Source organism: Bacillus inaquosorum KCTC 13429 (genome assembly GCF_000332645.1).
Classification (GTDB): Bacteria; Bacillota; Bacilli; order Bacillales; family Bacillaceae; genus Bacillus; species Bacillus inaquosorum.
Genome location: NZ_AMXN01000003.1, coordinates 173,015 through 288,357, shown reverse-complemented (window position 1 = coordinate 288,357; position 115,343 = coordinate 173,015). Strand labels below are relative to the sequence as shown.

The following is a 115,343-nucleotide window of genomic DNA, read 5'->3' as shown; positions in this document are numbered from 1 at the left end:
GTCATTAAAAGGAAAAAGAATCGGGTTTGGGCTGACCGGCTCGCATTGCACATATGAAGCGGTTTTTCCGCAAATTGAGGCGCTGGTCAACGAAGGTGCTGAAGTCCGTCCGGTTGTCACATTTAACGTGAAGTCCACAAATACCCGATTTGGAGAGGGAGCAGAATGGGTTAAAAAAATTGAAGACCTGACCGGATATGAGGCCATTGATTCGATTGTAAAGGCAGAGCCCCTTGGGCCGAAGCTGCCCCTTGACTGCATGGTCATTGCTCCTTTAACAGGCAATTCAATGAGCAAGCTGGCAAATGCCATGACGGACAGTCCGGTGCTGATGGCGGCAAAAGCGACAATCCGAAACAATCGGCCGGTCGTTCTTGGCATTTCCACAAATGATGCTCTCGGATTAAACGGAACAAATTTAATGAGGCTCATGTCAACAAAAAATATCTTTTTTATTCCATTCGGGCAAGACGATCCATTTAAAAAACCGAATTCAATGGTAGCCAAAATGGATCTGTTACCGCAAACCATTGAAAAGGCATTGGTGTATCAGCAGCTTCAGCCGGTTCTAGTTGAGAATTATCAGGGAAATGACTAAATTTACAGAAAATCTTTCCCAAACTAAAAAATTCGGTCATCACCCGCATATTCTATGGTAAAATAAAACGTAAAATCATAGTCAAATCAATTCAATGATGCTGATTGGCGGAAGGAGTTTTACAGATGGGAAGAGGTTTACACGTAGCTGTTGTTGGAGCGACAGGAGCTGTAGGACAACAAATGCTTAAAACACTTGAAGACAGAAACTTTGAAATGGACACACTTACATTGCTATCTTCAAAACGCTCTGCGGGGACAAAAGTCACGTTTAAAGGCCAAGAGCTGACTGTTCAGGAAGCTTCTCCTGAGAGCTTTGAAGGGGTAAATATTGCTTTGTTCAGCGCCGGCGGAAGCGTATCACAAGCATTGGCACCAGAAGCTGTAAAACGCGGCGCTATTGTTATAGATAATACGAGTGCATTCCGTATGGACGAAAATACACCGCTAGTTGTGCCTGAAGTGAATGAGGCAGACTTGCATGAACACAACGGCATTATTGCCAATCCTAACTGCTCTACAATCCAAATGGTTGCAGCTCTTGAACCGATCCGCAAAGCATACGGCTTAAATAAAGTCATCGTATCAACTTACCAGGCGGTATCAGGAGCGGGAAATGAAGCTGTAAAAGAGCTTTACAGCCAAACACAGGCGATTTTAAATCAAGAAGAAATTGAGCCTGCGATCATGCCTGTCAAAGGTGACAAAAAACATTATCAAATCGCCTTCAACGCGATTCCGCAAATTGATAAATTCCAAGACAACGGCTATACGTTTGAGGAAATGAAAATGATAAATGAAACGAAAAAAATCATGCACATGCCTGACCTTCAAGTAGCGGCTACATGTGTGAGACTCCCAATTCAAACTGGGCACTCAGAGTCCGTCTACATCGAGGTAGACCGTGATAACGCTACAGTTGAAGATATTAAAAGTCTATTAAAAGAAGCTCCGGGCGTGACACTTCAGGATGACCCAAGCCAGCAGCTTTATCCGATGCCTGCTGATGCCGTCGGCAAAAACGATGTGTTTGTAGGCCGCATCCGCAAAGACTTGGACAGAGCAAACGGTTTTCATTTATGGGTTGTTTCTGATAACCTATTAAAAGGCGCGGCATGGAACTCTGTTCAAATTGCAGAAAGCCTGAAAAAACTAAACCTCGTATAAAAGAGAGAATTTCCTAAAGACGAATAGAAGAGAGTAAGGCGCTATCAGCCTGCTCTCTTCTGTTACGTCCGAATAATTTGGAGTGAAAACAGTGAAGATAATTGTTCAAAAGTTCGGCGGAACATCTGTAAAAGATGATAAAGGCCGTAAACTGGCTTTAGGGCATATTAAAGAAGCAATCAGTGAAGGATATAAGGTTGTCGTTGTCGTTTCAGCGATGGGCCGGAAAGGAGACCCGTACGCAACAGATTCTTTGCTGGGGCTGCTTTACGGCGATCAATCAGCGATTTCTCCAAGAGAGCAGGATTTGCTTTTATCTTGCGGAGAGACCATTTCCTCTGTCGTCTTTACAAGCATGCTGCTTGATAACGGTGTGAAAGCAGCTGCGCTGACAGGGGCCCAGGCTGGCTTTTTAACAAATGATCAGCATACCAATGCGAAAATCGTTGAAATGCGACCGGAGCGTTTATTCAGTGTGCTCGCGAATCATGACGCTGTAGTCGTCGCAGGGTTCCAGGGGGCAACTGAAAAGGGTGATACAACAACGATTGGCAGAGGGGGCAGCGATACGTCAGCAGCCGCACTCGGAGCAGCGGTTGACGCGGAATACATCGATATTTTCACAGATGTTGAAGGTGTGATGACTGCTGACCCGAGAGTGGTGGAAAATGCGAAACCGCTCCCTGTCGTGACGTATACGGAAATTTGCAACCTGGCGTATCAAGGGGCGAAGGTCATTCATCCTCGGGCTGTGGAAATTGCGATGCAGGCCAAGGTTCCGATCCGCGTCCGTTCGACTTATTCGAAAGATAAAGGCACATTGGTGACATCACATCACTCTTCTAAAGTCGGAAGCGATGTTTTTGAAAGGCTGATTACGGGAATTGCCCATGTCAAAGATGTCACGCAGTTTAAAGTTCCTTCGAAAATTGGCCAGTATAACGTTCAGACTGAAGTGTTCAAGGCGATGGCGAATGCGGGAATCAGCGTCGATTTCTTTAACATTACACCTAGTGAAATCGTATATACAGTAGCCGGGAATAAAACAGAAACAGCTCAGCGTATTTTAATGGATATGGGCTATGATCCGATGGTAACGAGAAATTGCGCGAAGGTATCGGCGGTCGGAGCGGGCATTATGGGTGTTCCTGGTGTCACGTCCAAAATTGTTTCGGCTCTTTCAGAAAAAGAAATACCGATCCTTCAGTCGGCTGACAGCCATACGACGATATGGGTGCTTGTCCATGAAGCAGATATGGTACCTGCTGTAAACGCTTTGCATGAAGTGTTTGAACTTTCTAAGTAAATGTGATTGAATCATGATGAGGTGAAAAAAATGAATTTCGGAAATGTGTCTACAGCGATGATTACACCCTTTGACAATAAAGGGAACGTAGACTTTCAAAAACTGTCTACACTGATTGATTACTTGTTGAAAAACGGAACGGATTCTTTAGTAGTAGCGGGAACAACTGGAGAATCTCCAACCCTTTCGACTGAAGAAAAAATTGCGCTTTTTGAATATACGGTAAAAGAAGTGAACGGAAGGGTGCCGGTTATTGCGGGTACTGGAAGCAACAACACAAAAGATTCCATTAAGCTGACAAAAAAAGCTGAGGAAGCGGGCGTAGACGCGGTTATGCTCGTTACGCCGTATTACAATAAACCTTCTCAAGAAGGAATGTACCAGCATTTTAAAGCAATTGCGGCAGAAACGTCTCTTCCTGTTATGCTGTATAATGTGCCGGGCCGCACGGTAGCTTCTCTCGCTCCTGAAACGACGATCCGTTTGGCGGCAGACATCCCGAATGTGGTTGCGATTAAAGAAGCGAGCGGAGACCTAGAAGCGATTACAAAAATTGTTGCAGAAACGCCGGAAGACTTCTCTGTCTATTCAGGGGATGACGCCCTGACGCTTCCTATTCTCTCAGTCGGAGGAAGAGGAGTTGTGTCAGTTGCGAGCCATATTGTAGGCTCTGATATGCAGCAAATGATCAAAAATTATACGAATGGGCAAACAGCTAATGCGGCACTAATTCATCAGAAACTGCTGCCGATTATGAAGGAACTGTTTAAAGCGCCTAACCCGGCTCCTGTCAAAACAGCTCTTCAGCTGAAAGGCCTTGATGTCGGATCAGTGCGACTTCCTCTTATCCCGCTAAGCGAAGATGAACGGCTGAGCTTAAGCAGCACGATCAGCGAACTGTAAGAAAAATTTCATACAGTGAAACAAACGCGGTCATTCTCACATTCAGCTGAGTTTGACCGTTTCTTATACATATTGGTTTTCCCTAAACTTCTGCTTTATCTTGTTTTCTAAATTTACTTTCAGTTATAATAGGAACAAGTGATGATGGACGGGTATGAGACTAGGAGGATATAGATTTTGAAAAAGAAAAATACAGAAAACGTTAGAATTATCGCCCTTGGCGGTGTCGGAGAAATTGGGAAGAACCTTTATGTCATTGAAATTGACTCAGACATATTTGTTGTTGATGCCGGACTTATGCATCCAGAAAACGAAATGCTCGGTATTGATGTTGTGATTCCTGACATATCATATTTGATTGAACGGGCTGACCGCGTCAAGGCAATCTTTTTAACGCACGGGCACGATGAAAATATCGGCGGCGTTTTTTACTTGTTAAACAAGCTGTCCGTTCCAGTGTACGGAACAAAGCTGACGCTTGCACTGTTAAGAGAAAAATTAAAACAATACGGACATAACCGAAAAACTGATTTAAGAGAAATTCACTCCAAATCTGTCATTACATTTGAATCGACAAAAGTATCGTTCTTTAGAACGATTCACAGCATCCCTGATTCTGTAGGTGTAAGTTTTAAAACATCACTTGGATCTATTGTATGCACGGGAGACTTCAAATTTGACCAAACACCTGCACTTAATCAAACGTGCGACATTGGCGAGATCGCCAAGATCGGCAATAGCGGCGTGCTCGCCCTGCTTTCTGACAGTGCAAATGCGGAACGTCCGGGTTATACCCCTTCGGAAGCAGCTGTCAGCGGCGAAATTTCGGACGCGCTGTATAATTCAGATAACCGGGTGATTATTGCTGTTTTTGCATCCAATATTAACCGGATTCAGCAAGTCATTCATGCTGCGGCTCAAAATGGCAGAAAGATTGCCGTTGCCGGAAAAAATCTTCAATCTGTCCTGCAGCTGGCAAGAAAGCTCGGATATATTGAAGCAGATGATGAACTGTTTATTTCTGTGCAGGATGTCAAGAAATATCCGAAGCGCGAAGTGGCCATTATTACAGCCGGCAGCCAAGGTGAACCGTTAGCTGCCCTGACAAGAATGGCAAACAAAGCTCACAAACAGCTGAACATTGAAGAAGGGGATACGGTTGTGATTGCGTCCACACCAATCCCTGGGCAGGAACTCATTTATTCTAAAACAGTAGATCTTCTCGCGAGAGCCGGTGCACAAGTCATCTTTGCTCAAAAGCGTGTCCATGTATCTGGCCACGGCTCACAAGAAGAGTTAAAGCTGATGATCAATCTGCTTAAACCAAAATATTTAATTCCTGTAAACGGCGAATACAGAATGCAAAAAGCTCATTCAAAAATCGCTGAAGAAATCGGCATGAAGCGCAGTGACATTTTCTTAATTGAAAAAGGAGACGTCGTTGAATTCCGCGGCCAAAACGTAAAAATTGGGGATAAAGTTCCATACGGCAATATTTTAATTGATGGTTTAGGTGTCGGTGATATCGGCAATATCGTATTGCGAGACCGCCGCTTACTTTCACAGGACGGGATTTTAATCGTTGTCATTACACTTGATAAACAAAAGAAACATCTTGTATCAGGACCAGAAATTATCACGCGCGGTTTTGTTTATGTAAGAGAGTCTGAAGGCCTTATCGTACAGGCTACTGAGCTTGTCCGTTCTATCGTGACAGAAGCGACAGAAGCATCAAATGTTGAATGGTCAACGCTGAAGCAGGCAATGCGGGATGCTTTGAACCAATTCCTATATGAAAAAACGAAACGTAAACCGATGATCATCCCAATCATTATGGAAGTATAATGTCTGAATAAAGACCGGAGCTGCTCCGGTCTTTATTTTTTTGCCTTTCAAGCCGGGATTGAATTGAGTATCTTTGTTCATAATACAAAGAGAAACTCGGAAAGGGTGAAAGCGAGATGGATCATCGTATGGAAAACACAGAAGAAGAGCGTTCTGAAAAAAATGATGCGAAAGACAGCATTATGAATAAAATACAGCAGCTTGGTGAAACGACGCTCCCGCAGCTGTCCCAAGATACAAATATTCATTGTCTGACCATTATTGGACAGATAGAAGGCCATGTTCAGCTTCCTCCGCAAAACAAAACAACAAAATATGAGCATGTCATCCCGCAAATTGTCGCAATTGAACAGAATCCTAAAATTGAAGGCCTGCTGATTATATTAAATACTGTTGGAGGAGATGTTGAAGCGGGTCTTGCGATAGCAGAAATGCTCGCATCTTTATCAAAACCGACCGTTTCTATCGTGCTTGGTGGCGGGCATTCTATCGGCGTTCCGATTGCAGTATCCTGTGATTATAGCTATATCGCTGAAACAGCAACAATGACGATTCATCCCGTTCGGCTGACCGGACTGGTCATCGGTGTGCCGCAAACGTTTGAATACCTGGATAAGATGCAAGAAAGAGTTGTGAAATTTGTGACAAGCCATTCCAATATAACCGAAGAGAAGTTTAAAGAGCTGATGTTTTCAAAAGGAAACTTAACACGAGACATCGGAACAAATGTAGTCGGGAAGGATGCAGTTGAATACGGGCTGATCGATCACACAGGCGGTGTTGGACAGGCGATCAATAAGCTGAATGAGCTCATTGAGGAAGCAAGGGCAGAAGAAGGACGGATGATTCAATGATTCTGTATACCGTGATGCCGCAGGAAATTGTATTTGCGGAACAGAACCAGGAGACAAGCGTTCATGAGCAAATTGAGTATAAAGGTGTGCCGCTTCTTGTCGAGATGAAAGGCAATGAAGCGGAAGTCATTCAAATCATGAGCACAAATCCAATGCATTTTCTGCACCCAGACATTTCTCCGGGACAAAGGCTTAAATTAAACGTATAAGATCCACCCCTTTTTTAAGGGCAAAATATGCTATAATAGGGGAATCCTACAGAAAAAACGCAGCCTGTAAACGGCTGCTTTCTTCATTATGTATGAACTTACATTTTTTAACGCAGTAAGGTGATGAGTGTGGCAAAGAAAAAACGAAAATCAAGAAAAAAACAGGCGAAACAGCTCAATATAAAATACGAACTCAACGGATTGCTGTGTATAGCCATTTCAATTATCGCGATTCTGCAGCTGGGGGTAGTCGGCCAAACCTTTATTTACTTGTTCCGCTTTTTTGCTGGAGAGTGGTTTATTTTATGTTTGTTAGGTTTATTGGTGTTAGGCGTCTCGCTGTTTTGGAAGAAAAAAACGCCAAGCCTATTAACGAGACGAAAGGCTGGGTTGTACTGCATCATCGCAAGCATATTGCTGCTTTCCCATGTGCAGCTGTTTAAAAATTTGACGCACAAAGGGTCTATTGAGTCCGCAAGCGTGGTGCGCAACACGTGGGAATTGTTTTTGATGGACATGAATGGCAGCTCCGCTTCACCTGATTTGGGCGGAGGGATGATCGGTGCGCTGCTGTTTGCGGCTTCACACTTTTTGTTTGCGTCGACTGGTTCTCAGATTATGGCGATTGTCATGATTTTGATCGGAATGATTCTAGTTACAGGTCGCTCTCTTCAAGAAACGCTGAAAAAGTGGATGAGCCCGATTGGCCGCTTTATAAAAGAACAATGGCTTGCATTTATTGATGATATGAAATCCGTCAAAACAAATATGAAGTCATCGAAAAAAACGAAGGCGCCTAGCAAAAAACAAAAGCCGGCCCGCAAAAAACAGCAAATGGAACCAGAGCCTTCTAATGAAGAGGAGGACCAGGAAACGGCATCGCCTCTTATTCATTCAGAGCCGATTATCTCAAGCTTTTCAGATCGTAATGAAGATGAAGAATCTCCAGTCTTAGAAAAGCGAGCTGAACCTGTATCAGAGCCGCTTCAGGACATCCAGACTGAGACAGGTGATCAGGAAACTGTTTCTGCTCCTCCTATGACCTTTACGGAGCTTGAAAATAAGGATTACGAGATGCCGTCACTGGATTTACTGGCTGATCCAAAGCATACCGGCCAGCAGGCTGATAAAAAGAATATTTATGAAAATGCAAGAAAGCTCGAACGCACCTTCCAAAGCTTTGGCGTAAAGGCGAAAGTTACACAGGTTCATCTCGGGCCGGCCGTAACCAAATATGAAGTGTATCCCGATGTCGGAGTGAAGGTTAGCAAAATTGTCAATTTAAGCGATGACTTAGCGCTTGCACTTGCTGCGAAGGATATCAGGATTGAGGCGCCTATACCAGGCAAATCAGCAATCGGAATAGAGGTTCCGAACGCAGAAGTGGCAATGGTATCACTGAAGGAAGTGCTCGAGTCTAAATTAAATGACAGACCGGATGCGAAACTGCTAATTGGACTCGGCCGTAATATTTCAGGTGAAGCTGTATTGGCTGAGTTAAACAAGATGCCCCATCTTTTGGTCGCAGGCGCAACCGGAAGCGGGAAAAGCGTTTGTGTCAACGGCATCATTACAAGCATTTTGATGCGTGCGAAACCGCATGAAGTGAAAATGATGATGATCGATCCTAAAATGGTAGAGCTGAATGTCTACAACGGGATTCCGCATTTGCTTGCTCCGGTCGTAACCGATCCGAAAAAAGCGTCACAGGCTTTGAAAAAAGTTGTCAATGAAATGGAGCGGCGGTACGAATTATTTTCTCATACGGGTACAAGAAATATTGAAGGTTACAATGATTATATAAAGCGCGCCAACAATGAAGAAGGAGCGAAACAGCCGGAGCTGCCGTATATCGTTGTGATTGTGGACGAGCTTGCCGATCTCATGATGGTCGCTTCATCTGATGTGGAAGATTCGATTACGAGATTGTCCCAAATGGCGCGGGCTGCCGGCATCCATCTCATTATTGCGACACAGCGGCCGTCGGTTGACGTTATCACAGGGGTCATCAAGGCGAATATTCCGTCACGAATCGCGTTCAGTGTTTCTTCACAGACGGATTCAAGGACGATTCTTGACATGGGTGGCGCTGAGAAGCTGCTCGGACGAGGCGATATGCTGTTTTTGCCTGTCGGGGCTAATAAACCCGTCCGCGTGCAGGGAGCATTTATGTCGGATGACGAAGTGGAGAAGATCGTCGACCATGTGATTACGCAGCAGAAAGCGCAATACCAGGAAGAAATGATTCCTGAGGAGACAACGGAAACGCATTCCGAGGTTACCGATGAGCTTTATGATGAAGCTGTTGAATTAATCGTCGGCATGCAGACGGCATCTGTTTCAATGCTGCAAAGAAGATTCAGAATCGGTTATACGCGAGCGGCGCGCCTGATTGATGCAATGGAGGAAAGAGGCGTTGTTGGGCCGTATGAAGGCAGCAAACCTAGGGAAGTCTTATTATCAAAAGAGAAATATGATGAGCTCTCTTCTTAATGAAGGGAGTTCAGTTTTCTGCAGTTACCAATAATAACATTATGTAAACTAACAACCTTTCTATTTATTTTTTCGACAAAACATGATATAGTTGTCCCAATTGTTCAATAATTTTTATCGAAAGTGGTTTACGGAGGGGAAACATGTCTACAAAAGCTGATAATCGGCACTTGTATTTAAAAGTGATTGAACGAATTAAAGAGGATATCAAAAATGGCATCTACACTGAGAAGGAAAAGCTGCCTTCTGAATTTGAGCTTTCCAAAAAGCTGGGTGTCAGCAGAGCGACGCTAAGAGAAGCCTTGCGGATACTGGAAGAAGAGCATGTGATTATCAGAAGGCATGGTGTAGGCACTTTTGTCCATTCTAAGCCGTTATTTCTTTCGGGCATTGAACAGCTGAACAGTGTAACCAAGATGATAGAACAGGCAAATTTGACACCTGGCACGATTTTTCTATCATCGCAAGTGCTTATGCCGTCTGAAGATGATATCAAGAGATTTCATTTGGCAGAAGGGCAAGAACTTTTTTACCTCGAACGAGTCAGAACAGCTAACGGACAGCCGATTGTGTATTGTATAGACAAAATTCCGATGGATATTTTGCCGAATTCTTTTTCTCATCAGCAAGAATCTATGTTTGATTTGCTTGAGAAAAATTCAGGCTCCGTGATCAGCTATGCAGTGACTGATATTGAACCGATCGGTTATCATGATACAATTTCTCCAGTGCTGGAATGCGATCCGGAAACAGCTCTCCTGCTGTTAAAACAAACCCATTACGATCAGCACGATCAACCGGTGCTTTACTCATTAAATTATTTTAGAGCGGATAAATTCAGATTTCATGTTTTGCGTAAACGATTCTAAAACGGACGCCTGTGATGTGTCTGTTTTTTTATTTGTCTTTTTACATACTTTCACTCGGGTTAACGCAACATATAAGGGATGACAAGAAAGTGAATGGGTGAAAATGTTGAGAGAGAAAAATGGAATGAAAAATATTATTGCATTGTCTTCCGTACCGCTTGTGATGACACTCGGGAACTCCATGCTGATTCCCGTTCTGCCGATGATGGAGAAAAAGCTGTCGGTGACTTCATTTCAAGTGTCTTTAATCATTACTGTATATTCGGTCGTGGCAATTATTTGCATTCCGATTGCGGGGTATCTGTCAGATCGATTCGGGAGAAAAAAAATATTGCTGCCATGCCTCCTCATTGCAGGATTAGGAGGGGTGGTCGCTGCTTTTGCCTCCACCTATATGAAAAATCCTTACGCTATGATTTTGGCGGGCCGGGTTCTTCAAGGCATCGGTTCTGCAGGTGCAGCTCCTATCGTCATGCCGTTTATCGGCGATTTGTTTGAAGGAGACGATGAAAAGGTCAGTGCCGGTCTTGGCGATATTGAAACCGCCAACACATCTGGGAAGGTACTGAGTCCCATACTTGGCGCTTTACTGGCTTCCTGGTACTGGTTTGTACCGTTTTGGTTTATTCCGTTTTTCTGTTTAATCAGCTTTTTGCTCGTGTTGTTTCTGGTGTCTAAGCCTGAAGAAGATGAAGATGCACCAGCGGTTTCTGAGTTTGTCAAGAGTGTGCGGAAAATCTTTAAACAGGACGGGCGCTGGCTTTATACGGTCTTTATTATCGGGTGTGTGATTATGTTTTTGTTATTCGGCGTATTATTTTATTTGTCAGATACGCTGGAGAACAAGTATGCCATTGACGGAGTGGCTAAAGGCGGATTACTGGCAATCCCACTTTTGTTTCTGTCAACCAGTTCTTTTATAGCTGGCAAAAAGATCGGTAAAGATAAAGGGCGCATGAAATTTTGCGTTGTTACGGGAATGGTTATGTTAACCCTGTCGTTTATTGCTTTGTGGTGGAACCACAGTTTTTATTTTTTATTTGCCTTTTTAAGTTTTGGCGGGATTGGGATCGGAATGGCTCTCCCTGCTTTAGATGCACTGATAACCGAAGGCATTAAAAGTGAGCAATGCGGAACCATTTCCTCCTTTTACAATAGCATGCGCTTTATAGGAGTAGCTCTCGGTCCTCCTGTGTTTGCGGCGTTAATGTCTAATGCAAACTGGCTGATTTTCATTCTATCGGCGTTTTGCAGCATTGTTTCTTTATTTCTAGTGCTCTTTACTGTGGATGCTAAAAAAAGTGAAGAGGAAGAAAAAAACTTAGGGACGGTCTAGCCAACCGTCTTTTTTTGCTGTGAAGGCCGGATGCTGTCATTTAGCGGAAAGTCATTCTCTGTGTAAGGCTCAAACAGCAGCTTTTCAGAATGAAAAAGGATTAACCTATACAGCCTCTGTCTTGTCAGGCGGAGGTTATTGTTTCCTTATAAATCCTACAGTTGCTATAATTACATGAAAGAGTGTTTCTGCGTATGCTGAAAATTGGTCATAATACATACTAATAAGAAATGAACGAAGGAGGTTCCATATGTCATATGTAAATGAAGTAAAAACAAAGCACGGCGGTTTAACCGCACACATTGTAGAAACAGAAAAATTCAAAACCGTCTCGCTTATTTTTAAAATGCTTGCGCCGCTGACAAAGGACCAAGTCACAAAAAGAGCACTGCTTCCGCATGTGCTTCTTCGCGGAACAAAAAACCATCCGAAAACAGCAGAATTGCGCTCTTATTTAGATGAACTGTACGGCACGTCCGTTTCGGCAGATCTTTCGAAAAAAGGAGAGCGGCACGTCATTACGCTCAGGCTTGAAATCCCGAATGAAAAATATTTAAAAGATCAAACGCCGCTTCTTGAAAAAGGACTGCAGCTTCTCGCAGAAATCGTCTTTTTACCTGCTCTAGAGGGAGGCGTATTTCAATCACAATATGTGGCTCAAGAAAAACGGACGCTCAAGCAAAGAATCCAAGCGGTCTATGATGATAAAATGCGCTACTCGAATTTAAGGCTGATACAGGAAATGTGCAAAAATGAGCCTTACGCGCTCCATGTCAATGGCGAAATCGACGATGTCGATGCCATTACGGCTGATCAATTGTATGAAACATACCAAAGCGCGATCCAAAAAGACCAGCTTGATCTTTATGTTGTTGGCGATGTGGACAGTAACCAAGTGCAAGCGTCAATTGACAAGTATTTTCAAACAGAAGAGCGCACCCTCGCAGCGATTGAAAACAATCACGCTGAGCAAAAAGCCCAGCCTAAAGAAGTGATTGATGAAGAAGATGTCAAACAAGGAAAGCTGAACATAGGCTACCGCACCGGTATCACTTATACGGATCAGGATTATCCTGCTTTACAAGTGTTTAACGGACTGTTCGGCGGGTTCTCTCATTCCAAGCTTTTCATCAATGTTCGGGAAAAAGCCAGTCTTGCTTACTACGCCGCTTCTCGAATAGAAAGTTTTAAAGGCTTGTTAATGGTGATGTCGGGCATTGAAGTGAAAAATTACGAACAGGCTGTTTCTATTATTGCTGAGCAATTTCAGGCAATGAAAAACGGCGACTTCAGTGAACAGGACATCGCTCAGACAAAGGCTGTCATTCGAAATCAAGTGCTGGAAACCATTGATACTGCGTACGGTTTATCTGAATTTTTATATCAGCAGGCCGCTGCTCAGGTCGATATTCCAATCGAAGACTTTCTTGCCAATATCGAGCAGGTCACAAAAGAGGATATCATGAAAGCCGGCGAAAAGATTCAGCTTGATACGACTTATTTCTTAAAAGGGACGGAGGGTGCATCTTGATCAAACCAATCGAATATGAACAGCTTCAGGAGACGCTGTACCATGAAAAAATGCCAAACGGCCTTGACGTTTACGTTTTGCCGAAAAAAGGCTTCAACAAGACATATGCGGTCTTTACAACAAAGTACGGCTCTATAGATAACCGGTTTGTCCCTTTAGGTAAAAATGAGATGGTCCACGTGCCGGACGGCATCGCCCATTTTCTTGAGCACAAGCTATTTGAAAAAGCGGACGGAGACGTTTTTCAAGATTTTAGCAAACAGGGCGCTTCTGCCAATGCGTTTACGTCATTTACAAGAACGGCTTACCTTTTTTCAAGCACATCAAATGTTGAACGCAATTTAGAGACACTGATCGATTTTGTGCAGGACCCATATTTTACTGAAAAAACGGTTGAAAAAGAAAAAGGGATTATCGGGCAGGAGATTAACATGTATGACGACAACCCTGATTGGAGGCTTTACTTCGGGGTCATTGAAAACATGTACAAAGAACATCCTGTCAGAATTGACATAGCGGGAACAGTGGAAAGCATTTCACATATTACAAAAGACCTTCTTTATGAATGCTATGAAACGTTTTATCACCCGAGCAACATGCTCCTCTTCATTGTTGGCCCAGTAGATCCTGAAACGATCATTTCTCAGGTAAGAGAAAATCAGGAAAGAAAGCCGTATACTGATCAGCCGGAGATCAAACGGGAGGAAGTACAGGAGCAAGAAGCGGTTTTCCGAAAAGAAAAAGAGATCAAAATGAACGTGCAGGGACCGAAATGCCTTGTCGGGCTGAAATCAAAGAACCCTTTTAAATTAGGCAAAGAGCTGTTAAAGCATGAACTTTCAATGAACTTATTGCTTGAATCTCTTTTCGGCAAAAGCTCTGCCCAGTACGAAACACTTTATGAAAAAGGGTATATTGACGAAACGTTCAGCTTTGATTTTACTGCAGAATATGGGTTTGGTTTTGCGGCGATCGGAGGCGATACGCCGGAACCTGATCAATTGGCTGAAGACATTTCAAGCATGCTTCTGCGCGCCGGTGAACTGATTACTGCTGAAAAGATTGAACTTGCCAGAAAGAAAAAGATCGGTTCATTCTTAAAGGCGCTGAATTCACCTGAATACATTGCCAATCAATTTACCCGTTATGCTTTCTTGGATATGAGCCTGTTTGACGTCGTAACGGTACTCGAGCAAATTACCCTCGAGGATGTCCAGCAAGTAATACAAGAGGAAATTGCTGCAGACAGACTGACCGTCTGCAAGGTTGTTCCTAAATCATAAACAAAACATCCCTCCAGTGTGAGGGGTGTTTTTCTGCGGAAAGAAGGAAAGAGGATGAACAAAACAGCACTAATCACCGGAGCAAGCGGCGGCATTGGCAAAAGCATAAGTGAAACCCTTGCGGCAGATGGATATAATTTGCTGCTGCATTACAATACAAATCAAAACGCGGCAGCGGAGCTTGCTGAAAAACTAAGAGAGACGTTTGGCGTGCATGCTGAAATTTTACAAGCCGATCTGTCCGCGCCAGAAGGAGCAGATAAGCTGACAGGTTCAATTGTTCAGCCGATTGATGCGATTATTTTAAATAGCGGAAGAAGCCATTTTGGGCTGATTACGGATGTGGATAATGCAACGGTCCAGGAAATGGTTCAGCTTCATGTGGCGAGTCCTTATATGCTGACGAGAAACCTTCTTCCAGGCATGATCCGGAAGAAATCAGGAGCAATTGTGGCTGTCAGCTCTATTTGGGGAGAGACTGGAGCATCTTGTGAAGTGCTGTACAGCATGGCAAAGGGAGCTCAGCACTCGTTTGTAAAAGGACTGGCTAAGGAGCTGGCGCCAAGCGGAATCAGAGTAAACGCCGTAGCGCCAGGCGCGGTTGATACAAATATGATGAATCAATTCACCCCGTCTGAAAAAGAAGAGATCGCTGATGAGATCCCGATCGGCCGGCTGGCCCGGCCGCAAGAAATTGCGGATGCAACAGCTTTTCTCCTGTCTGAAAAAGCGTCATATATCACTGGCCAAATTTTGTCGGTGAATGGCGGCTGGCACTGCTGATCCGAAAATATTCGGTGTATAGTTTCTTTTGCGAAGGACACAATAATCTTGTAACTTCACATGAAATGGAGGAAACAAGCATGTCAGTATTAGAAAACTGGGATAGCTGGAAAAACTTCCTTGGCGACCGTCTGAACTATGCGCAAGATCAAGGTATGAGCCAGGATACTATTACAGATCTTGCGACAGAAATCGGCAGCTACTTGGCTAATGAAGTGGAATCTAAGAACGAGCAGGAAAAAGTGCTGGCAGATCTTTGGAGCGTAGCATCAAAAGATGAACAGCACGCCATTGCCAATATGATGGTTAAGCTTGTTGAAAATAACAGCACTCACTAGGAAGAGAGGGGATTTTTCCTCTCTTTTTTATGTTTTCCTCATCACAGCAACATTCTTCTTTCTAATTAGAGAAAAATGCTTTATGATAAAGGAAGGTAAAATTTTGCCACAATGAAGGGGGTATATCATTTGGCAAAGCTCGAATGGTATTTTGAATATGAAATTCAAGTGAACCGCCCCGGACTGCTCGGGGATATTTCATCTCTTCTTGGGATGCTTTCTATTAACATCGTAACGATAAACGGCGTCGATCTTTCCAGAAGGGGAATGCTCCTCAGGTGCCGCCATATAGATCAAATTAAACGATTAGAATCAATCTTAAAAACGATGGAAACAATTAAAGTAACGAAGCTGAGAGAACCGAGGCTTCGCGACCGTCTTGCCGTACGCCACGGCCGTTACATTCAAAGGGATGCCGATGACAAGAAAACGTTCCGCTTTGAACGGGACGAGCTAGGCTTATTAGTCGATTTTATGGCAGAACTGTTCAAAAAAGAAGGCCATAAATTAATCGGAATTCGTGGTATGCCGCGTGTCGGGAAAACAGAATCAATTGTGGCCTCCAGCGTGTGTGCAAGCAAAAGGTGGCTTTTTGTGTCATCAACCTTGCTGAAGCAGACGATAAGAAGTCAGCTGATTGCCGATGAATACAGCACTGAGAATGTCTTTATCGTTGACGGAATTGTGTCAACACGAAGAGGGTCAGAACGCCATCTCCAGCTGGTCAGAGAAATTATGAGGCTGCCTGCAACAAAAGTGGTGGAACATCCAGACATATTCGTTCAAAATACAGAGTATACACTAGATGACTTTGATTATATTATTGAACTGAGAAATGACCCTGATGAGGTTATTACATATGAACATGCCGAGGAACCCCAAATGTTTGATCAATCCGGGTTTTCAAGCTTTGATTTTTAAAATTGGAAGGTGTTTGTTGTGACTGAACTAGGAATCCGGCTCAAAGAAGCCAGAGAGGAAAAAGCAATGTCATTGGATGATCTCCAAGCGGCAACAAAGATTCAAAAAAGGTATTTAACCGCCTTGGAGGAAGGAAACTATGACATTATTCCGGGGAAGTTTTATGTTCGGGCATTCATCAAGCAATATGCAGAAGCCGTCGGGCTAGATGCGGATCAGCTGTTTGAGGAGCATAAAAAAGATATCCCGAATACGTATCATGACGATGTGTCTGAAAAGATCTCCGGCATGAATCTTCAAAAGGAAATGCCAAAGCCAGCATCTAAGGCGCTGGAGCTGCTGCCAACAATACTTGTGATTCTCGGCGTGATTGTCGTAATTGCGATTGTGTACGCGATCATTCAATTTGCGAATCATAAAAACAGCGATGATAACAATGCGGCATCTGAAAAATCAATTACGCAAAGTGAAAGCAAGTATGAAATCCCTAAAGATTCAACGCTAAAAGAGAATCAAAATAACAGCTCTGAAAAAGAGGCAGACACTAAAAAAGAAACAAAAGAAAATGAAGATAAAAAAGAAGAAAGTGACAGTGATAAACTGGAGATTAAAGCGGCTGGCACTGAAGGATCGTTAACGACTTATGAAGTGTCCGGCGCTGATAAAATCGAGCTTGAACTGAAGGCATCAGACAGCTCTTGGGTTCGAGTGCGCGATGAAAACAGCAGCTCGTTAAAAGAGGGAACGCTGAAAAAAGACGAAACCTATAAAAAAGACATAACTGATCAGAAACAAGTTGAAATCCGCACAGGATATGCACCTAATCTGAAAATAAAAATCAACGGTAAGGTTCTTTCATATGAACTCGATCCGAATGATGTGATGGCACAAACCATTAAGATTGTAAATAAAAAGGAAGAAAAGTCATCTTAATTACCAGATGACTTTTCTTCACGTCCGAGTATGAAACTGGAGGGGCTTTATGTTTAACTTACCAAATAAAATCACACTAGCTAGAATCGCATTAATCCCAATCTTCATGATTATCATGCTGGCGCCGTTTGACTGGGGCAGGCTCGAATTTGGAGACGAATCGATCCCGGTCGCACACTTGGCGGGCGCTATTTTATTTATTATTGCATCCACAACAGACTGGGTGGACGGGTATTATGCCCGAAAACTGAATCTCGTGACAAACTTCGGGAAATTTCTTGATCCGCTTGCGGATAAACTGCTTGTATCCGCAGCGTTAATTATCCTTGTTCAATTTGATCTTGCTCCAGCTTGGATGGTCATTGTGATTATCAGCCGGGAGTTTGCCGTGACAGGTTTAAGGCTTGTCTTAGCCGGAACAGGAGAAGTAGTAGCTGCTAATATGCTTGGTAAAATTAAAACCTGGGCACAAATCATTGCGGTTTCCGCATTGCTTCTTCATAATCTTCCGTTTGAACTTGTGTCATTCCCGTTTGCTGACTTAGCGTTGTGGGTAGCTGTCTTCTTTACTGTCGTATCAGGCTGGGAATATTTCTCTAAAAACTGGGAAGCGCTAAAAACATCTAACTAAGAAAGAAGGACTTACGTCATGGAATTTCCAAAAAAAGCAGAAATTATTGCAGTCGGTTCAGAGCTGTTGCTTGGCCAGATCGCAAATACAAATGCTCAATTTATCAGTAAACAGCTCGCTGAGATCGGAGTTAACGTATTTTATCATACAGCAGTCGGAGATAATCCGGAGCGGCTGAAGCAAGTCATCCGCATTGCTGAAGAACGCTCTGACTTCATTATTTTTTCAGGAGGTCTCGGACCGACAAAAGATGATCTGACGAAAGAAACGATTGCAAACGCGCTGGGACGTCCGCTCGTATTAAATGATGAAGCGTTCCAATCCATTGAGGACTATTTCAAACGAACAAAACGCACGATGTCACCTAATAATCGCAAACAGGCGCTTGTGATCGAAGGATCTGACGTACTGGCGAATCACTTTGGAATGGCGCCGGGAATGCTCACAGAGCATGAATCGCGCTTTTATATGCTTCTTCCTGGGCCGCCAAGCGAGTTGCGTCCAATGTTTGAAAATGAAGCAAAGCCTCTTCTGCTGAAAAAGATGGGCTCAAATGAAAAAATTGTTTCAACTGTTCTTCGCTTTTTCGGTATCGGCGAATCTCAGCTTGAAGCCGATTTGGAAGACATTATTGATGCACAAACGAACCCGACAATCGCTCCTTTGGCGGCTGACGGTGAGGTGACGCTGCGACTGACAGCCAAACATGCTGACGAAAAGGAAACAGAGCGTCTGTTAAAAGAAACAGAGGCTGTTATCTTAGAACGAGTCGGTGAATTTTTCTATGGCTACGATGATACTTCCCTTGTAAAAGAGCTTTCTAAAGCATGTAAGGAAAAAGGCATTACGATTTCCGCGGCGGAAAGCTTTACCGGCGGGCTGTTTTCTGAATGGCTGACGGATCTTAGCGGTGCTTCAAAATTATTTGCTGGCGGCGTCGTTTGCTATACAAACGACGTGAAGCAGAATGTGCTTGGTGTCAAGAAGGAAACATTAGATCGTTTTGGCGCGGTCAGTAAGGAGTGCGCATCAGAGCTGGCAAAGGGTGTTCAAAAGCTCACTGGCAGCGACATCGGCATCAGCTTTACCGGTGTAGCAGGACCTGATACTCAAGAAGGGCATGAGCCTGGACATGTGTTTATCGGTATTTCAGCAAATGGAAAAGAAGAGGTTCACGAGTTTCACTTTGCCGGCTCCAGAACGGGAATCAGAAAACGAGGCGCTAAATACGGCTGCCATTTAATCTTGAAGCTTTTAGAGCAAAAATAATATTTTCAGCACATTATCCTCCTAAGAAAACATGATTTCTCTGATGCATTATGATATTTTGATAGAAATCACGCCAGGAAAAAATCCGAATATGCGTTCGCTTTTTTCTTGGCAAATCCCTTCAAACAGGGTATAGTATATGTAGTGGTAACATAAAGGAGGAAAAAATAGAATGAGTGATCGTCAGGCAGCCTTAGATATGGCTCTTAAACAAATAGAAAAACAGTTCGGTAAAGGTTCCATTATGAAACTGGGAGAAAAGACAGATACAAGAATTTCTACTGTCCCAAGCGGCTCCCTCGCTCTTGATACGGCACTGGGAATTGGCGGATATCCGCGCGGACGGATTATTGAAGTATACGGTCCTGAAAGCTCAGGTAAAACAACTGTTGCGCTCCATGCGATTGCTGAGGTTCAGCAGCAAGGCGGACAAGCCGCGTTTATCGATGCGGAGCATGCGTTAGATCCGGTATACGCGCAGAAGCTCGGAGTCAACATCGAAGAGCTCTTACTGTCTCAGCCTGACACAGGCGAGCAGGCGCTTGAAATTGCGGAAGCGCTGGTTCGAAGCGGTGCAGTTGACATTGTCGTAGTCGACTCTGTGGCAGCTCTCGTTCCGAAAGCAGAAATTGAAGGCGACATGGGAGATTCACATGTCGGTTTACAAGCACGCTTAATGTCTCAAGCGCTTCGTAAGCTTTCAGGAGCCATTAACAAATCGAAGACAATTGCGATTTTCATTAACCAAATTCGTGAAAAAGTCGGCGTTATGTTCGGAAACCCGGAAACAACTCCTGGCGGCCGTGCGCTGAAATTCTACTCTTCCGTGCGTCTCGAAGTGCGCCGTGCTGAACAGCTGAAACAAGGCAACGACGTAATGGGGAACAAAACGAAAATCAAAGTCGTAAAAAACAAGGTGGCTCCGCCGTTCCGTACAGCCGAGGTTGACATTATGTACGGAGAAGGCATCTCAAAAGAGGGCGAAATCATTGATCTTGGAACTGAACTTGATATCGTGCAAAAAAGCGGTTCATGGTACTCTTATGAAGAAGAGCGTCTTGGCCAAGGCCGTGAAAATGCAAAACAATTCCTGAAAGAAAATAAAGATATCATGCTGATGATCCAGGAGCAAATTCGTGAACATTACGGCTTGGATAATCACGGTGTAGTGCAGCAGCAAGCTGAAGAGGCACAAGAAGAACTCGAATTTGAAGAATAAAAATATAATAAGTTTGAAATGATACAAAAGGCTGAGTGAAAAACTCAGCCTTTTGTATTTTGCAAAAAAATGATAAAAATATTGCTTTTTTTGACAACTTTTTCAGTGCTTTATTCGTCTAACAAAACGTGTGCAAAATGGAATTTATTTTGGGAGGAAAAAATGAATGACAAGCCCAACCCGCAGGAGAACTGCAAAACGCAGACGGAGAAAACTAAATAAAAGAGGCAAACTTTTGCTTGGTCTTTTAGCAGTGATGATTTGCTTTACGATTTGGAATGCGCTTCATCGAAATAGTGAAGAAAACGAGCCATCTCAAGAAACTTCAGCAGTTTCAGATACCAGTCAGAAAAAAGAAGTCAAAAAGAAAACCGCCAAAAAAACAGAGGAACAAATCAAAACAGTCGATCGTAATCAAAAAATAAGCAATTATTTAAATGAGATCGGTTTCAGCGGAACAGCCATGATTGTCAGAAATGGAGAAATCGTAACAAGTAAAGGTTTTGGTTATGCAGACCGTAAACATCACATTCAAAATAATCCATTGACATCATTTTATGTCGGTTCGTCACAAAAAGCGCTGATTGCAACCGCAATTTTGCAGCTTGAGGAAAAGGGGAAACTTCAGACAAGCGATCCGGTAAGCACGTATTTACCTCATTTCCCTAACGGACAAACGATTACTTTGAAGAATCTGCTTACACATACATCGGGAATAAACGGACATATTGAAGGAAACGGCGCAATCACTCCGGAAGATTTAGTAAAAGACATAGAACGTCAGGGAATCAAACGCCAGCCGGGCGTATGGGACTATAAGGATTCCAACTATTCTGTTCTCGCTTATATTGTTGCTGAAGTGAGCGGCGAGTCCTATGAACAATACATAACGAATCATATTTTTAAACCGGCGGGAATGACGCATGCAGGCTTTTATAAAACATATGATAAAGAACCTTATCCTGCTGTCGGGTATAAGCTGAAGGGCGGCAGAGCGTTTACGCCGTATATGCCCGATTTATCCCAGCTGTATGGAGCCGGTGATATATATATGAGTGCTATAGATATGTACAAATTTGACCAAGCGCTGATAGACGGCAAACTGTACTCGCAAAAAAGCTACGAAAAGATGCTGACACCAGGGAGCAGCTCTACATACGGTATGGGATTTTATGTTGCTCCCGGAAGCTATTCAAACCATGGTGTCATGCCGGGCTTCAACATCTTGAACAGCTTTAGCAAATCTGGGCAAACGATTGTAGTTTTGTTCTCAAACATTCAAAATAACGCTAAACTCGGCCAAGTGAACAATAAAATTTACCAGCTTTTGAATCAAGAATAATTCATGATCTTCTTTTGGAAGGATTGCATTCGGCACGCTAAAAGGCATCTGGTCGCAATCGTTAAGATGGCAAGCTTGACAAGTATTTCCGACACATTTACAATGAAGTTGTAACATTTGTTTTTTTAACATGATTGTTAAACCATTTAAACTTGACAAGGGCGATGAAAATACTCATTCCCTGTGAAGGTTCTGTATGTTGAGAAAACTAGACAATGTACATGCCGACACTTATTTAAGCAACAACCAAGTTCATAGCAAGAGGAGGTGAAAGTATGACCCCAATTATGATGGTTCTCATCTCCATTTTGCTGATTCTACTCGGTTTAGTTGTTGGCTACTTTGTTCGTAAAACCATTGCCGAAGCGAAAATTGCGGGCGCACGCGGTGCAGCCGAGCAAATTCTTGAAGATGCAAAGCGTGATGCTGAAGCACTGAAAAAAGAAGCTCTGCTTGAAGCAAAGGATGAAATCCACAAACTTCGAATAGATGCTGAACAGGAAGTTCGTGAAAGACGAAATGAGCTTCAAAAACAAGAAAACCGTTTACTCCAAAAGGAGGAAAACCTTGATCGCAAACATGAGGGAATTGATAAACGGGAAGCGATGTTGGAGAAGAAAGATCATTCTCTGAATGAACGACAACAACATATTGAAGAGATGGAAAGCAAAGTGGATGAGATGATTCGTATGCAGCAGTCAGAGTTGGAACGAATTTCGAGTCTGACTCGTGATGAAGCAAAACAAATCATTCTTGAGCGGGTTGAAAACGAGCTTTCACATGACATCGCCATCATGACAAAAGAAACTGAAAACCGTGCGAAAGAAGAGGCGGATAAGAAAGCGAAAAACATTCTTTCACTCGCCTTACAGCGCTGCGCAGCGGACCACGTTGCCGAAACAACGGTATCAGTTGTCAATCTTCCAAATGATGAGATGAAAGGACGTATCATCGGACGGGAAGGGCGTAACATTCGTACGCTTGAAACGCTGACAGGTATTGACCTGATTATTGATGATACACCTGAAGCTGTCATTCTTTCCGGATTTGATCCGATCAGACGTGAGACAGCAAGGATTGCTCTTGATAAACTCGTTCAGGATGGCCGTATTCATCCGGCACGGATTGAAGAAATGGTTGAAAAATCTCGCCGAGAGGTCGATGACTATATTCGTGAGATGGGTGAGCAAACGACATTTGAGGTTGGCGTTCACGGCCTCCACCCAGATCTCATCAAGATCCTCGGCCGCTTAAAGTTCCGTACAAGCTACGGTCAAAATGTGCTCAAGCATTCCATGGAAGTCGCATTCTTGGCCGGTCTAATGGCATCGGAGCTTGGAGAAGACGCAAAGCTTGCTAAACGTGCGGGCCTTCTTCACGACATCGGAAAAGCAATTGACCATGAAGTAGAAGGAAGCCACGTTGAAATCGGGGTAGAGCTTGCGACCAAATATAAAGAGCACCCAGTCGTGATTAATAGTATTGCATCACACCACGGGGATGAAGAGCCGACTTCCATTATCGCTGTGCTGGTAGCTGCAGCAGATGCACTTTCCGCTGCAAGACCTGGCGCAAGAAGTGAGACGCTCGAGAATTATATTCGAAGACTTGAAAAGCTCGAAGAAATTTCTGAGTCCTACGAAGGTGTAGAAAAATCATTTGCGATTCAGGCTGGACGCGAAGTGCGTATTATGGTGAAGCCGGATTCAATTAATGATCTTGAAGCTCATCGACTGGCGCGAGATATCCGTAAGCGAATTGAGGACGAGCTCGATTATCCAGGTCATATTAAAGTGACGGTAATCAGAGAAACTCGAGCCGTAGAGTATGCAAAATAAAGTGATGCGCTAAGCATCACTTTATTTTTTTGACGGCCAAGGAATTTTCAAGAAGAAAGGATTTACAAAATGAGAATTTTATTTATCGGAGATGTTGTCGGTTCACCGGGCCGTGACATGGTCAAAGAATATGTACCAAAGCTAAAAACAAAATATAAGCCTCACTTTACCATTATTAATGGTGAAAATGCTGCACATGGAAAAGGCCTGACAGAAAAAATTTATCACAGCTTAATCCAAGCCGGTGCAGATGCAATCACAATGGGGAACCACACATGGGATAAAAAAGAAATTTTCGATTTTATAGATGACGTTCCGAACTTGGTTCGCCCTGCAAACTTTCCAGAGGGAACACCGGGAAAAGGGATAACCTATGTGAAAGCAAACGGCAAAGAGCTTGCCGTCATTAATTTACAGGGACGCACGTTTTTACCGCCGCTTGATGATCCGTTTTTAAAAGTGGATGAATTGATTGCCGAAGCTGCGAAAAGAACACCGTACATTTTTATCGACTTCCATGCTGAAGCGACAAGTGAGAAGCTCGCACTTGGCTGGTACACGGATGGACGGGCATCAGCTGTTGTTGGAACTCATACACACGTGCAAACAGCGGATAACCGCATTTTGCCGAAGGGTACAGCATATATTACTGATGTAGGAATGACTGGCCCATATGACGGTATACTGGGGATGGACAGAGAGACAATTATCAAGCGCTTCAAAACAAACCTTCCAGTGCGTTTTACTGTCGCTGAAGGAAAAACAACACTGAGCGGTGTTGTCATCGACATCGACGATCAAACGAAAAAAGCCGTTAAAATCGAACGTATTTTAATCAATGATGATCACATGTTCTTTGAATAATTGAACATATGGTTATTTTATAAAAATATTAAAAAGAAAAGCAGGAATATAGCAACTCCTTAGTGAATATAGTAAAAATGGAAGGTAGCCCGCTATTTTTGAAAAGCATTGTGGGGATGGCTTTTTGGATAGCAACATCTAATAATGATTGTTCTAATGAACACTCACTTATCCATTGTAAAACTAAGGGGGAGCAGAAATGGAAATCTTAAAAGTTTCAGCAAAATCGAGTCCAAATTCAGTGGCAGGTGCGCTTGCAGGTGTGTTAAGAGAGCGAGGGGCCGCCGAGATTCAAGCAATTGGAGCGGGTGCATTAAACCAAGCTGTAAAAGCTGTGGCGATTGCCAGGGGATTTGTGGCGCCTAGCGGCGTAGATTTGATTTGTATTCCGGCTTTTACTGATATTCAAATCGATGGTGAAGAAAGAACGGCGATTAAATTAATCGTGGAGCCTCGCTAAAAACAAATAAAGCATTCTCAACCTGTTTGCCTCATGCAAACAGGTTGTTTTTCATTTATTGTGATATTTTCTTCCGATAGTATTTTCGGCATATAAATGACGGGAATACAAAAGTCAGAAATGAACTAGAACGTTTCAGAAAAAAAATTTCGCCCATTTTTCAAGACGGATACTTTTGTCTTCCTCAGAAAGACAGTGCTATTTACGCTTATTCCATATCATGGTACAATCCGAATGTAACAAGAATTTTTCAAGGAGGATTGTACATGCAGAGTGGAAAGATGAAAGCTCTAATGAAAAAGGACGGGGCGTTTGGTGCTGTGCTGACTGAAGTTCCCATTCCTGAGATCGATAAACATGAAGTCCTCATAAAAGTAAAAGCTGCTTCCATATGCGGCACGGATGTGCATATTTATAATTGGGATCAATGGGCACGTCAGAGAATCAAAACACCTTATGTTTTCGGCCATGAGTTCAGCGGCATTGTTGAAGCTGTAGGAGAGAATGTCGGCAGTGTAAAAGTGGGGGAGTATGTGTCTGCTGAAACGCATATTGTCTGCGGTGAATGTGTCCCTTGCGTAACCGGAAAATCTCATGTTTGTACCAATACTGCTATTATCGGGGTGGACACGGCAGGCTGTTTTGCGGAGTATGTAAAAGTCCCCGCTGATAACGTTTGGAAGAATCCCGCCGATATGGACCCAGCGATTGCTTCCATTCAAGAGCCTTTAGGAAATGCGGTTCATACAGTACTCGAGAGCCAGCCGGCAGGAGGGACGACTGCAGTCATTGGATGCGGACCGATTGGTCTTATGGCTGTTGCGGTTGCAAAAGCAGCAGGTGCTTCTCAGGTGATTGCGATTGATAAAAATGAATACAGGCTGGCGCTTGCCAAACAAATGGGAGCTGCACGTACTGTTTCTATTGAAAAAGAAGATCCGCTCAAAATTGTAAGCGCTTTAACGGATGGGGAAGGAGTGGATCTCGTTTGTGAAATGTCGGGCCATCCCTCAGCGATTGCCCAAGGTCTTGCGATGGCTGCGAATGGCGGAAGATTTCATATTCTCAGCTTGCCGGAACATCCAGTGACAATTGATTTGACGAATAAAGTGGTATTTAAAGGACTTACGATCCAAGGAATCACAGGAAGAAAAATGTTTTCGACATGGCGGCAGGTGTCTCAATTGCTCAGATCAAACGTGCTCGATCTTTCACCTGTTATTACCCATCAGTTTCCGTTAGAGGAGTTTGAGAAAGGATTCGAACTGATGAGAAGCGGCCAGTGCGGAAAAGTGATTTTAATTCCATAATAGGGGGATAAACATGACAAAGGAATTTGAGTTTTTAAAAGCAGAGCTTGATAGAATGAAAGAAAACCATACATGGCAAGAGATAAAACAGCTTGAATCAATGCAGGGACCTTCTGTCACAGTAAATCACAAAAACGTCATTCAGCTTTCTTCTAATAACTACCTCGGATTTACTTCACACCCAAGACTCATCAAAGCCGCGCAGGAGGCTGTTCAGCAATTTGGAGCCGGCACCGGATCAGTGAGAACGATTGCCGGTACACTTACAATGCATCAAGAGCTTGAGCAAAAGCTGGCAGCCTTTAAAAAAACGGAGGCGGCACTTGTATTCCAATCAGGCTTTACAACCAACCAAGGCGTACTTTCAAGTATTCTTTCAAAAGAAGATATTGTCATCTCAGATGAATTAAACCATGCCTCTATCATCGACGGAATCAGGCTGACAAAGGCGGATAAAAAGGTGTATCAGCATGTTGATATGAGTGATTTAGAGAGGGTGCTGAGAAAGTCAATGAATTATCGGATGCGTCTGATTGTGACAGACGGCGTATTTTCCATGGATGGCAACATAGCCCCTTTGCCTGATATTGTAGCGCTCGCTGAGAAATATGACGCATTTGTGATGGTGGATGACGCCCATGCATCCGGAGTGCTTGGCGAAAACGGGAGGGGAACGGTGAACCACTTCGGTCTTGACGGCAGAGTCCATATTCAGGTTGGAACGCTAAGCAAGGCAATCGGAGTGCTCGGCGGCTACGCTGCCGGTTCAAAGGTGCTGATCGATTATTTGCGCCATAAAGGCCGTCCGTTTTTATTCAGCACGTCCCATCCGCCGGCTGTCACCGCAGCTTGTATGGAAGCGATTGAAGTCTTGCTGGAGGAGCCGGAGCATATGGAGCGCTTATGGGAAAATACGGCCTATTTTAAATCAATGCTTATGAAAATGGGTTTGACTCTCACGCAGAGTGAAACGCCGATTCTTCCGATATTAATAGGTGATGAAGGTGTTGCAAAGCAATTTTCTGATCAGCTCCTTTCACGCGGCGTTTTTGCCCAAAGCATTGTGTTTCCGACTGTTGCAAAGGGAAAAGCCAGAATTCGCACGATTATTACCGCTGAGCATACCAAAGAAGAACTGAATGAGGCGCTTGACGTCATCAAAAAGACGGCTGAAGAACTCCAGCTATTGTAAGAGGAAGAGTATACTCTTCCTCTTTTTATTCCTTATTGATTATTATTCTCAATGAGTGTACAATGATAGGTTGCCAGTTGTGCAGAGCTTCAATAACCTTTATACTGGAGGGTGGAAGTTTGGTTTGAAAGGAGAAATCATGACATGAATGAAAAACAAAAATTAGAGAGCGGACAAGTTAATCCATCGGACAAAAAATCCGAGAAGGATTACAGCAAGTACTTTGAAGCTGTTTACATTCCGCCTTCCTTAAAAGATGCGAAAAAACGAGGCAAGGAAGCCGTTACTTATCATAATGACTTTAAAATTTCTGAACAATTTAAAGGGCTGGGAGACGGAAGGAAGTTCTATATCCGTACGTACGGCTGCCAAATGAATGAACACGATACAGAGGTTATGGCAGGGATTTTTATGGCGCTCGGTTACGAAGCGACAAACTCTGTTGACGATGCCAATGTCATTTTGTTAAATACATGCGCAATCCGCGAAAATGCCGAGAACAAGGTGTTTGGTGAGCTGGGGCATTTAAAAGCGCTGAAAAAAAATAATCCCGATCTGATTTTAGGCGTGTGCGGCTGTATGTCCCAAGAGGAATCAGTCGTGAACCGGATTTTGAAAAAACATCCGTTTGTCGATATGATTTTCGGAACGCATAACATCCATCGCCTGCCAGAGCTTTTGTCAGAAGCATACCTTTCAAAAGAAATGGTCATAGAAGTTTGGTCCAAGGAAGGGGACGTTATTGAAAACCTTCCGAAAGTCCGGAACGGAAAAATTAAGGGCTGGGTCAATATCATGTACGGCTGTGACAAATTCTGTACGTATTGCATTGTGCCTTACACACGCGGAAAAGAAAGAAGCCGCCGCCCTGAAGAGATCATTCAGGAAGTGAGAAGGCTCGCAAGCGAAGGCTACAAAGAAATTACACTATTAGGCCAAAACGTAAACGCGTACGGAAAAGACTTTGAAGATATGACGTACGGTCTCGGTGATTTGATGGATGAACTGAGAAAAATCGATATCCCGAGAATCCGTTTTACAACGAGTCATCCGCGTGACTTTGACGACCGCCTTATTGAAGTGCTGGCAAAAGGCGGCAACCTGCTTGATCACATTCATCTTCCGGTTCAATCAGGAAGCTCAGAGGTTCTGAAACTGATGGCCCGCAAATATGACAGAGAGCGTTATATGGAGCTCGTTCGAAAAATTAAGGAAGCAATGCCGAATGCATCTTTGACAACGGACATTATCGTCGGATTCCCGAACGAAACGGACGAACAGTTTGAAGAAACGCTTTCTCTTTACCGTGAAGTGGAGTTTGACAGCGCCTATACGTTCATTTACTCTCCGCGTGAGGGCACTCCGGCTGCCAAAATGAAAGATAATGTTCCGATGCGCGTGAAAAAAGAACGTCTGCAGCGTTTGAACGCACTGGTGAATGAAATTTCTGCTAAAAAAATGAAGGAATACGAAGGCCAGGTTGTCGAAGTATTAGTTGAGGGTGAAAGCAAAAATAACCCTGATATTCTTGCCGGCTACACTGAAAAAAGCAAGCTTGTCAATTTCAAAGGGCCGAAGGAAGCAATCGGCAAAATCGTCCGCGTGAAAATCCAGCAAGCGAAAACATGGTCGCTTGACGGAGAAATGGTAGGAGAAGCAATCGAGGTGAAATAAGATGACGCTCTACTCAAAAAAAGACATTGTGCAGCAGGCACGAAACCTTGCAAAAATGATCTCTGAAACAGAAGAGGTTGATTTTTTCAAACGGGCTGAAGCGCAAATCAATGAGAATGACAAAGTGTCTGCAATCATTAATCAGATTAAAGCCCTGCAAAAGCAAGCTGTCAATCTGAAGCATTACGAAAAGCATGAAGCGCTCAAACAAGTAGAAGCAAAAATTGACGCGCTGCAAGAAGAGCTTGAAGAGATTCCTGTCATCCAGGAATTCAGAGACTCGCAGATGGAGGTAAATGACCTTCTGCAGCTCGTTGCACACACCATTTCCAACCAAGTCACAAATGAAATCATCACGTCAACCGGAGGAAACCTTCTGAAAGGGGAAACCGGTTCAAAGGTGAAGCATTCAAATAACAGCTGTTCTTTCTAAACACGGTGCCTTTACAGGCCCGTGTTTTTTTAGACTTATGCGGCTAAAAATGAACTAAAAAATCTATGTGCCAAATGTTCAAAGTGTTTTTTGGGGTTCTCATCCGCGAAGAAACTTTATCGCACTTATAAGTAAAGTTTCTAGGCGCGCCTGCATACAATGGAACAGAAACTTTGTATTTTTATATTTTAATTATAAAAATGCACACTAGACAAATGCCCAGCATAAGATAACACGAAGAAGAACAAGGAGGCATGCCGGAATGTCTGAATACAGGGAAATTATTACGAAGGCGGTAGTAGCGAAAGGCAGAAAATTCACCCAATGCACCAATACCATCTCCCCTGAGAAAAAACCGAGCAGCATTTTGGGTGGTTGGATCATTAACCACAAGTATGACGCTGAAAAAATCGGGAAAACAGTAGAAATTGAAGGGTATTATGATATAAACGTATGGTACTCTTACGCGGACAACACAAAAACAGAGGTTGTCACAGAACGGGTGAAATACGTAGATGTCATTAAACTCAGATACAGAGACAACAATTACTTAGATGATGAGCATGAAGTGATTGCAAAAGTCCTTCAGCAGCCTAACTGTCTTGAAGTGACCATTTCACCGAATGGAAATAAAATTGTTGTGCAGGCGGAAAGGGAGTTTTTGGCGGAAGTGGTGGGAGAAACAAAAGTTGTTGTTGAGGTTAATCCTGACTGGGAAGAAGAGGACGAAGAAGATTGGGAAGATGAGCTTGATGAAGAGCTGGAAGACATCAATCCTGAATTTTTAGTGGGAGATCCTGAAGAATAAAAAAGGGACTAGGGGAGGCAGTACCCCCAAGTCTCTTTTTTATATTGATATATCATTCTTTTATCACTTTTTGTTTATGTTATAATGAAGGCTGGAAAATAGAAACGTTGATACATAGTGAGGGATTAAACAATGGCCGGTTATACGCCTATGATACAGCAATATTTAAAAATAAAGGCAGAGCACCAGGATGCCTTTTTATTTTTTCGCCTTGGTGATTTTTACGAAATGTTTTTTGAGGACGCCAAAAAAGCGTCACAAGAGCTGGAAATAACATTAACGAGCAGAGACGGCGGTGCGGCTGAAAAAATACCGATGTGCGGTGTGCCGTATCATTCTGCTTCTGCGTATATTGAGCAGCTTATTAAAAAAGGGTACAAAGTGGCGATCTGTGAACAGACGGAAGATCCAAAAGCCGCAAAGGGCGTTGTGAAACGGGAAGTGGTTCAGCTTATTACGCCAGGAACAGTAATGGACGGTAAAGGCATCCATGAATCAGAAAACAACTTTATCGCATCTGTTTCCGTCTGCTCGAACGGATACGGGCTGGCGCTGTCTGATTTAACAACGGGAGAAAATTTGGCTGTCTTGATTGAACGGCTTGAAGACGTCATATCAGAAATTTATTCAGTCGGTGCACGGGAAATCGTGGTTTCAGGAAGCATGGATCCCGATAAGGTCGTACAGCTGAAAGAGCGGTGCGGTGCAACGATCTCAATTGAAGACGGAGAAACAGACGAACACGTAACGATCATTGAGCACTTAAATAATGAAGATGTAACAAAAACATTTTTGCGCTTATATACGTACCTGAAAAGAACCCAAAAACGCAGTCTTGATCATCTTCAGCCCGTGCAGGTGTATGAGCTTGAGGAAGCGATGAAAATTGACTTGTACTCAAAGCGAAATCTGGAGCTCACTGAAACGATCCGTTCGAAAAATAAAAAAGGCTCTCTTTTGTGGCTGCTGGATGAAACAAAAACTGCCATGGGAGGCAGGCTGCTTAAACAGTGGATTGACCGGCCGCTCATCAGAGTCAATCAAATCGAAGAGCGCCAAGAAATGGTGGAAACATTGATATCCCATTTCTTTGAACGGGAAGATCTGCGTGAACGTTTAAAAGAAGTATATGACTTAGAACGCCTTGCAGGCCGTGTTGCATTCGGAAATGTCAATGCACGGGATTTAATTCAGCTGAAGGAATCGTTAAAGCAAGTGCCTGGTATCAAACAGCTGGTTGCTTCACTGGCTCATGACAAAGCTAAGGAACGTGCGGAACGGATTGATCCTTGCGGGGATGTGCTTGAATTGCTGGAAGAAGCGCTGTACGCTAACCCTCCTTTATCGTTAAAAGAAGGGAACCTGATTAAAGACGGATACAATCAAAAGCTCGATGAATACCGTGATGCAAGCAGAAACGGAAAGGACTGGATTGCCCGCCTGGAACAGCAGGAGCGCGAATACACAGGCATTCGCTCTTTAAAGGTCGGCTTCAATAAAGTTTTCGGTTATTATATTGAAGTGACAAAAGCGAATTTGCACTTGCTTGAGGAAGGGCGCTATGAGAGGAAGCAGACGTTAACGAATGCAGAGCGCTACATCACACCTGAATTAAAAGAAAAAGAAGCGCTCATTTTAGAAGCGGAAAATAACATCTGCGAACTGGAATACGAGCTGTTCACCGAACTGCGTGAGAAAGTGAAGAGGTATATTCCGCGTCTGCAGCAGCTTGCCAAACAGATGAGCGAGCTTGATGCACTTCAGTGCTTTGCGACAATCAGTGAAAATCGTCACTATACGAAACCGGAGTTCTCTGAAGATGAAGTCGAAGTGATTGAAGGCAGACACCCAGTTGTTGAAAAAGTCATGGATAGCCAGGAATATGTCCCGAACAATTGTATGATGGGCGATAACAGACAAATGCTTCTCATTACCGGTCCAAACATGTCAGGGAAAAGTACGTATATGAGACAAATCGCGCTCATTTCCATCATGGCGCAAATCGGCTGCTTTGTACCCGCGAAGAAAGCGGTGCTTCCGATTTTTGATCAAATCTTCACTCGAATCGGCGCTGCAGATGATTTGATTTCCGGACAAAGTACATTTATGGTGGAAATGCTTGAAGCCAAAAATGCAATTGTCAATGCGACGAAAAACAGCCTTATTCTGTTTGACGAAATCGGCCGGGGAACGTCCACTTATGACGGCATGGCGCTGGCACAAGCGATTATCGAATACGTTCACGATCATATCGGCGCCAAGACGCTGTTCAGCACACACTATCACGAGCTGACCGTTCTTGAGGACAAGCTGCATCAGCTGAAAAACGTTCATGTGCGTGCAGAGGAATATAATGGAACGGTTGTCTTTCTTCATCAAATAAAAGAAGGGGCAGCCGACAAAAGCTACGGTATCCATGTAGCCCAGCTTGCCGAGCTGCCGGAAGATCTCATTTCGCGCGCTCAAGATATTTTAAAAGAGCTTGAGCATTCAGGGAACAAACCGGAAGTGCCAGTGCAGAAGCAGAAGCCCGAGGTGAAAGAAGAGCCGGCACAGCTGTCCTTTTTTGATGAAACGGAAAAGCCTGCTGAAGCGCCGAAGCTTTCAAAAAAAGAAAAGCAAGTGCTTGATGCCTTCAAATCACTTAATATATTAGATATGACACCGCTTGAAGCGATGAATGAAATGTACAAGCTGCAAAAGAAATTACATTAAAACGGGGTGATGAATGTGGCAAAAGTCATCCAGCTGTCAGATGAGCTTTCAAATAAAATAGCGGCGGGCGGGGGGGGGGGGGCCGATCGCCAAAACCGGGGTGATGAATGTGGAAAAAGTCATCCAGCTGTCAGATGAGCTTTAAAAAAAAATAGCGGGGGGGGGGGTTGTGGAACGGCCCGCCTCAGTCGTCAAAGAATTGGTGGAAAATGCGATCGACGCTGACAGCACAGTCATTGAAATCGATATTGAGGAAGCAGGTCTTGCATCCATTCGAGTGTTGGATAACGGCGAAGGAATGGAAAATGAAGATTGCAAGCGTGCTTTTCGACGCCACGCAACGAGTAAAATTAAAGATGAAAATGATTTATTCAGGGTGAGAACGCTTGGTTTTAGGGGAGAAGCACTGCCGAGTATCGCGTCAGTCTCTCATCTGGAGATTACGACAAGCACCGGTGAGGGAGCAGGGACGAAGCTCGTCCTCCAAGGAGGGAATGTCATTTCTGAATCACGTTCCTCAAGCAGAAAGGGAACTGAAATCGTCGTTTCTAACCTGTTTTTTAACACACCGGCCCGCTTGAAATATATGAAAACCGTTCATACAGAGCTTGGAAATATCACTGATGTAGTCAACCGTATTGCACTGGCGCATCCGGAGGTATCAATCCGCCTGCGCCATCATGGGAAAAACCTGCTTCAAACGAACGGAAACGGAGATGTGCGTCATGTCCTGGCAGCGATTTACGGAACGGCTGTCGCCAAAAAAATGCTTCCGCTGCATGTGAGCTCTTTGGATTTTGAAGTAAAGGGATATATCGCTCTCCCAGAGATTACACGGGCGTCGAGAAATTATATGTCGTCTGTGATCAATGGCCGTTACATTAAAAATTTCCCGCTCGTCAAAGCGGTCCATGAAGGATACCATACCCTTCTGCCCATTGGGCGTCATCCGATTACCTTTATAGAAATTACGATGGACCCGATTTTAGTCGATGTCAACGTGCACCCATCGAAGCTTGAGGTTCGTCTCAGCAAGGAAACAGAGCTACATGACTTAATTCGTGACGGAATTAAAGATGTATTTAAACAGCAGCAGCTGATTCCGAGTGCCCAGCTCCCGAAAAAATCGGCACCTGTCATCAAAAATGAGCAACAGTTCATAACCTTTGATGAAAAGCCTGCGGAAAGAAAAGTTCCGGAAAAAGCGCCTGCGCCATCTTATTCCCCAATGAAGCTCAGCTCAGTCGTGAAAGAGCCGGTTGATGCGGAGGAAGAATTGCCTCCTCTCCAATTTAATGCTCCTCCTATCGTTGATGAGGAACAAAGCATTGAGGTGCCTGATGTTTCAGAAGAACAGCCTGAAGCATTTGAGCAAGAATACCATCAAGAAGAACAGCCTGAGCCAACGTCTGAGCGGGTTCCGATTATGTACCCGATCGGCCAAATGCATGGGACTTATATATTGGCACAAAACGAAAACGGCCTGTATATTATCGACCAGCACGCCGCCCAAGAGCGTATTAAGTACGAATACTTCCGTGAAAAGGTGGGAGAGGTTGAACCTGAGGTGCAGGATATGATCGTGCCGCTGACGTTCCACTACTCCACGAACGAGGCATTGATTATTGAACAGCACAAACAAGAACTCGAAAGCGTCGGTGTTTTTTTAGAGTCATTCGGCTCAAACAGCTACATCGTCCGCTGCCACCCGGCCTGGTTTCCAAAGGGGGAAGAAGCTGAGCTGATTGAAGAAATCATTCAGCAGGTGCTCGACTCCAAACATATTGATATTAAAAAACTGCGCGAGGAAGCGGCGATTATGATGAGCTGTAAGGGCTCCATCAAAGCGAACCGCCACCTCAGAAATGACGAAATCAAAGCGCTTCTGGACGACCTCCGAAGCACATCAGATCCATTTACATGCCCGCACGGCCGGCCGATCATCATACACCATTCGACATATGAGATGGAAAAGATGTTCAAACGCGTGATGTAGCGGGGGTTGGCGGAGGGGAATACCCCCTTTGCCCATATTTTGCCCATACATTTTTCAAGCATTGAGATATTCTTCGAATTGATCAATGCTTTTTTTATTGTGTTTTTTCAGTGAAATGAATTTAAACATCTGCAGTTATCTTGACTGTAGTATGACCAAGTCGTTCACTTACATATTTAAGATCTGCACCACTTTCTAACAGCATGATTGCATGAGTATGCCTTAGACCATGTGGGGTTTTATGATGCAAATCTGTTTTATCTAGAACTGCGTCTATTACTTTATTAATTGCGTATGGCCCAAAATCTTTCCCCTTTGGAGTTGTGATAAAGAAAGGGGAGTCATCATATTTTTCGCCGTGCGTTTCCTTGTTATTTCTTGCCAGTCTTTATATTTTGTTAAATCGTTAACTAAAGTGACTAGGGGATGAAATCGTTAGGGCAACCGTTCTTTGGTGGATACAGTGATGTTGCCAACACTTACGGTCAGGGTTTGTAAGGGGCCAATAGGACCGAATTGGAACCATCAGACATTACCCGTTTCAGTGATTTTCAAACAGGAACCGAATCAGTTGCTGGCTTGCTAGCTAGCTGAACCCGGCGTGTATAGAGTGGTCTCATGGGGTTCCCAATCGGGTGGACAGAATTTAAGGATTAGGCAACTGTTGTGCAAGCAGATTTGTCCGATATTTAGATTCATAAGGGAATTTTATGATTAAAAAATATAATTTACTTTTTTGTGATTTAATACGATTATAAATTATAAAAGGGTGGTTTTCTTGGCTGTTTCATTAGAAAAACTAGTTGATTTAGAATAACTTTGCTTTATAGTACGTCGCTTAAGGAACTGAAGCAGTGAGGTAAATACTGACCAACAATGTTGTTGGGGAGCTTTGAGAATACGTGATCCGGAATGTATCTTCTACATCAAGAGGTTTTTAAAAGAGCAAACATGAGGAATTACATGCTATTCGTGACCAGTATTAACTCAGGGCTCCGCATATCGGATATTCTGCAGCTGAGAGCAAGAGACGCTAAACGATCTCATAGAGAAGAAAACGAAAAAGAAAAAAGAGAATCGATATGACTTCAGCCCTTCAAAGGGAATTTAATGCCTATGTGGGGTTAGATGACATTGGCACGCATATATTGAGGAAAACATTCGGTTATCACTTTTACAAACAAAGGACGTTGCTATGCTACAGGAGATATTTAATCACTCAGACCAACGGACAACCCTGCGATACATCGGAATCAATCAAGGCGCCATGAACAACGCTATGAAGAAATTTAAAATATAACCAGGCTCATCCAAAACAACAAGGATGAGTCTTTTCTTTAAATCTTCATAAAAAGGTATGGAATTCATTTATGAGATATCTTCAAAAAGAGAGGGTAAGTGATCGGCAAATATATAGTATTTGATTAATTGCTAAATCCTTATATAAAAAATGGTCTTAAGGAAAATGTTTGAAATAGCATAACTTGTACTATTTGTCCAAACAAAATTGTGAAAAGAATATACCTTATATGGAATAAAAATTATTGATATGAAGGAGTGAATAATTCGTGGAAAAGAGAAAGAAAAAGCGGCCGGATCAAGAGCAGGAACCTATTTTAATTAGTATTATCAACTTTAATGACTCTGCAATTTCTATTGATGGTAGTAATGCTGCTGAGTGTAATGATGACAGTGCAGTTGCCCAAGGTCATAGTAGTGCTTCAGATAACCCGATGGATAGTGCAGTTGCTCAAGATTACAGTAATGCATCTAGGGACCCTGAAGATAGTTATTTTGATCAATCTGTAAAAACCAGAAAGGATTAATATAAGGGAGGTTATAATATGTTTTTTGATGATAAATATAAAGATATAGATCATAAGGAAAAAGATAAAGAAAAAGATAAGAAAAAGTCAAAAAAATATCAAAAACAGAATCCGGTACTAATCTCGATTGGAGATTTTGCTGATACTGCAATTGCTATTAGAAATAGTAATGCAGCCGAGGATAACGACGGCAGTGCAATTGCCCAAGATTATAGTCAAGCTTCAGATAACCCAAGGAAAAGCGCAGTTGCTCAAGGTCATAGTAATGCATCTCGTGATCCCGAAAATTCAGATTTTGATCAGTCTGTTAAGCATAAAAAACGTAAAAAAGACACTGAATATAAGAAAGATGACGGTAAGCATAAAGGGAGTTCTAAAATCTGGACTCCTAAACATTAGTTGAGTGCTATTTAAAGGGAATAGTGGCACCACCCTATCTACATTCTTAAACAGTAGTAGGGTGGTATCTTTTTATTAGAAAGAGGTGAAAGCACCATGTTTAATAGACCAGAAAGACATGTGGACAGGAATTTTAAAATCAATGATAGAGATTTATTAAATAAAGAAATAAAAAAGAAAATAGAAGAAGTATTAGAAGATACACCACTTCAAATAAACATTAATCTTTATTTAACGCAAGAACAAAACCCTGAACTTACAAGTATTAGTAATGTAAAGAGAGCAGCAATAGCTATGAAGGAAAGTAATGCAGCCGAGGATACGCGAGATAGTGCAATTGCTCAAGAAAAGAGTAACGCAGTTGATAAAACAATTAATTCAGGTGAAAAATACGTGAATAAACCTATTACCAAACAAAAAAGAAATAAAGTGAGTAAAGGATCAACTCCGTTCTATCCTAAATAGAGAAGGTTGGTTATTCTTAAAATGGACAGTAACGGCCTAATGATGAAGCTTCATGAAAACCACTTTATAGTGTTTCCCTAGAAATATTTAAGTAATAAGCAATAAATCAAATCAATAGACGCTTTCCTAAAATCGGGAGAGCGTTTTTTATTGGGATTAATCACTTGCTAAACTGTGTACTTAGCATTTAGATTTTTTAACATTGTTTTTAATGACTCATCCAGAACTCTATGGTGAACGTTTTATTTTAATTTTTTTGAGTTCCATAAAAGATAACAGGTGTGCAATTAATGTTAGGGTTTTAGCTTGAAAACAGATAGGGCAAGGGGTTGGCACAGTTCGACGAGTTGCACAGTATAAAACATATAGGGAATTGAGAAAAATAGGGTATTAAATGAAAAGGGGGTGTGGAACTTTGGAAATAGAGATAAGAAATGCTATCGAAATAGATAATAAACAATATAGTTTAAGTGATAATAAAATGGATCTATTTAAAAAAGTTATAGAGAATCTAGCCAATACAATTTTAAAGACAGATAAGTTAGAGAAAATAGTGTTTAGTGAATGCTATGAAGAAGATTTATTTGCAGTACTCAAGGTAAAAGGCAAGCCTCTCAGATATACGATATACAAATGATAGTATTGGAAAAGGCCGTGCGATGATGGTGAAGTATTTAGGAGCCGAGAATATACAAAAGCTACTATTGTTTATCACTCCTGAAATTTTAACGGAGATGATATCTAATATTAGAGCAAAAGATAAAGATAATCCAGAAAACAATAGAGGTCTGAATGTCTTTTTTCATGAATTAGCTCACGTAAATGATCCAGTAAACTTTAGTGTTAATGATTTTAATGCTAAAGGAACAGATCTAGCAATAGTTCCACTAGCTCTTATGGTTTGGAAAGAATATTTTGCAAATCGAATAGCAAATGAAATGTATCCAACCATAGAATTTAATTCATATAATAACTTGATCAAAATAATAAGCAGACTTTTTAATGGCGAAATGGGCAAGATCAAATAAATGACTTTGCCCATATTTTGCCCATGTTCTACGTAATGGGTTTATGGACATATCCCTTGCCATAATAAAATGTTGCAAATAATTCAAATAAATGTATATTTTAGGTAGGGAGGTGGGAACATGACATTCGATTCAAATAGAATCATCCTTGTGGATGAGCTTGAGCATGAGATGGAAGGAATTATTTATGAATGCAGAATCTAAATCAAATCAACATTGTTTTGCTTCCTGTTTTTTATGAACAGGGAGTTTTTTTTGTGATGAGAAAGCAAAAAAGATGTGAGCTGTTGTTTGAGTGTATTAGTTATGGAAATGAATTTTTGTTCTCTCATATTTCAATCTGGGTAAAAGTAAAAACCACTTGAAATATCACAGGCTGTTTTTAACAGTTCCTTCATTAGGCTGTTCATCAAATGCAAGTTCAATGAAAGCCATCAATGCTGATATCACAAAAAGCAAGACATCTGGAATATATATAGACTGCATAAAGTAATCCGCAAAACAGATCGTTATGAAATTGCTGATAAAGTACAGGATAAAAGCAAAAAGTGCAGTCTTTTTCAATGAAAGTGATTTTGCCAGAATCATAGAGACAATCATTGTGAGTGGGTCTATGATCAAGCCTGCAGCAAAACAGACTAAAATAAATAAAACTAATGTTTGATTGGAATCGTATGTGATGCCCAGTATAGAGAATAACCCTTTCATCCCGAAGAAATACCCGCCGAAGATCACTGCTAGTGCAATGGTAACGATAAGAATGATAGATGCAATTACGATTAATTTCGAGCTCAGCTTTACCTCTTTAAACTGCTCGTTCTGTTCTTTTTGGCTCAAGCACGACACTCCTTTCACATGCTTACTTACTCATTGTAATATGAATCTCCTAAGCTTATTTTAATGAAAACAGCAAGGGTGGAGATCCCAGTAGATCACCGGAAAACAGTATAACATATTTTGACAAAAACTTAAAAAGCCCTTTTCCAGCGGAAAGGACCTTCTTTTTCATCATGTTAACTTTTGAGAGTTGACGAAGCTTTCTCTTTTTTCGGCCAAATAAAATAGCTGGCGGTAAAGAGAAAATCAATGCCTAAAATGACTGTCCATGTTTTAAGAATGCCGCTTAATGCCTCGGTTCGGGCAGAATCATTGATGAAGTAGATCATTCCTGCTAATAATCCCGCACCAATAAGGTAGGACAGCACGTGTCTTATCCAGCTTTTTGCATAGTGCTTGGCATGATCCATTCCATAACGCTTCAGCGGTTTGGCTCCTTGTTTTGTCACATAATATTGAAATCTTTCATCCGCCCATTGAATCATTTGTTTCCCATAAGCGATCGATATACCGATGTAAACAGCCGCAATCCCGTGGGCAGCAGTCGCTGAGGCTCCGCGGTAAAGGTCCACAGCAGTTGCCGCTAATAAGATCAAATCGATCACTGGGGTTAAGGCAAGGAATAGCAGTCCTAATGTATGTTGTTTGAATAGGTAGCGTACAGCAAGCCCTAAAACAATCACAACCCAAAATGCAATTTCACAGAAGACAATCATCCATGCGATACCGTTCAATCCATTCCCCTCTTTTCAATACAGTTGTATTATTTAAACAATATTTTACCATCTTTATTTTTATAACACAACTGTATTATAAAAATTGCTCTCTTATTTTTTTCTTGTTACAATAAAACTATGCCAAAACAAATTGACCATGAGAAAAGAAGAAAACAAATTGCAGAAGCGACGTGGCGCGTGATTTTAGAACGGGGGATGGAGGGAGCCTCAGCCAGAAACATTGCAAAGGAAGCAGGATTGTCATTAGGTGCACTGCGCCATTATTTTTCTACTCAAGATGAACTGCTTGTTTTTGCAATGAAACTTGTTCAGGAAAAGGCGATGGCCCGAATTAAGGACATTGCAATGAAGGATTTGCCCCCTAAGGAAAAAGTGTTGCATATTTTGCTTGAAATTGTCCCAACGAATGAAGAAACGATTAGAGAGATGGAGGTGTGGTTCGCCTTTACGGTTTACGCCAGACATAAAAAGGATATGTTTGATGCGGATCATGACGGGATTTACAGCGGCATGCGGAATCTGGTTGCCTATTTAGATGAATTTGATTTACTGAAGCAGAATGCTGATAAAGACATTGAAGCTGAGAGACTTTACGCGCTAATTGACGGCTTGGCTTTACATGCGATGCTTGACCCTGTGCGAGTGAATAAAGATCGCATCAAACGTGTCATTATGCAGCATGTAGCATCAATTTGCATAGAAGAAACATGTGGGATAGAAGAAAGAAATACCTAAACGAAGAGCTATTCTTGTTGGACATGCTTCCAAAGGAATAGCTTTTTTATATGCAAAAAGAACAAGGGCCTCTGAAAAAAATGGAAAACAATCATGCCGTTTGGTAAAGTGGAATGATAGACGGACTGAGGATTGAACAGTTTGTCTAACTTTCATTTAAGAACTTTACATGATAGGAATGGTGTAAATGAATCTTACTTATAAGGTACATCCAATTAAAACAAGGTATCAGGGCTGGACGAATTATTGCTATATCATTGAAGATATTGTAAGTAAATCTGCAATTGTTGTTGACCCCTCATGGGAACTGAGTAAAATAACAACTAAACTTTCAGAACTCGAAGCTGAATTAACAGCAATTGTATTGACACACTCTCATTATGATCATGTAAACCTGGTAGAGCCGCTGACAAAGATGTTTAACGCTCAAGTTTATATGTCCCAAAAAGAAATTGATTATTATCAATTCCGATGCAGAAATTTAATTGGCCTTCATGATCATCAGACGATCAGCATAGGAAACACAAGTGCGCAATGCCTTCTCACGCCGGGGCATACAGCCGGCGGAATGTGTTATTTGTTTTCTAATAGTATTTTTACCGGAGATACGGTATTTACAGAAGGGTGCGGCATATGTGAGGATGATGGCAGTTCTGCGGAAGAGATGTTCAGAAGCATTCAAAGGATTAAGTCAGAGGTTTCACCCTATGTACGGGTTTATCCTGGTCACTCATTTGGCAAAGTGCCCGGCTATACGATAGAGGATCTTTATCAGTATAATATTTATTTTCAAATTGATAAGATAGAATATTTTGTGAAATTTCGCACCCGTAAAAACCAAAAAGGTATTTTTGATTTTAAATAATTCTTCTGAATCTATTATCCTATTTTTCTTCGAATATCTAAATAATTAGTATTTTTTAAAATGATTACATAGAAGGATTTGATTTGTATCGAAAAGGCTCAGGTGATAAGTTGAAGCGCATTGTCAGCATATGGCGACCTTTAATGTGATGCAGGTCATTTTTCTTATGTTGTGTGATATGCCCTGATCCTTTATGCCTTAATTGAAAAAAGCAGGAAAGCAATCGAGTAAACTGTAGGAAAAATTAACTTGACGGACATATTGACAGAGGTTACCATCAACATGAACATGCTACTATTTATCCGGTCATCACTATTTTTAAAAAAAATCATACAGAAGTGATACAAATCTACTTATCGGAAGGGTGGCTTTGAGATAATGATCACATATGTTTTTCCGGGTCAGGGTTCACAGAAACAGGGAATGGGCAGCGATCTATTTACTGAATTTAAAGAACTGACGGCTCAGGCAGATGAGATCTTAGGGTATTCAATTAAACGTCTTTGCTTAGAAAATCCTTATTCTAATTTAAACAAAACGCAATTTACTCAGCCGGCTTTATATGTGGTAAACGCATTAAGCTACCTGAAAAAAATCCGAGAAGCAGAAGCTAAGCCTGACTTTGTCGCCGGGCACAGCTTGGGTGAGTACAATGCGCTATTTGCAGCTGGGGCCTTTGACTTTGAGACAGGTTTAAAGCTTGTCAGAAAAAGAGGCGAGCTGATGAGTATGGTAAGCAATGGCGGTATGGCCGCTGTTATGGGATTAAATGAAGAGCAGGTTGCAAAGGCTCTGCAAAAATACCATTTACACAATGTTGATATCGCTAATGTGAACGCCCCATATCAAATAGTGATTTCAGGCCGAAAAGATGATATCGAAAAAGCCGCATCTCTTTTTGAAACGATGACTGAAGTTACAATGGTACTCCTCTTAAACGTAAGCGGCGCGTTTCATTCCAGATACATGAATAAAGCAAAAGAAGAATTCGAGCAGTTTCTTCATACCTTCCATTTTTCGCCTCCGTCTATCCCGGTTATTTCTAATGTGTATGCCAAACCGTATACATACGAATTTATGAAGCAGACGCTGGCCGATCAAATCAATCATTCAGTGAAATGGACTGAGAGCATAAGCTACTTAATGAAAAAAGGCCAAATGGAGTTTGAGGAAATAGGGCCAGGAAATGTTTTAACAGGGTTGATTCACCGTATTAAGAAAGATGCGGAACCAATGCCCCGCTGAAAATGATTGTTCCTAAGACCATGCGCCGCATAGGCAAGGCTAAGGACAGATTTCCTTTTATTTAGGGTATAAAGCTTTAGAGACGCAATCGTTCAATAGACACTGTTTCTAAATGAATAACTTTATATACTGTTACATAAAGAGGCTGATCAAACATATCCACACCCTATTAGACATTTGAACTATGTCAGACAGCCGGAATATCATGACTGACCATCGCTCTCACATCAAGATGGCCTACTTTTTAACCGCACCCAAATTTAGAGTCGATGTTCTTTGCTGATCCTGTCATATCTATTTTTGAGACTAACAACATACATCTATGACCACTTCATAAAAGAGTTGCATCCAGAGCACTAATAGCAATCCTCCTAAAGTTGATTCTTCTCATTTTCTTTTTTACATCATGTCTTACCGATTAAATAATCGGATCTCAATCGCTGTTATGTATTGCATACAATGAGTTGAGATATCAAAATAGCCGTCATAAATATAAAAAAAGAAGGTATGCACATGAATGAACCGCTCGTTTTTATGTTTTCCGGACAAGGTTCCCAGTACTATCATATGGGAAAGGAATTATTTAAGGAGAATATCGTGTTTCGCCAATCGATGCTTGAAATGGATGCCATTGCAGCACGGCGCATCGGCGCATCGATTGTTGAAGAAATCTATCATCCGGATAAACGTGTGTCGGATCCGTTTGACAGCATTCTTTTTTCCCACCCTGCAATCTTTATGGTTGAGTATTCCTTATACAAAGTTTTGGAAGATAGGGGAATCTATCCTGATTACGTATTGGGATCAAGTCTGGGAGAATTCTCATCAGCGGCTGTTTCTGGTGTATCAGACGCAGAGAATATACTGAATTGCATACTTGAACAGGCTATTGTCATCCAAAAATCCTGCGATAAAGGGAAAATGCTGGCCATTCTTGATAAACCGCAATTACTGAATGATCATCCACAACTATTTGAAAACAGTGAACTCATTTCTATCAATTATGATTCGCACTTCGTCATTTCTAGTGAAGAAGAAAACATAAAGCAGATCGTGGAGGTTTTAAAAGAGAAACAGATTCTTTGCCAGCTGCTGCCTGTGTCCTATGCCTTTCATTCTTCACTTATTGATCGGGCAGAAAGTGCCTATGCAAAATATTTAAAGTCAATATCTTTTAAAAACCCGTCAATACCAGTTGTATCGAGTTTAACGGGAAGCTGCCTTCACGAAATGGACAAGCATTTCTTTTGGGATGCGGTAAGAAAGCCAATGAGATTTCGTGAAGCGATTCGATATTTGGAAAGTCAGCATGCATGCCGGTTTATCGATTTGGGGCCATCCGGCACCTTAGCTGCTTTTGTGAAACAGCTGCTCCCGGGAGATTCAGCTAACCGCAGCTGCTCGATCATGACACCATTTCATCAGGAGCTGAAAAATCTGAATACGGTTGAGTGTTTCCGTAGACCAGAAAGGAAGTTTACAAGATGATTACATATGTTTTTCCAGGGCAAGGCTCCCAGCAAAAGGGAATGGGACAAGGGCTGTTTGAACAATATCGGCATTTGACAGATCAAGCAGATCAAATATTGGGCTTTTCAATAGAAAAGCTTTGTACCGAAGAATCCTATTTGGATTTAAATCATACGCAATACACGCAGCCGGCTTTGTACGTCGTCAATGCACTCAGTTATTTGAAGAGAGTGGAGGAGACCGGCAGAAATCCTGATTTTGCGGCCGGACATAGCTTAGGAGAATACAATGCGCTGTTTGCAGCGGGTGCATTTGATTTCGGAACCGGATTAAGACTTGTCAAAAAAAGAGGCGAACTGATGGGGCGGATTACAGGAGGCGGAATGGCTGCTGTGATCGGCCTGAATAAGGAACAAGTTACAGCCGTTTTAGAAGAGCACCGTCTTCATGCCATTGATGTAGCAAATGAAAATACGCCCCGGCAAATTGTGATTTCCGGCCAAAAAAAAGAGATTGAAAAAGCGCGAATTGTTTTTGAAAACACCAAGGATGTAAAGCTGTTTCATGTTTTAAATGTAAGCGGGGCTTTTCATTCCAGATATATGAATGAAGCAAAACAGGAATTTAAAAAATTTATTGACTCATTCCATTTTGAGCCTCTGGATATCCCAGTTATTTCCAATGTCTATGCAGAGCCATATCATCAGGACAGGTTAAAGGAGACATTATCTGAACAAATGGACAGCACAGTGAAATGGACGGACAGCATACGTTTTCTGATGGGAAGAGGAGAAATGGAGTTTGAAGAGATCGGGCCTGGAACTGTATTGACCAGTCTCATCCATCGGATTAAAAATGAAGCAGAACCGTTAACGCATGCACCCGAAAAGAAACTTGCTTCAAGTCATCCAGAAGCTGCTGACCATCCACATAATGTTCAAGCTGGGATTACGGCAGAGTCTTTAGGAAATGCTGAGTTTAAACGGGATTATCATCTTACATATGCTTATCTTGCAGGAGGAATGTACCGCGGCATTGCTTCGAAAGAAATGGTAGTAAAGCTGTCAAGAGCAGGAATGATGGGGTTCTTTGGCACAGGCGGCCTGAGCTTGAATGAGGTTGAAGATGCGATCCTCACCATTCAAGGTGAACTAGGGGAAGGCCAAGCCTACGGCATAAATCTCGTCCACAATATGAAACATACTGAATCAGAAGAAAAGATGATCGACCTTTTATTAAAGCATCAAGTAAGAAATGTGGAAGCTTCAGCATTTTTAAGTGTCACTCCCGCATTGGTAAGGTATCGAGCAAAAGGAGTGAGACGAAACCCCAATGGTGACGTCATGTGCTCAAATCGTCTCATAGCGAAAATATCACGGCCGGAAGTTGCAGAATCATTTCTGAGTCCTGCGCCTGAGAATATGCTGCAAAAGCTTTTAGGAGAAAATAAAATCACAGTGAGCGAAGCTGAATTATTGCGGCGCATTCCGATGGCTGACGATATTTGTGTGGAAGCTGATTCAGGAGGTCATACAGATAGCGGTGTGGCATACAGCCTGATGCCGGCCATGACATCATTAAGAGATGAAATGATGAAAAAATATCAATATCCGAAAAAAGTAAGAGTTGGTGCAGCTGGAGGAATTGGAACGCCTGATGCAGCGATGGCAGCTTTTATGCTTGGTGCGGATTTTATTGTTACAGGCTCAATCAATCAATGTACAGTTGAGGCGGCAACAAGTGACAAAGTAAAGGATTTGCTTCAGCAAATGAATGTACAAGATACTGCCTATGCGCCTGCGGGTGATATGTTCGAATCTGGCAGCAAAGTACAAGTGCTAAAGAAAGGCGTGTTCTTTCCGGCGCGGGCAAACAAGTTATATGAACTGTACCAGCGATATGGGTCAATACGTGAGCTGGATGCAAAAACGTTGACTCAGCTTGAGGAGAAATACTTCAAACGCAGTATAGAAGACATCTATGAAGATATGACATTACATTATCCTGCAGCAGAAATTGAGAAGGCTGAACAAAATCCGAAGCATAAAATGGCTTTGATTTTCCGGTGGTACTTCAGATACAGCTCCAACTTGGCAATCAGCGGCAACGAACATTCCAAGGTCGATTACCAAATTCACTGCGGTCCGGCGCTGGGAGCCTTTAATCAATGGGTCAAAGGGTCGGAATCAGAAAACTGGCGCAATCGCCATGTGGATGAGATCGGAAAAAAATTAATGACAGAAACAGCAGCATTGCTTCATGAACGGATGCAATCAATGTATCAACCGTCGCATTAAGCATACAGCATAAGATTAATCGTTCGAATATTATGAAAATATACCTATAAACAGCACTAAAATGATCCCTTGAAGGAGAGAGCGCGTTATGGATAAACAGAAAATTTTTGAAGTGTTAGTCACCAATATTTGCGAGGTGCTACCTGAATTAGACGGACACAGGTTTGAGCCTGAAGATCAGTTAGTTGAGTTAGGAGCTGACTCTGTAGACAGAGCTGAAATTATCACAATGGTGCTTGAGGATCTATCATTAAAGATTCCCCGGATTGAGCTGTCTGGGGTGAAAAACATCGGCGAATTAGCTGAGGTGCTTTATGACAAAGTGCAATCTGTCTGAGGTGGTGGTGACTGGTTTAGGCGTCACGGCTGCCATCGGTCAAGGGAAAGAGGCATTTGCATCTTCGCTGCTGTCCGGCAGGCATGCCTTTGGGGTCATGGAGCGTCCGGGCAGACAAAAAGACAGCCGGTTTATCGGTGCTGAAATTGCGTCATTGTCTTATCCCGACCGCCTTTCTAAAAAATTGCTGCGAAAAGCGTCATTTTCAAGCCGTACTGCATTGGTGACCCTCTCAGAGGCTTGGGAGGAGGCTGAATTAGATGATGTCGATTCTGCACGTATCGGACTGGTAGTCGGCGGGTCAAATTTTCAGCAGAGAGAAACCTTACAGCTTTATGAAAGTTATCAAGACCGCTCTGGTTTTATTTCGCCGGCATATGGCCTGTCTTTCATGGATAGCGATCTTTGCGGGCTATGCACAGATCAGTTTGGCATCACAGGCTTAGCTTATACGGTGGGAGGAGCCTCCGCCAGCGGCCAGTTAGCAGTGATTCATGCGATTCAGCAAGTCTTATCAGGCGAGGTTGATGTTTGCATAGCACTGGGTGCATTAATGGATCTTTCTTACATAGAATGCGGAGCGCTCAGGGCTTTAGGCGCTATGGGAACGGACAAATATGCTGATGAGCCTGAGAAAGCGTGCCGTCCCTTCGATCAGAACAGAGACGGGTTTATTTATGGAGAATCTTGCGGCGCCCTGGTGATAGAACGAAAGGAGACGGCTGTCCGCCGAGGTGTCAAACCTTATGGAGCATTGTCTGGGTGGTCAATCAAACTAGACGGGAACCGGAATCCCGATCCTTCTTTAGAAGGAGAGATTTATGTCATCCAAGAGGCGCTGGAGCGTGCCGGTCTTTCACCAGAAGACATTGATTATATTAATCCTCATGGCACAGGTTCTTTTATTGGGGACGAAATTGAATTAAAGGCGCTGCATGCATGCCGGCTTTCCCATGCTTACATCAACGCAACAAAATCGATAACCGGGCACGGTCTCAGCGCGGCGGGAATCGTAGAGATTGTCTCTGTTTTGCTGCAAATGAGAGAATCTGCCCTGCACCCGAGCCGGAATTTGGATCATCCAATCGATGATTCCTTTCATTGGGTAAATGAGAAATCGATTTCATACCGCATCAAAAATGCGCTGAGCTTAAGCATGGGCTTTGGCGGAATGAACACCGCGGTTTGTATACAAAACATTGAGAAATGTGGAGGCGAATCATAAATGGTTTCAGCCGGAATAGAAGCGATGAATGTCTTTGGCGGAACGGCGTACCTTGATGTCATGGAACTGGCCAAATACAGACATTTAGATACTGCAAGATTTGAAAACTTATTAATGAAAGAAAAAGCGGTAGCACTGCCTTATGAAGATCCTGTGACCTTTGGAGTCAATGCAGCTAAGCCGATTATTGACGCTTTATCCGAAGCCGAGAAGGACCGGATTGAATTGTTAATCACTTGTTCTGAATCCGGGATCGACTTTGGGAAATCGTTAAGTACATATATCCATGAATATTTAGGGCTGAACCGCAACTGCCGTTTGTTTGAGATTAAACAGGCATGTTATTCAGGAACAGCGGGATTTCAGATGGCGGTGAATTTTATATTATCCCAGACCTCTCCGGGTGCCAAAGCACTGGTTATCGCCAGTGATATTTCACGTTTTTTAATCGCTGAGGGCGGAGACGCTTTAAGTGAAGACTGGTCTTATGCCGAACCGAGTGCCGGAGCAGGAGCGGTGGCCGTTTTAGTAGGCGAAAATCCCGAGGTGTTTCAGATAGATCCGGGAGCAAATGGCTATTACGGCTATGAAGTGATGGATACCTGCCGTCCCATTCCTGATAGTGAAGCGGGAGATTCTGACCTGTCTTTAATGTCATATCTGGATTGCTGTGAACAAACCTTTCTGGAATATCAAAAACGTGTACCCGGTGCCAATTATCAGGACACGTTTCAATACCTTGCTTACCATACGCCTTTTGGCGGGATGGTGAAAGGTGCGCACCGGACAATGATGCGTAAGGTGGCGAAGGTGAAAACAGCTGAGATTGAAACGGATTTTTTAAATCGGGTAAAGCCAGGTTTAAACTACTGCCAAAGGGTTGGAAATATTATGGGAGCTGCCTTGTTTCTGGCATTGGCTAGCACGATAGACCAAGGGCGGTTTGATTCGCCTAAACGAATCGGCTGTTTTTCTTACGGATCAGGCTGCTGTTCTGAATTTTACAGCGGAATAACAACACCGCAAGGCCAAGAACGCCAACGCTCTTTTGGCATTGAGAAGCATTTAGATCGCCGATATCAGCTCTCCATGGATGAGTATGAGCTGTTGTTTAAGGGGAGTGGGATGGTGCGGTTCGGGACGCGCAATGTAAAGCTCGATTTTGAGATGATACCGGGCATCATGCAGTTTACTCAAGAGAAGCCTCGATTGTTTTTAGAAGAAATTTCTGAGTTTCATCGGAAGTACAGGTGGATCTCGTGACCTATCAAACGATAAAGGTCCGCATCCATGAGTCGGTTTGCTACATCACATTTCACCGTCCTGAAGCGAATAATACGATAAATGACACACTCATAGAAGAATGTTTACAAGTGTTAAACCAATGTGAAACATCATCAGTTACGGTTGTTGTTTTAGAAGGGCTTCCCGAGGTGTTTTGCTTCGGTGCTGATTTTCAAGAAATCTATCAGGAAATGAAAAGCGGCAAAAAACAGGCAAGCTCCCAAGAGCCTCTCTATGATTTGTGGCTGAAACTGCAGACTGGCCCTTATGTCACGATTTCGCATGTCAGGGGAAAAGTCAATGCCGGCGGTCTTGGATTCGTATCTGCCACAGATATTGCCATTGCGGATGAAACGGCGTCATTCAGTCTCTCTGAGCTGTTATTCGGTCTGTATCCGGCTTGTGTTTTACCGTTTCTGATCCGCCGGATCGGCTGGCAGAAAGCACATTATATGACGCTAATGACAAAGCCGATTTCCATTCAGGAAGCCAGTGAATGGGGGTTAATAGATGCCTTTGATGCTCAAAGTGAGGTGCTGCTAAGAAAGCATTTATTGCGCTTGCGGAGGCTGAATAAAAAAGGAATCGCACGTTATAAACAGTATATCAGCTCACTTGATCATCAAGTCAGCCGTTCGAAATCCATCGCTTTAACTGCAAATCAAGACATGTTTTCTGATCCTCAAAACCAAATGGGAATCATCAGGTATGTTGAGACAGGGCAATTTCCATGGGAGGGACAGTAATCATTTGAAAAGATGACAATCAGGACTCGTTAGGAGGACATCATGACGCATTCTGTTGTAGAGCTCATCGAAATTGAGCCCGCCATTATTCAGGTAAAGATGCATGACCGCACACATAAAAACGCGTTTTCACAAGAACTTACAGACGGTTTAATTCAAGCGTTTAAATTCATTCGGCAGAAACCAGATTATAAAGCGGTCATTTTGACGGGATATGATAATTATTTTGCTTCAGGAGGAACACAAGAAGGACTGCTTCGAATTCAGCAGGGATTGACCAAGTTCACGGATGACAATCTTTATTCTCTGGCGCTGGATTGTGAGATTCCAGTCATTGCGGCCATGCAGGGCCACGGAATTGGAGGCGGCTTTGTCATGGGGCTCTTTGCTGACATTGTCATTCTAAGCAGAGAGAGCGTGTATACGGCTAATTTTATGAAATACGGATTTACGCCTGGAATGGGCGCTACCTTTATCGTCCCTAAAAAACTGGGATTCAGCCTGGCCCAGGAAGTATTAATGAATGCGGGCAGCTACCGCGGAGCTGATCTTGAAAAAAGAGGGGTCCCCTTTAAAGTGCTGCCCCGTGCGGAAGTAGTAGATTATGCGGTGGAGCTGGCGCATGAACTGGCGGAAAAGCCGAGAAACTCATTGATTACATTAAAAGATCATTTGGTGGCCCCGCTTCGTGAGCAGCTGCCGCACGTCATAGAACAGGAATTAATGATGCATGAGAAAACATTTCATCATGACGAAGTCAAAACGAGAATCAAAGGTATGTATGGAAATTAACTGAGAACCTACATAAAAATTTGCAGGTGAAATGGAGGCAGCGCGATGAGAAATAATGATAATACCCGCATATTAGCTAACCCTTCTGTCAGCTATGGTGAGCCTTTACATATATCTGAAGAGCAGCCGGCAACAATACCTGAAGTTTTATACAGAACGGCTGCGGAGCTTGGGGATACAAAGGGAATCATTTATTTGCAGCCGGATGGAACTGAAGTGTACCAATCATATGGACGATTGTGGAATGATGCACTGCGTATCGTGAAGGGGCTCCGCCAATCAGGCCTGAAAGCAAAACAAAACGTGATTTTGCAGCTTGGCGACAATTCACAGCTTCTCCCTGCGTTCTGGGGGTGTGTTTTAGCAGGCATTGTTCCGGCTCCGTTAGCCGTTCCGCCAACGTACGCTGAATCGAGCAGCGGGACTCAAAAGCTGAAAGACGCATGGACGCTTCTTGACAAGCCGACGGTAATTACTGATCAGGACATGCACCAGGAAATGCTCGATTGGGCAAGAGAGCAAGGCCTTCAAGGATTCCGTGCAATTGCTGTAGAGGATCTGCTCAGTGCTGAAGCAGAGACGGATTGGCATCAATCCAGTCCTGAAGACTTAGCGCTTTTATTGCTGACTTCTGGCAGTACGGGAACGCCCAAAGCGGTTATGCTGAATCATCGAAACATTATGAGCATGGTGAAAGGGATTATTCAAATGCAAGGCTTCACCAGAGACGATATCACATTTAACTGGATGCCGTTTGATCATGTCGGGGGCATCGGGATGCTGCATTTGCGGGATGTCTATCTTGGCTGCCAAGAAATTAACGTCTCAAGTGAAACGATCTTAATGGAGCCGCTGAAATGGCTGGATTGGATTGATCATTACCGTGCTTCTGTTACGTGGGCGCCGAATTTTGCGTTCGGTCTTGTCACTGATTTTGCAGAAGAAATGAAAGATCGGAAATGGAATCTGTCCTCAATGCGTTACATGCTCAATGGCGGCGAAGCAATGGTAGCCAAGGTAGGGCGCAGAATGCTTGAGCTTTTAGAACCTCATGGATTGCCTGCTGATGCCATCCGACCTGCATGGGGAATGTCCGAAACTTCATCCGGCGTTATTTTCTCTCATGAGTTTACCCGGGCTGCAACTAGTGATAACGATCATTTTGTTGAAATAGGTTCCCCGATTCCTGGATTCTCTATGAGGATTGTGAATGACCAAAATGAAGTGGTTGAGGAAGGGGAGATTGGCCGTTTTCAAGTCTCAGGACTTTCCGTTACAAGCGGTTATTACCGGCGCCCAGATTTAAATGAGAGTGTGTTTACAGAAGATGGATGGTTTGAAACTGGAGATCTTGGCTTTTTGCGAAACGGGCGCTTAACCATTACGGGGCGCACGAAAGATGCCATTATCATTAACGGGATTAATTACTACAGTCATGCGATTGAGTCTGCTGTTGAAGAATTACCGGAAATCGAAACTTCTTATACAGCTGCCTGCGGAGTCCGCGTGGGTCAGAATTCAACGGATCAGCTGGCAATCTTCTTTGTTACTTCCGCAAAAATGAATGATGAGCAGATGTCTCAGCTTCTTAGAAAGATACAATCCCATGTCTCACAGGCGATCGGAGTTACTCCAGAATATTTGCTGCCGGTACAAAAAGAAGAGATTCCGAAAACGGCTATCGGGAAGATCCAGCGCACCCAGCTGAAAACTTCATTTGAAAATGGGGAGTTCGACTACTTGCTTCATAAATCCAACCGGATGAACGATGCGGTACAGGACGGGGAGATACAGCAAGCAGATCATGCGATAAGAAGAAGGGAAGAGATACAGGAGCATCTGCTCAGCTGCTTGACTGAGGAGCTGCACGTTTCCCGTGATTGGGTAGAGCCAAATGCAACTATCCAGAGTCTTGGAGTGAATTCTATCAAGATGATGAAGCTCATTCGGTCGATCGAGAAAAAATACCGCATCAAACTCACAGCTAGAGAGATACATAAATATCCTACGATTGAACGCTTGGCTCGCTATCTATCTGAACATGAAGACATCAGCAGCTTGTTTGCTGACAGAGAGGACACTGGCACATCCAAAATGGAACAGGAAAGGATTCAGGCATCTTTTCAGCCTCTTTCTGAGGTTCAAAAAGGATTATGGACATTGCAGAAAATGTCACCTGAAAAAAGTGCATATCACGTACCTCTCTGTTTTCGATTCTCGTCAGGGCTTCACCTTAAAACATTACAAGAGGCTTTCGGCCTTGTATTGAAGCAGCATCCGATCTTAAAGCACGTCATCCAAGAGAAAGACGGAGTGCCATTTCTTAAAAATGAGCCAGCGCTTTCACTTGAAATCAAGACAGAAGACATCTCAGGTATGAAAGAGTCTGATATTCCTGCTTTTCTTAGAAAGAAAGTAAAGGAACCGTATGTAAAGGAAAACAGCCCGTTAGTGCGTGTCATGAGTTTTTCCAGATCTGATCAAGAGCATTTTTTGCTTATTGTCATTCACCATATGATTTTTGACGGGGTTTCGTCCGTCACATTTATACGCAGTCTGTTTGACAGCTATAAGCTCCTTTTAGAAGGGCAGCAGCCGGAAATAGCAGTTTCTCCTGCCGTTTATCATGATTTTGCGGCATGGGAGCAGAACATGCTTGCCGGAAAAGACGGTACGAAGCATCGTTCATACTGGCAGAAACAGCTATCGGGAACTTTGCCGAATCTTCAGCTGCCTAAGGTCAGTACAAGTTCAGCCGATTCTGAGTTTGAAGAGGATACATACACCCGACAGCTGTCCAGTGGCTTCATGAATCGAGTCAGGGCGTTTGCGAAAGAGCAATCTGTGAATGTTTCGACGGTATTCTTGAGCTGCTATATGATGCTGCTGGGCCGTTATACCGGCCAAAAGGAACAGATTGTCGGCGTGCCGGCGATGGTGAGACCGGAAGAAAGATTTGATGCTTCCATTGGACATTTTCTCAATATGCTCCCGATTCGGAGTGAGCTGAACCCGGCAGACACTTTTTCTGAATTTATTTCAAAATTGCAATTCACCATGTTGGATGGGCTTGATCATGCAGCTTATCCTTTTCCGAAAATGGTGAGGGATTTGAATGTTCCTCGCAGCCAAACGGGTTCACCAGTATTTCAAACCGCTTTTTTCTATCAGAATTTTCTTCAATCTGGAAGCTATCAAAACTTGTTGAGCCGCTATGCTGATTTCTTTTCTGTCGATTTCGTTGAGCGTATTCATCAAGAGGGTGAATACGAATTAGTATTTGAACTGTGGGAAACAGAAGAAAAAATGGAGCTGAATATCAAATACAATACCGGGCTGTTTGATGCGGCTTCTATATCCGCGATGTTCGATCATTTTGTTTATGTAACAGAACAGGCGATGTTGAATCCTTCTCAGCCGTTAAAAGAGTATTCTTTGTTACCTGAAGCAGAGGAGCAGATGATTCTCAAAACATGGAACGCCACTGACAAAACGTATCCATATACTTGTTTTCATGAATTATTTGAGCAGAAGGCGAAAAAGGCGCCTGATAGAGCGGCTGTCAGCTATGAAGATCAAACATTGACGTATCGGGAGCTCGATGAAAGAAGTACACAGCTGGCCATTTATTTGCAGGCGCATGGAGTGGGACCTGACCGTCTGGCGGGAATCTATGTGGATCGATCGCTGGACATGCTGGTGGGATTATTGGCGATTCTCAAGGCTGGCGGAGCATATGTGCCGTTAGACCCGTCCTATCCGGCTGAGCGACTGGAATACATGCTGGAAGACAGTGAAGTTTCCATAACGCTGACGACATCAGAATTAGTAAATACTTTACGCTGGAACGGTGTCAAGACTGCTCTGTTAGATAAAGACTGGGATGACATCGCTCAAACTGCCTCTGATCGAAAAGGGCTTACACGCACTGTCACGCCGGAAAACTTGGCATATGTCATTTATACATCCGGCAGCACAGGGAAGCCAAAAGGTGTAATGATACCGCATAAAGCTTTGACAAATTTTCTCGTTTCAATGGGAGAAACGCCGGGTCTTTCGCCAGAGGATAAAATGCTCGCTGTCACAACCTACTGTTTTGATATCGCTGCCCTGGAGTTATATCTGCCTTTGATAAAGGGGGCACACTGCCATATTTGTCAAACGGAACATACAAAAGACGTTGAAAAACTGAAACGAGACATCCAAACGATCAAACCGACAGTTATGCAGGCAACCCCCGCTACATGGAAGATGCTCTTTTATGCAGGCTGGGAAAATGAAGAGAGAGTGAAAATTCTATGCGGAGGCGAAGCTTTGCCTGAGGCGTTAAAACGATATTTCTTACATACGGGCAGCGAAGCCTGGAATATGTTCGGGCCAACAGAAACAACAATTTGGTCAGCGGTTCAGCGCATTAACGAAGAATCCTCTCCTGCTACGATAGGAAAGCCTATCGCCAATACACAAATGTACATTACGGATTCTCAGCTTGTTCCAGTTCCGGCTGGTGTCCCGGGTGAGCTTTGCATTGCAGGGGACGGCGTGGCGAAGGGCTATTACAAAAAGCAAGAATTAACGAATTCGAGATTCATTGACAGCCCTTTTGAGTCTGGAACGAAGCTTTATCGAACGGGAGACATGGCGCGCTGGCTTCCGGGAGGACGAATTGAATATATAGGCCGTATCGATAATCAAGTGAAAATACGCGGATTCCGTATTGAGCTTGGCGATATTGAAAGCAGGCTCAGTGAGCATCCCGGCATTCAGGACTGCGTCGTTGTCGCAACTGAGGAGAATGGAATGGATAAGCTTGCTGCCTATTATACAACTAAAGATGCAAATGCATCTCTTGCGGCGAGGGAGCTGCGTCATTATGTGAAAGACGTTTTGCCTGCCTATATGGTGCCTTCTTATTTTATTCAGCTTGACCATATGCCGTTGACACCGAACGGAAAGATAGACAGAAACAGTCTTAAGCATAACGAATTAACTGCGAAGCAGCCAAAGCAAAGGGAGATCTCTCCTTTAAACATTCAGGAAGCTGTTTTCGCCATTTGGCAGGATGTATTGAAAATGAGTGACATTGAATGGGAAGACGGATTTTTTGATGTTGGCGGGGATTCGCTTCTCGCGGTTACTGTGGCTGATCGCATCAAACATGAGCTATCCTGTGAGTTTTCTGTCACAGACCTGTTTGAGTACTCAACGATCAAAAATATCAGCCAATACATCACTGAACAGCGAATGGGAGATACAAGCGCCTCTATGCCAACAGAACCGGCTGCTTATATAGATCAGTCCACCCAGATGAGCAATCTCCCAGATTATTATGAGGATAGTGTAGCGATTATTGGTATATCGTGTGAATTTCCAGGGGCGAAAAATCATGATGAGTTTTGGGAGAACCTCAGAGACGGCAAGGAAAGCATTACTTTTTTCAGTAAGGAAGAGCTTCAGCGCTTTGGTATTTCAGAGGAGATCGCGGAGAATGCCGGATACGTCCCGGCTAAATCTTCAATTGATGGAAAAGACAGATTTGACCCAAGCTTCTTTCAAATCTCTCCTAAAGACGCTGAATTTATGGACCCGCAGCTTCGGATGCTGCTGACTCATTCATGGAAAGCAATAGAAGATGCCGGTTATGCTGTGAAACAGATTCCGCAAACCAGTGTTTTTATGTCGGCAAGCAATAATTCTTACCGCGCGCTGCTGCCGTCCGATACAACAGAAAGTCTGGAAACGCCTGACGGCTATGTCTCGTGGGTGCTTGCGCAGAGCGGGACGATTCCGACAATGATTTCTCATAAGCTCGGGCTGAAAGGGCCAAGCTATTTCGTCCACGCCAACTGCTCATCGTCTCTGATTGGATTGCATTCTGCCTATAAAAGCCTGCAGTCGGGGGAATCTGCTTATGCTTTAGTAGGTGGTGCAACACTGCATACCGAGTCAAATATCGGATATATGCATCAGCCGGGACTGAACTTTTCGAGCGACGGACATATTAAAGCTTTTGACGCTTCAGCTGACGGAATGATAGGCGGTGAGGGTGTTGCCGTTGTATTGCTGAAAAAAGCAGCGGATGCTGTAAAGGACGGGGATCATATCTATGCTCTGCTGAGAGGCATAGGTGTAAATAACGACGGCGCTGACAAAGTCGGTTTTTATGCTCCGAGTGTCAAAGGGCAGGCTGACGTGGTGCAAAAGGTCATGAATCAAACGAAGATTCAGCCTGAATCCATCTGCTATGTGGAAGCGCACGGAACCGGAACGAAGCTGGGAGATCCAATCGAGCTGGCAGCTTTAACAAACGTTTACAGGCAATACACAAATAAAACGCAATTTTGCGGCATTGGGTCGGTGAAAACCAATATCGGACATTTAGATACGGCCGCCGGTCTGGCTGGCTGCATTAAGGTCGTGATGAGTCTTTACCATCAGGAGCTTGCACCGAGCCTCAATTATAAGGTGCCGAATCCAAATACAGACTTATCCAGCTCTCCTTTTTACGTCGTCGATCAAAAGAAAACGTTAAGCGGTGAGATCAAAACGCACAGGGCTGCACTAAGCTCGTTCGGGCTTGGCGGGACAAACACTCATGCGATTTTCGAACAATACAAAAGAGATTCTGACAAAAGAAAGATAGACGGGACCTGCATCATACCGATCTCGGCCAAAAATAAAGAGAGGCTGCAAGAGTATGTGCAGGATATTCTGGCCTATTTGGAAAGAAAAGGACTTGAGGACGGACAGTTGCCTGATTTTGCGTATACCCTACAAGTCGGGCGGGAAGAGATGGAGCATCGCGTTGCCTTTACTGCCGATCATGTGAACGAGTTAAAACAAAAGCTCACAGATTTTATCAATGGAAAAACAGCGATTGAAGGCTGTTTTCAAGGAAGTAAGCACAATGACAGGGAGATTTCATGGCTGACGGAGGACGAGGACAGCGCGGAACTGATCCGTAAGTGGATGGCCAAAGGAAAAGTAAACAAGCTTGCGGAGATTTGGAGCAAGGGAGCGCATATGGATTGGATGCAGCTTTACAAAGGTCAGCGCCCATACAGAATGAGTCTGCCGACATATCCATTTGCAAAAGAACGATACTGGCCATCGCAGGATGACCGCAAGCCGTCGGGTCAGATATCCGGAAATCAGACAGAGATCGGTTCCATCCATCCGCTGCTCCATCAGAATACATCTGATTTTTCTGAACAAAAATTCAGTTCTGTTTTTACTGGTGAAGAATTCTTTCTGAGAGAACATGTGGTAAGAGGAAAACCGGTGCTCCCTGGTGTTGCGTACCTTGAAATGGCGCACGCGGCTATCAAGCAGGCGACGGGAAGCAATAATGGCCAGGGGGTCAGAATCAGATTGAATCATACAGTCTGGGTTCAGCCTGTTGTGGTTGACGAACATTCGGCTCAAGTGGATATCGGTCTCTTTCCTGAAGAAGATGGGAAAATCACTTTTGAGATTTACAGTACACAGGAAGACGGGGCCGACCTGGTTATTCATAGTCAAGGCAGCGCGGAGCTGGTATCTGCCGCCGAAACGCCGGTCACTGATCTCGCTGAAATTTCACGCCGCTGCGGCAAAGGAAAGATGTCACCTGGTCAATTTTACGAAGAAGGCAGAAGGAGAGGGATGTTCCATGGTCCGGCCTTCCAAGGAATTAAGAATGTTGATATAGGAAACAGAGAGGTTCTGGCGCAGCTGAAGCTCCCAGAAATCGTTTCTGGAACGAAGGAACAGTTTGTACTGCACCCAAGTATCATGGACTCCGCCTTGCAGACGGGAACAATATGCATCATGCAGGAATTGACGGATCAAAAGCTGATTTTGCCATTTGCGCTTGAAGAGCTTGAGGTGATCAAAGGATGTTCCTCTGCTATGTGGGCATATGCTCGCTTAAGTGACAGTGATCTCTCCGGGGGGATTGTTCAGAAAGCGGATATCGATGTCCTTGATGAGAGTGGAAACGTATGTGTCAGGATTAAAGGATTCTCAACGAGAGTATTGGAAGGAGAGGTCCATTCATCCAAGCATTTATCACGGCATGAACGCTTAATGCTTGAGCCGGTATGGAGAGAACAGAATGGCGGATTTGAGGACGAAGATCTTTCATTCGCAGAGCATATCGTTGTTCTCTTTGAAACTGAACGAAGCGTCACGGACAGCATTGCATCAAACATGAAGGATGCCTGTGTCATTACACTGAATGAAGCTGAAGGACATATTGCTGAACGTTATCAATGTTACATGCAGCACATTTTTGAACTCATGCAAAGCAAGATCCGTGAGCATTCTGCCGGCCGTATCATCATTCAAGCTCTCGTTCCGCTGAAAAAAGAGAAACAATTGTTTGCCGGTGTTTCCGGTTTGTTTAAAACAGCTGAATTAGAATTCAGCAAACTTACAGCTCAGGTTATCGAGATTGAGAAGCCTGAAGAGATGAATGATCTTCATCTCAAGTTGAAAGATGATAGCCGGAGGCCTGCTGATAAACAGATTCGATATGAGGCTGGAAACCGTTTTGTGAAAGGTTGGCGGGAAATGGCGCTTCCTTCCGCTAATGAGCTTCATATGCCGTGGAGAGACGAAGGTATTTATCTGATTACAGGCGGAGCCGGAAGCTTAGGCCTTCTGTTTGCAAAGGAAATTGCCAATCGAACTGTTCGATCCACCATTGTGCTGACGGGACGCTCTGTTTTAAGTGAGCGTAAGGAAAATGAACTGAAGGCTCTTCGAAGCATGGGGGCTGAGGTTGTCTATCGAGAAGCTGATGTAATTGATCAGAGGGCGGTTCGGCGTCTCATGGAGGAAATCAAAGAAAAGTATGGCACTCTCAACGGAATTATCCATGGTGCAGGCAGCATTAAAGATCACTTCATCGTTCATAAAACGAAGGAAGAGTTTCAAGAAGTGTTACAGCCAAAAGTGAGCGGGTTGTTACATGTAGACGAATGCAGCAAGGATTTTCCATTGGACTTTTTCATTTTATTCTCATCCGTTTCAGGATGTTTAGGAAACGCTGGACAAGCCGATTATGCTGCGGCCAATACGTTTATGGATGCATTTGCTGCATACCGCAGTTCTCTTGCTGCATCTAAGAAGCGATTCGGTTCAACCATTTCCTTCAACTGGCCGTTATGGGAAGAAGGCGGTATGCAAGTCGGCGCTGAAGATGAAAAGAGAATGCTGAAAACCATGGGAATGGCCCCGATGCCGACAGATAGCGCCTTGAGAGCATTTTATCAAGGGATAGCATCCGATAAGCCGCAAGTTTTTGTGATGGAAGGGCAGCTTCAGAAAATGAAGCAAAAACTGCTTTCTGCAGAAACGACATCCAAACGGAAGGGGCAGAAAAACGCAGATCAGGCTCACGGTCAAACTCAAAAATTAGAAGCGTCTTTAATTGAAATGGTTGGAGCGATTTTAAAAGTAAACACTGACGATATCGATGTCAATACAGAGCTGAGTGAGTACGGATTCGATTCGGTAACATTTACTGTCTTTACAAACAAGATCAACGAAGCGTACCAATTGGAATTAACGCCGACCATTTTCTTTGAATATGGAAGCATCCAAAGCTTGGCTGAATATGTAATTGCGGCGTATCCGGGAGAATTGAATCAAGATGCTGCTGTTAATGACACAGATGAAACGTCAAGCTCATTACACAGTTTAAACAGCCTGAGGGCATCATTAGGCAACATGGTCAGTGCGATTTTAAAAGTAGATAGTGAAGATATTGATGTCAATACAGAGCTGAGTGAATACGGATTTGATTCGGTTACATTTACAGTCTTTACAAACAAGATCAACGAGGCATATCAATTGGAGCTTGCGCCGACCATTTTCTTTGAATATGGAAGCATCCAAAGCCTGGCTGAATATTTGATAGATGAACATGAGGCGACTTTTGTTCAGGAGGTCGAAAAATCAGAGGGGCAAGAAGAGTTACAGACAATATCCTCTACTGTGCCGAAGATCACAACACGAAGCAAGCACCGCTTCAAACAGCCTGTTATTGCAAAAGAAGAAAGAAGCAAAAAGCAGACTGCCGATTTTGAGCCGATTGCGATTGTCGGCATCAGCGGCCGATTCCCTGGTGCTAAGGATATAGATGAATTTTGGAGAAATCTTGAGGAAGGCAAAGACAGCATTACAGAGGTTCCAAAAGATCGATGGGATTGGCGGGAGCATTATGGAAACCCTGACACTGATGTCAATAAAACCGACATCAAATGGGGCGGGTTTATTGATGGTGTCGCAGAGTTTGATCCGTTGTTTTTTGGTATTTCGCCGAGAGAAGCCAATTATGTAGATCCTCAGCAGCGTCTCTTAATGACGTTTGTATGGAAGGCGCTGGAAGATGCGGGTTGCTCGCCGCAAAGCCTTTCGGGTACAGGGACGGGGATCTTTGTCGGCACAGGAAACACGGGTTATAAAGATCTATTCCATAGAGCGAATCTTCCGATTGAAGGCCATGCGGCTACAGGTCATATGATCCCTTCGGTTGGCCCCAATAGAATGAGTTATTTTTTAAATATCCACGGTCCGAGCGAACCAATCGAAACAGCTTGTTCCAGCTCTCTTGTAGCCATCCACCGTGCTGTAACCGCTATGCAAAGCGGCAATTGTGAGATGGCGATTGCAGGAGGTGTGAACACGATCCTGACCGAAGAGGCGCACATTAGCTACAGCAAGGCGGGGATGCTCAGCAAAGACGGCAGGTGTAAAACCTTCTCCGCCGATGCGAATGGCTATGTCAGAGGCGAAGGTGTCGGAATGGTCATGCTGAAAAAGCTGGCAGATGCCGAGCGTGACGGGAATCATATATACGGCGTTATTCGGGGGACGGCGGAAAATCACGGCGGAAGAGCCAATACCCTGACATCACCTAATCCGAAAGCCCAAGCTGATCTGTTGGTGCGTGCATATCGCCAAGCAGGCATAGACCCAAGCACGGTCACATATATTGAAGCCCATGGAACGGGGACTGAATTGGGGGATCCGATTGAAATAAACGGGCTGAAAGCCGCGTTTAAGGAACTATCCAATAAGAGAGGCGGCAGCCAGGCGGACATTCCAGAGAACCGTTGCGGCATCGGCTCAGTTAAAAGCAATATCGGTCATTTAGAGCTTGCCGCAGGTATTTCTGGCCTGATCAAAGTGCTGCTGCAAATGAAGCATAAAACGTTAGTGAAAAGCCTGCATTGCGAGAAGCTTAATCCTTATCTTCAGCTGGCTGACAGTCCGTTTTACATCGTTCAGGAAAAACAGGAATGGAAGGCTGTCACAGATCGTGACGGAAACAAGCTTCCGCGCCGTGCCGGAATCAGTTCATTTGGGATTGGCGGAGTAAACGCACATATTGTGATTGAAGAATATATTCCAAAAGTGAATTCAGAACAAACGGCACCAGAACAGCCAAGCATAATTGTGCTGTCGGCTAAAAATAAAAATAGGCTAATAGATCGTGCTTCACAATTGCTGGAGGCGATTCGCAAGAAAAGATATACAGATCAGGATTTGCACCGTATCGCTTACACCCTGCAAGTTGGGCGCGAAGAGATGGATGAGCGTCTGGCGTGTATTGCGGGGACAATGCAGGAACTTGAAGAAAAACTGCAAGCGTTTGTTGACGGTAAGGAAGAAACTGGTGAATTCTTCCGGGGGCAGTCTAATCGCAATAAAGAAACCCAGGCCATTTTTACAGCAGATGAGGATATGGCAATGGCACTTGATGCTTGGATCAGAAAAAGAAAATACGCCAAACTTGCGGATTTATGGGTCAAAGGCGTAGTGATCCAGTGGAATACATTATATGGCGAAACCAAACCGCGCCTGATCAGTCTTCCTTCATATCCATTTGCGGAGGATCACTATTGGCTACCGGCAAAGGAACATTCTGAACTTGTTGATACTAGTGAAAAGCGCACCGCATGTTTTTTGACAAAAGAATGGAGTTTGAGTCCGATTGGTTCAAAAGTGCCGGGGACACGAACGGTTGCCATCCTGAGCAATCAAGAGACAGCAGATTTGGCAGCTGAAGTGTCTAAGTATTTTCCGAATCACCTTTTATTAGATGTGAGCCGGACTGACTGTTATCAGTCAGACATCGATTGGAAAGAGTTTGACGGTCTAGTGGATGTCATCGGCTGTGGTGAACATGATGAAGACCGGCTGGATTGGATTGAATGGATGCAAAGGCTTATTGAATTCGGGCATAAAGAGGGACTCAGGCTGCTTTGTGTGACGAAGGGGCTCGAATCGTTTCAAAACACATCCGTCCGGATGGCTGGAGCCTCACGAGCTGGTTTGTATCGGATGCTTCAAAGTGAGTACAGTCACCTTACATCAAGGCATATGGATGCAGAGGGGGGCATTGATCATCATCGTCTCGCGAAGCAGATCGCTGATGAGTTCTATTCGGATTCTCACGATACGGAGGTTTGCTACAGAGACGGTTTGCGTTATCAGGCTTTTCTAAAAGCGCGTCCTGAAACAGGTAAGGGAGTCAAGCAAAGCATGACCTTCCCTAAAGAGCATGTGCTTTTCATTACAGGCGGGACACGAGGCATCGGACTATTATGCGCCCGGCATTTTGTGGAGCGCTATGGAGTGAAAAAGCTGGTGTTGACCGGACGAGAGCAGCTTCCTCCGCGAGAGGAGTGGGCTCGCTTTGAGACATCAAACACATCCGCGGCACAGAAAATCCAGGCAGTGCAGGAGCTGGAAGCGCAGGGTGTGCAAGTGCAAATGCTGTCGCTTACTTTATCTGATGATGCTCATGTTGAGCAAACGCTGCAACATATCAGGCAAACAATAGGGCCGATTGGCGGTGTCATTCATTGTGCAGGTCTGACCGATATGGATACGCTGGCATTCATCCGAAAAACTCCTGATGATATTCAGCGGGTGCTGGAGCCTAAAGTGGCTGGGCTGACAACGCTATATCGCCACGTGTGTAACGAGCCATTACAGTTTTTTGTATTATTTTCTTCTGTTTCAGCCATTATCCCTGAGCTTTCGGCGGGACAAGCTGATTATGCTATGGCAAATAGTTATATGGATTATTTTGCGGAAGCACATCAGAAAAATGCGCCGATCATCAGTGTTCAGTGGCCGAATTGGAAAGAAACCGGTATGGGTGAAGTGACAAATCATGTATATCGGGAAAGCGGCTTGTTGAGCATTACAAATTCAGAGGGCTTACGTTTTCTAGATCAAATCTTATCGAAAACACTCGAACCGGTTGTTCTCCCTGCGGTGGCGAATCAAACAAATTGGGAGCCGGAGCTACTGATGAAGCGGAGGAAACGTCATGAGCAGGAAGCAACTTTGCAGAGCCCGCTGTCCACAGACATCAAAGAGATTGATGACATTTCCAAAAGTGATGGGCTATTATCTGAAACACAGTCCTGGCTTGTTGAACTATTTACCGAAGAGCTGAGAATTAATCGTGAAGACTTCGAGATTGACGGATTATTTCAAGATTATGGGGTGGATTCGATCATTTTGGCGCAGGTGCTCCAACGCATAAACCGCAAATTAGAAGCAGCGCTCGATCCATCTATTCTATATGAATACCCGACAATTCAAAGGTTCGCAGATTGGCTGATCAGCTCTTATTCCGAAACGCTGTCCGCTTTATTCGGAGACAAGATCTCGAAAACAGCAGCACCTATGGAGAGCAAAATGGAGGCAGATGTTACTGGCCCTGCGAAAGATCGTGCTCCTGCCGCCCAGATACAAGCGCCGGCGACTATTTCGCCGGGCTCCCATTCAGAAGATATTGCTGTTGTCGGGCTGTCTTGCCGCTTTCCGGGAGCAGATAAGCTGGAAACCTATTGGTCGTTATTATCTGAGGGACGTTCGTCAATCGGTCCGATTCCGGCAGAGCGCTGGGGCTGCAAGACGCCATATTATGCCGGCGTGATTGATGATGTCAGCCATTTTGATCCTGATTTCTTTCTGCTTCATGAAGAAGATGTAAGGGCAATGGATCCGCAAGCATTACTCGTATTGGAAGAGTGTTTGAAACTCTTGTATCACGCCGGATATACACCTGAGGAAATAAAGGGGAAGCCTGTCGGCGTTTATATTGGGGGCAGAAGCCAGCACAAACCTGATGAAGAGAGTCTTCATCATGCTAAGAATCCGATTGTGACAGTCGGCCAAAACTATTTAGCGGCTAATATTTCACAATTTTTCGATGTCCGCGGCCCGAGTGTTGTAGTTGATACAGCATGTTCGTCAGCTTTGGTCGGCATGAATATGGCCATTCAGGCGCTGCGTAGCAGTGATATTCAATCTGCCTTAGTCGGCGGTGTCAGCTTGCTAAGCTCAGATGCTTCTCACAGGCTGTTTGACCGGCGCGGCATTTTAAGTAAACATTCATCCTTCCATGTGTTTGATGAACGTGCTGACGGAGTTGTTTTAGGTGAAGGCGTCGGAATGGTCATGTTAAAAACAGTAAAACAGGCGCTGGAAGACGGAGATACCATATATGCTGTCGTGAAAGCGGCCTCGGTCAATAATGACGGAAGAACGGCAGGACCGGCAACACCTAATCTGGAGGCGCAAAAGGAAGTCATGAAAGATGCGCTTGCCAAAAGCGGAAAAAAACCAGAGGACATCAGCTATCTTGAAGCAAACGGGTCAGGTTCAGTGGTAACCGATCTGCTTGAACTGAAAGCGATCCAATCGGTGTACCGTTCCGGTCACTCATCGCCTCTTTCTCTCGGCTCAATCAAGCCAAACATTGGGCATCCGCTATGTGCAGAAGGGATCGCCAGCTTTATTAAGGTTGTGCTGATGCTGAAAGAGCGAAGTTTTGTCCCGTTTTTATCAGGTGAAAAAGAGATGGCGCATTTCGATCAACAGAAAGCGAATATCACGTTCACCCGAACGCTGGAAAAATGGACAGATTCGCGGCCTGCGGCGGCCATTAACTGCTTTGCCGATGGGGGGACGAATGCTCATGTCATCGTAGAGGCGTGGGAAAAAGATGAAAAACGCGTGATCAAGCGCAGTCCAATATCGCCTCCTCAATTAAAGAAACGGGCGTTTTCGCCTGGCAAGTCAAAGCCGGAAGCGGAGACCTTAAAAATGGATGCGACAAACATATGGGATACTTATGAGGTGGAGGTCTAACGTGAAAAATATAACGAAACAACTCACATTATCGTTAAAAAATCCGTTTATATATCACCATGTGGTTTACGGACAAAATGTCCTTCCGGGATTGGCCTATATCGATATGATCTACCAGATATTCAGAGAACATGGCTACTCTTGCTCAGAGCTTCAGCTGCGAAATTTATCCATCTATCAGCCGCTGACGGTGGGACAGGATGCGATGATTGTTCTCAATATCCAATGTACGGAGAAAAAAGAAGGAAAGTGGCAAATCACAGCCAAAGGCCCTGAAAAAAGTGGCGGGAAAGAAGCTTCAGAAGAAAAGCTCTATATGAAGGCTGACATGCACGCTCATTCCCCGGTTGTATTTGAAGAAACACTGGAGCTCGGTCAGATGAAAGCATCTGCGAGGAACGTTGTTCAGCTTGATGATGTATATGAACAATGCAGACGTCAGGAATTGGTGCACAGTGAATATATGAAAGTCAAAGGCTGCATCTATGAAGAGGAAGACGGCGTCCTTCTTGATCTTTCTCTCGGCTCAGAAGCCATGCGTCACGCAGAAGGCTTTATGTTTCATCCAACTCTCATAGATGGGAGCGGGGTGGGGGCCAACAATTTGCTCACATCTTTGCTTAAAGGAGAACAGAGGCTGTATTTGCCTCTGTTCTATGAATCCTTTTCCGCTTCAGCACTTTTGCAGACACATTGTATGACGAGAATTAAGCGTTCCTCCGTCCGTCAGGAAAAAGAGCTGATTTATGTAACACTTGAATTTTTCAATGCTTCCGGAGAAAAAGTGGCTGAACTGAAGAACTTCACAAGCAAACTAGTGCGTGAAGCAGAGCTGATTAGCGGAAAGCATCAGGATGTACAGGAGAAACAAGAGACGAGTAAGGACATAGCTGAGCATACTCATGCTGCTGATACCGTATCTTCAACCGGCAGTATGGGAGCCTATGGCGGGGCTGAACAGTTCGTCAGCCAATTAATCGCAGACAAAATAAATAAACCGATTGAACAGATTGAAAAACAGGTCGGCTATTACCAAATGGGACTGAATTCATCAGGATTGCTTGAAGTGGTAGAAACCATCAGTGACAAGATCGGTGAGAGCCTTTCGCCGACTCTCCTGTTTGAGCATACTACCATTGCAGAGTTGTCAGCATTTCTTGCCGGGGAATATGCCGAGCAATTTAGTGCCGCCGGTTCCGTTGTTCAAAATGAAAGAGAACACGTCTCTGATCTCATAACCGACGATAAGACTGCTGAAAGCGTACGTACTGAATCTTCTAATGTTATATCTTCTGAGGAGGCAGGCGACATTGCAATAATCGGTATGGCGGGCAGGTATCCGAAGGCGAACAATATTCATGAATTTTGGAACAATCTGAAAGAGGGGAAGGATTGCATTAGCGAGATTCCTGAGTCGCGCTGGGATTGGCGGCGCTTTGAAGGAATCACATCTCCTTCAGGCAAGGATATTTCCAAATGGGGCGGATTTATTGATGACCCAGACTGCTTCGATCCTCAATTTTTCAGAATCACGCCGAGAGAAGCAGAGACAATGGACCCTCAGGAGCGGCTGTTTTTAGAAACCTGCTGGGAAACCATTGAGGATGCTGGCTACACACCAAAGACGTTGGCTAAGCCTAAAGGACGAAATAAAAGGCATCATGTAGGAGTTTTTGCGGGCGTCATGCACAAGGATTATACACTAGTCGGCGCTGAAGAAGCATCAGCGGAAAATGTGTTTCCTCTCTCGCTCAACTATGCGCAAATCGCCAACCGTGTATCTTACTTTTGTAATTTCCACGGTCCGAGTATGGCGGTTGATACGGTATGCTCCTCGTCTCTGACTGCTGTACATCTGGCGTTGGAAAGCATTCGCCACGGTGAGTGTGATGTCGCGTTAGCAGGCGGAGTGAATCTGTCCCTGCATCCTAATAAATATATGACATACGGGGTCTGGGATATGTTTTCCACTGACGGGCACTGCCGTACATTTGGCAAGGATGGGGACGGTTATGTGCCGGCCGAAGGAATTGGTGCGGTTTTATTAAAGCCTTTGCGCCAGGCGGAGGAAGACGGAGATCGCATTTATGCCGTGATTAAGGGAAGTGCCGTGAATCATGTGGGCACTGTAAGCGGCATTTCAGTGCCGAGTCCGGTTTCTCAAGCTGATCTGATTGAGGCATGCTTGGAGAAAACGGGAATTGACCCGCGGACGATCAGTTATGTGGAAGCACATGGAACCGGTACGTCCTTAGGAGATCCGATCGAAATACAAGGGTTGGTGAAAGCATTCCGCCAATATACACAGGATCGGCAATTCTGTTCAATCGGTTCTGTTAAATCGAACATCGGTCATGCTGAATCCGCAGCGGGTATCAGCGGTTTAAGCAAAGTTGCCCTTCAGCTTCACTATCAGACTCTCGTGCCTTCTTTGCATTCGGAAGAACTGAATCCGTACGTGGATTTTGAAAAGTCACCATTTTATGTACAGCATGAAGCAGAAACGTGGAAGCAGCCTGTTATTAAGGAAAATGGGAAAGACCTCCCTTATCCGCGCCGTGCAGGTATCAGTTCCTTCGGGGCGACCGGTTCAAACGCACATATTATTGTAGAGGAATATATTCCTCAAACAGCGGAGCAGGACGTTACTTTGCCGTCAGATTCTGAAATGCCGGCTGTTATCCCGCTTTCTGCCCGTAATCAAGAACGTCTTCATGTATATGCAAAACGTCTCTTGGATTTTCTTCATGATGGGATTCAGATTAGAGATTTGGCTTATACATTGCAGGTAGGTCGTGAACCGATGGAAGAGCGGGTTGCTTTTGTAGCAGATGGAATTCAAGAATTGACCGGTCAATTGAAGGCTTTTATAGAAGGGCACGAAACCGTTCAGCATTGCTGGATGGGCCGAGTGTCAAGAGGAAGCAATTTATCGCTTTCTGCCGAAACGGTACATAAATCGCTGGAACAAAGAAATTTCGATCTGATTGCAGAGCAGTGGGTGAACGGAGCTTCGATTGACTGGAAACTTCTTTACGATGGAAAGAAACCAAAGCGGATCAGCTTGCCGACATATCCTTTTGAGAAGGTGCGTTATTGGGTGCCGAAAGCGGAGACAGCGACTGATCGATCCAAACGGGAGGGTCATGTCCTTCATTCTCTTCTGCATCAAAATGTGTCCGACATGTCGGGAGTACGCTTCCGTTCAGCGTTCACAGGACATGAATTTTTCCTGAAGGATCATGTCATTAAGGGCACGCGGGTTTTACCCGGTGCAGCTTTATTGGAGATGGTTCGTGCGGCTGTGGAAAAGGCAACTGCCAATCAGTTTCCGACAGGATTCCGACTCCGGAATATCGTCTGGGTTCGGCCGTTTGCCGTCACAGAACAGCAAGCAGACATACACATACGTTTATATCCTGAAGACAATGGTGAGATTGCATTTGAAATCTGCCAGGAGCCGGAAAGCGCAGAGAAGGAGCCAGTTGTATACGGACAAGGGAGTGCAGTGCTTTGTGAGGCTGATGAATCTCCGGTAATAAACATTGAAGAACTGAAGGCAAATGCTAAAGAGCGGATTCTGTCACCTTCTGATTGTTACGACGCTTATGCGGACATGGGAATTCATTATGGTGACAGCCACAGAGCCATCGACAGCATATATGCCGGCAAAAACGGAGTTCTAGCAAAATTGGCGATGCCATCTGTGATCTCTGATACGCAAGACCGTTATGTTCTGCATCCGAGCATGATAGATTCGGCATTTCAAGCATCTATCGGTTTGAGGCTGGGAGGCGATGCCAGTTTAACAGACAGAAAGGCAATGCTGCCTTTTGCGTTACAGGATGTTCAAATCTTCAAAGGCTGCGAGGCGTCTATGTGGGTATGGATCACATACAGCGAGGGCAGTGCAGCTGGGGATCGTATGCAGAAGCTTGATATCGATTTGTGCAATGAAGAGGGGCAGGTTTGCGTGCGAATGAAGGGCTATTCTGCAAGAGTGTTAGAAACAGAGGCAGAAAGTCCTTCTGAGACAATTGACACGCTGCTGTTTGAACACGTTTGGGAAGAAAATGCTCGTGTAGAGAAGCAAGAGCTTATAGGGTATGAGACACATAAAATCATTGTCTGTGATTTTGGAGAACAAATGGAAAGTATTCGGAATCATCTTGACTGTACAGTACTGCAGCATCATACAGAGGCAATTGATGAACGGTTTGAAGGATATGCCGTACAGTTATTTGAAGAAATCAAGCAGCTGCTGCACTCAAAAGCCGGGGGACATACACTCATTCAAGTGGCGGTGCCTGCATTGAACGAGCCGCAGCTATTAAGCGGCTTAACCGGACTGCTCAAAACGGCTGAGTTAGAAAATCCAAAACTGACAGGACAGCTGATTGAATTAGATACTGGGGTGTCTGCTAGTGACATCTTCGAAATATTAGAAGAAAACAGACGCTGTCCTCGTGACACGCATATCCGCTATTGGCAAGGGAAACGGTTTGTAAGCAAATGGAAAGAGACGTCTGGTGAGCACCTAAGTGCTGACATACCGTGGAAGGATAAAGGGGTTTATCTGATTACAGGCGGTGCAGGCGGTCTTGGCTTCATCTTTGCAAATGAAATCGCAAACGAAACGAATGATGCTGTTGTAATTCTGACAGGACGCTCTCCGCTCGATGAAAGGAAGCAGGAGATGCTTCAAGAGCTACAGAAACTTGGCGTCCGAGCAGTTTACAGAAAAGCGGATCTGACAGAGAAACGAGCTGTTGATGCCTTAATAGAAGAGATTCAAAACGCTTACGGCGGCTTGGACGGCATCATCCATAGCGCCGGTATGATAAAAGATAATTTCATTATTAAGAAAAAGAAAGAAGAAATTCAAACCGTGCTCGCTCCAAAGGTAACTGGTCTGATTCATCTTGACGAAGCAACGAAAGATATTCCGCTCGACTTCTTTATCCTTTTTTCCTCAGGTGCGGGAGCAGTGGGAAGTGCGGGACAGGCTGATTATGCAATGGCGAATGCATTTATGAATGCATTCAGCGAATATCGAAATGGCCAAGCAGTGCTCCGCAAACGTTACGGAAAAACGCTTTCGGTGTGCTGGCCGCTGTGGAAAGACGGGGGCATGCGTATTGATGCTGAAACTGCAAGGATGCTGACAAAAGAAACAGGCATGGTGGCCATGGAAACAGGTCATGGGATTCAGGCATTATACCATGGCTGGGCGTCAGGAAAGCCGCAGCTGTTGGTGGCATCAGGTGTTGCCAATCGGATTCGTGCATTTTTATATGAAACGGGACATGGTCAAGGCCAATCCCAAAATATGAAAAATACAAATGACAATCAGGATACGGAAAAAGCAGACATTGTCTTCGGAGCCGATGAAGAGACATTGAGAGAAAAAGCAGAGAACTATATGAAACAAGTGCTTTCTTCGGTTATCAAGCTGCCGGCCAGCCAAATTGATGCTGAAGCTCCTCTTGAGGATTACGGGATCGATTCTATTATGATCATGCATGTAACCGGTCAATTAGAAAAAGTATTTGGATCTTTGTCCAAGACGCTGTTCTTTGAATACCAGGATATTCGGTCATTAACCCGGTATTTTACTGATTCCCACAGAGAAAAGCTGCTGGACATTTTGGGAATTGAAAAAGACAAACCTTCTGCTGCGGAAAATACAAAAACTGATTCAGAGCCTGAAAAGAGAGAAATCTCTGTTGCCCCAAGAAAGTCTGGATTCTTTCCTTTGCAAGAAAAAGGGCAACAACAGTCAAGAGAAAAGGGAACAGAGGAAATTGCAATCATCGGTATCTCAGGGCGCTATCCACAGGCAGACAACATCTATGAATTGTGGGAAAACCTGAGGGACGGGCGAGACTGTATTACGGAAATTCCTGAAGACCGCTGGGATCATAGTCTCTATTATGATGAAGATAAGGACAAGCCTGGAAAAACCTACAGCAAGTGGGGCGGCTTCATGAAGGATGTAGACAAGTTTGACCCGCAGTTTTTCCATATTTCGCCGCGTGAGGCAAAATTAATGGACCCTCAAGAGCGTTTATTTTTGCAGTGTGTGTATGAAACGATGGAAGACGCAGGATATACAAGGGAGCATCTCGGCCATAAGCGTGATTCGGAGCTTGGCGGAAGCGTCGGTGTTTACGTAGGTGTCATGTACGAAGAATACCAGCTGTATGGAGCGCAAGAGCAGGTGCGGGGCAGGTCTCTGGCTTTAACAGGAAATCCATCATCCATCGCAAATCGGGTATCTTATTATTTTGATTTTCATGGACCGAGTATTGCGTTAGACACCATGTGTTCTTCTTCCTTAACAGCTATTCATTTGGCCTGTCAAAGCTTGCAGCGCGGAGAGTGTGAGGCGGCATTCGCGGGCGGCGTGAATGTTTCAATCCACCCAAATAAATATTTGATGCTTGGGCAGAACAAATTTATGTCCAGCAAAGGCCGATGTGAAAGCTTCGGACAGGGCGGAGACGGCTATGTGCCGGGAGAAGGCGTTGGAGCAGTGCTTCTTAAGCCATTGTCTAAAGCTCTTGAAGATGGCGATCACATTTATGGAATCATTAAGGGGACAGCTATTAACCACGGAGGAAAAACAAACGGTTACTCAGTTCCAAACCCGAATGCCCAAGCTGATGTGATCAAAAAGGCGTTTGTGGAAGCGGAGGTTGACCCGCGGGCAGTCAGTTATATAGAAGCGCACGGTACGGGAACCTCTCTAGGAGATCCTATTGAAATGACTGGGCTGTCCAAAGTGTTTACGCAACAAACGGATGACAAACAATTTTGTGCAATAGGCTCGGTCAAATCAAATATCGGGCACTGTGAGAGTGCGGCAGGTATCGCAGGTTTAACGAAGGTACTGCTCCAAATGAAATACAGGCAGCTTGCATCTTCCCTGCATTCAAACGTGCTGAATCCGAATATTGATTTCCTTAACTCACCGTTTAAAGTACAGCAAGAGCTAGAAGAATGGAAGAGGCCAATCATTTCTGTCAATGGAAAAGAAATCGAATATCCGAGAATCGCAGGCATCTCTTCATTTGGCGCCGGGGGAGTAAACGCCCATATTTTAATAGAAGAGCATGTTGCCGATTCTAAGCAGGAACGTTCGCCAGCGGGGAAACAGCCGGCTGTCATTGTGCTCTCAGCAAAAAATGGGGAAAAACTTCAGAAACGGGCGGAGCGATTGCTGCATGCCATTCGTGAACAAAGATATGCTGAAGCAGACTTGCACCGAATCGCCTATACGCTGCAAGTCGGTCGTGAAGCGATGAATGAGCGTCTGGCGTTCGTTGCTGAAACAATGGAGGAACTTGAAGAAAAACTCAACGACTTTATCTCTGGAACAGAAAATCGAGAATATGTCTATCAAGGACAAGTAAAACGCAATAAAGAATCTATTGCCGCTTTTGCCGCTGATGAAGATATGTCAAAAACAATCGAGGCATGGATGCAAAAAGGAAAGTATGCGAAGGTTTTAGACCTTTGGGTAAGAGGCTTGCGTATCGATTGGAGCACACTCTATCAAGATCAAAAACCGCGGCGCATCAGTTTACCCGCCTATCCTTTTGCACGAGATCGCTATTGGATAGACGTAAATGCAAAGGCTGAGGAAATAAGAAAAGACGAACCGGCCGCTTCGGTACAGCCCGTCATTCAAAAAACGTCTATAGCCAAAGAAGCCAGCGGTAAGCCTGCCAATATCACGTTACAGCCTTTAATGGCCAATCACGATCGTTTGCAGCGTGCGGCATCTCCGCTTCCATTAGATACAGAAACAGAGACGATCACTGCGGAAGCCTTGTGCGATGAACTAACGGCGAGCTTAGCGGAAGTGCTGTATATGGATCAAAACGAGGTTGATCCAGACGAAGCATTCATTGATATCGGAATGGACTCGATTACCGGACTCGAATGGATAAAAGCAATAAATAAACAGTATGGCACATCACTAAATGTCACCAAGGTTTATGATTATCCGACAACACGTGATTTCGCTGTTTACTTAGCACAAGAGTTAAGCACACAATCTGGAGAAAAAACAGCAGGAATCGATGTTTCAAAACAAACAGAGCCGTACGCGCCGATGAAACAGAAAACAGCAGCACCCGCTGCAAAACCGGACAATATATCCCTGCAGCCGTTAGAGAATCATCAGCCGCTGCAGGAGGAACCTGCAGCAACCATTCAATATGCAGCAGCAGAAATATCCGCATCAAGCCAATATACTGGGGCAATTGAAACGCTGCATGAAGAATTGAGGGAAAGCATAGCAGCCGTGTTATTCATGGAGCCCAACGAGGTGGATATTGACGAAGCATTCATCGATATCGGAATGGACTCGATTACCGGGCTCGAATGGATAAAAGCGGTGAATAAGCAATATGGCACGTCCTTTTCAGTCACCAGAGTGTATGATTATCCAACGATACGTGATTTTGCCGAGATGCTAAAGTCCGAGCTTGGAACGCATTTTAAGAGAAAGCAAGAAATGACAGATCAGCATGATGTCTCTGAAGCTGTTAAACATGTGAAACAGCCGGCAGCACTCCCTAAGGCAAAGCCGGCAGACCGTCCGCTTCAGTCTGTTCAATACCCAATAAAGAAAGAGCATGAGAAGAAACCGGCTCCTATTCAACAAGATCACCGAGAGGATGCGATAGCCATTGTCGGGATGTCAGGGAGGTACCCGGGCGCCAGTAATGTAAGAGAATATTGGGATAACCTGGTTCATGCGAGAAATGGGATTCGGGACATTCCAACATCACGTTGGGATGTTGACAAATATTATGATCCTGCCCTGAACCAAAAAGGAAAAAGCTATTGTAAATCAATGGGGATGCTTGATGATATTGAACATTTTGATCCGTTGTTTTTTAATATTCCGCCGTCAGAAGCTGAACTGATGGATCCCCAGCATCGAATATTTTTGCAGGAAGGCTATAAAGCTTTTGAGGACGCTGGATATAACGCCCGAACATTAAATGAGAAAAAATGCGGCGTTTATCTCGGGATTATGAGCAATGAATATGGAGTTATGCTGAATCGGCAGGCAAGAGCAAACGCCACCGGGAACAGCTTTGCGATTGCTGCGGCGCGTATTCCGTATTTTCTTAATTTAAAAGGGCCTGCTATTCCTATTGACACCGCCTGCTCATCTTCATTGGTCGGCACACATTTAGCACGACAGGCACTCATAAACAAAGAAATTGATATGGCGCTGGTTGGCGGTGTCAGCTTATACCTGACGCCGGAATCTTACATCAGTATGTGTGAGGCCGGCATGCTTTCACCTGATGGACAATGTAAAGCATTTGACAATGGCGCGAATGGTTTTGTGCCCGGCGAGGGTGCGGGTGCGTTGGTACTGAAAAGGCTGAAAGATGCGGAAGCGGACCGTGACCATATTTACGGCATTATCATTGGCTCAGGTATTAATCAGGACGGGAAAACAAACGGAATCACGGCACCGAGTGCAAAAAGCCAAATGGATCTGGAAAGAGGTATATATGAAACATACGGAATAGATCCTGAGAGTATTAGTTATGTAGAAATGCACGGCACCGGAACAAAACAAGGCGATCCAATTGAATTAGAGGCCTTATCTACCGTTTTTCAAGAAAAAACAGATAAAAAACAGTTTTGCGCTATCGGTTCAGTCAAAAGCAATATTGGCCATACATCTGCGGCGGCCGGAGTAGCCGGAGTTCAAAAAGTGTTATTGTGTATGAACCATAAAATGTTGGTGCCGACATTGAACTTCACGACGCCGAATGAGCATTTTCAATTTGAGCATTCTCCTTTATATGTAAATACGGAGCTCAAGCCTTGGGAAACGGCTGACGGAAAACCGCGGAGGGCCTGTGTAAGCTCTTTCGGATATAGCGGGACGAATGCCCACATCGTGATAGAAGAATATCAGCCTGAAAAGAGGGATGATCGATTAATAAAGCAGCATCATTCAACACTCTTTGTACTCTCAGCGAAAAAAGAGCAGCAGCTGAAGGCCTATGCAAAAGCAATGAAAGATTTCACAAATTCGATTGAAGAAATCAATCTGGAGGATATGGCATATACACTTCAGACGGGCCGGGAAGCCATGGATTATCGCATGGCGTTTTTGGCGGATTCAAGAGAATCGCTGATCAAAGCTTTGGATGATTATTTGGCAGATGTACCGAACAGCAACTTATATGCCGCTCACGTGAAAACGAAGAAAAGCGAAATCAAGTTGTTTGAAACAGATCACGATGCCAAAGCATTGCTGAAAACATGGATAGAGAAGAAAAGGCTGGAGAAAGTTGCGGAATTATGGGTGAAAGGGCTGCAGGTCGATTGGAACGGACTTTATGGAGATCACAGACCTCGCAGAATCAGTCTGCCTGCTTATCCGTTTGCAGAAGAATATTACTGGCTGCCAAATCTAGAAGAAAACACCGTAAACAGTGGTTCAGCACTGCCTCACTCCGAACCGCTTACTAAGCATTGCATTCTGCATAAACAGTGGCAGCGTTGTCCGATTGAACCAGCAGTACGTACGAATCAAGCCGTAGCCATATTAGCAAACGAGGAGACTATGGCATTGGCGGCAGAGCTTTCGAAGTATTTCTTGGATTATCGTATATTTAACAGTCAAGAGCTCGATCATGTATCTGCCGCTGACTATGAAGATGCTGACGGAGCAATCGATCTGATCGGGTGCGGAACGAGCCATGAGCAGTCTACAAGCTGGATAAACTGGCTCCAAAAGCTGATCGAGCAAGGACGTACAAGCAAGCGCAATTTAATGATCTTGGGTGTAACGAAGGGGCTGGAGGCTTACGCAAATGAAGCTGTTCATTTGTCCGGTGCTTCGCGGGCCGGCTTATACCGCATGCTTCAAAACGAGTACAGCCATCTTACATCAAGACACGCAGACATGGAGTGCGGAGCCTCTCATGAGGAGCTGGCCAGACTGATCGCAGACGAGTTTTATGCTAATAGTGCCGAATCAGAAGTATGTTATCGAAACGGACAGAGGTATCGCGCATATTTGGCAGAGAAACCAGCAAAAGCCGAGATTACTCCTAAGCAAGTATCGTTTTCATCAGACAAAGTCCTGCTGATTACAGGCGGGACAAGAGGTCTCGGTTCGTTGTGTGCGCGGCATTTTGTGAAAACATACGGCGTTAAGCGGCTGGTGCTCATCGGCCGGGAAGAGCTGCCGCCGCGTGATCAGTGGAATTCAGTAAAAAATGCCTCACTTGAGAAGATAAAAGCCATTCAAGAGCTAGAAGCCATGGGTGCGCAAGTTCAAGTGCTGTCTCTGGAGCTTACCGATTCATTTGCTGTCAAACAGAGCCTGAAGACAATACACGAAACAATGGGGGCAATTGGCGGAGTCATCCACTGTGCCGGGAAGGTGAACAAACATAATCCGGCATTTATCAGAAAATCACTAGAAGAGATCGAACAGGTGCTTGAACCGAAAGTCGAAGGCCTGCAAACGTTATTTGACCTGCTTAAAGACGAACCATTGGCGTTTTTTATCTTGTTTTCATCAGTATCAGCGGCCATTCCTGTTCTTTCAGCCGGACAAGCTGATTACGCCATGGCGAATGCTTTTATGGATTATTTTGCGGAGGCCCATAAAGATGAATGTCCAATTGTCAGCATTCAGTGGCCTAACTGGAAGGAGACCGGTTTAGGTGAGGTTCGAAGCAAAGCTTTAGAGCAGACTGGATTGGTGAGCTTGAGAAACGATGAGGGATTACAACTGCTGGATCAGATTTTATCAGATACACAGCGTGCTGTCGTGTTGCCGGCGATTCCAGATACAAATGTATGGAAGCCTGACAAGCTTATGCAGCAGTCACTGCCTGTTGAAGCCCTCTCACATCCTGAGACTAAAGAGCAAGCCAGCCCTCAAAACCTGTTTCTTGAAACAGTTGACTGGCTCGTAACTCTTTTTACAGATGAACTGAAGATAGCAGCTGAAGACTTTGAAACGGACGAGCCTTTCCAAGAATACGGAATCGACTCAATTATATTGGCCCAGCTGGTACAGCAGATGAACCAAACATTAAATGGAGATATTGATCCATCGATTTTGTTTGAATATCCGACAATAGAATCCTTTGCAAACTGGCTCATATCGAAATATGACGTGTCAGCTGTTTTGCATCCATCTGTTCCTGAGACACAGACACCTGCTAAGGCACAATCGGCAGTGAAACAGGCGCCCATGCAAGAACAGCAGCCACAACAAATAAGTCATGAAAAAACGGGGGGGCTTGCAGAAGATATTGCCATCATCGGTCTTACTTGCAGGTTCCCTGGAGCGGAAACACTTGAGGCATACTGGGATTTAATACGTAATGGTCGGTCTGCGATTAAACCTGTACTGCCTGAACGATTCGGGCACTCCAGCTCTAATTACGCGGGCCTCATTGATGATATAAATCGATTTGATCATGATTTCTTCATGATGTCCGAGAACGATGTCAGAGCGATGGACCCTCAAGCTTTGGCCGTATTGGAGGAAAGCCTGAAGCTGTGGTATCACGCCGGTTATACAGAGAAAGAAGTGAAAGGCATGAAGGCTGGTGTTTATATAGGAGGCCGCAGTCAGCACAAGCCTGATCCGTCCAGTCTTTCAAAAGCAAGAAATCCGATTGTCGCTGGCGGACAAAACTATTTAGCAGCTAACATCTCACAATTTTTTGACTTAAGGGGCCCGAGTATTGTGCTGGATACTGCTTGTTCCTCTGCACTGGTCGGACTGAATATGGCCATTCAGGCTCTGCGGAGCGGAGATATTGAGGCAGCGGTTGTCGGCGGCGTCAGTTTGCTTGATGCTGATGCGCATCAAATGTTTCAGGAGCGCGGAATCTTATGTGATAAGCCGTCATTCCATATTTTTGATAAGCGGGCAGACGGTGTGATTTTAGGAGAAGGCGTGGGCATGGTTCTCGTCAAAACCGTCAGCCAAGCACTCAAAGACGGAGATTCCATATATGCTGTCATTAAAGCCGCCGCTATCAACAATGACGGAAGAACGGCAGGCCCATCTTCACCGAATCTCGAGGCGCAAAAGGATGTCATGCAGACAGCGCTTGAAAAAAGCGGCAAAAAGCCTGAAGAGATCAGTTATCTTGAAGCGAATGGCTCGGGATCTGCGGTGACAGATTTACTTGAACTGAAGGCGATTCAATCCATTTACCGTTCCGGCTCAAACTCGCCATTAGGGCTGGGATCAGTGAAACCTAACATCGGCCACCCTTTATGTGCAGAAGGAATAGCGAGCCTGATTAAAGTCGCTTTGATGCTGAAACATAGACAATTGGTTCCATTCCTGTCAGGTGACGAAAACATGCCGCATTTTGATATAGAAGAGACTGATTTGTATTTCTGTAAATCGCAAGACGAGTGGAAGGAGACAACGCCGGCTGCAGCAATCAATTGTTTTGCAGATGGCGGAACGAATGCCCATCTGATTGTAGAAGGCTGGAAAGACTCGACCGAGCGTGCAATCAGAAGAAAACCTTTGCCTCTGCCGGAATTAAATCGGAAGCCCGTTTTAAGAGAACCATCGGCTCAGACCGTGCAGAAAAAAGTGCTTTCAGGCACGGGGGCTTCTAAAGAAATGTTTTGGAAAACTTTCAAATAAGAGAGGAGTGGGAAAATGATAACTGAACAACTGCACATTTCATTAAATAATCCGATCATGTCCAACCATAAGGTATATGGACAAGCGTTATTACCCGGCCTTGCTTATATAGATTTGATCTATCAAGTATTCCAAGAACATGGTTTCCCATACCAAGAGCTTGAATTAAAAAATCTGATCATTTTTTACCCTTTGACCGCAGACGAATCGCATGACATTGCCCTGACCATTCATGCGTCTGAAAGCAAGGAAGGGACATGGTCCATCATCATCGACGGACAAAAACAGCATGGCGAGTCGCTATCGGACAAAAGACAATATGTGACGGCTGAAATGCATCGTAAAGAACGGACTGCTTTTGCCGAAACCATAAACCTTAATCAGTGGAAAAGTACAGCTGACAGGATTCTGAATTTAGATGACCTGTATGAACAATGCCGCTCTCAACAATTAGTTCATACAGGCATGATGAAGGCGGAAGGGCAAATTTATGAAACCAAAGAGGGTGCTTTAATTGATCTATCTGTCGGACAGGAAGCATTGCTTCATTCTGAGGCGTTTCTGTTTCACCCGACTCTCATTGACGGCAGCGGCATAGGTTCAAGCTGCCTGCTCTCAGAACAAACGATGTATCTGCCATTGTGTTATGAATCGTTTTCAGCTTCAGAACGATTACAAAAAGGATGTACAGCCCGGATCCTCTCTTCATCTGTGCGCCAGAAGAAAGAACTCACTTATATGACGGTTGAATATTTTAATTCCTCCGGACAAAAAGTGGCCGAGCTGAAACAGTTTGCAGGCAAGTCTGTACGGGATGGGTCAGCCTTTCATTCGGCAAAAGAAATTCAAGAAGAAAGACATGCTGTCTCTCAGAATACCGGTCGGGACTATACTGCATTTGAAACGTATTTGCGTCAATTGCTTGCTGAACAGCTTGAAAGGCCGGCAGAACAAATGGATATTCACGCGGGATACTATGAGCTTGGGCTGGATTCACCATCTTTGCTTAAGGTAGTTCAGGAGATAGGGGCTAAGATTGGAGCGGATCTTTCGCCAACGCTGCTGTTTGAATATACAACGATTGCAGAACTAGCTGCGCATCTTGCTGAACACTATTCAATGGGAGAGGCGGACGAAACAGTCCGCCAGTCTCCTAAACCAATGCAGGATTCTTCAGACGTCGCTCCCTCTTTACGAGAATTCGGGGAAGATATCGCCATTATCGGAATGGCAGGCCGTTATCCTAAGGCAAAAAACATACAGGAATTTTGGGAAAATCTTAAGGCAGGTACCGACTGCATCACGGAGATCCCAAACTCGCGCTGGGAATGGAAGGAAAACAATGGGCTGGATTCACCTTCGGGCAAGCCATTGTCAAAATGGGGCGGGTTTATCGAGGATGCTGATTGTTTTGATCCTCAATTTTTCAGGATTTCACCCCGTGAAGCGGAAACCATGGACCCTCAGGAACGCTTATTTTTAGAGACGTGCTGGGAAGCCATTGAAGATGCGGGGTATACACCAGAAACAATTGCTTCACCGCAGGGAGAAAATAAAAGGCAGCATGTCGGCGTGTTTGCAGGCGTTATGCATAAGGACTACTCTCTTATAGGAGCGGAGGCTCTATCAGAACAAAATGCATTTCCTTTATCGCTGAATTATGCGCAAATTGCCAACAGGGTCTCTTACTATTGTAATTTCCACGGTCCAAGCATGGCGGTGGATACAGTCTGCTCTTCTTCATTAACTGCGGTTCATCTGGCAATAGAGAGCATCCGGAATGGAGAATGTGAGGCCGCGCTTGCCGGAGGCGTCAATTTGTCACTGCATCCGGCTAAATATATCAGCTACGGCAGTGTGGGGATGCACTCAAGTGACGGCTATTGCCATACATTTGGCAAAGGCGGGGATGGCTATGTATCCGGAGAAGGTGTCGGAACAGTGCTGTTAAAGCCGCTGCGAAAAGCTGAACAGGACGGCGACCGGATCTATGCTGTCATCAAAGGCAGTGCAATTAATCATGTAGGAAAAGTAAGCGGAATTACAGTTCCGAGCCCGGTAGCTCAAGCTGATGTTATCGAAGCGTGCTTAGAGAAAACAGGAATTGATCCGCGCACCATCAGCTATGTTGAAGCCCATGGCACTGGCACCTCATTAGGAGATCCGATTGAAATACAAGGATTGGTGAAGGCTTTCAGCCGCAATACGCAGGACAAGCAATTCTGCTCAATCGGTTCTGTGAAATCAAATATTGGCCATGCCGAATCTGCAGCCGGCGTCAGCGGTTTAACGAAGACTGTCCTGCAGCTCCATCATAAAACATTGGTGCCGTCATTACACTCAGAAGAGTTGAATCCATATTTGCAGCTCGATCAAACCCCGTTTTTTGTCCAGCATGAAACGAAAAAATGGGAGCAGCCATCATTGACAGAAAACGGGATGGACATCACATATCCCCGCCGCGCCGGTTTAAGTTCGTTTGGCGCTTCAGGATCAAATGCACATCTTATTTTGGAGGAATATATTCCGGCAGAGAGTTTTTCAGAGCCGGTTTTAGCGAAAAATGAACAAATAATGATTCCGTTGTCCGCGAGAAACAAAGACCGTCTGCAGGCTTATGCTCTAAAACTCCTGGATTTTCTTAGCGAGGATATCAATATTGTAGCATTAGCTTATACATTGCAGGCAGGACGGGTGGAAATGGAGGAACGGGCAGCCTTCATCGTGAAGGACATAAAGGATTTAACTGCTAAACTTCGGGCGTTTGCAAATGGTGACAAAGAGATCGATGGCTGCTGGACCGGACAAGCCAAGGAGAATCAGGAGGCCGCCGGGCCAACATCGGAGAATGCGCTGAGAAACAGCACGATAACAGACAGCCAATTGAAGAAAATGGCGGAATCATGGGTTCAAGGAAAGCGGGTCATCTGGGACGAGCTATACGGTGATCGCAAGCCGCTTAAAATCAGTGTTCCGACATATCCATTTGCTAAGGAGCGCTACTGGATACCGGCTCCTGAAACAAAAACCAGCACAGTAGATCATACCTTACATCCGCTGGTGCACCGCAATACGTCAGACTTTACTGAGCAGCGCTTTAGCTCTGTTTTTACAGGCAAGGAATTTTTCCTATCTGATCATGTTGTGCAGGGACAAAAAATCTTGCCGGGTGTTGCCTATTTAGAAATGGCAAGGGAAGCAGCCGAAAAAGCTGCGGGGGATCTGGAAGGTGAACAAAGAGTGGTGTCGCTTAAGGACATCGTCTGGATTCGTCCTATCACGATAGGAAGTGAATCAAAAGAAATACATATTGGCCTTTATCCTGAGGATAACGGGGACATTTCCTTTGACATTTACAGCAGCTCTGAAAATAAAGAAGAAACCCCGATGATACACAGTCAAGGTCGTGCAGTCATTTCAGCTGAAGCGGACACTCCTGTTTTAGACCTTGCATCAATACAGAAAGAATGCAGCCTGGATACAGTGATGTCAGAACAATGCTATACAGCGTTTCGAAAGATTGGGCTTGACTATGGCAAGGGCTATCAAGGGGTTGAAAAAGTACTTGTCGGACAAGATCGATTGCTTGCAAAAATCTCGTTACCCGCTTTTCTAAAAGACGGCAAGCAGCATTTTACGCTCCACCCGAGTTTGATGGATTCCGCCTTCCATGCCACAGTCGGTTTTATCGTTAGCTCAGTCAATGCTGAAGCGCAAGCCCATCAGCTGTCTCTCCCGTTTGCATTGCAGCAGCTTGACGTTTTCAGCCCGTGTCCTGAAGAGATTTGGTCTTATATTCGATACAGTTCAGACAGTAAAGCGGAGGACAAAGTCAGGAAGTACGACATTGATTTATGCGATGAGAACGGAAACGTTTGTGTTCGAATGAAGGGGGCTTCGATGCGAGCACTTGATGGGGAGCAGACCAAGCCTCAAGCAGCAGCTGATTCTCCGCTGACAGGGCATACAATGATGATCCCTGCCTGGGAACCGGTTTCTCCAAATGGTGAAGACAATGCTTCGTTTGTTGGGATGCAGGCTGTTTTATGCGGCGGTACTGAAGGTGAACGGATGTTAATAAAGCAGCAGCATCCTCAGGTTTCATTTGTAGATATCCGGCCTGCAGATGACATTGCTGCAATAGCGGACAAGCTGCAAGCGTGCGGAGACATTGACCATGTATTGTGGATTGCCCCGTCACACCCGGAGAATATGGTTAGTGAGGGACAAGGAGAGGCTGTTCTTCAGGCATTTAAGCTTGTGAAGGCATGTCTTCAATTAGGCTATGGTGAGAAAAAGCTAGAATGGTCTTTTGTGACCGTCCAAGCGCAGCCGGTTACTCAACACGAGACAGTACATCCCGCTCATGCAAGCATTCATGGACTCGCCGGCACAATCGCTAAGGAATATCCGCATTGGAACATCCGCCTTCTTGATCTTGAAGAAGGCTGCACATGGCCGGTACATCAAATGTTTACGCTCCCTGCTGACCATCTTGGCCACACTTGGGCTTATCGGAATCAGCAATGGCATCAGCAGCAACTGATCCCATATCGCCATTCACCGTCAAATGACACGCTATATCGAACAGGCGGAGTATATGTGGTCATCGGAGGTGCCGGGTACATCGGGGAGGCATGGAGTGAGTACATGATCCGCCGCTATCAGGCGCAAATCGTTTGGATTGGACGCAGTCAAATCAATGATGCCATTCAGGCGAAAGTAGACCGTCTTTCCGAGCTTGGCCCTGAGCCTTACTATATTTCAGCCGATGCAGCGGACATGCATTCATTGCAGCAGGCTTATGATCAAGTGAAAAAGCGTCATCCTCACATTCACGGGATCGTCCACTCTGCAATGGTTTTATTTGAGCAAAGCCTGGAAAATATGACACTGGAAGAATTTGAAACCGGACTGGCGGCCAAGGTGGATGCCAGTGTCCGTACGGCTCAAGTGTTCCAACATGAACGTTTGGATTTTGTACTATTCTTCTCTTCGCTTGTAGCTCATATCAAAAACGTAAAGCAAAGCCATTATGCCTCTGGCTGTGCATTTGCAGATGCTTTTGCTCACCAGCTCTCCCAAAGCTGGGCTTGCCCTGTAAAAGTCATGAACTGGGGATATTGGGGGAACAGTGAAGCGGCCGAGGATGAACAATATGTACAGCTCATGAATCAAATTGGCTTAGGTTTAATTGAACCTGCGGAAGGTATGAAGGCGCTGGAAGCACTGCTTTCTGGGCCAGTCAGCCAAACGGCTTTCATTCATACGACAAAACCTGTCGCAGTCGAAGGTGTGAATCAGAATGAATTCATCACCCTTTATCCCGAGCACCCTTCAGCAGACGCTGAAAGCCTGAAAGAACGACTGCCGAAAACAGGACAAGTACAAAGAGCTACACATGAAGAGCTGGACGATCTTCTTTACAGGCTGTTATTAGGTCAGTTGCAAACGGCCGGGCTGTTTGATGGTCATAGATTATCAGTTGAGCGCCTTCAACAATACAAGACTCGTGAATTTTATGAAAAATGGCTTCAGCAAAGCAGTGAATTCCTTCTGCAGCATGATTACCTTAAGAAAGATGGAGATTCATTGGTAAGGAAGAATCGAGCAGAGGATATCGCGTTGCTTTGGCAAGAATGGAATGCGAAAAAAGAAAAATGGCTCAAAGACAGCAACACCAAGGCGATGGTTGTTTTAGCAGAGACTATGCTGAAAGGATTACCGGATATTTTGACAGGGGAAGTGCCTGCCACAGATATCATGTTCCCGCATTCCTCAATGGAATTGGTGGAAGGCATTTATAAGCAAAACCAAGTGGCAGACTATTTTAATAAAGTGCTTGCCGATACGTTAATAGCTTACCTGGATGAACGGCTGAAGCATGATCCTGAGGCATCGATTCGCATTATGGAAATAGGCGCAGGCACAGGCGGCACGAGTGCCGGAATCTTTCAAAAACTGAAAGCCCATCAAAATCATATCGAAGAATACTGTTATACAGATCTGTCGAAAGCATTTTTGCTGCATGCAGAAAAGGAATATGGGGCGGAAAATCCGTACCTGACGTATCAGCTTTTTGACGTAGAAAAACCGATTGACCAGCAGGAGATCGAGGCTGGTGGCTATGATGTCGTCATTGCCGCTAATGTCCTTCACGCGACAAAAAATATCCGTCAAACCCTGCGGCATACAAAAGCAGTGATGAAAAACAACGGAATGCTGCTGCTGAATGAAATGGCGGGAAACAGCCTGTTCCCTCACATCACCTTTGGTCTCTTGGAAGGCTGGTGGCTGTATGAAGATCCTGCAGTGCGGATTCCCGGATGTCCAGGCTTATATCCTAACAGCTGGAAATCGGCACTAGAAAGCGAAGGCTTTGAATCTGTCTTCTTTCCGGCCGAAGCGGCCCATGATCTCAGTCACCAGATCGTCGCAGCCTCAAGCAATGGGCTGGTTCGCCGTATGATGATGAAAAGTGTGGTCTCGCCAGAGAAGGATGTTTCCCCCGCGTCTAATAAAGAGCAAGCCTATACACAAAACATAGATACGCAGAAAGATGGACAATCAAATACTGCTGCTCTCAGAGAAAAAAGCACAGAATATATGAAAAAACTAATTGGAGAAACATTGAAAATTCCTGTAGGCAAGATTGAGTCATCTGAACCGCTTGAAAAGTACGGTATTGATTCTATCGTCGTTGTCCAGTTGACAAATACATTGCGTAAAGAATTTGACCATGTAAGCAGCACTTTATTTTTCGAGTATCAGACCATTGACGCGTTAGTGGAACACTTAATCAAAACAAAATCAGAAGCGCTCATGAAACTGACTGGTCTTGACCGTCAAGTTCAACAAAAGACACCAGCCGCAAGCAAGAATGAATCTTTACAAAAGTCTGGACAGGCCGCTAAAAGATCGCGGCGCTTTCGCAAGCTCGGCTTCAGCAGGGAGAAAGAAATGCCAACACACGCTCTTGCCAGCCGTGACGTTGCCGTTATCGGCATTTCCGGACGTTATCCTCAGGCTGAAACAGCAGAAGATTTTTGGAACAACCTAAAAGAAGGAAGAAATTGTATTGAGGAAATTCCGAAAGAACGCTGGGATTGGAAAGCCTATTACGATAAAGAAAAAGGAAAAGAAGGGTCGATTTATACAAAATGGGGCGGATTTATCAAGGATATGGACAAGTTTGATCCTTTATTCTTTCAGATTTCTCCGCTCGAAGCAGAAAGAATGGACCCTCAGGAGCGATTATTTCTGCAAACCGCTTATGCAAGTATAGAAGATGCGGGATACACGCCTGACACGCTCTGTACAAGCAGAAAAATCGGCGTCTTTGCCGGAGTGATGAACAAAAATTATCCGACCGGCTACGGCTATTGGTCTATCGCCAACAGAATATCCTATTTGCTGAATTTCCAAGGCCCGAGCCTTGCCGTCGATACTGCCTGCTCATCCTCTCTGACAGCGATTCATTTAGCGCTGGAAAGCATTTATAGCGGATCGAGTGATTGCGCCATTGCCGGCGGTGTTAATTTAGTTGTCGATCCGGTCCATTATCAGAACTTATCTGTCATGAATATGCTCTCTGCAAGTGATACATGTAAATCATTCGGCGATGACGCAGATGGATTTGTCGACGGAGAAGGAGTAGGAGCTATTGTGTTAAAGCCGTTGCAGCAAGCAATAGCAGACGGCGACCATATTTACGGTGTGATAAAGGCCAGTGCGATTAACAGTGGAGGAAAAACGAATGGCTATACCGTTCCTAATCCTCATGCACAGGCACAGGTGATTAAAGAAGCGATTGAGCGCGCCAACATTCCTGCCCGAACCATCAGTTATGTGGAAGCGCACGGAACAGGCACCGCGTTAGGAGATCCGATTGAGATAGCGGGATTAACAAAAGCGTTTGAGGAAGATACGCAAGAGAAACAGTTTTGCGCGATTGGCTCCAGCAAGTCAAATATCGGCCATTGTGAAAGTGCAGCTGGAATCGCAGGGCTGACAAAAATACTTTTTCAGTTTAAATACGGCCAAATTGCGCCATCATTGCATTCTCAGCGATTGAATCCAAACATTGAATTCAACCATACGCCATTTGTCGTTCAGCAGGATCTTGGTGAATGGAAGCGCCCGGTGATTGACGGGCAGGAGGTGCCGAGACGTGCCGGATTGAGCAGTTTTGGCGCCGGAGGGTCCAATGCCCATATGATCCTGGAAGAATATATTCCGAGAACAGAAGCGCAAACTCCTGAAGCTCATCCTCCTGCGCTGATTGTGCTGTCAGCGAAAAACATGGAACGGCTTCAGGAAAAAGCGGAGCAGCTGCTCACAGCCATTCAAGAAAAAAGGTACAGCGAAACAGATCTGATCCGGATCGCCTATACCTTACAAACGGGCCGTGAAGCAATGGAGGAACGGCTGGGCTTTATAGCAGAATCATTAGAGGATCTTGAAAGAAAACTAAACGATTTTATCGAAAACAAAACAGACAGCCTCTACTTGGATCGCATTGATGATAACAAAAAAGCATTAGCGGTCTTATCAGCTGATGAAGATACGGAAAAAATCATAGAGGCATGGATGAGTAAAGGGAAATACATGAAACTGCTGGATCTTTGGGTGAAAGGCTTGTCTTTTGACTGGGGGAAGCTGTACGAAACCCATAAGCCGATCCGGATCAGTCTTCCGGCATATCCATTTGCAAAAGAACGTTACTGGGCACCAGGCACGGCAAAGGCCCCGGCTCCTATAGAACAGCATCATGAACAGCAAACAGAAGAACATTTCGAGGTGATGACTTTTAAAGAAGTGTGGAAAGAAGAGCCAGTGTCTCTCACATCGAAACGCTTCAAAACGTTTATCTGTTTTCTGACTGATAGAGAAAAGCAAAACGCATTCGCTGCATCTGTGAAAAATGTTGATCAAGACACCAAGGTCATTTTTATTTCGCAGGGTGAGGTGTACGTCAAACAATCTCAAAATAGCTATCAGATTGTACGGCAACAACCCGCCACTTTTGAAAAAGCCTTCCAGAGCATTCAGGAAGAACATGGAGAGCCAGATGCAATCCTTTATATGTGGCCTGCGGAAGACGCGAGCTGTATAAAGGACCATTCCTTGATTGTCTATCTATTACAAGGTATGTCCGCGGCAAAGCTTCATCCTTCACGGCTTCTGCTGGCAGGACGTTTTGAAAATGGTCTTGACCGGAGCTATCTGGAATCATGGATTGGCTTCGAACGTTCACTCGGGCTTGTTCTCCCGCATACAAAAGTGACTGGAATCTTTCAGCCGGCAGGACAAAAATCAATGGATGATTGGGCTCGAAAGATCTGGACGGAATTGCAGGCTTCAACTGAGCAAACTGTTTTGTATCAGAATGGCAAACGATATGTAAGTCACATTGAACAGACAGCGATACAACCGAACAACAGCAAATTGAAGTCTGGCGGTACTTACCTGATTACAGGCGGTTTAGGAGGGCTCGGTTATTTATTCGCCAAACATTTGGCTAAACACTATGCCGCAAACGTTATTTTGACAGGGCGGTCGCCTTTCAATGAAGAAAAGCAAAAGAAAATAAAAGAAGTAAAGGATCTAGGCGGCGAAGCCATGTATGCAGAAGCAGATGTCTCTGATCCTATCGCGATGGGAGACTGCGTGAAACGAGGGAAAGACCGATTCGGCGCCATAAATGGCGTTATTCATGCAGCCGGAGTCGAGAGCGATTCTGCTATTTTTGACAAAGAGATCGAAAGCTTCCAGCGCATCATTGAACCGAAAATCAACGGTACGATAGCGCTTGATGAATGGCTTAAAAATGAAAATCTTGATTTTATTTGTTATTTTTCTTCATCTTCTGCGATTTTAGGAGATTTTGGCTGTTGTGATTATGCAATAGGGAATCGGTTCCAAATGGCTTATGCACAATACAGAAACGAGCTTCATAGCGGCAAAACGTTTGTCATCAACTGGCCTGTATGGAAAGATGGCGGAATGAAGATCGGTGATGAAGAAACAACCGATATGTATCTGAAATCAAGCGGCCAGCGCTTCTTAGAAGCTGATGAAGGCATCCGTATGTTTGAACACATCCTGTCTCAGCAGGATGCTCAGCATCTCGTGATAGCCGGCCAGCCCAGCCGGGTCAGCCGCTTTTTAGGAATGACTGAACCTATTCAGGAACCGGCCATTCAAGCCCCTGCTGCACAAGAAAAAAGGGACGAGACCAAAACGCTAAGCATTGAAAAGCGTTTAGAACACGATTTGAAAGAGCATATTCACGCATTGCTTAAAATCTCAAAGGACAAGCTGAATTTGAACAAAAATTGGGCCGACTTCGGATTTGATTCGATCTATTTGGCTAAATTCTCGAATGTATTATCAAAGCATTTCAACATTGAAGTGCCACCGGCTTTATTTTTTGGCTATTCGACTTTACAAGAATTGATCCGCTTCTTCTTAACGGATCACAAAGAGCTGATCGAAGCATTTTACCGGAATGATGCATCTGAGGCACAAAAGCCTTCTGAAGCTGATGCTCCGGTTTCTGTAGAACCAGAAACCAATAAAAAAAGCGTCCGGCAGTCTCACGCTGAGCCAATCGCCATTATCGGCATGAGCGGCAGGTTTCCTCAAGCTGATTCGGTTCATGAGCTATGGGACAATCTGAAAAACGGGAAAGATTGTATCTCTGAGATTCCGAAAGAACGCTGGGACTGGGGAAGAGCTAACAGAGATCCAGAAAAAGCAGTGCCGAGATGGGGCGCATTTTTGAAGGACATAGACCGGTTTGATCCGCTGTTTTTTCAAATATCGCCTAAAGAAGCTGAAAGCATGGATCCGCGCCAGCGCATTTTTCTAGAGGAAGCATGGCACACATTTGAAGACGCTGGCTATATGGGACATCGGATAAAAGGAAAATCCTGTGGTGTTTATGTAGGTGTGGAAGAAGGAGAATATGCGCATTTAACCGGAGATACGGATTACATTAATGGAACGCAAAACGCCACATTATCTGCGCGAATCGCATACGCGTTAGATTTAAAAGGGCCTAATATGGCGTTGACAGCAGCATGTTCATCTGGACTTGTGGCGATTCATCAGGCGTGTTCAGCCCTGCGTCAAGGAGATTGTGAAATGGCTTTAGCCGGCGGCGTCAGCCTGAATATTTCTCAAATGTCTTTTGAGGCGCTGACAAGAGCCGAAATGCTTTCTCCGAACGGACAATGCAAAGTGTTTGACCAGGATGCCAATGGTCTGGTGCCAGGTGAAGCAGTAGCTGCTGTTCTCCTGAAACCATTATCAAAGGCAATTGAAGATAAAGATCATATTTATGGCTGCATAAAGGCCAGCGGTGTGAATTACGATGGCAAAACCAATGGCATTACTGCACCAAATCCTTTCAGCCAGGCGGAATTGATCGAAAACATTTATGAAAAAAATGAAATCAACCCGCTCGATATTCAATATGTGATGGCACACAGTACCGGCTCAAATCTTGGAGATCCGCTTGAGGTCCAAGCATTAACGAGCGTGTTCAGCAAATATACGAAGCAGAAGCAATTCTGCATGATGAGCTCGATTAAACCTTTAATCGGTCACACATTTGCAGCGTCAGGGGTGGTTGCTTTAATCAGTATGCTGATGGCAATGAAAAACCATACCATTCCGGCTACTCATCACTGTGAATCGGACAACCCGTATATTCAGTTTAAAGAAAGCCCGCTCGTGCTTTGCAAAGAGAACCGTCCATGGGTCAGGGAAAATCAGAGGCCGAGGATGGGAACAATCAGCACGACAGGAATCAGCGGCACCAATGCGCATGCAGTCATTGAAGAATACATCCCGGATGAGCAGCCGTTCACACAGCCACATAAAGAGCCGGCTGAATGCCCGCAGGTCATCGTGCTCTCAGCCCAAAATGACGATCGGCTTCAGGAAGCTGTCAGCCGCATGATTGTGTATCTTGAGCAGAATCATAACCTTTCTTTACCTGATGTTGCATATACGCTTCAGGTAGGGAGAAAAGCCATGGAAGCAAGGCTCGCGATTGTTGTGAACAATCAGGAGCAATTGGTGCGAAAATTGAAGGAATATGCGGAAGCGATGAAGAATGGTGGGGTATCAGGCCAACAGGCATTCCTTTATACAGGACATACGGAAGGGATGTTAGAAGAACAAGATGAAGCTTTCCTGCAAGCTTTTGCAAAAGAGAGAAATTTGGAAAGCATTGCGGAATGTTGGGTGAAAGGATATCAGATCCCTTGGGAACTCCTTCATGAAGGTGATGACGTTCGGATGCTCCCTTTACCTGGCTATCCATTTGCAAGGGAGCGATATTGGGTTTCATCAGGCAATCACCAATCAGAGTCCGTTAAACCGCATACACAAGACATGAAAACAGAGATTGACGAGCCAAATAGGGAGACACACATTCAAAAGATCATTGTTCAATTTTTAGCACGAGAGTTAGGCATATCTGAGGATCGAATCAATTTCAAAAGAAACTTTCTGGATTATGGGATGGATTCAATTCTTGGCCGAAAATTGATGCGTCATATCGAAAAAACCACGCAGATGAAGATGACTGGCCGGGAAATCCTTGAATGTCAGACTGTCCAAGCTCTATCCGCTCATTTGGCCTCGAAAGCGGAAAGACACAATCAAAGCGCGGCAGCACATCAAACAAAGGGCACGTATACAGACGAACAGATCATCGGATTAATGCAAGAGGTGGCGCAAGGAAAATTGGATTTTAAGAGTGTGCAAAACATCATAGAAGGGAGTAAATCGTATGAATCATAAAGAAATTCTCGATGCCTTCAGATCAGGAGAATTAACCATTACTGAGGTAGAAGAACATCTTCAAGGCATGAAGCGGCAGTTCAAAAGCCCGCTATCAGAAGGGCAAAAAGGGCTGTGGATGCTTCAAAAAATGTCTCCTGATATGAGTGCATATAATCTTCCTTTATGCTTTCGCAACAGCAAACCAATACATGCAGAGACGTTCAAGAATGCCCTTCTGTTTGTACAGAAACAATATCCTGTTTTAACTAGTGTGATTCAAGAGGAGAATGGCATTCCATTTCAAACGGTTCAGTCATCTGGGGCTCTTTATTTTGAGGAAGAGGATATATCAGCGATGAAATCAGAAGAGGTATTGCCTTTTCTCAAAGAAAAAGCAAAAGAACCTTTTCGTTTGGAAGCTGGCCCGTTATTCCGCACACATCTTTTTCATCGATCAAAAGAAGAATGCATTGTGCTCATAACGATTCACCATATCATATTTGACGGTGTGTCGATGCTGACATTGATATCGGCGCTTTTCGAGGCGTATCAGCAATTGCTGAATGGGATTGAGCCCGTGCTGCAGCCATTAACAGCTGATTATTACGATTTTGTCGAATGGGAAACCCGGATGCTGAACAGCAGAGAAGGGGAAGAGCATCTCGCTTACTGGAAAGAACAGTTGTCTGGGAATCTGCCAGTTCTTGATCTCCCTGTTGACCGTCCGCGGTCTTCAGCACGAAAATTCAAGGGGCAAGCTTATAAAAGCTTGCTCCCTCATAACCTGAGGAATCAAATCAAATCGTTTGCCCGCACCTATCATGTGAATGAATCGGCTGTGTTTCTCTGCATTTACAAGGTACTGCTGCATCACTATACAAAACAAAAGGATATTATTGTCGGCGTTCCGACAATGGGACGGCCTGAAGATAGCTTTGAATCTATTATCGGATACTTTATCAATATGATGGCTGTTCGGAGCAAGAATATCGGATCCCAGCCATTCACAGCATTTATTCGGGAGCTTCAGCTGACAATGGCTGACGGTCTGGATCATGCGGCATATCCGTTCCCTGCATTGGTAAGAGAGCTCAATGTAGACCGCTCGGCTGCGGATTCGCCGGTTTTTCAAACAGCCTTTCTGTACCAAAACTTCTTTCAGGCAACAGGCTTGCAAAAAGTGCTTGAATCATATCAAACGCTTGGCATTGAATATATGGAGGATATTCGGCAAGAGGGAGAGTTTGAGCTGGTACTCGAAATATACGAGCAAGAAAATGAAACGGTGCTTCATATTTTATATAACCCTGATCTATATGAATTGTCCTTCATTGAAAGTATGATGGAGAACTATATGAAGCTCGCGCAACACATGATGGAGGACCCGTCTTTGCCGCTTGAAACCTACTCTTTGCAGTTACATCAAGAGCAAAGCAGTTTACTGGAACAATGGAATGCGACAGGCACAAATACGCCAAATGACAAGTGTATACATGAAGTGTTTGAGGAAAAAGCGAAACAAACCCCAAATGCGGTTGCTGTGATTTTCGAAGACAGGTCTCTTACATATAAAGAAGTAGATGAAAAAAGCACATCTGTGGCAGTCTACCTTCAACATCAGGGGGTTGGACCTGAACACCCCGTTGCAATTTGTGCAGAGCGTTCGTTTGATATGATTATCGGGATTTTAGGAATACTGAAAGCCGGCGGAGCGTATGTGCCGTTAGATCCAAGCTTCCCGCAAGAACGGTTGGAGTACATGCTCAAAGACAGTCAAGCGTCCATTGTCCTGACCCAATCTAACGTTCATCATAGGATCAGCGGATTAACTGGCAGCCATATAAAAGCAATCAATATCGAGTTGGCTTGCCGAAACGGTTATACAGATCTGCAAAGCAGCGGTTTAAAGCGGAAAGTAAAACCGGAGCATCTCGCTTATATCATTTACACATCGGGAAGCACCGGACAGCCTAAAGGGGTTATGGTAGAACATCGTAGCATAATGAATACCCTGAATTTTCTTGAATCTCACTATCCCGTGACTGCTGAGGATGCATATTTATTGAAGACAAACTATGTTTTCGATGTTTCGATCTCGGAATTATTCGGATGGTTTATCGGAAACGGCCGCCTTGTGATTCTTCCGCCAAACGGAGAGAAATCACCGCAGCAATGCATGGATTATATAGAAACATATCAAGTGACCCACATTAATTTTGTGCCGGCTATGCTGCATGTTTTTTTAGAAACGGCGAAAGACAACAAGCAGTTAACTGATAATGGACCGCTCAAGTATATGATGGTTGCAGGCGAAGCTTTTCCTAAAGAATTAGTGAAAAAGGCGGTATCGATCTTTAAAAACTGCCGTGTTGACAATATTTACGGACCTACCGAAGCTTCCATTTACGCTGCGTATTTTGGGTGCAGAAAAGGAGATATCGCAAGTCACCATACACCGATTGGAAAGCCTCTCTCCAACGTGAAAATTTATATTGTGGACCAGCATTTGAAGCCTGCCCCAATCGGACAGCCTGGTGAACTTTGCATCGCAGGAGCCGGTTTGGCAAGAGGCTACTATAATAAGCCAGGGCTTACGGCTGAAAAATTTATTGACAATCCGTTTGAACCAGGGACGAAGCTTTATAAATCGGGTGATTCAGCAAGATGGCTCCCTGACGGCAACATAGAATATTTAGGGCGGATTGACAGCCAAGTCAAAATACGCGGTTTTCGCGTAGAGCTGGGTGCAATAGAAACAAAGCTGAGTGAATATCCGGGCATTTTAGATCAGGCGGTAGTGGTAAAGCAGCTGGAAGGCCATCAACAGCTCGCTGCTTATTATACAGAGGAAAGCGGACATTCCCTTGCAGACCCAAAAGATTTGCGCCGTCATCTAAAATCCAGTCTGCCTGAATATATGATACCTTCACACTTTATCCGCTTAGATGAGCTGCCGTTATCTCCTAGCGGGAAAGTGAACCGTAAAGAACTGGAAAAACGAGACATCGTTTTCAATAGAAAGAAACCAAATCACTTGCAGTTAACGAAAATAGAGGATCAGGTGCTTCGTATTTGGGAGGAAACGCTCAAGGTCAGCGGCTTTGGGACGGAAGACGGATTTTTCGATGCGGGCGGCGATTCGCTTCTGGCTGTAGCTGTGGCCGAACGAATCAAAAAAGAACTGGACTATGAGTTTAGTGTCACTGAGCTGTTCGAGTACTCCACGATCCGTGCGATCAGCCAATACATTTTGGAGATGAAAAACTCAGATCAAGCTGCGACTCAAAATGAAGGCAATCATGATGTCAAAAGAGATGGAAAATACCCGCAGCAGACGATTCCTCCTTATTTTGATGACAGTGTTGCGATTGTGGGGATATCCTGCCAGTTTCCGGGTGCGAAAAATCATCATGATTTTTGGAATCACATCAAAGAAGGCAAAGAAAGCATTCAGTTCTTCTCTGAAGAAGAGCTTCGCGAAAACGGCGTTCCGGAAGAATTGATTCAACATCCTGACTATGTGCCTGTGCAATCGGCGATCGAAGGGAAAGATTTATTCGACCCCGGTTTCTTTCAAATCTCTCCGAAAGATGCTGAGTATATGGACCCTCAGCTCCGCCTCTTATTGCTGCATTCCTGGAAAGCGATTGAGGATGCGGGATATGTGGCAAAGGAGATTCCGGGCACAAGTGTATATATGTCTGCAAGCAGCAATTCATACAGAACGTTATTGCCGAAGGAGGCAACAGAAGGGCATGAATCACCGGATGGCTATGTCTCATGGGTTTTAGCTCAAAGCGGAACCATTCCGACGATGATTTCGCATAAGCTCGGATTAAAGGGGCCAAGCTATTTTGTTCATTCTAACTGCTCTTCATCACTAGTCGGCTTGTATCAGGCATACAAAAGCTTGACATCAGGTGAATCTCAATACGCACTTGTCGGAGGCGCAACATTGCACGCGCAATCAGCGATAGGCTACGTGCACCAAAACGGGTTGAATTTTTCAAGCGACGGACATGTTAAGGCGTTCGATGCTTCAGCAGATGGAATGGCCGGAGGTGAAGGCGTAGCGGTCATCCTGCTGAAAAAAGCTGTGGATGCCGTAAAAGACGGAGACCATATTTATGCCATTATGCGCGGAATAGACATTAATAATGATGGCGCAGATAAGGCCGGCTTCTATGCGCCAAGTGTAAAAGGCCAAACAGAAGTGATACAGCAAGTATTGGATAAAACCAACATTCATCCCGAAACGGTCAGTTATATTGAAGCGCACGGAACGGGAACAAAATTAGGCGATCCTATTGAAATGTCTGCTTTAAATAAAGTGTATAGGCAATACACTGACAAAACACAATTTTGTGGAATTGGTTCGGTGAAAACGAATATCGGCCATTTAGATACAGCTGCTGGGTTAGCCGGATGCATTAAAGTTGCGATGAGTTTATACCATAATGAACTTGCACCGACCATCAACTGCACTGAGCCGAATCCGAATATTAACTTTGAAAGCTCTCCCTTTTATGTTGTCCGGGAACGAAAGCCGTTAGAGAAAAGTGAAGGTGTCCATCGGGCGGCTCTGAGCTCATTCGGTCTTGGCGGCACTAACGCCCATGCTATTTTTGAGCAATATGAAAACCACTCTGATGTGAGGGACGAGAACGAGGGCAATCTGCCCTGCCTCATTCCTGTATCAGCAAAAAACAGAGAGCGGCTCCAAGCATATGTGAAGGAACTGCTGGTCTATATCAGTCATAACGAGCAAGCGCATATCTCTTTAAGAGATATTGCATACACCTTCCAGATCGGCCGGGAAGCAATGGACAGCAGGGTCATTTTTATGGCGAACGATCTGGAAGAATGGAAACAGCAGCTGGAAGCTTTTGTGGATGGAAAGCCGCTGGAAGAAGGCTGTATCCAAGGAGAAAAAACGAGAATGGCCTCTGCTGAACAGTTGCTTGGAAACGCAGAAGCAAAAGAACTGGCTGCATCACGAATGTCAAAAGGAGAATTGAAAAAGCTTGCCGAGATGTGGGCCAAAGGCTTTCATGTTGAATGGCGCAGACTTTATCAAAATACGAAGCCGCGCCGCATCAGTTTGCCGACATACCCTTTTGCTGAAGAACGGTACTGGCCTGAAAGCAGCACCAGCGAACCAAGAACAGTTGAACCATCGCGTTTACATCCCTTGGTGCACCATAATACATCGGTTCTGTCTGAGCAGCGGTTCAGCTCCATCTTCACAGGACAAGAGTATTTTATTTCAGAGCATATCATTAAAGGCATGGCGATTTTGCCGGCGGCGGTTACGCTTGAAATGGCAAGAGCCGCTATAGAACAAGGAATTGGCGGATTGGAGGATCATGAAACTGGAATCAGGCTGAAAAATGTCGTGTGGATTCGCCCGGTTGTAGCAGGGGATGAGCCGGTTCAAGTAAACATCGGACTTTATGATGAAGACGGCGGACACATTCTTTATCGGATGTATGGTGAGCCGGAATCTGTTGATGCAGAACCAATTGTATATAACCAGGGTATAGCGGAATTGATTCAGGTAAAGCAAGAAAAATCGCTTGATCTTTCTGAGATCAAAACCCGATGTGATCAAAGCAGAATGGACGCTGCCTCGTTTTATGAAGGAATGATCGGAGCCGATTACGGTCCTGGTTACAAAAGTGTAGAGGCCGTATATAAAGGCGATGGCCAGCTGCTTGCCAAATTATCACTGCCCGAATCTGTGATGCATACGTCAGACGATTATGTTCTTCATCCAAGTGTAATGGACGGGGCGTTACAGGCGGCTGAATATTTGCAAAACGTCATCAGGGCGGAGCTTTCAGACAGTGAAGACTTTAAGGCCGCACTGCCATTTGCCCTGGTGGAGCTTGAGGTCTTTCATCAATGCGTCGCTGACATGTGGGTTTATGTTCAATTCAACTCGAAAAACAAACCGGGAGATTTGATACAGAAAGTCGATATTGATCTATGCGATGAGCATGGCACGATTTGCGTGCGGATGAAAGGATTTTCGACGAGAGTGATGGAGGCAGATATACAAACCGAACCATCAAAAATGAACACTGAAACTTTATTGCTTCAGCCCGTTTGGCAAGAACAAAAGGCAGCTGAAGGCGCGGCAGCAAAAAAATATGCAGAGCATCTCGTGTTCCTATGTGAATATGACAATGAGACGAGAGAACAGATTGAAGCAGCAATCGAAGATGTCCATGTATACAGCCTAGAAGCAAGGCCTTCTTCAGTGGATGGGCGTTTCCATTCTTATACGGAACAAGTGTTTAAGAAGGTACAAGAGATCATCCGCAAGAAATCGAAAGGCGGCATGCTCATTCAGATCGTAACCTCTGCAGAAGGAGAACAGCAGTTGTTTTCAGGATTGACAGGACTGCTGAAAACTGCTGAGCAGGAGAATGCCAAGCTAACCGGCCAAATGATTGAAGTCAGCAGTGAAGAAAGCGGAGAAAGCATTGCTGGCAAACTGAAAGAAAATCAAATGAGCATCGATTCATATATCAAATATCACAACGGTAAACGGTACATTGCTGATTGGAGTGACATCAAAACGGAAAACTTTGACATCAGCAAGCCGTGGAAAGACGATGGCGTTTATCTCATTACAGGAGGTGCCGGAGGCTTAGGTCTTATTTTTGCAAAAGAAATCGCGGAACAAACGAAGAATGCGACAGTCATTCTGACGGGCCGCTCACCTCTTAGCGAAAGCAAAAGCAAAAAGCTTAAAGAGCTTCACGGCAAAGGGGCTAAGGTCATCTATCAGCAAACAGATGTTACCGATAAAATTGAAGTCTACCAGCTCATTGACGGAATTCAGAAAACATACGGCCGTCTGGACGGCATTCTTCATAGCGCGGGAACCATCAAAGACAGCTATATGGTCAATAAACCGGCAGAAGACCTGCACGATGTACTGGCGCCTAAAGTAAAAGGGCTTGTTTACCTAGACGAAGCGAGCAAGGATTTGCCATTGGACTTCTTTATTCTTTTTTCATCTCTTTCAGGAAGCTTAGGAAGCATCGGTCAGTCTGACTATGCGGCAGCCAATGTATTTATGGATATGTATGCAGGATATCGAAATAGGCTTGCCGATCTCAGCCAGCGGCACGGGAAGACGCTTTCTGTAAACTGGCCGTTATGGAGAGAGGGCGGAATGAAGGTCGACCAAGAAACAGAAAAAAGGCTTGTGCAACTGGCCGGGATTGTTCCTATGACAGCAGAAAAAGGAATTCAGGCATTATATCAAGCGTTTCATTCCGAGGCAAACCAAGTAATGGTGATCGAAGGCGATGTGCAGAAAATAAAACAACACATGCTGGCAAAAACCGCCTCAGCGCCTATAAAAAAGAGGGAAACAGAAAGCATGACTGAACAAGTAAAGAACATTGATACAGACAGTTTGCTGGATAAAGTAAAGGCGATGTTAAAGCGGGAGGTCGCCAAGCTGTTAAAGGTCAAGCTTGAAACGATTGATGATCATGCCGAGATGACGGTGTATGGATTTGATTCTATCTCAATGACGGAATTCACGAACCATATCAACCGCACCTATAAACTAGAGCTGACGCCAACCGTCTTTTTTGACCACCCGACGATTCATGCGTTTGGCAAGCATTTGTCAGAAGAATATCAAGCGGTTTTTGCGAACACATTTGCTGTGCGCGCTGCATCGCCCCAAGTTCAGCCTGCTGCCAAACCGGAGCAAGCCTTGCATGTCAAAGCTAAAAGACGCCGAAAGCAGCAAGTCATGCTGCCAAACGCCGCACAGAGTGATGCTGGGCATGAGCCAATTGCCATTGTGGGCATAAGCGGGATTTTCCCTATGGCGAAAGATGTTGATGCGTACTGGAAGATCTTAAAAGAGGGCAAAGACTGCATGACGGAAATTCCGAAAGACCGCTGGGATTGGCGTGAATATGAAGGTGATCCAACGAAGGAAGTCAATAAAACGAACGTAAAATGGGGCGGTTTTATTGACGGAATTGCCGATTTTGATCCATTATTTTTCGGCATTTCCCCTCGTGAAGCTGAACAAATGGAACCTCAGCAGCGCTTACTATTGACTTACGCCTGGAAAGCGATCGAAGATGCAGGATATTCGGCGAAAAGTCTATCTGGCACAAAAACAGGCGTCTTCATCGGAACGGGAAATACTGGATACAGCTCCCTTTTGTCGAAAGCCAACTCGGCAATAGAAGGCTCGGCGGCTGCCAATACGAGCCCGTCAGTCGGTCCGAACCGGGTCAGTTATTTTCTGAATCTGCATGGGCCAAGCGAACCGATTGATACAGCGTGTTCAAGCTCATTGGTGGCTATCCACCACGCGATCTCTTCAATTGAGGAAGGCACTTGTGACATGGCATTAGCCGGCGGCGTGAATACGATTATCCTTCCTGAAGTGTATATCAGCTTTGATAAAGCGGGTGCACTAAGTAAAGAAGGAAAATGCAAGACGTTTTCAAATCAAGCCGATGGTTTCGCTCATGGGGAAGGGGCCGGTATACTGTTTCTGAAAAAATTAAAAGCGGCTGAAGAAGCGGGAGACCACATTTACGGAGTCATAAAAGGCAGCGCAATCAATCACGGCGGCCGTGCACAATCTTTAACAACTCCTAATCCGAAGGCGCAGGCGGATGTCATTCAGTCGGCATACAAAAAAGCGGGAATTGATCCGAAAACCGTGACCTACATTGAAGCGCACGGAACCGGGACGGAGCTTGGTGACCCGGTTGAAATTAACGGATTGAAATCAGCCTTTAAAGCACTGGGTGTGAATGAGGGGGATGCATCAGCCAACCCTTATTGCGGACTGGGGTCTGTGAAGACAAACATTGGCCACTTATCGCTGGCAGCCGGTGCAGCAGGGATCATTAAAATATTATTGCAGCTTAAGCACAGAACCTTAGTGAAAAGTCTTCACTGCGAAACCGTGAACCCGTACATTCAGCTGAAAAACAGTCCGTTCTATATCGTACGGGAAACGGAAGAATGGAAAGCGCTGAAAAATGAACGGGGAGAAGAACTGCCTCGCCGAGCAGGTGTCAGTTCATTTGGAATCGGCGGCGTAAACGCCCACGTGATTATTGAGGAATATATTCCGCAAGCAGCCGATGAGAATATACCGTTCATCACGCCTGAACATCCGTGTATCTTCGTTTTATCAGCCAAAAATGAAATGCGGCTAAAAGAGCAAGCACAGCAGCTGGCAGCTGCGCTTGATAAGGAAACATATAGAGAGGTAAATCTGACTCATATTGCCTATACACTGCAGGCCGGACGAGACGCGATGGAAGAACGCCTTGGGATTATTTCCGGTTCCATTGAGGATTTACAGCAAAAATTAGAAGGCTTTGCTGCAGGCAAAAACAATGTGGAGGATGTATTCAGAGGCAGGATTGATAAAGGCACACTGCAAATGCTGACAGAGGACGAAGAGATTCAAGAAGCCGTCGAAAAATGGATGGAACGAGGAAAGTACGCAAAACTGCTTGAATTATGGGTAAAGGGGCTTGATGTAGACTGGCCGAAACTGTATGGCGAGAAACTACCAAAGCGCATCAGCTTGCCGACGTATCCTTTCGCAAAAGACCGTTATTGGATCTCTGATCATATTGAAAAAAGCGACAGCCCTAAAGCGAACAAAGCAGCCTCCCGACTTGGCGGAACCGTGCTGCATCCATTAATGCATCAAAACACATCGAACCTCTCGGAACAAAGGTTTAGCTCCATCTATACAGGGGAAGAGTTTTTCCTTGCCGATCATGTTGTCAAAGGCCAACGGATCTTGCCGGGGGTGGCGCATCTTGAGTTGGCGCGGGCTGCCGTTGAACAGGCTGCAGAGCTACAAGATGTTCCATGCACCATGAAGCTAAAGAACGCGGTATGGGTGCGGCCTATTGTTGTAGAGGACCAGCCGCAGCAAGTACACATCAGGCTTTTACCGGAGGAAAATGGTGAGATCTCTTATGAAATTTACGGTAATCCAGACACTGCAGGCGAACAGTCAATCGTCTACAGTCAAGGCAGCGCAGTATTGAATCCTGCTGAAAATCTCCCGGTGGTTGATTTGCAATCCTTGCGGGAGCAGTGTCAGGAAAGCCATTTCAGCGTTAATGAAGTATATGACACCTATCAAATGATCGGTTTTGAATATGGTCCTGCTTATCGAGGTGTGGACAAAATCTATACAGCTGAACATTTTGTTTTGGCAAGATTGTCATTGCATCCGTCTGCTTTAGATACGCTCAGCCAATACAAAATGCACCCGGGGTTGATGGACTCTGCTTTGCAGGCGTCAAGCATTTTGACAGGCGCGGGGGATAACCAGCTGACACTGCCTTTTGCGGTACAAGAGCTTGAAGTCTTCGGAGCTTGCTCGTCAGAAATGTGGGTATACGCAAGATACAGTCAAGACAGCAAGGCAACTGATAAGGTACAAAAGCGGGATATTGATATGTTAGATGAGAATGGCAATGTTTGCGTACGGATAAAGGGATTGTCTTTCAGAGCAGCGGAAGGCGGCTCTGGATCGGCAGAACCTGATCAAACACTGGAAACCCTGATGTTTGAAGAAAAATGGGTTCCTAAGGATGATGAAAAAGAAAGTCCTGAGCCTCATTATGAACGGCATATTGTCATGCTTTGTAATATGAACGGACTCTCAAAAGACAGTCTTGAATCCAGACTGAAAGGCGCCGAATGCATCGTTTTGGAGTCTGACCGCAAAGGACTTGCAGAGAGGTTCCAAGATTATGCCGAACAAGCGCTTGAGACGGTCCAGGGTCTTCTCAAAAGCAGACCTCAGGGCAATGTTCTGATCCAGCTGCTTACCTCTGCACAAAGAAAGCAGTACTCATTCTCAGGGCTATCGGCGCTCCTTAAAACCGCCGGCCTGGAGAATAAAAAACTAATAGGCCAGACGATAGAAATTGATTCAAATGAAAATATTGAAAGTATGATAGAAAAACTGAACGAGAATAAAAGACACGCAGAAGATCAGCACATCAAATATGAAACGGGCAAACGGTATATCAATGAATTACGCGAAATGCAAATGGCTGATCAGGAAATAAGCCTGCCGTGGCGAGATAAGGGTGTATACCTCATTACGGGCGGTGCAGGAGGACTTGGATTTATTTTTGCAAAAGAGGTTGCTCGTCAAACCGAACAGCCTGTGCTCATTCTGACAGGCAGATCTGCGCTGAATGCGGATCAGCAGGCGCAGCTTAACGAGCTTCAGCGCTTGGGGGCTCGCGCAGAATACAGGCGGGTTGATGTGACACAAGCGGAAGCAGCCTCCGCGCTCATCACAAGCATTACGTCTGATTATGGAGACTTGAATGGCGTCATTCACAGCGCAGGGCTGATTAAAGATAATTATCTCATGAACAAAACCAATGAAGAGCTGACACAAGTTCTCGCTCCTAAGGTAAAAGGGCTTGTGAATGTGGATGAGGCAACCGAGCATCTTGCTTTAGATTTCTTTATCCTCTTTTCTTCAATATCAAGTGTCGCCGGCAGTGCGGGGCAGGCAGATTATGCGATGGCTAACGCATTTATGGACAGTTATGCAGCTTATCGAAATGCGCTTGTGACCGCCATGTACAGGCACGGAAAAACATTGTCGATCAATTGGCCGCTCTGGAAGGAAGGCGGCATGCGCGCGAATAAAGAAATTGAAAACATGACTTTGAAAAACACGGGTGTGACTCCAATGCGGACCGAGACCGGCATTCAGGCACTGTATAAAGGTTTGGCATTTGGCAAAGATCAAGTCATCGTCATGGAAGGCATCAAAGACATGATGAGGGAAAAGATGACTCAAAAGCCGTCTTCTGATGATGCTCCAATGAAAACAGCGCAAGCACCGATGCCATCTGAGGAAAAAATGGGCCAAGACAGTTTGTGTGACCACATTCAAGAAACATTAAAGCAAACAATCTCTCAATTGCTCAAAATCAAACCTGAAGAGATTGACCCGGATATGGAGTTTAATCAATATGGATTTGATTCGATTACGTTGACTGAATTCGCAAATACACTGAATGTGCAGCACAAGCTGGATCTGACGCCTACGATCTTCTTTGAGCACGCAACTGTTTATGCATTTGCAGCATATCTGTCAAAAGAATATCCAAATGCATTTACAGCCCAAACGCCTGCCAAAGCTGAGCAGCCTTTACAGCCTGTCGAACAAAATATAAAAAACATGACATTTTCAACTGAGAACCGCTTTGTAAAACCATCGGTTCCGCCAGTGCAAAAGGCAGCTGATCACGTGCCTGAGCCTGTTGCGATTGTCGGGATGAGCGGGGTGTTCCCGAAGGCAAAGGACATCGACGAATACTGGAAGAATCTGAAATTGGGGGCAGATTGCATTACAGAGGTTCCAAAAGACCGCTGGGATTGGCAGGAGTATTACGGAGACCCTCTAAAAGAAGCGAATAAAACAAACGTCAAATGGGGCGGTTTTATTGATGAAGTGGCTGACTTTGATCCATTATTCTTCGGCATATCTCCGCTGGAGGCTGAGCAGATGGAGCCTCAGCAGCGCCTGTTAATGACCTATGCGTGGAAGGCGATAGAAGAAGCGGGATACTCAGCGAGAAGCCTGTCAGGAACCAAAACGGGCATCTATATCGGGACTGGAAACACGGGGTACAGTTCGCTGCTGTCAAATGTAGATATAGAAGGCTCAGCAGCTGCGAATATGAGTCCTTCCGCCGGGCCGAATAGGGTTAGTTATTTCCTGAACATTCATGGACCGAGCGAACCGATTGACACTGCATGTTCAAGTTCTTTGGTCGCCATTCATCATGCGGTTTGCGCAATTGAAAACGGAAACTGTGAAATGGCGATTGCAGGAGGTGTCAACACAGTCGTAACACCGCAAGGCCATATCGCCTATGATAAGGCCGGGGCGCTGAGCAAAGAAGGAAGATGCAAAACATTTTCTGATAGAGCTGATGGGTTCGCAGTCAGTGAAGGTGCCGGCATTCTCTTCCTGAAAAAACTGACAGCGGCCGAACGAGATGGAGATCATATTTACGGTGTCATCAAAGGAAGTGCGGTAAACCACGGAGGCCGCGCAAACTCTCTGACGACTCCTAATCCGAAGGCTCAGGCGGATGTCGTAAAAACAGCATATGAAAAAGCGGGAATCGATCCAAGAACTGTGACCTATATTGAAGCGCATGGAACTGGAACAGAGCTTGGTGACCCAGTAGAAATCAACGGCCTGAAAGCGGCATTTAAAGAGCTGTATGAAAAAACGGGAGACCCAGCTGTTCATGGTCGCCATTGCGGACTCGGATCTGCAAAGACAAACATCGGCCACTTATCGCTGGCGGCCGGTGTGGCGGGAGTCATTAAAGTGTTATTGCAGCTAAAGCATAAGACGCTTGTAAAAAGTTTGCATAGTGAAACGATCAATCCGTATATCAGACTGGAAGACAGCCCGTTTTATATTGTGCAGGAACCGAGAGAGTGGAAGACGCTGCAAGATGAATCCGGCCGAGAGCTGCCGCGGCGCGCGGGCGTCAGTTCATTTGGCATTGGAGGCGTCAATGCCCACGTTGTCATTGAGGAATATATTCCAAAAGAAACAACTGATCCTGCACAAGCACCAGCTGTGACAGCACAACACCCGGGCATCTTTATCTTGTCGGCAAAGGATGAAGATCGCCTGAAAGACCAAGCCCGGCAATTAGCAGACTTTATCAGCAAGCAATCTACCACAGCGCATGATCTCACTGATATTGCCTATACACTCCAAGTGGGGCGTGATGCAATGGAGGAGAGATTAGGGATTATCGCTGTTTCGGCAGAGGACTTGCTGGAAAAACTGAACCTCTTTATAGCTGGACATGCAAGTGCGAAGTACATGTCAGGCAGAGCAAACAGAGGGATCGTACAGACATTGAGATCAGATGATGAAATACAGAAAACGCTCAAAAGCAGCTGGGAGCCCGGAATATATGAAAGACTGCTTGAATTATGGATAAAAGGCATGGAAATAGATTGGAGTAAACTGTATGGCGGCAAACAGCCGAAACGCATCAGCCTCCCAACCTATCCATTTGCAAAAGAACGCTACTGGATAACGGACATAAAAGAGGAAGCATTCGCACATCATGCAACAACTATTGTCGAAACAGCAGCTTTGCACCCATTAGTACAGTCCAACACATCCGATTTGTCAGAGCAGCGTTTCAGCTCAACCTTTACAGGTGATGAGTTCTTTTTCACCGATCATAAGGTGAAGGGAAACCCGGTCATGCCGGGTGTCGCATATCTCGAGATGGTTCATGCTGCCGTTACTAGAGCAGTGAGAGGAATCAAAGATACACAATCTGTTATTCACATTAAAAATGTTGTATGGGTACAGCCGATTATGGCGGACGGCCAGCCAGTTCAAGTCGATATCAGTCTAGATCCCCAGCAGGACGGTGAGATTGCCTTTACCATCTTTACAGAGGATGCGCGCAATGGGCGAAAGATACACTGTCAAGGCAGTGCATCAATCAGTGAAGCAGGAGACATTCAAGTTCAGGATATCAGCGTGCTTCAAGACCAATGCAACCTAAGCACACTTTCACACGAACAATGCTATGAATTATTTAAGGCGATCGGTATAGATTACGGACCTGGTTTCCAAGGAATAAATCGGCTTTATATCGGCCGCAATCAGGCCTTGGCAGAACTTTCACTGCCTCCTGGTGTATCCCACACGCTGGACGAATTCGTTCTCCATCCAAGTATGGCAGACTCTGCGTTACAAGCGTCGATCGGGCTGAAGCTGAATTCAGGTGACGAGCAGCTTTCCCTGCCTTTTGCGCTGCAAGAGCTTGAAATATGTAGTCCGTGTACAGACAAAATGTGGGTGTCTATCACATCTCGTCCAAATGAGGACAGAATACAGAGACTGGATATTGATCTGTGTGATGATCAAGGTCGAGTGTGTGTACGAATCAAGGGTATTTCCTCAAGGGTGCTGGAAGAAGACATACAGCCGCAAGATGAGCCGACATCACCAGATATCAAGGCATCTATTGATGGATCGCTTCTTATGGCGCCGGTATGGGATCAAGTGAAACAGGAGAAGAACATCATTCCTCCTGCAGATGAGCGTATTGTCATCCTCGGAGGGGATGACAACAGCAGAAAAGCTGTTCAAAGACAGTTCCCGTTTGCCAAAGAGCTGCACATTGAACCGAACTCATCGAATCATGAGATTGCAAACCAGCTTGAAGCACTCGGATCGTTTGACCATATTGTGCGGCTGTCTCCTTCTCGTGTGACAGAAGGGGAAGTCGGCGATGACATGATTGAAGCCCAAGATCAAGGCGTGATTCAAATGTTCAGGCTCATTAAGGCAATGCTCTCTTTAGGCTATGGTGAAAAAGCCATAAGCTGGACGGTCGTGACGGCGAACACGCAATGTGTTGATCAGGATGATGTTGTCGACCCGTCTGATGCCGCTGTGCACGGCCTGATCGGTTCGATGGCAAAAGAATATCCAAATTGGCAGACAAAGCTAATCGATGTCAAGAACCATGAGGATTTGCCGGTGTCTGAGATCTTTTCCCTGCCTGCTGATCAAGAAGGGAATACTTGGGCCTATCGAAATCAGCTCTGGCATAAACTGCGCTTGATTCCAGTACACAACAATCAACCGGTGCACACGAAGTATAAACACGGAGGCGTTTATGTCGTGATAGGCGGCGCAGGCGGAATAGGCGAAGCCTGGAGCGAATATATGATCAGAACATACCAGGCGCAGATCGTTTGGATTGGCAGAAGAAAAATGGATGCAGCTATTCAAAGTAAGCTGGACAGACTTGGGCGTCTGGGGGCTGCCCCGTTTTACATTCAAGCTGATGCGGCGAACCGGGAGGAATTAGAGCGCGCTTATGAAACAACGAAACAAATGCATCTAAAAATCAACGGCATTATTCATTCGGCCATTGTCTTGCAAGACCGAAGCCTGATGAATATGAATGAGGAATGTTTCAGGAACGTTCTTTCTGCAAAAGTTGATGTCAGTGTGCGAATGGCTCAAGTTTTCCGGCATGAACCACTCGACTTTGTTTTATTTTTCTCTTCCGTACAATCGTTTGCGAGAGCTTCCGGACAAAGCAATTACGCTGCCGGCTGCAGCTTTAAGGATGCTTTTGCACAACGGCTTTCTCAAGTATGGCCTTGTACAGTAGCCGTGATGAATTGGAGTTATTGGGGAAGCGTCGGTGTGGTTTCCTCACCGGATTATCAGAAGAGAATGGCTCAGGCAGGCATTGGCTCTATTGAAGCCCCTGAAGCGATGGAAGCATTAGAATTGCTGCTCGGGGGACCGCTGAAGCAGCTAGTGATGATGAAAATGGCAAACGAAACGAATGATGAAGCGGAACAGACAGAAGAAACTATTGAAGTTTACCCGGAAACTCACGGCTCCGCCATTCAAAAGCTGCGAAGCTATCACCCGGGTGACAGCACAAAGATTCAACAACTGTTATAGGAGGGGAAGCGCCAATGCTGAACACAGAAGACATTCTCTGTAAAATGCTTTTCGCACAATTACAGTCCATAGGGTTTTTCACAGAAAGTAAATCCCAGCCGGTATTGGAGAATTTCTATGGCAGATGGTTTGAAGAAAGCCAATCGATTTTAGAACGGCATCAATTTCTCAAGCGAACGCAGAACGGACATGTTCCAACACGCTCAATAGGCACCATGAGTGAGCTGTGGAAAGAATGGAATGAACAAAAATCTGACCTGCTTCAAGACAATAATATGAAAGCCATGGTGACATTGGTGGAGACAGCACTGAAAGCCTTGCCGGATATTCTGACCGGCAAGGCGTCTGCCACCGATATCCTGTTTCCGAATTCATCTATGGATTTAGTAGAAGGGGTCTATAAAAACAATCAAGTCGCAGACTATTTTAATGATGTGCTGGCGGACACGTTAGCGGCCTACCTGCAAGAACGTCTGAAGCAAGAGCCTGAGGCGAAGATTCGAATATTAGAAATCGGAGCCGGGACCGGTGGTACAAGCGCGGCTGTTTTTCAAAAATTGAAAGCATGGCAGACACATATAAAAGAATATTGCTATACAGATCTGTCTAAAGCATTTTTAATGCATGCAGAAAATAAGTACGGTCCGGACAATCCGTATTTGACATATAAACGATTTAATGTGGAGGAGCCGGCATCTGAACAGCATATTGATCCGGGGAGCTATGACGTGGTCATTGCAGCGAATGTACTTCATGCGACGAAAAATATCCGGCAGACATTGCGAAATGCAAAAGCAGTTTTGAAAAAGAACGGGCTGCTCCTATTAAATGAAATAAGTGATCATAATATATATTCGCATTTGACGTTCGGCCTTTTAGAGGGCTGGTGGCTGTATGAGGATCCTGACCTCCGTATACCGGGCTGCCCGGGTCTGTATCCGGACACTTGGAAGATGGTGCTTGAGAGTGAGGGATATCGCTATGTATCCTTTATGGCTGAACAATCACATCAGCTCGGCCAGCAGATCATTGCTGCTGAAAGTAACGGAGTCGTCCGTCAAAAGAAGAAAACTGAGACAGAAGAAGATACAGGCCATTTACAAATAGATGCTGAAAAAGATCATTCACAAGAAAATGCTTCTCTCATTGAACAAACGGCACAATTTGTGAAGCATACGCTGGCAAAATCAATAAAACTATCACCAGAGCGTATTCACGAAGATACGACATTCGAAAAGTATGGAATCGATTCGATTTTGCAGGTCAATTTCATTCGTGAATTAGAAAAAGTGACGGGGGATCTTCCAAAAACCATTTTATTTGAACATAACAACACGAAAGAACTCGTCGATTATTTAGTTAAGGAACACGAAAGCAAGCTCCGGACAACATTGTTAAAAGAAACGAAACAGCCTGCAAAAAATGAAGCGCCTCTTCAAACAGAGCGTACAGCTCCTAATAAGCCGTTTACTTTTAACACGCGCCGCTTTGCCGAAGAGCAGCAGGTCAAAGAAACTCAACAAGCATCAAATAACGAGTTGAAAAAGGAAAAGACAAGCCATTTCCAAGTGGTGCAGACGAATGATCCTAGTATAGAAGATATCGCAATTATCGGGGTCAGCGGACGCTATCCGATGTCTGATAGCTTAGAAGAGCTATGGGCGCATTTAATCGCTGGAGACAATTGTATTACAGAGGCTCCGGAATCCAGATGGCGCACATCGTTATTGAAAACATTATCAAAAGATTCAATACAGCCGGCAGATCAGAAGCGTTATGGCGGTTTTTTACAAGACATAGAATCGTTTGACCATCAGCTTTTTGAGGTGGAGCAAAGCCGAGTAATGGAAATGACGCCGGAACTCCGCTTATTTTTAGAAACCGTCTGGGAAACATTTGAGGATGGCGGCTATACCCGAACCAGGCTGGATGAACTGCGGGATGGAGACACCGGAGTGGGCGTTTTTATTGGGAATATGTATAACCAGTATTTTTGGAATATACCATCATTAGAGCAGGCAGTCCTCAGCTCAAATGGGGGAGACTGGCATATCGCAAACCGCGTTTCCCATTTTTTCAACCTGACCGGGCCGAGTATTGCTGTGAGCTCAGCATGCTCCAGTTCATTAAACGCCATTCATCTTGCCTGTGAAAGTCTGAAATTGAAAAGCTGCTCTATGGCAATTGCAGGAGGGGTCAATTTAACACTCGATCTCTCAAAGTATGATTCTTTGGAGCGAGCCAATTTGCTGGAAAGCGGAAACCATAGCAAAAGTTTTGGCACAGGAACCGGGCTTATTCCCGGGGAAGGTGTTGGAGCTGTCCTGTTAAAACCGCTTTCGAAGGCAATTGAGGATCAGGATCATATTTATGCTGTGATCAAAAGCAGCTTTGCCAACCATAGCGGCGGAAGACAGATGTATACAGCTCCAGACCCGAAGCAGCAAGCAAAATTAATTGCCAAGTCGATTCAGCAGTCGGGCATTGATCCGGAGACTATCGGCTATATTGAATCAGCGGCAAATGGTTCAGCGCTGGGTGATCCCATTGAAGTGATTGCCCTGACAAATGCGTTTCAGCAATACACAAATAAGAAACAGTTTTGTGCGATTGGCTCTGTCAAATCCAACCTGGGGCATTTGGAGGCGGCTTCCGGCATCTCTCAGCTGACAAAAGTGCTGCTGCAGATGAAGAAGGGCACGCTGGTGCCGACAATCAACGCAACACCTGTCAATCCAAATATTCAACTGGAAAACACGGCTTTTTATCTTCAGGAACAAACGGAGCCATGGCATCGCTTGAATGATCCTGAAACCGGAAAGAAATTGCCTCGCAGAAGCATGATCAATTCCTTCGGAGCGGGGGGAGCCTATGCCAATCTCATTATAGAAGAATATATGGAGAGGGCCCCTGAGAAACACATCGCTACCCGCCAGGAGGAATTTACAGCCGTTTTTTCAGCAAAAACAAAATGGAGCCTGCTCAGCTATCTTGAACACATGCAATTGTTTTTAGAGAAGGAAGATGCTCTGGATATTGAACCAATTGTACAGGCTTTACACAGGAGAAACCACGATTTAGAGCATAGGGCTGCATTTACAGTAACATCGACTCAGGAACTGATTGAAAAACTAAAGGTGTTCCAAACATCAAAAGAAAGTTCACTCCAGCAAGGTATTTATACATCATTCGATTTACAGCCATGCGCGGAATCAGCCCATAAGGAAAGAAAAACAAGTGCAGCAGAGCAATGGGCAGCAGGGGCATCCATTGATTTTAAAGAAGCTGCTCAAGGGAACCGATCCGGCTGGGTTCATCTGCCTCACTATGCATTTGATCATCATACAGCATTTCATTTCGATGTTCCTGCAGGTGATGGAAAAACATCGGCTGTCGAAAGCAATATCAATCATTCGGTCAAAGATCAATTCACATATGATGAGCCTTATGTGCAAGGCCACGTCTTCAACAATGAACGGGTGCTTGTCGGTGCAACATACAGCAGTCTGGCCATTGATGCATTTTTTAATTTGTTTCCTGAGGAAAACAGCGGCCGTATCAGCAAATTAAGCTATATCAATCCAATTGTCATCAAACAAGGCGAGACCATTGAACTGCAGGCAAAGCCGTTTCAAAAGGATCATGTCATAGAATTACAAATCATGTATCGCGAGATGGCCTCTGATATATGGAAGCCCGCCGCAATCGGACAATGCGGAAGAAGTTCTTTTGATCCAAAAAAAGTCAATATCGAGAGCTTAAAGCATTCATTAACCGAGCTTCATCACATCGATCAGATGTATAAAACCGGAAACGGGCCTGAGTGGGGTGAGCTATTTAAGACGATTACTCATCTTTACAGAGATAATAAGTCGATACTGGCAAAAATTCGCCTGCCTCAAAGCGGTCTGGCAAACGGGCATCATTACACTGTAAGCCCATTGATGACAAACAGCGCCTACTTGGCTATCCTCAGCTTCTTAGAGCAATTCGACATTGAGGGCAGTTTCCTGCCATTTGGAATCAATGATATTCAATTTACAAACCATACGATACAAGAGGATTGCTGGCTTCTGATTACATTGGTTAAGAATACAGGTGACATGCTGCTGTTCGATGTAGATGTGATCAATGAATCGTCAGAAACGATGCTGCACTATTCGGGGTACTCGTTAAAACAACTGCGTGTTTCAAATCAATTCAGCAATGAAAATCAGAACGGCGGTTTAAAAGATCGTATCAGAAGCTATGTAACAGATAAACTGGCAGTAAACATGGCCGACCCGTCAAAACTGTCTCTTTCAAAAGCTCATATTATGGATTTAGGGATCGATTCTTCTCAATTGGTTGCATTAACAAGGGAGATGGAATCAGAGACAAAGATCGAATTAAATCCGACTTTGTTTTTTGAATATCCGACTGTTCAAGAGCTGACCGATTTTTTTGTGGACAAACATGAATCATCATTTGTTCAAATGTTTGGTGAAGTTAATCAGCAGCAGGAACGCTCAGCTCAAATCGAAAACCAAATGAAACAAATACCGGCTTATGAGATGAAGACGGATAAATCAACCGAACTTATGGCCGACGGTATGGCGATTATTGGCATGTCGGGACAGTTTCCGAAAGCAAACAGTGTAACGGAATTTTGGGATAATATCATTCACGGAAGGAACTGTATCTCTGAAGTGCCAAAAGAACGCTGGGACTGGCGTAAATTTGCCTCAGCTGATAAAGAGGGACCATCAAGTCTTCAATGGGGCGGATTTATTGAAGGAATAGGTGAGTTTGATCCGCTGTTTTTTGGCATATCACCTAAAGAAGCGGCACATATGGATCCGCAGGAGTTTCTGCTCTTGATACATGCATGGAAGGCGATGGAAGACGCAGGCTTAACAGGACAGGCCTTATCCGGCCGTCCGACAGGAGTGTTCGTCGCAGCCGGCAATACGGATACAGCTGTGATTCCTTCCTTAATTCCAAACCGTATCTCCTATGCACTGGATGTAAAAGGGCCAAGCGAATATTACGAAGCTGCCTGCTCATCAGCTCTTGTGGCTTTGCACAGAGCCATACAATCCATCCGAAACGGCGAATGTGAGCAAGCCATTGTCGGGGCTGTGAATTTGCTGCTTTCACCAAAAGGCTTCATTGGTTTCGACTCAATGGGATATTTGAGTGCGGAAGGACAGGCCAAATCCTTTCAAGCAGATGCGAATGGCTTTGTCAGAAGCGAAGGAGCAGGGGTTCTCATCATTAAACCTTTGCAAAAAGCCATAGATGATTCTGATCATATTTATTCGGTTATTAAAGGTACAGGTGTATCGCATGGCGGCAGGGGAATGTCACTTCACGCGCCAAATCCGGTTGGTATGAAGGATGCAATGTTTAAGGCTTATCAAGGAGCGCAAATCGATCCCAAAACGGTAACATATATAGAAGCGCATGGGATCGCTTCTCCATTGGCAGATGCGATAGAAATGGGTGCGTTAACTTCAGGATTAAGCCAGCTTGAATTGGAACTTCCACAAGAAGTACAGGAGGAAGCGCCATGTTATATCAGCAGCTTAAAGCCAAGCATCGGACACGGTGAACTGGTCTCCGGCATGGCTGCTCTCATGAAAGTCAGCATGGCGATGAAGCATCAAACAATACCAGGCATATCCGGATTCTCTTCTTTGAATGATCAGGTGTCAATGAAGGGCACCCGTTTCCGAATGACTGCAGAGAACCAGCAGTGGGAGGATAT

General features: G+C 44.6%; 53 protein-coding genes and 2 pseudogenes (2 of these 55 running past the window's edge). 52 read left to right on the top strand and 3 right to left on the bottom strand.

The genetic code is table 11. The annotated features are described in order from the left end of the window. The 30 genes from dpaB to mutL all read left to right on the top strand — a co-directional run. Positions 1 to 598 carry the 3' portion of a dipicolinate synthase subunit B gene (gene dpaB / locus BSI_RS11845; protein WP_003238472.1) on the top strand. It extends 5 nt beyond the left edge of the window, so the window shows 598 of its 603 coding nt (coding positions 6–603); its start codon lies off the left edge, out of view; its stop codon occupies positions 596 to 598. 125 nt (positions 599 to 723) lie between these two features. Then, entirely contained in the window at positions 724 to 1,764 is a 1,041-nt protein-coding gene (gene asd, locus BSI_RS11850; RefSeq protein ID WP_003238470.1) for an aspartate-semialdehyde dehydrogenase, read from the top strand. A 91-nt stretch (positions 1,765 to 1,855) separates the two neighbouring features. Then, a complete protein-coding gene (dapG, locus tag BSI_RS11855; RefSeq protein ID WP_003238469.1) occupies positions 1,856 to 3,070 on the top strand; it encodes an aspartate kinase in 1,215 nt (404 codons plus the stop codon). Between the two features lie 30 nt (positions 3,071 to 3,100). Continuing rightward, positions 3,101 to 3,973 carry a 4-hydroxy-tetrahydrodipicolinate synthase gene (dapA, locus tag BSI_RS11860; protein ID WP_003238467.1) on the top strand — a complete coding sequence of 291 codons (873 nt, stop codon included), beginning with the start codon at positions 3,101 to 3,103 and terminating at the stop codon, positions 3,971 to 3,973. A gap of 177 nt (positions 3,974 to 4,150) precedes the next feature. Continuing rightward, positions 4,151 to 5,818, top strand: coding sequence for a ribonuclease J2 (rnjB, locus tag BSI_RS11865; RefSeq protein WP_003238465.1), 1,668 nt, complete (start codon positions 4,151 to 4,153; stop codon positions 5,816 to 5,818). Positions 5,819 to 5,934: 116 nt separating this feature from the next. Beyond that, positions 5,935 to 6,672, top strand: a complete 738-nt coding sequence (gene tepA / locus BSI_RS11870; protein WP_003238463.1) for a translocation-enhancing protein TepA — start codon at positions 5,935 to 5,937, stop codon at positions 6,670 to 6,672. Then, complete coding sequence (locus tag BSI_RS11875) at positions 6,669 to 6,881, top strand: YlzJ-like family protein (RefSeq protein ID WP_003238462.1); 213 nt, start codon at positions 6,669 to 6,671, stop codon at positions 6,879 to 6,881. Before tepA ends, BSI_RS11875 begins: the two co-directional genes overlap by 4 nt. 129 nt (positions 6,882 to 7,010) lie before the next feature. After that, the gene (gene spoIIIE / locus BSI_RS11880; RefSeq protein WP_003238460.1) at positions 7,011 to 9,374 is read left to right on the top strand and encodes a DNA translocase SpoIIIE; all 2,364 of its coding nucleotides are present in this window, start codon (positions 7,011 to 7,013) and stop codon (positions 9,372 to 9,374) included. Positions 9,375 to 9,517: 143 nt separating this feature from the next. Then, complete coding sequence (locus tag BSI_RS11885; protein WP_003238458.1) at positions 9,518 to 10,243, top strand: GntR family transcriptional regulator; 726 nt, start codon at positions 9,518 to 9,520, stop codon at positions 10,241 to 10,243. A gap of 124 nt (positions 10,244 to 10,367) precedes the next feature. Next, complete coding sequence (gene bcbE / locus BSI_RS11890) at positions 10,368 to 11,579, top strand: bacillibactin exporter BcbE (RefSeq protein WP_080010808.1); 1,212 nt, start codon at positions 10,368 to 10,370, stop codon at positions 11,577 to 11,579. Between the two features lie 250 nt (positions 11,580 to 11,829). Continuing rightward, a complete protein-coding gene (gene yfmF, locus BSI_RS11895; RefSeq protein WP_003238454.1) occupies positions 11,830 to 13,110 on the top strand; it encodes an EF-P 5-aminopentanol modification-associated protein YfmF in 1,281 nt (426 codons plus the stop codon). Then, complete coding sequence (gene yfmH / locus BSI_RS11900; RefSeq protein ID WP_003238452.1) at positions 13,107 to 14,393, top strand: EF-P 5-aminopentanol modification-associated protein YfmH; 1,287 nt, start codon at positions 13,107 to 13,109, stop codon at positions 14,391 to 14,393. Before yfmF ends, yfmH begins: the two co-directional genes overlap by 4 nt. A gap of 54 nt (positions 14,394 to 14,447) precedes the next feature. Beyond that, on the top strand, positions 14,448 to 15,176 hold the full coding sequence (ymfI, locus tag BSI_RS11905) for an elongation factor P 5-aminopentanone reductase (RefSeq protein ID WP_032732048.1): 729 nt from the start codon (positions 14,448 to 14,450) through the stop codon (positions 15,174 to 15,176). 80 nt (positions 15,177 to 15,256) lie between these two features. Further along, positions 15,257 to 15,514 carry a DUF3243 domain-containing protein gene (locus BSI_RS11910; RefSeq protein WP_003238448.1) on the top strand — a complete coding sequence of 86 codons (258 nt, stop codon included), beginning with the start codon at positions 15,257 to 15,259 and terminating at the stop codon, positions 15,512 to 15,514. A 129-nt stretch (positions 15,515 to 15,643) separates the two neighbouring features. Next, positions 15,644 to 16,435 (top strand): DUF3388 domain-containing protein, encoded by a 792-nt coding sequence (locus BSI_RS11915; RefSeq protein ID WP_003220998.1) that lies wholly within the window; start codon positions 15,644 to 15,646, stop codon positions 16,433 to 16,435. A gap of 18 nt (positions 16,436 to 16,453) precedes the next feature. Further along, the gene (gene rodZ, locus BSI_RS11920) at positions 16,454 to 17,368 is read left to right on the top strand and encodes a cell shape determination protein RodZ (protein WP_003238446.1); all 915 of its coding nucleotides are present in this window, start codon (positions 16,454 to 16,456) and stop codon (positions 17,366 to 17,368) included. Between the two features lie 49 nt (positions 17,369 to 17,417). Beyond that, a complete protein-coding gene (gene pgsA / locus BSI_RS11925) occupies positions 17,418 to 17,999 on the top strand; it encodes a CDP-diacylglycerol--glycerol-3-phosphate 3-phosphatidyltransferase (RefSeq protein ID WP_003238444.1) in 582 nt (193 codons plus the stop codon). Between the two features lie 18 nt (positions 18,000 to 18,017). Continuing rightward, entirely contained in the window at positions 18,018 to 19,268 is a 1,251-nt protein-coding gene (locus BSI_RS11930) for a competence/damage-inducible protein A (RefSeq protein WP_003238442.1), read from the top strand. 172 nt (positions 19,269 to 19,440) lie between these two features. Next, positions 19,441 to 20,487 (top strand): recombinase RecA, encoded by a 1,047-nt coding sequence (gene recA / locus BSI_RS11935; RefSeq protein WP_003238440.1) that lies wholly within the window; start codon positions 19,441 to 19,443, stop codon positions 20,485 to 20,487. Between the two features lie 166 nt (positions 20,488 to 20,653). Next, on the top strand, positions 20,654 to 21,829 hold the full coding sequence (locus tag BSI_RS11940) for a serine hydrolase domain-containing protein (protein ID WP_003238438.1): 1,176 nt from the start codon (positions 20,654 to 20,656) through the stop codon (positions 21,827 to 21,829). 275 nt (positions 21,830 to 22,104) lie between these two features. Beyond that, the gene (gene rny / locus BSI_RS11945) at positions 22,105 to 23,667 is read left to right on the top strand and encodes a ribonuclease Y (RefSeq protein WP_003221010.1); all 1,563 of its coding nucleotides are present in this window, start codon (positions 22,105 to 22,107) and stop codon (positions 23,665 to 23,667) included. 69 nt (positions 23,668 to 23,736) lie between these two features. Next, positions 23,737 to 24,531, top strand: a complete 795-nt coding sequence (ymdB, locus tag BSI_RS11950; RefSeq protein ID WP_003238436.1) for a 2',3'-cyclic-nucleotide 2'-phosphodiesterase — start codon at positions 23,737 to 23,739, stop codon at positions 24,529 to 24,531. Between the two features lie 199 nt (positions 24,532 to 24,730). Next, positions 24,731 to 24,991 carry a stage V sporulation protein SpoVS gene (gene spoVS, locus BSI_RS11955; protein ID WP_003154135.1) on the top strand — a complete coding sequence of 87 codons (261 nt, stop codon included), beginning with the start codon at positions 24,731 to 24,733 and terminating at the stop codon, positions 24,989 to 24,991. 266 nt (positions 24,992 to 25,257) lie between these two features. Then, complete coding sequence (gene tdh, locus BSI_RS11960; RefSeq protein ID WP_003238434.1) at positions 25,258 to 26,301, top strand: L-threonine 3-dehydrogenase; 1,044 nt, start codon at positions 25,258 to 25,260, stop codon at positions 26,299 to 26,301. A gap of 13 nt (positions 26,302 to 26,314) precedes the next feature. After that, positions 26,315 to 27,493: a glycine C-acetyltransferase gene (locus BSI_RS11965; RefSeq protein WP_003238432.1), complete on the top strand. Its 1,179-nt coding sequence runs from the start codon at positions 26,315 to 26,317 to the stop codon at positions 27,491 to 27,493. Between the two features lie 144 nt (positions 27,494 to 27,637). Continuing rightward, positions 27,638 to 29,167 (top strand): tRNA (N6-isopentenyl adenosine(37)-C2)-methylthiotransferase MiaB, encoded by a 1,530-nt coding sequence (miaB, locus tag BSI_RS11970; RefSeq protein ID WP_003238430.1) that lies wholly within the window; start codon positions 27,638 to 27,640, stop codon positions 29,165 to 29,167. Between the two features lies 1 nt (position 29,168). Continuing rightward, positions 29,169 to 29,600, top strand: coding sequence for a regulatory iron-sulfur-containing complex subunit RicA (gene ricA / locus BSI_RS11975; protein ID WP_003238428.1), 432 nt, complete (start codon positions 29,169 to 29,171; stop codon positions 29,598 to 29,600). A 262-nt stretch (positions 29,601 to 29,862) separates the two neighbouring features. Continuing rightward, complete coding sequence (gene cotE, locus BSI_RS11980; RefSeq protein ID WP_003221022.1) at positions 29,863 to 30,408, top strand: outer spore coat protein CotE; 546 nt, start codon at positions 29,863 to 29,865, stop codon at positions 30,406 to 30,408. Between the two features lie 132 nt (positions 30,409 to 30,540). Beyond that, positions 30,541 to 33,123: a DNA mismatch repair protein MutS gene (gene mutS / locus BSI_RS11985; RefSeq protein ID WP_003238426.1), complete on the top strand. Its 2,583-nt coding sequence runs from the start codon at positions 30,541 to 30,543 to the stop codon at positions 33,121 to 33,123. A gap of 151 nt (positions 33,124 to 33,274) precedes the next feature. Next, entirely contained in the window at positions 33,275 to 35,119 is a 1,845-nt protein-coding gene (gene mutL / locus BSI_RS11990; RefSeq protein ID WP_258173530.1) for a DNA mismatch repair endonuclease MutL, read from the top strand. Positions 35,120 to 35,240: 121 nt separating this feature from the next. Here mutL and BSI_RS22130 read toward each other — a convergent pair whose 3' ends face one another. Then, positions 35,241 to 35,447: a tyrosine-type recombinase/integrase gene (locus tag BSI_RS22130; protein WP_258173529.1), complete on the bottom strand. Its 207-nt coding sequence runs from the start codon at positions 35,445 to 35,447 to the stop codon at positions 35,241 to 35,243. A gap of 564 nt (positions 35,448 to 36,011) precedes the next feature. Between BSI_RS22130 and BSI_RS22125 the strand changes: the two are divergent. From BSI_RS22125 to BSI_RS12010, 6 genes and pseudogenes are all read left to right on the top strand, one after another. Then, positions 36,012 to 36,419: pseudogene (locus BSI_RS22125) on the top strand (tyrosine-type recombinase/integrase). 268 nt (positions 36,420 to 36,687) lie between these two features. Next, positions 36,688 to 36,945: a hypothetical protein gene (locus BSI_RS0121115; RefSeq protein WP_050556887.1), complete on the top strand. Its 258-nt coding sequence runs from the start codon at positions 36,688 to 36,690 to the stop codon at positions 36,943 to 36,945. An 18-nt stretch (positions 36,946 to 36,963) separates the two neighbouring features. Then, complete coding sequence (locus BSI_RS11995) at positions 36,964 to 37,344, top strand: hypothetical protein (RefSeq protein ID WP_003238417.1); 381 nt, start codon at positions 36,964 to 36,966, stop codon at positions 37,342 to 37,344. Positions 37,345 to 37,440: 96 nt separating this feature from the next. Then, entirely contained in the window at positions 37,441 to 37,809 is a 369-nt protein-coding gene (locus BSI_RS12000) for a hypothetical protein (protein WP_003238415.1), read from the top strand. A gap of 415 nt (positions 37,810 to 38,224) precedes the next feature. After that, complete coding sequence (locus tag BSI_RS12005) at positions 38,225 to 38,446, top strand: hypothetical protein (RefSeq protein ID WP_003238413.1); 222 nt, start codon at positions 38,225 to 38,227, stop codon at positions 38,444 to 38,446. 22 nt (positions 38,447 to 38,468) lie between these two features. Next, on the top strand, positions 38,469 to 38,837 hold the full coding sequence (locus tag BSI_RS12010; protein ID WP_003238411.1) for a hypothetical protein: 369 nt from the start codon (positions 38,469 to 38,471) through the stop codon (positions 38,835 to 38,837). A gap of 369 nt (positions 38,838 to 39,206) precedes the next feature. Here BSI_RS12010 and BSI_RS12015 read toward each other — a convergent pair whose 3' ends face one another. Both BSI_RS12015 and BSI_RS12020 read right to left on the bottom strand, forming a co-directional pair. Continuing rightward, positions 39,207 to 39,674, bottom strand: a complete 468-nt coding sequence (locus tag BSI_RS12015) for a regulatory YrvL family protein (RefSeq protein ID WP_003238408.1) — start codon at positions 39,672 to 39,674, stop codon at positions 39,207 to 39,209. Between the two features lie 176 nt (positions 39,675 to 39,850). Continuing rightward, the gene (locus BSI_RS12020; RefSeq protein ID WP_003238406.1) at positions 39,851 to 40,408 is read right to left on the bottom strand and encodes a hypothetical protein; all 558 of its coding nucleotides are present in this window, start codon (positions 40,406 to 40,408) and stop codon (positions 39,851 to 39,853) included. Positions 40,409 to 40,528: 120 nt separating this feature from the next. Between BSI_RS12020 and BSI_RS12025 the strand changes: the two genes are divergently transcribed. The 16 genes and pseudogenes from BSI_RS12025 to BSI_RS12085 form a co-directional block, all read left to right on the top strand. Continuing rightward, entirely contained in the window at positions 40,529 to 41,146 is a 618-nt protein-coding gene (locus BSI_RS12025) for a TetR/AcrR family transcriptional regulator (RefSeq protein ID WP_003238404.1), read from the top strand. 187 nt (positions 41,147 to 41,333) lie between these two features. Further along, positions 41,334 to 42,011 (top strand): MBL fold metallo-hydrolase, encoded by a 678-nt coding sequence (locus BSI_RS12030; protein ID WP_003238401.1) that lies wholly within the window; start codon positions 41,334 to 41,336, stop codon positions 42,009 to 42,011. A gap of 110 nt (positions 42,012 to 42,121) precedes the next feature. Further along, a pseudogene (locus BSI_RS0121110) lies at positions 42,122 to 42,390 on the top strand (hypothetical protein). After that, on the top strand, positions 42,390 to 43,256 hold the full coding sequence (gene fabD, locus BSI_RS12035) for an ACP S-malonyltransferase (RefSeq protein WP_003238400.1): 867 nt from the start codon (positions 42,390 to 42,392) through the stop codon (positions 43,254 to 43,256). Before BSI_RS0121110 ends, fabD (BSI_RS12035) begins: the two are co-directional and overlap by 1 nt. A 513-nt stretch (positions 43,257 to 43,769) precedes the next feature. Then, positions 43,770 to 44,744, top strand: coding sequence for an acyltransferase domain-containing protein (locus BSI_RS12040; protein ID WP_003238398.1), 975 nt, complete (start codon positions 43,770 to 43,772; stop codon positions 44,742 to 44,744). Further along, positions 44,741 to 47,023, top strand: coding sequence for an ACP S-malonyltransferase (gene fabD / locus BSI_RS12045; protein WP_003238397.1), 2,283 nt, complete (start codon positions 44,741 to 44,743; stop codon positions 47,021 to 47,023). The genes BSI_RS12040 and fabD (BSI_RS12045) overlap by 4 nt, the downstream gene beginning before the upstream one ends. 88 nt (positions 47,024 to 47,111) lie before the next feature. After that, entirely contained in the window at positions 47,112 to 47,360 is a 249-nt protein-coding gene (locus BSI_RS12050; protein ID WP_003238395.1) for an acyl carrier protein, read from the top strand. Continuing rightward, entirely contained in the window at positions 47,338 to 48,585 is a 1,248-nt protein-coding gene (pksF, locus tag BSI_RS12055) for a polyketide biosynthesis malonyl-ACP decarboxylase PksF (protein ID WP_032732045.1), read from the top strand. The genes BSI_RS12050 and pksF overlap by 23 nt, the downstream gene beginning before the upstream one ends. Next, entirely contained in the window at positions 48,586 to 49,848 is a 1,263-nt protein-coding gene (gene pksG / locus BSI_RS12060) for a polyketide biosynthesis 3-hydroxy-3-methylglutaryl-ACP synthase PksG (RefSeq protein ID WP_003238391.1), read from the top strand. It begins immediately after the preceding gene. Beyond that, a complete protein-coding gene (locus tag BSI_RS12065; protein WP_080030820.1) occupies positions 49,836 to 50,615 on the top strand; it encodes an enoyl-CoA hydratase/isomerase in 780 nt (259 codons plus the stop codon). The genes pksG and BSI_RS12065 overlap by 13 nt, the downstream gene beginning before the upstream one ends. 42 nt (positions 50,616 to 50,657) lie before the next feature. Next, a complete protein-coding gene (locus BSI_RS12070; protein WP_003238386.1) occupies positions 50,658 to 51,407 on the top strand; it encodes a polyketide synthase in 750 nt (249 codons plus the stop codon). 45 nt (positions 51,408 to 51,452) lie between these two features. Then, entirely contained in the window at positions 51,453 to 66,569 is a 15,117-nt protein-coding gene (locus BSI_RS12075) for a non-ribosomal peptide synthetase (RefSeq protein ID WP_003238384.1), read from the top strand. After that, complete coding sequence (locus BSI_RS12080; protein WP_080030819.1) at positions 66,553 to 80,250, top strand: type I polyketide synthase; 13,698 nt, start codon at positions 66,553 to 66,555, stop codon at positions 80,248 to 80,250. Before BSI_RS12075 ends, BSI_RS12080 begins: the two co-directional genes overlap by 17 nt. Before the next feature lie 15 nt (positions 80,251 to 80,265). Further along, on the top strand, positions 80,266 to 93,066 hold the full coding sequence (locus BSI_RS0121105) for a type I polyketide synthase (RefSeq protein ID WP_032732044.1): 12,801 nt from the start codon (positions 80,266 to 80,268) through the stop codon (positions 93,064 to 93,066). 67 nt (positions 93,067 to 93,133) lie between these two features. Then, the gene (locus BSI_RS0121100; protein ID WP_080030831.1) at positions 93,134 to 109,594 is read left to right on the top strand and encodes a non-ribosomal peptide synthetase; all 16,461 of its coding nucleotides are present in this window, start codon (positions 93,134 to 93,136) and stop codon (positions 109,592 to 109,594) included. A 14-nt stretch (positions 109,595 to 109,608) separates the two neighbouring features. Further along, positions 109,609 to 115,343, top strand: partial view of a beta-ketoacyl synthase N-terminal-like domain-containing protein gene (locus tag BSI_RS12085; RefSeq protein WP_003238381.1) — the 5' portion only. 1,885 nt of this gene lie beyond the right edge of the window; 5,735 of the gene's 7,620 nt are visible here — the first part of the coding sequence; the start codon lies at positions 109,609 to 109,611; its stop codon lies off the right edge, out of view.

Excerpts from the sequence above, each read along its gene's own strand:
- spoVS (WP_003154135.1), top strand. The coding sequence starts at position 24,731 with ATGGAAATCTTAAAAGTTTCAGCAAAATCGAGTCCAAATTCAGTGGCA.
- BSI_RS11965 (WP_003238432.1), top strand. The coding sequence starts at position 26,315 with ATGACAAAGGAATTTGAGTTTTTAAAAGCAGAGCTTGATAGAATGAAA.
- BSI_RS12000 (WP_003238415.1), top strand. The coding sequence starts at position 37,441 with ATGTTTAATAGACCAGAAAGACATGTGGACAGGAATTTTAAAATCAAT.
- BSI_RS12025 (WP_003238404.1), top strand. The coding sequence starts at position 40,529 with ATGCCAAAACAAATTGACCATGAGAAAAGAAGAAAACAAATTGCAGAA.
- BSI_RS12030 (WP_003238401.1), top strand. The coding sequence starts at position 41,334 with ATGAATCTTACTTATAAGGTACATCCAATTAAAACAAGGTATCAGGGC.
- cotE (WP_003221022.1), top strand. The coding sequence starts at position 29,863 with ATGTCTGAATACAGGGAAATTATTACGAAGGCGGTAGTAGCGAAAGGC.
- BSI_RS11875 (WP_003238462.1), top strand. The coding sequence starts at position 6,669 with ATGATTCTGTATACCGTGATGCCGCAGGAAATTGTATTTGCGGAACAG.
- BSI_RS12070 (WP_003238386.1), top strand. The coding sequence starts at position 50,658 with ATGACGCATTCTGTTGTAGAGCTCATCGAAATTGAGCCCGCCATTATT.
- BSI_RS12050 (WP_003238395.1), top strand. The coding sequence starts at position 47,112 with ATGGATAAACAGAAAATTTTTGAAGTGTTAGTCACCAATATTTGCGAG.
- BSI_RS0121105 (WP_032732044.1), top strand. The coding sequence starts at position 80,266 with ATGATAACTGAACAACTGCACATTTCATTAAATAATCCGATCATGTCC.
- mutS (WP_003238426.1), top strand. The coding sequence starts at position 30,541 with ATGGCCGGTTATACGCCTATGATACAGCAATATTTAAAAATAAAGGCA.
- dapA (WP_003238467.1), top strand. The coding sequence starts at position 3,101 with ATGAATTTCGGAAATGTGTCTACAGCGATGATTACACCCTTTGACAAT.
- asd (WP_003238470.1), top strand. The coding sequence starts at position 724 with ATGGGAAGAGGTTTACACGTAGCTGTTGTTGGAGCGACAGGAGCTGTA.
- BSI_RS12075 (WP_003238384.1), top strand. The coding sequence starts at position 51,453 with ATGAGAAATAATGATAATACCCGCATATTAGCTAACCCTTCTGTCAGC.
- pgsA (WP_003238444.1), top strand. The coding sequence starts at position 17,418 with ATGTTTAACTTACCAAATAAAATCACACTAGCTAGAATCGCATTAATC.
- tdh (WP_003238434.1), top strand. The coding sequence starts at position 25,258 with ATGCAGAGTGGAAAGATGAAAGCTCTAATGAAAAAGGACGGGGCGTTT.
- fabD (WP_003238397.1), top strand. The coding sequence starts at position 44,741 with ATGATTACATATGTTTTTCCAGGGCAAGGCTCCCAGCAAAAGGGAATG.
- fabD (WP_003238400.1), top strand. The coding sequence starts at position 42,390 with ATGATCACATATGTTTTTCCGGGTCAGGGTTCACAGAAACAGGGAATG.
- ymdB (WP_003238436.1), top strand. The coding sequence starts at position 23,737 with ATGAGAATTTTATTTATCGGAGATGTTGTCGGTTCACCGGGCCGTGAC.
- bcbE (WP_080010808.1), top strand. The coding sequence starts at position 10,368 with ATGAAAAATATTATTGCATTGTCTTCCGTACCGCTTGTGATGACACTC.
- pksF (WP_032732045.1), top strand. The coding sequence starts at position 47,338 with ATGACAAAGTGCAATCTGTCTGAGGTGGTGGTGACTGGTTTAGGCGTC.
- BSI_RS11930 (WP_003238442.1), top strand. The coding sequence starts at position 18,018 with ATGGAATTTCCAAAAAAAGCAGAAATTATTGCAGTCGGTTCAGAGCTG.
- BSI_RS11940 (WP_003238438.1), top strand. The coding sequence starts at position 20,654 with ATGACAAGCCCAACCCGCAGGAGAACTGCAAAACGCAGACGGAGAAAA.
- ymfI (WP_032732048.1), top strand. The coding sequence starts at position 14,448 with ATGAACAAAACAGCACTAATCACCGGAGCAAGCGGCGGCATTGGCAAA.
- miaB (WP_003238430.1), top strand. The coding sequence starts at position 27,638 with ATGAATGAAAAACAAAAATTAGAGAGCGGACAAGTTAATCCATCGGAC.
- rny (WP_003221010.1), top strand. The coding sequence starts at position 22,105 with ATGACCCCAATTATGATGGTTCTCATCTCCATTTTGCTGATTCTACTC.
- BSI_RS11885 (WP_003238458.1), top strand. The coding sequence starts at position 9,518 with ATGTCTACAAAAGCTGATAATCGGCACTTGTATTTAAAAGTGATTGAA.
- BSI_RS11995 (WP_003238417.1), top strand. The coding sequence starts at position 36,964 with ATGTTTTTTGATGATAAATATAAAGATATAGATCATAAGGAAAAAGAT.
- recA (WP_003238440.1), top strand. The coding sequence starts at position 19,441 with ATGAGTGATCGTCAGGCAGCCTTAGATATGGCTCTTAAACAAATAGAA.
- BSI_RS12080 (WP_080030819.1), top strand. The coding sequence starts at position 66,553 with ATGAGGTGGAGGTCTAACGTGAAAAATATAACGAAACAACTCACATTA.
- BSI_RS11910 (WP_003238448.1), top strand. The coding sequence starts at position 15,257 with ATGTCAGTATTAGAAAACTGGGATAGCTGGAAAAACTTCCTTGGCGAC.
- tepA (WP_003238463.1), top strand. The coding sequence starts at position 5,935 with ATGGATCATCGTATGGAAAACACAGAAGAAGAGCGTTCTGAAAAAAAT.
- BSI_RS12040 (WP_003238398.1), top strand. The coding sequence starts at position 43,770 with ATGAATGAACCGCTCGTTTTTATGTTTTCCGGACAAGGTTCCCAGTAC.
- ricA (WP_003238428.1), top strand. The coding sequence starts at position 29,169 with ATGACGCTCTACTCAAAAAAAGACATTGTGCAGCAGGCACGAAACCTT.
- BSI_RS12010 (WP_003238411.1), top strand. The coding sequence starts at position 38,469 with ATGATGGTGAAGTATTTAGGAGCCGAGAATATACAAAAGCTACTATTG.
- pksG (WP_003238391.1), top strand. The coding sequence starts at position 48,586 with ATGGTTTCAGCCGGAATAGAAGCGATGAATGTCTTTGGCGGAACGGCG.
- BSI_RS0121100 (WP_080030831.1), top strand. The coding sequence starts at position 93,134 with ATGAAGCGGCAGTTCAAAAGCCCGCTATCAGAAGGGCAAAAAGGGCTG.
- yfmF (WP_003238454.1), top strand. The coding sequence starts at position 11,830 with ATGTCATATGTAAATGAAGTAAAAACAAAGCACGGCGGTTTAACCGCA.